Origin of the sequence: Streptomyces sp. NPDC048603, from assembly GCF_043199475.1 — a bacterium.
Taxonomy (GTDB): domain Bacteria; phylum Actinomycetota; class Actinomycetes; order Streptomycetales; family Streptomycetaceae; genus Streptomyces.
Map to the genome: position 1 here is coordinate 619,098 of NZ_JBICVY010000001.1, position 113,311 is coordinate 732,408.

The 113,311-nt window shown below is 73.5% G+C and carries 95 protein-coding genes, 1 tRNA gene and 3 pseudogenes (1 of these 99 running past the window's edge); 55 read left to right on the forward strand and 44 right to left on the reverse strand.

Translation table 11 applies throughout. The annotated features are described in order from the left end of the window. Positions 1-117: 117 nt before the first annotated feature. Together ACGFQ9_RS03000 and ACGFQ9_RS03005 are read right to left on the reverse strand one after the other, a co-directional pair. Positions 118-771, reverse strand: coding sequence for a DUF305 domain-containing protein (locus tag ACGFQ9_RS03000; RefSeq protein ID WP_393570520.1), 654 nt, complete (start codon positions 769-771; stop codon positions 118-120). A gap of 124 nt (positions 772-895) precedes the next feature. Next, on the reverse strand, positions 896-1,405 hold the full coding sequence (locus tag ACGFQ9_RS03005) for a DUF6153 family protein (protein ID WP_393570522.1): 510 nt from the start codon (positions 1,403-1,405) through the stop codon (positions 896-898). Positions 1,406-1,549: 144 nt separating this feature from the next. On the opposite strand from ACGFQ9_RS03005, the gene ACGFQ9_RS03010 reads away from it, so the two are divergent. The 3 genes from ACGFQ9_RS03010 to ACGFQ9_RS03020 all read left to right on the forward strand — a co-directional run bounded on the left by ACGFQ9_RS03010 (position 1,550) and on the right by ACGFQ9_RS03020 (position 2,920). After that, positions 1,550-1,960, forward strand: a complete 411-nt coding sequence (locus ACGFQ9_RS03010) for a MarR family winged helix-turn-helix transcriptional regulator (RefSeq protein ID WP_393570524.1) — start codon at positions 1,550-1,552, stop codon at positions 1,958-1,960. A 46-nt stretch (positions 1,961-2,006) separates the two neighbouring features. Beyond that, the gene (locus ACGFQ9_RS03015) at positions 2,007-2,597 is read left to right on the forward strand and encodes a hypothetical protein (RefSeq protein WP_393570526.1); all 591 of its coding nucleotides are present in this window, start codon (positions 2,007-2,009) and stop codon (positions 2,595-2,597) included. A 122-nt stretch (positions 2,598-2,719) separates the two neighbouring features. Continuing rightward, complete coding sequence (locus ACGFQ9_RS03020; protein WP_393570528.1) at positions 2,720-2,920, forward strand: GNAT family N-acetyltransferase; 201 nt, start codon at positions 2,720-2,722, stop codon at positions 2,918-2,920. An 89-nt stretch (positions 2,921-3,009) separates the two neighbouring features. Here ACGFQ9_RS03020 and ACGFQ9_RS03025 read toward each other — a convergent pair whose 3' ends face one another. Further along, positions 3,010-3,813 carry a hypothetical protein gene (locus tag ACGFQ9_RS03025; RefSeq protein ID WP_393570530.1) on the reverse strand — a complete coding sequence of 268 codons (804 nt, stop codon included), beginning with the start codon at positions 3,811-3,813 and terminating at the stop codon, positions 3,010-3,012. A 155-nt stretch (positions 3,814-3,968) separates the two neighbouring features. On the opposite strand from ACGFQ9_RS03025, the gene ACGFQ9_RS03030 reads away from it, so the two are divergent. Then, entirely contained in the window at positions 3,969-4,361 is a 393-nt protein-coding gene (locus tag ACGFQ9_RS03030) for a RidA family protein (RefSeq protein ID WP_393570532.1), read from the forward strand. Positions 4,362-4,396: 35 nt separating this feature from the next. Here ACGFQ9_RS03030 and ACGFQ9_RS03035 read toward each other — a convergent pair whose 3' ends face one another. Beyond that, entirely contained in the window at positions 4,397-5,824 is a 1,428-nt protein-coding gene (locus ACGFQ9_RS03035; protein ID WP_393570807.1) for an FAD-dependent oxidoreductase, read from the reverse strand. A 150-nt stretch (positions 5,825-5,974) separates the two neighbouring features. Between ACGFQ9_RS03035 and ACGFQ9_RS03040 the strand changes: the two genes are divergently transcribed. Together ACGFQ9_RS03040 and ACGFQ9_RS03045 are read left to right on the forward strand one after the other, a co-directional pair. Beyond that, positions 5,975-6,625, forward strand: coding sequence for a TetR/AcrR family transcriptional regulator C-terminal domain-containing protein (locus tag ACGFQ9_RS03040; protein ID WP_393570534.1), 651 nt, complete (start codon positions 5,975-5,977; stop codon positions 6,623-6,625). Between the two features lie 76 nt (positions 6,626-6,701). Next, positions 6,702-7,475 (forward strand): PIG-L deacetylase family protein, encoded by a 774-nt coding sequence (locus ACGFQ9_RS03045; protein ID WP_393570536.1) that lies wholly within the window; start codon positions 6,702-6,704, stop codon positions 7,473-7,475. Here ACGFQ9_RS03045 and ACGFQ9_RS03050 read toward each other — a convergent pair. The 7 genes from ACGFQ9_RS03050 to ACGFQ9_RS03080 form a co-directional block, all read right to left on the reverse strand. Continuing rightward, positions 7,444-8,184 carry an SAM-dependent methyltransferase gene (locus tag ACGFQ9_RS03050; RefSeq protein ID WP_393570538.1) on the reverse strand — a complete coding sequence of 247 codons (741 nt, stop codon included), beginning with the start codon at positions 8,182-8,184 and terminating at the stop codon, positions 7,444-7,446. The two genes, ACGFQ9_RS03045 and ACGFQ9_RS03050, sit on opposite strands and share 32 nt — an antisense overlap. A gap of 49 nt (positions 8,185-8,233) precedes the next feature. Then, positions 8,234-8,818: a GNAT family N-acetyltransferase gene (locus tag ACGFQ9_RS03055; RefSeq protein ID WP_393570540.1), complete on the reverse strand. Its 585-nt coding sequence runs from the start codon at positions 8,816-8,818 to the stop codon at positions 8,234-8,236. A gap of 93 nt (positions 8,819-8,911) precedes the next feature. After that, complete coding sequence (locus ACGFQ9_RS03060) at positions 8,912-10,771, reverse strand: HAD-IA family hydrolase (protein ID WP_393570542.1); 1,860 nt, start codon at positions 10,769-10,771, stop codon at positions 8,912-8,914. 874 nt (positions 10,772-11,645) lie between these two features. Further along, complete coding sequence (locus ACGFQ9_RS03065) at positions 11,646-12,836, reverse strand: ABC transporter ATP-binding protein (protein WP_393570544.1); 1,191 nt, start codon at positions 12,834-12,836, stop codon at positions 11,646-11,648. Between the two features lie 8 nt (positions 12,837-12,844). Next, on the reverse strand, positions 12,845-13,699 hold the full coding sequence (locus tag ACGFQ9_RS03070; protein ID WP_393570546.1) for an ABC transporter permease: 855 nt from the start codon (positions 13,697-13,699) through the stop codon (positions 12,845-12,847). Beyond that, the gene (locus ACGFQ9_RS03075) at positions 13,687-14,619 is read right to left on the reverse strand and encodes an ABC transporter permease (RefSeq protein ID WP_393570548.1); all 933 of its coding nucleotides are present in this window, start codon (positions 14,617-14,619) and stop codon (positions 13,687-13,689) included. Before ACGFQ9_RS03075 ends, ACGFQ9_RS03070 begins: the two co-directional genes overlap by 13 nt. Positions 14,620-14,740: 121 nt before the next feature. Continuing rightward, the gene (locus tag ACGFQ9_RS03080) at positions 14,741-15,898 is read right to left on the reverse strand and encodes an ABC transporter substrate-binding protein (protein WP_393570549.1); all 1,158 of its coding nucleotides are present in this window, start codon (positions 15,896-15,898) and stop codon (positions 14,741-14,743) included. Positions 15,899-16,197: 299 nt separating this feature from the next. On the opposite strand from ACGFQ9_RS03080, the gene ACGFQ9_RS03085 reads away from it, so the two are divergent. Then, positions 16,198-16,953 (forward strand): GntR family transcriptional regulator, encoded by a 756-nt coding sequence (locus ACGFQ9_RS03085; RefSeq protein WP_393570551.1) that lies wholly within the window; start codon positions 16,198-16,200, stop codon positions 16,951-16,953. Positions 16,954-16,992: 39 nt separating this feature from the next. On the opposite strand, the gene ACGFQ9_RS03090 is transcribed toward ACGFQ9_RS03085, so the two are convergent. Both ACGFQ9_RS03090 and ACGFQ9_RS03095 read right to left on the reverse strand, forming a co-directional pair. Then, on the reverse strand, positions 16,993-18,330 hold the full coding sequence (locus tag ACGFQ9_RS03090; RefSeq protein ID WP_393570553.1) for a M1 family metallopeptidase: 1,338 nt from the start codon (positions 18,328-18,330) through the stop codon (positions 16,993-16,995). An 89-nt stretch (positions 18,331-18,419) separates the two neighbouring features. Further along, the gene (locus ACGFQ9_RS03095; RefSeq protein WP_393570555.1) at positions 18,420-22,496 is read right to left on the reverse strand and encodes a Pls/PosA family non-ribosomal peptide synthetase; all 4,077 of its coding nucleotides are present in this window, start codon (positions 22,494-22,496) and stop codon (positions 18,420-18,422) included. Between the two features lie 247 nt (positions 22,497-22,743). Between ACGFQ9_RS03095 and ACGFQ9_RS03100 the strand changes: the two genes are divergently transcribed. Then, positions 22,744-23,859: a PI-PLC domain-containing protein gene (locus tag ACGFQ9_RS03100; RefSeq protein WP_393570557.1), complete on the forward strand. Its 1,116-nt coding sequence runs from the start codon at positions 22,744-22,746 to the stop codon at positions 23,857-23,859. Between the two features lie 31 nt (positions 23,860-23,890). On the opposite strand, the gene ACGFQ9_RS03105 is transcribed toward ACGFQ9_RS03100, so the two are convergent. Continuing rightward, positions 23,891-24,877: an aldo/keto reductase gene (locus tag ACGFQ9_RS03105; RefSeq protein ID WP_393570559.1), complete on the reverse strand. Its 987-nt coding sequence runs from the start codon at positions 24,875-24,877 to the stop codon at positions 23,891-23,893. A gap of 174 nt (positions 24,878-25,051) precedes the next feature. Between ACGFQ9_RS03105 and ACGFQ9_RS03110 the strand changes: the two genes are divergently transcribed. Beyond that, complete coding sequence (locus ACGFQ9_RS03110) at positions 25,052-25,630, forward strand: TetR family transcriptional regulator (RefSeq protein WP_393570561.1); 579 nt, start codon at positions 25,052-25,054, stop codon at positions 25,628-25,630. Between the two features lie 27 nt (positions 25,631-25,657). Here ACGFQ9_RS03110 and ACGFQ9_RS03115 read toward each other — a convergent pair whose 3' ends face one another. After that, positions 25,658-28,102: a hypothetical protein gene (locus ACGFQ9_RS03115; RefSeq protein ID WP_393570563.1), complete on the reverse strand. Its 2,445-nt coding sequence runs from the start codon at positions 28,100-28,102 to the stop codon at positions 25,658-25,660. Positions 28,103-28,105: 3 nt separating this feature from the next. After that, a tRNA-Gly gene (locus ACGFQ9_RS03120) sits at positions 28,106-28,179 on the reverse strand. 218 nt (positions 28,180-28,397) lie between these two features. On the opposite strand from ACGFQ9_RS03120, the gene ACGFQ9_RS03125 reads away from it, so the two are divergent. Continuing rightward, positions 28,398-28,703: a cupin domain-containing protein gene (locus ACGFQ9_RS03125; protein WP_393570565.1), complete on the forward strand. Its 306-nt coding sequence runs from the start codon at positions 28,398-28,400 to the stop codon at positions 28,701-28,703. A 127-nt stretch (positions 28,704-28,830) separates the two neighbouring features. Here ACGFQ9_RS03125 and ACGFQ9_RS03130 read toward each other — a convergent pair whose 3' ends face one another. After that, the gene (locus ACGFQ9_RS03130; protein WP_393570566.1) at positions 28,831-29,202 is read right to left on the reverse strand and encodes a hypothetical protein; all 372 of its coding nucleotides are present in this window, start codon (positions 29,200-29,202) and stop codon (positions 28,831-28,833) included. A 355-nt stretch (positions 29,203-29,557) separates the two neighbouring features. On the opposite strand from ACGFQ9_RS03130, the gene ACGFQ9_RS03135 reads away from it, so the two are divergent. The 17 genes and pseudogenes from ACGFQ9_RS03135 to hypE all read left to right on the forward strand — a co-directional run bounded on the left by ACGFQ9_RS03135 (position 29,558) and on the right by hypE (position 50,945). Further along, a complete protein-coding gene (locus tag ACGFQ9_RS03135; protein ID WP_393570568.1) occupies positions 29,558-32,998 on the forward strand; it encodes a hypothetical protein in 3,441 nt (1,146 codons plus the stop codon). After that, positions 32,995-35,202, forward strand: coding sequence for a hypothetical protein (locus ACGFQ9_RS03140; RefSeq protein ID WP_393570569.1), 2,208 nt, complete (start codon positions 32,995-32,997; stop codon positions 35,200-35,202). Before ACGFQ9_RS03135 ends, ACGFQ9_RS03140 begins: the two co-directional genes overlap by 4 nt. Positions 35,203-35,496: 294 nt before the next feature. Continuing rightward, entirely contained in the window at positions 35,497-37,203 is a 1,707-nt protein-coding gene (locus ACGFQ9_RS03145; RefSeq protein WP_393570571.1) for an enoyl-CoA hydratase-related protein, read from the forward strand. Positions 37,204-37,291: 88 nt separating this feature from the next. Continuing rightward, complete coding sequence (locus tag ACGFQ9_RS03150) at positions 37,292-38,347, forward strand: hydrogenase expression protein HypE (protein WP_393570573.1); 1,056 nt, start codon at positions 37,292-37,294, stop codon at positions 38,345-38,347. Positions 38,348-38,430: 83 nt separating this feature from the next. Then, positions 38,431-40,215, forward strand: coding sequence for a nickel-dependent hydrogenase large subunit (locus ACGFQ9_RS03155; RefSeq protein ID WP_393570575.1), 1,785 nt, complete (start codon positions 38,431-38,433; stop codon positions 40,213-40,215). Continuing rightward, positions 40,212-40,760 carry a hypothetical protein gene (locus tag ACGFQ9_RS03160; RefSeq protein ID WP_393570577.1) on the forward strand — a complete coding sequence of 183 codons (549 nt, stop codon included), beginning with the start codon at positions 40,212-40,214 and terminating at the stop codon, positions 40,758-40,760. Before ACGFQ9_RS03155 ends, ACGFQ9_RS03160 begins: the two co-directional genes overlap by 4 nt. 26 nt (positions 40,761-40,786) lie before the next feature. Then, positions 40,787-41,488 (forward strand): DUF5947 family protein, encoded by a 702-nt coding sequence (locus tag ACGFQ9_RS03165; protein WP_393570808.1) that lies wholly within the window; start codon positions 40,787-40,789, stop codon positions 41,486-41,488. Continuing rightward, positions 41,485-42,117: pseudogene (locus tag ACGFQ9_RS03170) on the forward strand (DUF6084 family protein); the annotation flags it as partial. The gene ACGFQ9_RS03165 and the pseudogene ACGFQ9_RS03170, both read left to right, overlap by 4 nt. Before the next feature lie 191 nt (positions 42,118-42,308). Further along, on the forward strand, positions 42,309-43,775 hold the full coding sequence (locus ACGFQ9_RS03175) for a hypothetical protein (RefSeq protein WP_393570578.1): 1,467 nt from the start codon (positions 42,309-42,311) through the stop codon (positions 43,773-43,775). A gap of 20 nt (positions 43,776-43,795) precedes the next feature. Next, the gene (locus tag ACGFQ9_RS03180; RefSeq protein ID WP_393570810.1) at positions 43,796-44,365 is read left to right on the forward strand and encodes a hydrogenase maturation protease; all 570 of its coding nucleotides are present in this window, start codon (positions 43,796-43,798) and stop codon (positions 44,363-44,365) included. Positions 44,366-44,374: 9 nt separating this feature from the next. Next, positions 44,375-44,482 carry a DUF6893 family small protein gene (locus tag ACGFQ9_RS03185; protein WP_393570579.1) on the forward strand — a complete coding sequence of 36 codons (108 nt, stop codon included), beginning with the start codon at positions 44,375-44,377 and terminating at the stop codon, positions 44,480-44,482. 143 nt (positions 44,483-44,625) lie between these two features. Beyond that, a complete protein-coding gene (locus ACGFQ9_RS03190; RefSeq protein WP_393570581.1) occupies positions 44,626-45,027 on the forward strand; it encodes a hydrogenase maturation nickel metallochaperone HypA in 402 nt (133 codons plus the stop codon). A gap of 3 nt (positions 45,028-45,030) precedes the next feature. Beyond that, the gene (hypB, locus tag ACGFQ9_RS03195) at positions 45,031-45,915 is read left to right on the forward strand and encodes a hydrogenase nickel incorporation protein HypB (RefSeq protein ID WP_393570583.1); all 885 of its coding nucleotides are present in this window, start codon (positions 45,031-45,033) and stop codon (positions 45,913-45,915) included. A 21-nt stretch (positions 45,916-45,936) separates the two neighbouring features. Then, positions 45,937-48,333 (forward strand): carbamoyltransferase HypF, encoded by a 2,397-nt coding sequence (gene hypF, locus ACGFQ9_RS03200; RefSeq protein ID WP_393570585.1) that lies wholly within the window; start codon positions 45,937-45,939, stop codon positions 48,331-48,333. Beyond that, complete coding sequence (locus ACGFQ9_RS03205; protein ID WP_393570587.1) at positions 48,306-48,659, forward strand: HypC/HybG/HupF family hydrogenase formation chaperone; 354 nt, start codon at positions 48,306-48,308, stop codon at positions 48,657-48,659. Before hypF ends, ACGFQ9_RS03205 begins: the two co-directional genes overlap by 28 nt. Then, positions 48,656-49,816 (forward strand): hydrogenase formation protein HypD, encoded by a 1,161-nt coding sequence (hypD, locus tag ACGFQ9_RS03210; protein ID WP_393570589.1) that lies wholly within the window; start codon positions 48,656-48,658, stop codon positions 49,814-49,816. Before ACGFQ9_RS03205 ends, hypD begins: the two co-directional genes overlap by 4 nt. Before the next feature lie 82 nt (positions 49,817-49,898). After that, positions 49,899-50,945 (forward strand): hydrogenase expression/formation protein HypE, encoded by a 1,047-nt coding sequence (gene hypE / locus ACGFQ9_RS03215; RefSeq protein WP_393570812.1) that lies wholly within the window; start codon positions 49,899-49,901, stop codon positions 50,943-50,945. Between the two features lie 63 nt (positions 50,946-51,008). On the opposite strand, the gene ACGFQ9_RS03220 is transcribed toward hypE, so the two are convergent. Then, complete coding sequence (locus ACGFQ9_RS03220) at positions 51,009-51,626, reverse strand: class I SAM-dependent methyltransferase (protein ID WP_393570591.1); 618 nt, start codon at positions 51,624-51,626, stop codon at positions 51,009-51,011. A 163-nt stretch (positions 51,627-51,789) separates the two neighbouring features. Beyond that, complete coding sequence (locus ACGFQ9_RS03225) at positions 51,790-52,989, reverse strand: S8 family serine peptidase (protein WP_393570593.1); 1,200 nt, start codon at positions 52,987-52,989, stop codon at positions 51,790-51,792. A 379-nt stretch (positions 52,990-53,368) separates the two neighbouring features. Between ACGFQ9_RS03225 and ACGFQ9_RS03230 the strand changes: the two genes are divergently transcribed. Next, the gene (locus tag ACGFQ9_RS03230) at positions 53,369-54,040 is read left to right on the forward strand and encodes a pyridoxal 5'-phosphate synthase (RefSeq protein WP_393570595.1); all 672 of its coding nucleotides are present in this window, start codon (positions 53,369-53,371) and stop codon (positions 54,038-54,040) included. A 289-nt stretch (positions 54,041-54,329) separates the two neighbouring features. Beyond that, positions 54,330-55,106 carry a class I SAM-dependent methyltransferase gene (locus tag ACGFQ9_RS03235; RefSeq protein WP_393570597.1) on the forward strand — a complete coding sequence of 259 codons (777 nt, stop codon included), beginning with the start codon at positions 54,330-54,332 and terminating at the stop codon, positions 55,104-55,106. Between the two features lie 5 nt (positions 55,107-55,111). Here the strand turns inward: ACGFQ9_RS03235 and ACGFQ9_RS03240 are convergent, their stop codons facing one another. The 3 genes from ACGFQ9_RS03240 to ACGFQ9_RS03250 form a co-directional block, all read right to left on the reverse strand. Beyond that, a complete protein-coding gene (locus ACGFQ9_RS03240) occupies positions 55,112-56,365 on the reverse strand; it encodes a molybdopterin molybdotransferase MoeA (protein WP_393570599.1) in 1,254 nt (417 codons plus the stop codon). A 116-nt stretch (positions 56,366-56,481) separates the two neighbouring features. Beyond that, positions 56,482-57,756, reverse strand: coding sequence for a Dyp-type peroxidase (locus ACGFQ9_RS03245; RefSeq protein WP_393570601.1), 1,275 nt, complete (start codon positions 57,754-57,756; stop codon positions 56,482-56,484). Next, positions 57,743-58,381 (reverse strand): molybdopterin-dependent oxidoreductase, encoded by a 639-nt coding sequence (locus ACGFQ9_RS03250; protein WP_393570602.1) that lies wholly within the window; start codon positions 58,379-58,381, stop codon positions 57,743-57,745. Before ACGFQ9_RS03250 ends, ACGFQ9_RS03245 begins: the two co-directional genes overlap by 14 nt. Positions 58,382-58,700: 319 nt before the next feature. On the opposite strand from ACGFQ9_RS03250, the gene ACGFQ9_RS03255 reads away from it, so the two are divergent. Continuing rightward, a complete protein-coding gene (locus ACGFQ9_RS03255; RefSeq protein WP_393570604.1) occupies positions 58,701-60,035 on the forward strand; it encodes a methyltransferase domain-containing protein in 1,335 nt (444 codons plus the stop codon). Between the two features lie 7 nt (positions 60,036-60,042). Here the strand turns inward: ACGFQ9_RS03255 and ACGFQ9_RS03260 are convergent. The 3 genes and pseudogenes from ACGFQ9_RS03260 to ACGFQ9_RS03270 form a co-directional block, all read right to left on the reverse strand. After that, positions 60,043-60,483, reverse strand: a pseudogene (locus ACGFQ9_RS03260) (GNAT family N-acetyltransferase); the annotation flags it as partial. Positions 60,484-61,226: 743 nt separating this feature from the next. Continuing rightward, on the reverse strand, positions 61,227-61,427 hold the full coding sequence (locus ACGFQ9_RS03265; RefSeq protein WP_393570814.1) for a ferredoxin: 201 nt from the start codon (positions 61,425-61,427) through the stop codon (positions 61,227-61,229). A gap of 35 nt (positions 61,428-61,462) precedes the next feature. After that, on the reverse strand, positions 61,463-62,650 hold the full coding sequence (locus tag ACGFQ9_RS03270; protein WP_393570606.1) for a cytochrome P450: 1,188 nt from the start codon (positions 62,648-62,650) through the stop codon (positions 61,463-61,465). A 291-nt stretch (positions 62,651-62,941) separates the two neighbouring features. Between ACGFQ9_RS03270 and ACGFQ9_RS03275 the strand changes: the two genes are divergently transcribed. Next, positions 62,942-65,425, forward strand: coding sequence for a serine hydrolase (locus ACGFQ9_RS03275; protein ID WP_393570608.1), 2,484 nt, complete (start codon positions 62,942-62,944; stop codon positions 65,423-65,425). A gap of 75 nt (positions 65,426-65,500) precedes the next feature. Here the strand turns inward: ACGFQ9_RS03275 and ACGFQ9_RS03280 are convergent, their stop codons facing one another. After that, positions 65,501-66,163 (reverse strand): lysophospholipid acyltransferase family protein, encoded by a 663-nt coding sequence (locus tag ACGFQ9_RS03280; RefSeq protein WP_393570609.1) that lies wholly within the window; start codon positions 66,161-66,163, stop codon positions 65,501-65,503. A gap of 625 nt (positions 66,164-66,788) precedes the next feature. On the opposite strand from ACGFQ9_RS03280, the gene ACGFQ9_RS03285 reads away from it, so the two are divergent. The 5 genes from ACGFQ9_RS03285 to ACGFQ9_RS03305 all read left to right on the forward strand — a co-directional run bounded on the left by ACGFQ9_RS03285 (position 66,789) and on the right by ACGFQ9_RS03305 (position 71,325). After that, on the forward strand, positions 66,789-67,544 hold the full coding sequence (locus tag ACGFQ9_RS03285; protein ID WP_393570611.1) for a CAP domain-containing protein: 756 nt from the start codon (positions 66,789-66,791) through the stop codon (positions 67,542-67,544). A 130-nt stretch (positions 67,545-67,674) separates the two neighbouring features. Continuing rightward, positions 67,675-69,048 (forward strand): FAD-binding oxidoreductase, encoded by a 1,374-nt coding sequence (locus ACGFQ9_RS03290; protein WP_393570613.1) that lies wholly within the window; start codon positions 67,675-67,677, stop codon positions 69,046-69,048. Positions 69,049-69,208: 160 nt separating this feature from the next. Continuing rightward, entirely contained in the window at positions 69,209-70,009 is an 801-nt protein-coding gene (locus tag ACGFQ9_RS03295) for a VOC family protein (RefSeq protein WP_393570615.1), read from the forward strand. A 98-nt stretch (positions 70,010-70,107) separates the two neighbouring features. Then, a complete protein-coding gene (locus ACGFQ9_RS03300; RefSeq protein ID WP_393570617.1) occupies positions 70,108-70,467 on the forward strand; it encodes an SH3 domain-containing protein in 360 nt (119 codons plus the stop codon). A 45-nt stretch (positions 70,468-70,512) separates the two neighbouring features. Further along, complete coding sequence (locus ACGFQ9_RS03305; protein ID WP_393570619.1) at positions 70,513-71,325, forward strand: crotonase/enoyl-CoA hydratase family protein; 813 nt, start codon at positions 70,513-70,515, stop codon at positions 71,323-71,325. A 75-nt stretch (positions 71,326-71,400) separates the two neighbouring features. Here the strand turns inward: ACGFQ9_RS03305 and ACGFQ9_RS03310 are convergent, their stop codons facing one another. Both ACGFQ9_RS03310 and ACGFQ9_RS03315 read right to left on the reverse strand, forming a co-directional pair. Then, complete coding sequence (locus ACGFQ9_RS03310) at positions 71,401-73,776, reverse strand: bifunctional polysaccharide deacetylase/glycosyltransferase family 2 protein (protein WP_393570816.1); 2,376 nt, start codon at positions 73,774-73,776, stop codon at positions 71,401-71,403. Between the two features lie 163 nt (positions 73,777-73,939). Further along, positions 73,940-74,497, reverse strand: a complete 558-nt coding sequence (locus ACGFQ9_RS03315; RefSeq protein ID WP_393570621.1) for a hypothetical protein — start codon at positions 74,495-74,497, stop codon at positions 73,940-73,942. Positions 74,498-74,727: 230 nt separating this feature from the next. Between ACGFQ9_RS03315 and ACGFQ9_RS03320 the strand changes: the two genes are divergently transcribed. Next, positions 74,728-75,342, forward strand: coding sequence for a hypothetical protein (locus tag ACGFQ9_RS03320; RefSeq protein ID WP_393570622.1), 615 nt, complete (start codon positions 74,728-74,730; stop codon positions 75,340-75,342). Positions 75,343-75,368: 26 nt separating this feature from the next. On the opposite strand, the gene rocD is transcribed toward ACGFQ9_RS03320, so the two are convergent. Then, positions 75,369-76,625, reverse strand: coding sequence for an ornithine--oxo-acid transaminase (gene rocD, locus ACGFQ9_RS03325; RefSeq protein WP_393570818.1), 1,257 nt, complete (start codon positions 76,623-76,625; stop codon positions 75,369-75,371). Between the two features lie 682 nt (positions 76,626-77,307). Between rocD and ACGFQ9_RS03330 the strand changes: the two genes are divergently transcribed. The 3 genes from ACGFQ9_RS03330 to ACGFQ9_RS03340 all read left to right on the forward strand — a co-directional run bounded on the left by ACGFQ9_RS03330 (position 77,308) and on the right by ACGFQ9_RS03340 (position 80,561). Next, entirely contained in the window at positions 77,308-78,984 is a 1,677-nt protein-coding gene (locus ACGFQ9_RS03330; RefSeq protein ID WP_393570624.1) for a PucR family transcriptional regulator, read from the forward strand. A 121-nt stretch (positions 78,985-79,105) separates the two neighbouring features. Continuing rightward, the gene (locus ACGFQ9_RS03335) at positions 79,106-79,837 is read left to right on the forward strand and encodes a hypothetical protein (protein ID WP_393570626.1); all 732 of its coding nucleotides are present in this window, start codon (positions 79,106-79,108) and stop codon (positions 79,835-79,837) included. A 154-nt stretch (positions 79,838-79,991) separates the two neighbouring features. Beyond that, the gene (locus ACGFQ9_RS03340; RefSeq protein ID WP_393570628.1) at positions 79,992-80,561 is read left to right on the forward strand and encodes a hypothetical protein; all 570 of its coding nucleotides are present in this window, start codon (positions 79,992-79,994) and stop codon (positions 80,559-80,561) included. Here ACGFQ9_RS03340 and ACGFQ9_RS03345 read toward each other — a convergent pair. Beyond that, positions 80,530-81,081, reverse strand: coding sequence for a MarR family winged helix-turn-helix transcriptional regulator (locus ACGFQ9_RS03345; RefSeq protein ID WP_393570630.1), 552 nt, complete (start codon positions 81,079-81,081; stop codon positions 80,530-80,532). The two genes, ACGFQ9_RS03340 and ACGFQ9_RS03345, sit on opposite strands and share 32 nt — an antisense overlap. Before the next feature lie 10 nt (positions 81,082-81,091). On the opposite strand from ACGFQ9_RS03345, the gene ACGFQ9_RS03350 reads away from it, so the two are divergent. Then, a complete protein-coding gene (locus ACGFQ9_RS03350; RefSeq protein WP_393570820.1) occupies positions 81,092-82,153 on the forward strand; it encodes a DMT family transporter in 1,062 nt (353 codons plus the stop codon). A gap of 54 nt (positions 82,154-82,207) precedes the next feature. Here the strand turns inward: ACGFQ9_RS03350 and ACGFQ9_RS03355 are convergent, their stop codons facing one another. After that, the gene (locus ACGFQ9_RS03355) at positions 82,208-83,362 is read right to left on the reverse strand and encodes an oxygenase MpaB family protein (RefSeq protein ID WP_393570632.1); all 1,155 of its coding nucleotides are present in this window, start codon (positions 83,360-83,362) and stop codon (positions 82,208-82,210) included. A 338-nt stretch (positions 83,363-83,700) separates the two neighbouring features. Then, positions 83,701-83,916, reverse strand: a pseudogene (locus tag ACGFQ9_RS03360) (aminopeptidase); the annotation flags it as partial. Positions 83,917-84,210: 294 nt separating this feature from the next. Between ACGFQ9_RS03360 and modA the strand changes: the two are divergent. The 6 genes from modA (at position 84,211) to ACGFQ9_RS03390 (ending at position 93,666) form a co-directional block, all read left to right on the forward strand. Then, positions 84,211-85,023 carry a molybdate ABC transporter substrate-binding protein gene (modA, locus tag ACGFQ9_RS03365; protein ID WP_393570634.1) on the forward strand — a complete coding sequence of 271 codons (813 nt, stop codon included), beginning with the start codon at positions 84,211-84,213 and terminating at the stop codon, positions 85,021-85,023. Between the two features lie 1,853 nt (positions 85,024-86,876). Beyond that, complete coding sequence (locus ACGFQ9_RS03370) at positions 86,877-88,385, forward strand: xanthine dehydrogenase small subunit (RefSeq protein WP_393570636.1); 1,509 nt, start codon at positions 86,877-86,879, stop codon at positions 88,383-88,385. Next, positions 88,382-90,835, forward strand: a complete 2,454-nt coding sequence (gene xdhB / locus ACGFQ9_RS03375; RefSeq protein WP_393570638.1) for a xanthine dehydrogenase molybdopterin binding subunit — start codon at positions 88,382-88,384, stop codon at positions 90,833-90,835. The genes ACGFQ9_RS03370 and xdhB overlap by 4 nt, the downstream gene beginning before the upstream one ends. Position 90,836: 1 nt before the next feature. After that, positions 90,837-91,646 carry a xanthine dehydrogenase accessory protein XdhC gene (xdhC, locus tag ACGFQ9_RS03380; RefSeq protein WP_393570639.1) on the forward strand — a complete coding sequence of 270 codons (810 nt, stop codon included), beginning with the start codon at positions 90,837-90,839 and terminating at the stop codon, positions 91,644-91,646. 179 nt (positions 91,647-91,825) lie between these two features. Then, entirely contained in the window at positions 91,826-92,551 is a 726-nt protein-coding gene (locus ACGFQ9_RS03385) for a response regulator transcription factor (RefSeq protein WP_393570641.1), read from the forward strand. Continuing rightward, positions 92,548-93,666, forward strand: coding sequence for a sensor histidine kinase (locus ACGFQ9_RS03390; protein WP_393570642.1), 1,119 nt, complete (start codon positions 92,548-92,550; stop codon positions 93,664-93,666). The genes ACGFQ9_RS03385 and ACGFQ9_RS03390 overlap by 4 nt, the downstream gene beginning before the upstream one ends. 81 nt (positions 93,667-93,747) lie before the next feature. Here ACGFQ9_RS03390 and ACGFQ9_RS03395 read toward each other — a convergent pair whose 3' ends face one another. Beyond that, on the reverse strand, positions 93,748-94,809 hold the full coding sequence (locus ACGFQ9_RS03395; RefSeq protein ID WP_393570644.1) for an NAD-dependent epimerase/dehydratase family protein: 1,062 nt from the start codon (positions 94,807-94,809) through the stop codon (positions 93,748-93,750). A gap of 192 nt (positions 94,810-95,001) precedes the next feature. Between ACGFQ9_RS03395 and ACGFQ9_RS03400 the strand changes: the two genes are divergently transcribed. After that, positions 95,002-95,268 carry a hypothetical protein gene (locus ACGFQ9_RS03400; protein ID WP_393570646.1) on the forward strand — a complete coding sequence of 89 codons (267 nt, stop codon included), beginning with the start codon at positions 95,002-95,004 and terminating at the stop codon, positions 95,266-95,268. A gap of 60 nt (positions 95,269-95,328) precedes the next feature. On the opposite strand, the gene ACGFQ9_RS03405 is transcribed toward ACGFQ9_RS03400, so the two are convergent. Then, the gene (locus ACGFQ9_RS03405) at positions 95,329-95,994 is read right to left on the reverse strand and encodes a fasciclin domain-containing protein (protein WP_393570648.1); all 666 of its coding nucleotides are present in this window, start codon (positions 95,992-95,994) and stop codon (positions 95,329-95,331) included. An 85-nt stretch (positions 95,995-96,079) separates the two neighbouring features. Next, on the reverse strand, positions 96,080-97,708 hold the full coding sequence (locus ACGFQ9_RS03410) for a molybdopterin-dependent oxidoreductase (RefSeq protein ID WP_393570650.1): 1,629 nt from the start codon (positions 97,706-97,708) through the stop codon (positions 96,080-96,082). A 149-nt stretch (positions 97,709-97,857) separates the two neighbouring features. On the opposite strand from ACGFQ9_RS03410, the gene ACGFQ9_RS03415 reads away from it, so the two are divergent. The 4 genes from ACGFQ9_RS03415 to ACGFQ9_RS03430 all read left to right on the forward strand — a co-directional run bounded on the left by ACGFQ9_RS03415 (position 97,858) and on the right by ACGFQ9_RS03430 (position 100,406). Then, complete coding sequence (locus ACGFQ9_RS03415) at positions 97,858-98,253, forward strand: hypothetical protein (protein ID WP_393570652.1); 396 nt, start codon at positions 97,858-97,860, stop codon at positions 98,251-98,253. A 144-nt stretch (positions 98,254-98,397) separates the two neighbouring features. Next, entirely contained in the window at positions 98,398-98,850 is a 453-nt protein-coding gene (locus tag ACGFQ9_RS03420) for an ATP-binding protein (protein ID WP_393570653.1), read from the forward strand. 183 nt (positions 98,851-99,033) lie between these two features. Next, the gene (gene sigK / locus ACGFQ9_RS03425; protein ID WP_393570655.1) at positions 99,034-99,657 is read left to right on the forward strand and encodes an ECF RNA polymerase sigma factor SigK; all 624 of its coding nucleotides are present in this window, start codon (positions 99,034-99,036) and stop codon (positions 99,655-99,657) included. Then, the gene (locus ACGFQ9_RS03430; protein WP_393570657.1) at positions 99,654-100,406 is read left to right on the forward strand and encodes an anti-sigma factor; all 753 of its coding nucleotides are present in this window, start codon (positions 99,654-99,656) and stop codon (positions 100,404-100,406) included. The genes sigK and ACGFQ9_RS03430 overlap by 4 nt, the downstream gene beginning before the upstream one ends. A gap of 25 nt (positions 100,407-100,431) precedes the next feature. Here the strand turns inward: ACGFQ9_RS03430 and ACGFQ9_RS03435 are convergent, their stop codons facing one another. The 3 genes from ACGFQ9_RS03435 to ACGFQ9_RS03445 form a co-directional block, all read right to left on the reverse strand. Then, positions 100,432-100,905, reverse strand: a complete 474-nt coding sequence (locus ACGFQ9_RS03435; RefSeq protein ID WP_393570659.1) for a DUF1648 domain-containing protein — start codon at positions 100,903-100,905, stop codon at positions 100,432-100,434. 89 nt (positions 100,906-100,994) lie between these two features. Beyond that, positions 100,995-103,451, reverse strand: coding sequence for an FtsX-like permease family protein (locus tag ACGFQ9_RS03440; protein WP_393570661.1), 2,457 nt, complete (start codon positions 103,449-103,451; stop codon positions 100,995-100,997). After that, complete coding sequence (locus ACGFQ9_RS03445) at positions 103,445-104,182, reverse strand: ABC transporter ATP-binding protein (protein WP_393570662.1); 738 nt, start codon at positions 104,180-104,182, stop codon at positions 103,445-103,447. The genes ACGFQ9_RS03440 and ACGFQ9_RS03445 overlap by 7 nt, the downstream gene beginning before the upstream one ends. Before the next feature lie 196 nt (positions 104,183-104,378). On the opposite strand from ACGFQ9_RS03445, the gene ACGFQ9_RS03450 reads away from it, so the two are divergent. From ACGFQ9_RS03450 to ACGFQ9_RS03460, 3 genes are all read left to right on the forward strand, one after another. Continuing rightward, positions 104,379-105,650 (forward strand): sensor histidine kinase, encoded by a 1,272-nt coding sequence (locus ACGFQ9_RS03450; RefSeq protein ID WP_393570822.1) that lies wholly within the window; start codon positions 104,379-104,381, stop codon positions 105,648-105,650. After that, positions 105,650-106,282 carry a response regulator gene (locus tag ACGFQ9_RS03455; RefSeq protein ID WP_393570664.1) on the forward strand — a complete coding sequence of 211 codons (633 nt, stop codon included), beginning with the start codon at positions 105,650-105,652 and terminating at the stop codon, positions 106,280-106,282. Before ACGFQ9_RS03450 ends, ACGFQ9_RS03455 begins: the two co-directional genes overlap by 1 nt. A 168-nt stretch (positions 106,283-106,450) precedes the next feature. After that, a complete protein-coding gene (locus tag ACGFQ9_RS03460; RefSeq protein WP_393570666.1) occupies positions 106,451-107,734 on the forward strand; it encodes an NAD(P)/FAD-dependent oxidoreductase in 1,284 nt (427 codons plus the stop codon). 45 nt (positions 107,735-107,779) lie between these two features. Here the strand turns inward: ACGFQ9_RS03460 and ACGFQ9_RS03465 are convergent, their stop codons facing one another. The 6 genes from ACGFQ9_RS03465 to ACGFQ9_RS03490 form a co-directional block, all read right to left on the reverse strand. Beyond that, positions 107,780-108,184: a molybdopterin-binding protein gene (locus tag ACGFQ9_RS03465; protein WP_393570668.1), complete on the reverse strand. Its 405-nt coding sequence runs from the start codon at positions 108,182-108,184 to the stop codon at positions 107,780-107,782. Positions 108,185-108,256: 72 nt separating this feature from the next. Continuing rightward, entirely contained in the window at positions 108,257-108,961 is a 705-nt protein-coding gene (locus ACGFQ9_RS03470; RefSeq protein WP_393570670.1) for a M24 family metallopeptidase, read from the reverse strand. A 278-nt stretch (positions 108,962-109,239) separates the two neighbouring features. Beyond that, on the reverse strand, positions 109,240-109,824 hold the full coding sequence (locus ACGFQ9_RS03475; protein ID WP_393570672.1) for a hypothetical protein: 585 nt from the start codon (positions 109,822-109,824) through the stop codon (positions 109,240-109,242). Beyond that, on the reverse strand, positions 109,821-111,191 hold the full coding sequence (locus ACGFQ9_RS03480) for a molybdopterin-dependent oxidoreductase (RefSeq protein WP_393570674.1): 1,371 nt from the start codon (positions 111,189-111,191) through the stop codon (positions 109,821-109,823). The genes ACGFQ9_RS03475 and ACGFQ9_RS03480 overlap by 4 nt, the downstream gene beginning before the upstream one ends. Before the next feature lie 32 nt (positions 111,192-111,223). Beyond that, on the reverse strand, positions 111,224-112,657 hold the full coding sequence (locus ACGFQ9_RS03485; protein WP_393570676.1) for a glycosyltransferase family 87 protein: 1,434 nt from the start codon (positions 112,655-112,657) through the stop codon (positions 111,224-111,226). Continuing rightward, a protein-coding gene (locus tag ACGFQ9_RS03490) for a class I SAM-dependent methyltransferase (protein ID WP_393570678.1) crosses the window boundary here: on the reverse strand, positions 112,654-113,311 show its 3' portion. The gene runs 74 nt beyond the window's last position; only the last 658 of its 732 coding nucleotides appear in the window; its start codon lies off the right edge, out of view; the stop codon is at positions 112,654-112,656. Before ACGFQ9_RS03490 ends, ACGFQ9_RS03485 begins: the two co-directional genes overlap by 4 nt.

The following is a 113,311-nucleotide window of genomic DNA, read 5'->3' on the forward strand; positions in this document are numbered from 1 at the left end:
CGGCGGGGGGGGGGGGGGGGGGGGGGGGGGGGGGGGGGGGGGGGGGGGGGGGGGGGGGGGGGGGGGGGGGGGGGGGGGGGGGGGGGCGGGCCCCCCGCCCCCCGCCGCACGGGCGGGTCAGCCCTTGCCGAGCAGGGTGTTCATCCGGGCGATCTCGGCGCTCTGCGAGGTGATGATCGCGTCGGCCATCTTCTTGGCGTCCGGGAAGGACCCGTCCGTCTTCTCCGTGCCGGCCATCGCCACCGCGCCTTCGTGGTGCTTGATCATCAACTCCATGAAGGCGGTGTCGAACGCCTTGCCCTTGGCGTCCTTGAGCTTGGTCATCTCCTCGGCGGTCATCATGCCGCCCGCCCCGGCCGAGCCGGACCCGCCGTGACCGGAGTGGTCCGCCGCGCCTTCGGCGGGCACCTGCTCGCCCCAGGCGGTCAGCCAGCCGGTCAGGGTCTTGATCTCCGGGTCCTGGGCCTTCCGGATCTCCTCGGCGAGCTTCTTCACCTCGGCCGATTCGGCCCTGGTGGGCGCGAGGGCGGCCATCTCCACGGCCTGGCGGTGGTGGGGGATCATCCCCTGGGCGAAGGCCACGTCGGCGGCGTTGTGCCCGCCCTGACCGACCGGGGACGCCGGGGCCGACGCGGAGGGCGACTTCGCGGCGTGGCCGCCGTGTCCGGCCGAGCCGGTGTCCTCGGACCCGCAGGCGGCGAGGACGAGTGCGGCCCCGCCGGCGGCGAGGACGGCGGCGGTACGGCGGACGAGGGAACGCTTGCTGCTCATGACGGTGCTGCTCCTTGCTGCGCGGCCCGGGAGGGCACGCGCCGGTACGAACGAGGACGTGCGCGAGCGCGGCATCCCGCCGGTGCCGGCCGGGGCCGGGCGAGGGGGTGCCGTGCGGGCGGTCCTATATCCGCAGGAGCTGCAGCTCGGCGAGGTCGGGCGGGGCGCGCCCGCTCGCGGGGGATCCGGCCGCACCGGAGGGGAACAGGGCGGGTGCGGGCTCGGTGGTGAGCGCCGGGGCCGGGGCCGGCGGCACGTACGGGGTGGCGACGCCGGCGGCCGTGCACATGGCGTCGGCGTGGCCGTTGGCGTGGCCCGTTCCGCCGGCCGTGTGGGAGCAGTCCCCGGCCGCGGCCTCGTGGCGCACGGTCGCGGCGCTGCCGGCGGTCCGGTGGATGCCGATGCCGCCGTCCGTGGCCCTGTGTCCGGCCGTCCCGGTGGTGGCGTGGCCGCCCGTGCCGTGCCCACTGGTGGTGCCGTGGCCGGCGGCTGCCGCCGCCTTCGGGGACGTGGCGAAAGCCGCCCCCGGGGCGAGACCGTGCATGCCCAGCACTCCGGCCAGCACCGCCAGCACGAGCAGCGCAAGGCCGTACCCGGCATTGCGGCGGCTCGACGGCTGCACGGCGGCGATCATGCGCCCATCGTACGGTCCCGCTCCCGCGCCGCGACCCCGCCCCCGGGCAGCCGAAAAATCCTCTGCATGACGCAGGGATTTTCCGGGTAGCATCCTGCGTGACACACCAACTGCGTCACGCAGCAATCGACATCGGAGGCACCCGTGAAGCCCATCGGCTACTGGCTCAACCGCACGGACCAGGCCCTCACCCACTACATGGACGGCATGCTCGGAGAGTTCGGCCTCACCAGAGTCGCCTGGCAGGCCCTGAACGCCATCCGGCAGACGGAGGGGGCCAAGGACGCCGACGTCCTCTCGACCCTGTCGGCCAACGCCGACAGCGCCACGCTGCGGGCCGCAATCGACACCCTCCTCGCCGACGCCTGGGCGAGCCGCCCCGGGCCGGACCGCCTCGCCCTCACCCCCGAGGGCCTCAAGCGCCTGGCGGATGTCCAAGCGCGCGTCGACGCGTTCCGTGAACTGTCCACCGCCGGCATCACCCCGGAGGACTACCGCACCGCGGTCCTCGTCCTGGAACGCATAACCCGCAACCTCGAATCCCCTTCCTCCTGAGACCGGCCGGTACGAGGAGGGGGCGGGCGGCGGATAGCGTGCGGGCATGGCTATGACAAGGAAGCGGCAGGTCCTCTACCGGCAGGGCACCGGGTTCTGGCGGATGACGGCGAAGTGGGTTCTGGTCTTCGGGGCCCTGTACCTGCTGGACGGCGGGCTGCTCCGATCGTGGGGCGACGCTCTGTTCTGGCCGATGATCGGCATCCTGCTGTGGGTGCCCTTCGGGATCGGTGTCGTCTGGTACCCGAAGAAGGACCACCTGGTCACTCTGACGACACGTGAACTGCGCGTGCGGCGCAAGCGGCTGCCGATGGAGAAGGTGAACCTGCTGCACGTGGCGCGGCTGTGGCTGGAAGGCCGGTCGACCGCGGACGACCAGCCGGTTCTGGAATGGGCGCGGCGCGAGAGGGCCGTGTGGGTGCCGCTGCGGGACGGCCGGGCGTACGGCGTGGAGTTCCGCGACCCGGCCGCGTTCGCCAAGGTTTTCGGCGCCTTCGCGGTAGCGGCGTGCGGCGGTCCGGACATCGTCCGTGCGAGGGCCGCGGCGGAGACCTACCCGGATCCGCACCCAATGCGGGCCCGCCGCACCGCCGACAACGACGGGTCCTGGCTGGACATCCTGGACATCTTCGACTGAGAGCCGACCTTGGCCGACGGGGCGCGGTCAGCGAGGTCTTCTCAGCGAAATCGCGCGAGGCGGTCGGCCTGCTTCGTCGAGCATTGTCACCATGACCCACGTGATCGACTCCCCTCGGGCCGATGTACCTGCTGGACGAAGCCCAGGGCCGAGGCATCGGAGGCCGATTGATGGATGAGTTCCTCACGCGGGCGGGGAGTGCACCCATACGCCTGTGGGTTACCGACTACAACGAGCGCGCGATCCGCTTCTGCCACGCCACGGATTCCGCGCCACAGGCGAGCGAGAGCTCTGGCGAGAGAGGCTGCCGAACATGCTCATGATCCGCGACGCCACATCGGGCGGCGACCTCAGCTGAGCCGGTTCCGGACCGGATCCGCCGGGACGGGACGCGATCTTCGTTGAGAAGACCTCAGTCGCTTTCCCCGTAGTTCATGAACCAGTGGGTGTCGAAATAGCAGGCCATCGTGAACGGGTGGTGCGGGTCGACGAGGACGCGGCAGACGAACTCCGCGGTCTGGCAGTCAAAGGGGACGTCCTCGCCGTCGAAGGACCGGACCACGACGGGCCAGCGGTCGGGGTCGGCGCCGTCGGTCCGCCAGCAGTACAGGTTCTCGTGCTCGGTGCCCGCCCAGATGAGCAGACCGTCCCCTCTGAGATCCGTCCACGGCTCCTGGTTCAGATCCAGGTATCCGTCGAAGGCGCCGTTGCCGAACGTCTCGACCATCCGCTTGTAGTCGCTCGGCAGCCCGGTGCCCAGGCGCGACTCCACCTCCGCCCAGTCCACGTCCGGCCGCCGGGAGGTCTGCGCCCAGCCGGTGATCCGCCTGAGCCGCTCGGTCCAGTCGACGTCCCCGCCCTCATCTGGGGCGACCGCCAAGGGCTCCGGCACTTTCCTGCGAGCGACCGCCAACACCGGCCGCACGGCGCCCTCACCGTCCCGCGCCGTGCCCGCGCCGACCCACTGATCTCCATACGCCCACGCCCGTATCGTCACGGCCCGGTCCGCGAAGGGGATGAGCAGAGCCGCGCCCCTGGACTCGTCGACCGTCGGATCGGTGAAGCCGTCGAGGACGAGGGTGCGCGGGGCGCCGTACCTGCCCTCGAGCAGGTCCGTCAGGTCCTGCGGATCCAGGTCGCCGGGCAGGTGGATGTAGCCGGCTCCCGGGTCGATTTGGGCGAGCCAGTTGTTGACGGTCGTTTGCGTGAGCTCCATGACAAACAGTGAAGCGCACCGCACTGACACGAGGCCCTCGTACGGGTGCCTCGCACCCTCCAGGTCCTGGCGGCCTTCATCTGCGACGACAGCAGGGACCACGGTGCGGCTCCGGTCAATGACGCGGGATCCGTGAGGTCTGACAGCATGGGGCGATGGATCACGATCGGCAACTGGTCAGTTCTGGATCACCCCTTGAGCCCCGGATCGGGTTTTCCCGGGCCGTTCGCAAGGGGAAGCATGTCGCCGTCGCGGGCACGGCACCCATCGGGGACGACGGCACGACCGCGGGGCGGGGTGATGTCCACGCCCAGACCGTGCGGTGTCTGGACATCGCGGAGGCCGCACTGAAGGAAGCCGGGGCCTCGCTCGGGGACGTCGTGCGGACGCGCATCATGCTCACCGACGTGACGCGCTGGGAGGAAGCCGCGCGGGCGCACGGGGAGCGGTTCGCTTCGGTGCGGCCGGTGTGCACCTTCGTCGAGGTGTCACGCTTCATCGATCCCGAGTGGCTGGTCGAGGTGGAGATCGACGCGATTCTGGACTGAACCGGCGTACGCCCTCGCCTTGCGGCGCCCGCGTCCTACCCGGACACGGCCGGGCCCGCGAGTGCGGCGGCGTAGGCGTCCAGGCCTTCGGCCGTGGTGCCGGCCCAGCCGATGTGGCCGTCCGGGCGGATAAGGAACACCCCGTCGCCGTAGGCCTCGTAGGAGGGGATGCGGACGGTGCGGACGGCGGGCAGGGGCAGGAGTGCCGCCTCGGTGCCCTGGCCGGCGGAGGGGGTGCCCACCGTCAGCAGGGTCCAGTGCGTGCCGCGGAACTCGTCGAAGAGCCGGACGCCTCCGCGCGTGCCGTCCGGTGCGCGGTCGCCGGCCTGAAGGGCCTCCTCGGGCAGTCCGGTGCGGGTCTCGACCGCGAGGGCCGAGCCTCGGTAGCCGATGCCGAGCTGACGGGTGGCCTCGCCCCGCCGGGCCTCGCCCCGGTGGATGCGGGTGGACAGGCCGAGCATGTCGGCCGCGACCGGCAGGCGTTCCTCCTCGTAGGAGTCGAGCAGGGACGCGTGCGCTGCTCCGCGCAGCACGGCGGCCAGCTTCCAGCCCAGGTTGTACGCGTCCTGGACGCTGGTGTTGAGGCCCTGCCCGCCCGCGGGCGAGTGGACGTGGGCGCTGTCCCCGGCGAGGAAGACGCGGCCCACCCGGAACCGGTCGGCCATGGCGGCCCGCGGTCGGAAGTCGGAGGCCCAGCGCACCTCCGTCACGTCCTCGGGCGCGAGGTGGGAACGGGCGGCGACCACCTTGCGGATCCCGTCGAGCGAGAGGTCCGGCTCGGCGCCCTCCTCGAACTGCGCCACCAGCTGGAAGTCCGCCGTTCCGGTGAGCGGGCAGATCGCGAGGAAGCCCGCGCCGTCGGCCGGCGGGAAGACGTGCCAGTGGTCGCGGTCCAGGCCGGTGATGCGGACGTCCGCGACCAGCATCGGGCTCGGGTCGACGGTCTCGCCGGTCATGCCGATGCCCAGGGCGCGCCGCACGGCGGACCGGCCGCCGTCCGCGGCCACGGCGTAGCGCGCGCGGACGGGCGCGCCGGTGGCGAACCTGGCGGTCACTCCGTCGGCGTCCTGCTCGATGCCCGTGAGTTCGCGGCCGAAGGTGATGCCGCCGCCCAGCTCCGCGAGCCGCGCGGCGAGGATCTCCTGCGTCCGCCACTGCGGCACCATCCAGGGCCCGGCGTACGGGGCGCCCTCGCTCGGCCCGGCTTCGTCGAACATCCGGTGCTCTCCGGCGCGGGTGCCGTTCTGCCAGATCATCCCGACGGGGTAGGGGGCGCCGGCCGCGTGGACGGCCTCGTACACGCCGAGGTCGTCGAGGACCTCCAGGGTGCGGGGCTGCAGGCCCTTGCCGCGGGACCCCGGGAAGAGTGACCCGGCCCGCTCCACGACGAGGGCGGCCACCCCGTGCCGGGCCAGGTCCACGGCCAGCGCGAGCCCGGTGGGACCCGCCCCGACGATGAGCACGTCCGTATGCGGTGCGTGAGCGGGAGCGTGCGCCTGCGCGTCGGCGTCGGTGCGGGTGCGGGCGTGAGTGTTCACGAGGTCTCCTTAACGGCGTTAAGTAGGATGCCCGCAGCATGTGCTTAACACCGTTAAGCTGTCAAGCTGTCACGCGTGACAAGCAGAAGAACCCCGAAGCTGGACAAGAAACAGGCCGTCGACACCGCGCTGCGGCTGCTCAACGAAGTCGGCCTGGAGGGGCTGACCCTGCGCGCGATCGCCAAGGAGCTGGACGTCCAGGCGCCGGCCCTCTACTGGCACTTCAAGAACAAGCAGGAGCTCCTGGACGAGATGGCCACCGAGATGTACCGCCGGATGGTCGCCGGACAGCGCATCGCCCCCGGGGCCACCTGGCAGGAACGGCTCACGACCGCCAACGCGGGACTGCGGGCCGCCCTGCTCGGCTACCGCGACGGCGCCAGGGTCTACAGCGGATCCCGCTTCACCGGCACCGAGCACGCGGTCCAGCTGGAGGAGAACCTGCGGGCCTTCGTCGCGGCCGGCTTCACCCTCCCCCAGGCCGTACGCGCCCTCACCACCGCCTACCTCTTCACCCTGGGCTTCGTGACCGAGGAACAGGGCGTCGAACCCCTCCCGGGCGAACGCCGCGACGGCTACGACCTCGACGAACGCGCCGGGCGGATGGCGGAGTTCCCCCTCGCGGCCACCGCGGGCGCCGAGCTCTTCCGGGACTTCGGCAAGGGATTCGAGGACGGCCTGGAGCTGCTCATCGCGGGCATCGAGGCCCGCTACGACGTTCGCTGAAGCGCCCCGTCGGCCGGCTCCGGGAGGACATCCTGGGCGTGCAGGGGGTGTGCAGGTGCGACAGGAAGGACCCGACGTGTCCGTGCCGAGCGTTCTGGCGGTGTACGCCCATCCCGACGACGAATCCCTCGTGGCGGGCGGGGTGCTCGCCCGCTACGCGGCGGCCGGCGCCCGCACCGCCGTCGTGACGGCGACCTGGGCGCCGGACAGCCCGCGCGCCGCCGAACTGGCCGACGCCCTGCGGATCCTCGGCGCGGGCGAACCCCGCATGCTCGGATACGCCGACCTGCGGGTGCCCGAATCGGCCCCCGGACGGCCGCGGTTCCGGGACGCCCCGCTCGACGAGACCGTGGGACGGGTCGTCGCCCACATCCGGTCGTTCCGGCCGGACGTCGTGCTCTCCCACGACGCGTACGGCTCCTCGGGGCACCCCGACCACGTCCACACCCACCGCGTCGCGCTCCTGGCCGCGCACGAGGCGGGGCTCGGCGGACTCCATCCGCAGGCAGGGCCTCCGTGGCAGCCGCGCGCCCTGTACCTCTCGGCACATCCGCGGGCGGCGAGCGGCGAGCTCTCCGCCCTGCTGGCCGGAGCGGGGAAGCGGCTGTACACCGTCCCGGACCGGCTCATCGCCGCTGCCGTGGACGTCCGCCCCTGGCTGGACCGCAAGTGGGCCGCCGTTCTCGCGCACCGCTCGGAGGCCGGCCGCCATCCCTCCCTGCCCTCACTGCTGGCCGGCCTGCCATCGGCGGCGCGGGAACGGATCATCGGGACCGAGTGGTTCCTCCGTCACGGACTCCGGGCCGGAGCGGACGGGTTCAGTGGTCCTTCGGGCGGAGGACCAGGCTGACGAAGCCGAAGGCTTCGCGGTAGACGCGCAGCCATTGTCCGCGGTGGACGCCGGCTGCCTCGAGGGCGGAGGCGCTGTCCGGATCGTCGGGGTGGTCCAGGGCCCAGGAGGCCAGTGAGCCCGTCCAGGCCCATTCGTAGGCGTCGAGTTCGCGGCGCGAGCTGATGTGGCCCTGGACCGGGACCCAGCCCTCCGCGGTGACCCGGTCCAGGGTGGTCGGCAGGTCCGCGAGGTCGCCGAGGAGTCCGGCGGCCTCGGCGGAGGGCTCCCCCTCCCAGAACCCGTCGCCGACGAGTACGCGCCCGCCGGGGGCGAGGTACGTGCGTGCCGCCGCGAGCATGGGGAGGAGTCCGCCGAAGGCGTGCGTGGAGCCGACGCAGAGCACCAGGTCGAAGGGGTGGGCGGGGGCGAACTGCGCCGCGTCCTGGTGGTGGAGGACCAGGCGGTCCTCGACGCCGAGCCGGGCCGCGGCCCGGCGGGCGCGCGCCAGCCCGCTGCCGGCGAGGTCCACGCCTTCGGCCCGCAGTTCCGGGTACGCGGTCAGGGCGCGCAGCAGCCACTCGCCGCCGCCGCAGCCGAGGTCGAGTACGCGCCGGGCGCCGCCGCCGTGCAGGCCTGCCTGCAGCAGGTGGCGCACCGCGTCGTCGTCGAGCGGGGCCGCGATCGGGTGGTGCGCATGGGCGAGCCTGGAGATCTTTTCACGGTTCACCAGGGGAAGGCTTACACCTGCCGAACGGTGCCCGCATCCGATTTCCGTGTCACCAGAGCCGGTCGATCTCCCCGGGGTGGAGGGCGATGCGGCTGTCGCGGAACAGTACTTCGGCCCGGCGGGCCGCGGGCGTGAAGAAGCCGGCCATGGTCACCTTGTCGAAGCCGGGCCGGTCGCTGGGGAACGGGGCCCGCGGGGTGCCGCCGATCAGTACCGCTCCGGGGAGGACCTGCCAGCCCGCGCTCTCGTAGAACGCCCGGAGCGGCCTGTCGCAGGTGAACAATCCGAGATCCAGCCCTCGTTCGACCATCGCCCGGCGGGCGGCCGCCACCAGGAGCCGGCCGTGCCCGTGGCCTCGGGCCTCCCGTCTCGTGACGACCGTGCTCAGCCCGCCGGCGGCGTACCGCCCGCCGGCGTGGACGATCTCCTTCGACAGGACGTCCAGCGCGGCCAGTACGTCCCCGCCGTCCACGAGCAGCATCGACAGCGGCCGCAGCGCGGGGTCGTGGACCGGCGCGTCCGGCGCCGCCGTTCCGGCTCCGGGCGGGGACGGCCACGCCTGCTCCTGGATCTCCCGCACCTGGGTGCGCAGTCCGGGCGGAGTGGCTTCTTCGGGGAAGGAGAGGATCTGCACACGCCGATTCTGCACACGCCGATTCCGCGCGCCCCGATGCCGCACGCCCCGATGCCGCGTCCCGCCCGGTCCCGGCGCCCGCGCGCGGGGCGGTCAGGTGATGCGGTACGTGGTGATGACCGCGGCGTGGTCCGAGGGCCACTCGTTGGCGGCGACGTCCGGCCAGGGGGCGATGCGTCCCTGCGCCAGGGCTTCGGAGTCGACGACGGTGAGGCGGGGGCCGGCGTGCAGGACGAAGTCGATGCGGTCCTGGGGCTCGGGGCGGCCGCTGCCGTCCTCGTGCCGCGGGTGTACGGGCGACCAGGTGGTGCCGGGGGCTGCCACCGGGTCGGGGTGTGCCTCGCGGTAGGAATCGCGCAGACCGGCCCGTTCGACCGCGCGGGAAACGGGCCAGCCCACCGGACCGTGGCCCTCGTGCAGTCCGGCGGCTGCGGTGGCCTCCGTCCAGTCCAGGTGCGAAGGGGCGTTGAAGTCTCCGGTGAGGAACACCGGGGTGCGCTCGGAGTCGCCCAGGCCCGGCCCCATCGCCGCGAGGACCTCCTCGATCTCCCGGACCCGCCCCGACTCCCCCTCGCGGGCGATCAGTTCGGGTTCGCTCATGCCGTCAAAGCAGGCGTCGTAGGGGCCGTACGGCGTGTAGTTGAGGTGGGCCGTCCACAGGACCAGCTCGTGGGGAGTGCCGTCCGGGTGCTCGTCGAACCGGATGCGGGCGCCCGCCGCGCCGTAGAAGCCCACCTCCGGGTCGCCCAGGGTGGCCGTGATGGGGTGACGGCTGAGGATCGCGAGGTTCTCGCCGGCGGAGTGGTGGAACCATCCGAGGGCCGAGGCCAGTTCGGGTCCGGCGTGCACCGCGGTCTCCTGGAGACCCACCACGTCGGCGTCCGCGCCGAGGAGCACGGCCAGCTGCTTGTCGCGGTGGTCGTCGACGAAGCCGCCGCCGAGCCACAGGTTCCAGCTCATCACCCGGATACGGTCGAGCGGGGGTGCGTCCGCCTGCCTGACGGGGATGCGTACGGTGAGGTGGGCGGTGGCGCCGTGCGCGTCCACGGCGGTGACGGTGGCGACCTGCGGTCCGGCCTCCCGTCCGGCCTCCGGTACGCCGCTCAGGGTGCCGTCGGCGCGGACCGTGAGCCAGTGGGGGCGGTCGGCGCCCGCGGCGAAGGTGACGGGCAGGGCAGCGCCGCGGACCAGGCCGTCGACGGTGGCCGTGAAGGGCCGGCCGGCCCGGGCGGGGGCGGTGGTGAGCTCGGGAACGAGGAACCGGGGCACGGGCGCGTCCGCGACCATGGCCCGCAGCCGGTCCGGGGTGGCCCGTTCGAGGGAGTCCAGCACGGTCCGGCCGGGGGCCGGCTCGATCGGGACGGCCGACGGCACGGCGAGGACCCGGCAGCCGGCGGCCTCGGCCGAGGCGACGCCCGTGGGGGTGTCCTCGACGGCCACGCAGGCGGCGGGCGGTACGCGCAGGGCACGGCAGGCCGCGAGGTACGGGTCCGGATTCGGCTTGGTGAGCGCGGTGTCGTCGGCGGTGACGGTGACGGTGAAACCGCCGTGGCCGGCCTCCTCGAGGGCAGCCACCACGGTGTCGGCGACCTCCCGCGGGGAGGCGGTCACGAGGGCGGTGGGGACGCCCTCGTCGCCCAGCGCGCCGAGGAGGGCCAGCGCGCCCGGCCGGAGGACGACCCGGGCCCGGACCCGCTCGGCGAAGGACCGGTGCAGCCGCTCGGCGATCGGGGCGGCGGAGTGCCCCGCCCGCACGGCCAGGACTCCGGCGGTGTGCTCGACGGGACGGCCCAGCACGTCCGGCTGGTCGCTCGCGGCGAGGGTGTACCCCAGCTCCGCGGCCACCTCCTCGACGGTGTCCCACCAGAGCTGCTCGGTGTCGACGAGCGTGCCGTCCATGTCGAAGAGGACGGCTTGCAGCGGGGTCGGGGCGGGGGCCTGGAACGGCGTCACGGGTTCTCTCTCCGAGGGCGGTTGGGAAGGCGGTACGACGTGGAACGGAGGGGCACGCAGCGTGTCCGGCCGCGGGCCGGTACGGGCGCGGACCGGCCCTGACCGGACCGCCGGACAGTCTGACAGCCGGTCAGCCGGACCGGCCGGCCGGGCTGCCGGGCGGACCGGCAGGTCAGGCGGGCAGGCCGTGCACCCGGCGACCAGAACCGGCCGTGCGGGCTGCCGGGCGGACCCGCCGCCCGGGCTGTCAGGCGGACTCTCAGGCCGAACGGTCCGTCCGGTCAGGCAGACCGGCCGGACCGACGAACCGCCGGGCAGGCGGTCAGGCCGACTGGCAGGCAAGCGGTCGGTCCGGCCGACCGACCAGGCAGGCAGGCAGGCAGGCAGGCAGGCTGACCAACATGCCGGGCGGACCCGCCGGTCCGTCCGGTCGGGCAGGCCGGCCGGCCTACCGTTCGAGCGGTCCGTCCGTCCGGCCAGGCAGGCGAACCAGCCAGACAGGCACTCCCGCCAGGCGGCCGGACCCACCGGGCAGGCGAGCCTTCCGGGCGGGCGGACCGGTGCACCCGCAGGTCGAGCGCGGCCCGGTCCGCCAGGCGGACGGACCAGCCGCGAGCGGACCCGCCTTCGGGCTGCCAGGCGAACCGGCAGGTCGAAACGGTCGTCCGGTCGGGCGGACCGGCCGACGAGGCGGACCGGCCCATCAGCCGATCGGGCGGGACGGACCAGCCGGGCAGGCGGGCCTGCCCATCTGCCGGACGGGCGAACCAATCAGCCGGCCGGCCGGACCTACCTGTCGGCCAGGGGGGCGGACCAGCCGGATGGCGGACGGAGCGGCCGGGCGGGACGGACCAGCCGTAAGCGGACCCGCCGGTCAGGCTCGGTGTGGGGCGACCAGGACCGGGCGGTCGGGCAGGGACACGCGGACCGTGGTGCCCGCCGTCAGCGTGCCGGCCTCGTGGGCGGGCAGGTCCGCCTTGACCTGCGTGCCGTCCGCGAGGGCGACGGTGGCACGGACGGTCGCGCCCAGGAAGGAGGTGGCCAGCACCCGGGCGTCTCCCGTGGCGTCCGCGGTGAGCCCGACGGACTCCGGGCGTACGAGGACGTCGACCTCGGCACCGTCCGTCCCGTCCGTGCCGTCCGTGCCGTCCGCGCCGACCGCTCCGTCCGCGCCGCCCGGGCCCTCCGAGGCGGGAGCCTCGCCGGGCGCGCCGTCCACCGGCAGCTGCCGGCCGAGCACCCGGACGGTCGCACCGTCCGGGTGCAGCCGGCCGGGGATGCGGCTCATGGTGCCGACGAACTCGGCGACGAACGCCGTCGCGGGACGCGCGTACAGCTCCGCCGGCTCCGCGATCTGTTCCAGCCGCCCGGCCCGCATGACCGCCACGCGGTCGGCCATGGAGAGCGCCTCTTCCTGATCGTGGGTGATGAACAGGGTGGTGATGCCCAGCTCCTGCTGCAGGCGGCGGATCTCCTCGCGCAGCGTCAGACGCACCTTGGCGTCGAGGGCGGACAGCGGTTCGTCCAGGAGCAGGACGCGCGGGCGCAGGGCCAGGGCCCGGGCCAGGGCGACGCGCTGCTGCTGACCGCCGGACAGCTGGTGGGGGAAGCGGTCGCCCTTGTCGGCGAGGCCGACCAGGTCGAGCAGTTCGGCGGCCCGGGCACGCCGCTCGGCGGCCCGCACCTTGCGCATGCGCAGCCCGAACGCCACGTTGTCGAGGGCGCTGAGGTGCGGGAAGAGGCTGTACGACTGGAAGACCATGCCGGCGTCGCGGCGGTGCGCGGGCACTCCGGTGATGTCCTCGCCGTCGACGAGGATCTCGCCGGAGTCCGGGGTCTCGAAGCCCGCCAGCATGCGCAGGGCGGTGGTCTTGCCGCAGCCGGACGGGCCGAGCAGCGCCAGCAGTTCACCGGGGCGCACCGTGAGGTCGAGTCCGTCCAGGGCGGTGGTGGCGCCGAAGGACCGGCGCAGGCCGCGCAGTTCGACGGTGGCCGCGCCGGCCGCGGCGGGCCCGTCGGCCGCGGCCGCGGCTGCCGGTGCGGTCGGGGAGGCGGTGAGGCTCATGAGGGGTGTCATTTCCGGTCGGTGGTCGACGAGGGGGTACGGCGGCCGCCGAGGCCGGCGAGGAGCAGGAGCAGCAGCCAGGTGACCAGCAGGCTCAGCACGGAGACGGCCACGGACATCTGCGCGTTCGAGCCGCTGGTGCTCACGATCCAGACGGCGAACGGCCGGAAGCCGAGCAGCTGGGCGATGGTGAATTCGCCCAGGACCAGGGCGAGGGTGAGGAACGCGGCGTTCAGCAGGGCGCCGCGCAGGTTCGGCAGCACGGCGCGGACCAGGGCGTACGGCATGCTCGCGCCACAGCTGCGGGCCGCCTCGACGAGCGTGCGTACGTCGATGGCGCGCAGTCCCGCGTCCAGGGCCCGGTAGGCGAAGGGCAGCGCCATCACCACGTAGGCGAGGACCAGGACGAAGGGGAAGTCCGGGTTCTGGACGGCCACGAAGGTCTGGAAGAGCGGCGTGGCGGAGAGGTGTTCGGGGCCCCACTTCAGGACGGTTCCGATGCCGGCTACGAACGCGATGGGCGGGACGACCAGCGGCAGGGAGCACACCACCTCGACGACGGCCCGCAGTCGCGTGCTCGCGGTCAGCCGCAGCGCGACGGTCGCGGGGACCATGAGGAGGAGGACCAGCGCGATGGTGGCGGCGGCGAGTTCGAGCGAGAGCAGCAGGCTGGGCAGGAAGCCCTCGGTGTCGAGGATGCGGGCGTAGGCGTCGAGGTTCAGGCCCTGGCCGGGCACGTCGACGGTGAAGACCACCGAGGCGGCGAGCGGCACCAGGAAGTACAGTCCCGCGACGGCCAGGACGACGGCCCGCCAGGGGGTCTTGGCCACGGCGGCCGCCGTGGTTGCGGTCAGGCGAGCCATCGGGCGCTCCGTCGTTGCAGGGGCAGGTAGACCGCCATCACCAGGCCGGCGACGAGGACCATGTCGAGGCTGAGGGCGAGGGCCACGTTCTCCTGTCCGATGAGCACGTTGCCGGAGATCGCGTCGGCGATCTGGAGCGTGACCAGCGGGACCGAGCTGCCGACCATCGCGGCGGCGGTGGCGTACGCGGCGAAGGCGCTGCCGAAGAGCAGGACGAAGCCGCCGAGCAGCGAGGGGGCGAGGACGGGCAGGGCCACGTGCTGCCAGTACTGGCGTCCGGTGGCGCCGTTGTTGCGGGCGGCCTCGCGCCACTGGGTGCGCAGGCCGTCCAGGGCGGGGGTGATGGTGAGGACCATGAGGGGGACGAGGAAGTAGAGGTAGACGAGGACCAGGCCCCAGAAGCTGTAGAGGTTCCAGCCGGTGTCGGCCAGGCCCAGCTTCCGGGTCAGGACGCCCGAGTTGCCGAGGGTGGCGACGAAGGCGAAGGCGAGCGGGACGCCGCCGAAGTTGGCCAGGACGCCGGAGGCGGTGAGGACGGCCTCGCGCAGGGCCCTCAGCGGCGAGGTGACGACGGCCTGGGCGAGCAGGAGTCCGAGCAGGGCGGCGAGTACGGCGGAGGTGGCGGACAGCTTCACGCTGCCGAGCAGGGCGGTGAGGTACGCGCCCTGCCAGGAGGCGGTCAGGTTGTCGAAGGTGTACGCGGTGCCGCCGGTGGCCGGGTCCTTGACGGTGAAGGCGCCGTCGAGCATGGCGACGGCGGGGAGGCCGAAGGCGACCGCGGTGAACAGCAGCAGGGGGACGGTGGCGAGGGCGCCGCCGGCCCGGCGGGCCCGCCGCCCGGTGCGGGCGGCGGGAGCGGCAGGGGCGGCGGGCACGGCCGCGGCCGCGGGAGGCGCGGCGGCGGCGGGAGGTGTGCTCATGTCGGTGATCACGTCGATGGGTCGGAGTGCCGGTGGGCTGGGTGTGGCGGAGTCGGTGTCGGTTCCGGTGCCGGTGTCAGGGCCGGCGCCGGGGTCCGTGTCGGTGTCCGCGGGGCGGGGATCAGCCGGCGACGGCCTTGCCCCAGCCCTGGGACAGGACGCCCTTGGCCTTGGTGGACTGCGCCTCGGTGGGGAAGGCAGGGGTGCCGGAGACCGCCGGGAGCTTGGCGGCGGCGTCCTTGTCGAGGGTGCCGGCCTTCTCCAGGGCGGGCATGAGGACCGGGCGCGCGTAGCCCTTCAGCCACAGGTTCTGGCCCTCGGCGCTGTAGAGCCACTCCTGCCACAGGCGGGCGGCGGCCGGGTGCGGGGCGTCCTTGTTGACGGCCTGGGCGTAGAACTGGGCGTACTTCCCGTCCTCGGGGACGGAGACCTTCCAGTCGACGCCCTTGCCCTTGAACTGCTCGGCGTAGCCGGCGTTGAGGTAGTCCCAGTCGATGCTGATGGGCGTCTCGCCCTTCTCGACGGTGGCCGGGGTCGACTCCACGGGGGTGAAGTTGCCGTTCTTCTTCAGCTGCCCGAAGAAGTCGATGCCGGGCTGGATGTCGTCGAGGGAGCCGCCGTTGGCAAGCGCCGCCGCGTAGACGCCGCCGAAGGCGGAGCCGGACTTGGTCGGGTTGCCGTTCAGCGCCACCTGGCCCTTGTACTCGGGCTTGAGGAGGTCCTTGAAGGTGGTGGGGCAGTTCTTGACGCGCTTGGCGTCGCAGCCGATGGAGACGTAGCCGCCGTAGTCGTTGTACCAGCGGGCCTGGGCGTCCTTCTGGCCCTCGGGGATGTCGGCGTACGCGGCGACCTTGTACGGGGCGAACAGGCCCTGCTGGGCGCCGCTGACGGCGAAGGAGGTGCCGAGGTCGAGGACGTCGGGGGCGCGGTCCTGGCCCTTGCGGCTGGTGACGGCGTTGATCTCGTCCTGGCTGCTGCCGTCGGGGTTCTCCACCTCGACCTTGATGCCGTACTTCTGCGTGAAGCCGTCGATGAGGGCGCCGTAGTTGGCCCAGTCGCGGGGCAGGGCCATCGCGTGCAGCACGCCCTCCTTCTTGGCGGCCGCGACGAGGGCGTCCATGCCGCCGAAGTCGGCGGCGGAGGTCGCGGTGGCCGCGTCCTTGCCGGTGGCGGTCTTGGCCGACGCCTTGTCGGGCGCGGCGCCGCAGGCGGTGAGGGTGAGGGCGGCGACGGCGGCGAGGCATCCGGCGAGGGCGGTGTTTCTCGGGTGTCCCGGCATGTACACGGTCTCTCCTGGGAGGCGGCGCGAGGGGGCGCGGCGAGGGTGGGGAGGCGGCGGCGGAGTCGAGGATTCCGCGACCAACTTGTCTGAACAAGTTGGCCACAGTAGGCCCGGCAACAATGACCTTCCGGTTAACGCAGGACAACAAGATCAAGCCATTGAGCTGGATACTCTCCCCTCGTTCCGTTTCGGCCCGCTCTGCGCTTACGCTGTACGTCCCACGCACATTGCGCACAGTCAGCGCTTCGACACACAGACACTCCTCACTACTGCGCCGAAGGGCGGGAGCCACACCGATGACGGCCCGGCACGAAGAGATCGCCGAGGAACTGCGCCGGGCGATCGACCGCGAGGAGTACGCGGTCGGGGCGCTCCTGCCCGCCGAGACGGAGCTGGCGGCCCGCTTCGGCGTCTCCCGCGGCACCGTCCGCCAGGCCGTGCTCGCGCTCACCGGCGAAGGCCTGATCGGCTCCCGCCAGGGCGCCCGCCGCGTGGTGCTGGCCAGCCGCCGCAGCCAGAGCTTCGCGGAGCTGCGCAGCTTCGCCCAGTGGGCGGGTGCCATGGGCCGCACCGCGACCGGCCGGGTGGTGGAGTCGGAGTACCGGCCCGCCGGCGACAGCGACGCCATGCGGCTGCAGGTGAAGGCCGGCACACCCGTACTGCACGTCCTGCGGGTACGCGGTCTGGACGGCGAACCCGTCCTGCTGGAGCGCACCGTGTACGCGGGCTGGATCGCGCCCGCCGTGGAGCGCATCGAGCCGGACTGCCCGTCGGTGACGCAGCGTCTGCTGGACGACACGGGGCTGGTGTTCGCGTACGGGGAGCACCTCATCGACGCGGTCGCCGCGGGCGCCCGGGACGCCGAGCTGCTCGGGGTGCGGCGGACCAGCCCGCTGCTTCGGGTCCGCCGGATCACCACCACCCGCGAGGGCCGCCCGGTCGAGTGGTCCGACGACCGCTACCGCTCGGACGCGGTCAGCTTCAGCGTGCACAACTCCATCGGCAACAACGCCCTGGCCCGACGCACCGGCCCGGCCCTCGACGAGGAGTGAGCGCTCCGTCGCGACGGAGCGGCGAGCGCGCCGGGGCGCTCACCCGGCGACCGGCAGCCTCGGGAGCGCCGGGAGCGCCGGCTCGTACAGCCACGCCTTGAGCAGGTCGTCCACCGGATCGGTCGCGTAACGGGACACATGGGCGGTGAAGGCCGCGGTGGTGACCACGCCGTGGCGGTGCGCTGCGGCCCAGTCGCGCAGCATGACGAAGAAGGCGGCGTCGCCCAGGGCGCAGCGGACCGCGTGCACGGCGAGTCCGCCGCGCTGGTACAGCCGGTCGTCGAACATCAGCTTGCGGCCCGGGTCGGCCAGCCGCAGGTCCTGCGGCCTGACGGCGAGCAGCCGGTGGGCCGCCGCGGCCAGCTCCTGGGCCGGCCGGCCCCCGGAGTGCTCGGACCAGAGCCATTCGGCGTACTTGGCGAAACCCTCGTTCAGCCAGATGTGCCGCCAGTCGGCGATGGTGACGCTGTTGCCGAACCACTGGTGCGCGAGTTCGTGGGCGATGAGCCGCTCCGAGCCCCGCGCGCCGTCCACGTGGTTGGTGCCGAACAGGGAGAGGCCCTGGGCCTCCACCGGCACGTCCAGTTCCTCGTCGGCGATGACCACCGAGTACTCGCCGAACGGGTACGGGCCGAACAGTTCCTCGAACACCCGCATCATCACCGGCTGGCGGGCGAAGTCCCGGGAGAAGCGGGGCAGCAGGTACGGCGGCACGTGGGCGGTCTGCGGGACGCCGCCGAGCCCGGGGTCGCCGAGCAATACCATCTGGTACGTGCCCACCGCCAGCCCGACCAGGTAGCTGGAGGTCGGCGCGGGCTGTTCGTACACCCAGGTGGTCGTGCTGGCCTTGGTGGTCCGGGTGAGCAGCCGGCCGCCGGCCACCACGGTGTAGGCGGAGGGCGTGTTGACCGAGATCTGGTAGGCGGCCTTGTCGGCGGGGCGGTCGTTGCACGGGTACCAGGACGGCGCGCCGACCGGCTGGCTGGCCACCAGCGCGCCGTCGGTCAGCTCCTCCCAGCCGAGGCCGCCCCAGGGGCTGCGGACCGGCTTCGGATTGCCCGACCAGTGCACCTCCACGGTGAAGGCGGCGCCCGCGGGCAGCGGCTTGGCCGGGCGGATCCGGAGCCTGCCGCCCCGGTGGGTGTAGTGCGGGGGCCGGCCGTCCACCAGCACCCGGCCGATCCGGAACTCCGCCAGGTTGAGGTGGAACTCGGTGAGGGGTGACCGCCCGGCGATGGCGCTGAGCCGGGCCGTGCCGGCCAGCCGGTTGGGGCCGGGCCGGTACTCCAGGGCGAGTTCGTACCGGTGCACGCGGTACCGGGGGTCGCCGTTGGCCGGGAAGTACGGGTCGGACCCCGCTGTCTGCTGGCCGCTCACTGCCGCTTCCGCTCCCTGCGCTGTGCTCGTGGGCCGCCTCGTGCCGGCGGGCCCGCCCGTGCCGGGGGGCCCGCCCGTGGGCCGCCCGTTCACGACCGCCACGCCTCGATCGGGTTGCCCAGCCAGCGGGTGTCCTCGGGGACGGACTCCCCGGCCATCACGAGGGAGGCGGGGCCGAGTGTGCTGCGGGCCCCGACCGTGCTCCCGGGCAGGACGATCCCGCCCGGGCCGAGGGTGGCGCCCTCATGGAGGACCACAGTATCCATCTGCAGGATCCGGTCGTGGAAGAGGTGTGTCTGGAGCACGCAGCCGCGGTTCACGGTGACCGCGTCGCCCAGGGCGACCAGGTCCGTCTCGGGCAGCCAGTAGCTCTCGCACCACACTCCCCGGCCGATCCGGGCACCCAGCGCGCGCAGCCACACCACCAGCAGCGGCGTACCGGACAGCGATCCGGCCAGCCACGGCACGGCCAGCACCTCGACGAAGGTGTCGGCCAGCTCGTTGCGCCACACGAAGCCGCTCCACAGCGGGTGCCGGCCGACCCGGTGCCGGCCCACCAGCAGCCATTTCGCGGCCACCGCGACTGCACACGCGGCCGTGCCCGCGGCGAACAGGACCACCCCGGACAGCGCCGCCGCGGCCGCGATGCCCGGGCCGCCCGGCCCGCCCGCCCCGGCGAGGGCGCAGACCGCCGCCACGGCCAGGACCGCCAGCGCCGCCGAACAGAACACCGGGACGAGCCGGCACAGCTCCACCGCGCCGCGCGCCCAGAGCAGCCGGGCCGGCGGGTCGTACGTCCGGCCCGGGTCGGCGTCGGCGGCCGGCCGGGGCAGCCGGACCGGCGGCAGGCCCAGGTACGAGCTGCCCTTCTTGGCCTTCTTCGGGGTGGCGGACAGTACGCCGACCAGTCCGCCGTCCGGCACGGCACGGCCCGGCGCGGTCATCCCGGAGTTGCCGAGGAAGGCCCGCCGGCCGATCTCGGAGTTCCCGATCCGCACCCAGCCGCCGCCCAGTTCACAGGGCGCGGCCAGGGTGTCATCCGCGAGGAACGCGCCCTCGCCGACGGTGGTCAGGCTGGGCAGCGCCAGCACCGTGGACACCTCCGCCCCCCGGCCGATCTTCATGCCGAGCAGCCTCAGCCACACCGGCGTGACGAGCCCCGCGTACAGCGGGAACAGGGTCTGCCGGGACAGGTCCATCAGCTGGCTGACCGTCCACGCCTGCCAGGCGACCCGGCTGTGCGTCGGGTGGCTGCCCGTACGGAGCCCGATGCTCAGGACGCGCACCGAGACCATCAGCAGCAGGGCGTAGGCGAGGCCGAAGGCGAGCGCGGCGGGCACCACGGCGAGCAGGGCTCCGCCCAGGGCCCGGGCGGGGCCCGCCCCGGCGGGCACGAAGCGGGTCAGCACGAGCAGGGCGGGCACTCCGGCGCACACGGGCAGGGCCACGAAGCAGAATCCGGTCGCCCCGTACATGGCGCGCCAGTGGAGCGACCGGGGCGGGCGCTCCCCCGGCCAGTTGTGTTTGGCCCGGCCGAGTTTGACCGCGGGCGCCCCGGCCCAGCGCTGGCCGGTCGGGATCTGTCCGGTCACGGAGGAGCCGGGGGCCACCTCGGCCCGCTTGCCGACCCGCGCGCCGGGGAACAGCACGCTGCGGGTGCCGACCACCGCCCCGGCGCCCACCTTGACCGGGCCGATGACGAGGCGGTCCCCGTCCAGCCAGTGGCCGCAGAGGTCCACCTCGGGCTCCACGGCACAGCCCCGGCCGAGCTTGAGCATGCCCGTGACCGGCGGCATGGAGTGCAGGTCCACCTCGGGGCCGACCTTGGCCCCGAGGGCGCGTGCGTACCGCTCCAGCCAGGAACCCGTGAGCGAGGGCGCGCCGGCGCATTCGGCCAGGCGTTCGGCCGTCCAGAGCCTGAGGTGCACGGTGCCGCCCCGCGGGTGGTGTCCCGGTGTCACCCCGCGCAGCAGCAGGCGGGCGCCGCCGGCCGCGATCGCCAGCCGGCCGGGCGGGCTGAAGAAGAGGACCGCTCCGGCGGCCACGAGCCACCACGAGGCGGTGGGCGCCCACGGGTAGGGCCCGAACCGGTGCAGTACGTTGCCCAGGGCCAGGACCGCCACCGTCCAGCGCAGGCCCACCACGGTGGCCAGCGGGAGCATCAGGAGGCACTGCGCCACCTGGGTCCGCAGCGGTACGGGTGCGACGGTCCGGGCCGTGGTGTCGTCCTGCGCCGACTTCTCCAGCCGCCGGGCCAGCTTGCGCAGGGTGGGCTGCTGGTAGACGTCGAGTACGGCCGCGGCCGGGAAGCGGGTCCGCAGCAGGGTGGTGAGCCGGGCGGCCGCGAGGCTGCCGCCGCCGATCGCGAAGAAGTCGTCGTCGGCGCTCGTGACGGCCACCCCGAGGATCTCGCGCCACTGCGCGGCGAGCCACGCCTCGGTGCCGTGCAGCCGCTCGGCGGGGCCGCCGGGGGGCTCCGTGTCGGGCAGGGGCCAGGGCAGCGCGTCCCGGTCCACCTTGCCGGAGGTACGGGTCGGCAGCTCCTCGACCGGCGCGAGCAGCGGCACCATGCCCGCGGGGAGCGCGGCCCGCAGCCGTTCGACGGCCGCCCCGCGGTCCCAGCCCGGCTGGGCGACGAGATAGCCGACGAGCAGCTGGTTGCCGCTGCCCGCGGTGCGTACGGCGGCGGCCGCGGCGGAGACCCCGGGCAGCGCCTGCAGCGCGGCGTCCACCTCGCCCAGTTCGATCCGGCGCCCGCCGAGTTTCACCTGTTCGTCGGCGCGGCCGAGGAAGACCAGGCCCTCCGGCTCCGCCCGGACGAGGTCCCCGCTGCGGTAGGCGCGCCGCCAGCCGAGGGCCTCCAGCGGGGCGTACTTCTCGGCGTCCTTCACGGGGTCGAGGTAGCGGGCCAGGCCCACACCGCCGATCACGAGTTCGCCGCTGCCGCCCATCGGCACCGGCTCGCCGGAGCCGTCGACCACGGCCAGTTCCCAGCCGTCCAGCGGCAGGCCGATCCTGACCGGTTCCTCCCCGGTCAGCAGCGAGGCGCAGGCGACCACGGTGGCCTCCGTCGGGCCGTACGTGTTCCAGACCTCGCGGCCCTCGGTGACCAGGCGGCGGCCGAGCTCGGGCGGGCACGCCTCGCCCCCGAAGATCAGCAGCCGGACCTCGTCGAGGGCCTCGGGCTCCCAGAGCGCGGCCAGGGTCGGCACGGTGGAGACCACGGTGATCTCCTGCTCCACCAGCCAGGGCCCGAGGTCGGCGCCGCTGCGCACCCGGGAGCGCGGGACGGGCACGAGGCAGGCGCCGTGGCGCCAGGCCAGCCACATCTCCTCGCAGGACGCGTCGAAGGCGACGGACAGCCCGGCCATGACCCGGTCGCCGGGGCCGATCGGCTCCTCGGCGAGGAAGAGCGCGGCCTCGGCGTCCACGAACGCGGCGGCGCTGCGGTGGGTGACGGCGACGCCTTTGGGCTTGCCGGTGGAGCCCGAGGTGAAGATGATCCAGGCGTCGTGCTCGGGGCCCGGCCGCGCGGCGGGGGCCGCCCGGCCCGGCATCCGGCCGTGAGTCCGCCCGCGGGCCCGGTCGGGCTCTCCGTCGGGCCCCCTGCCGGAGGCGCGGTCGGACAGGCGGTCGGGCACGCGGTCGGACAGGCGGTCCGGGGCTCGAACGGACGCCGGGCCGACTGCCGGGCCGGCTGCCGCGACGAGGTCGATGCGCTGTCCGGCCCCGAGCACCGCCCGCACCCCGGCCTCGGCGAAGACCAGTTCGGCACGCTCGTCCGGGTCCTCGGCGTCCACCGGTACGTAGGCCGCACCGGCGGCGAGCACCGCGAGGACCGCCGCGTACAGCTCGTTGGTGCCGGAAGGGACCCGTAGGCCGACCCGGTCCCCGAGCCCGATGCCGGCCGCCGCGAGGGCCTTCCGCCGCCGCTCGACCTCGGCCGCCAGGGCCCGGTAGGTCATTCTGGCGGTGCCGTCGTCCAGGGCGAGTTCGTCGGGGTGCGCCCGTACGGATGCGTCGAAGACGTCGACGAGGGTGCGCGGCGGGGCCGCGGGGCCGGCGGAGAACCGGGCGGACTTCCCGTTCTCCTCCTGCCCCGGTCCCCCGGGCGTCTCGCCGCCGTCGGTCAGAGTGAGTTCACCGTGCTCGGGTGTGGCTGCCATCCGCCCTCACGTCTCGCTCCGGAACCCGTCCGGGTGCCGGGGTGGCCGGATTCTTCCGGGTTGTTCCGCCAATGCGCCAAACAGCCCGTCAGTTTAGTGCACCGGCCGTGACGATCGGTGTCTTCTCCGTATCCGGGGCGTCGGACGTCACTCCGGACCACAACCGGCCCCGGAACCGGAACGGCCCGGATACGGAAGCGGAACCCGGACCTGGAACCGTTCCGGCCCGCGCGCTACCCTCCCGCTCATGACTGACATGGACATGTCGCTACCGGAACCGGGCCGCACACCGCCGCCCGGCCGTGCGCGCACCGCCCGGCCCGCGCTCCCACGAAGAGCCGGCCGCCGCTCCTTCGTCCTTCTCCTGCTGCTGGCCCTCCTCGGCACGGCGGCCGGCGCGGCCGCTTCCGCTCCGGCCGCGTCCCCCGCAGCGCCCCCGGCGGCCGGCTCCGCGGCCACGGCGTCCGAAGCGGCGAGGGCCCGCTGGGGCGACCGGCGCCTCGACGAGGCCGCCTTCCTGACCACCCACAACTCCTTCACCAACTACGAGGACTCCCGGTGGAGTTCGGTGAACCAGTCGGAGTCGGTCCGCAACCAGCTGAACAACGGCGTCCGCGGACTGAGCCTGGACACGCACTGGTACGAGCGCAGCACCTGGCTGTGCGTCATCAGCTTCGGCAGCGACTGCTACCCCAGCGACGTGTACCTGTGCCACGGCGACTGCAAGACCTTCGCCGGCGCCACGTACGCCCTGCCGCGGCAGTCCTTCCACGGCACGATGCAGACCGTGGTGGACTTCCTCGCCGCCCACCCGCAGGAGGTGGTGACGGTCTTCCTGGAGGACTACGTCAGCGCCGCGCAGCTGCAGAACTCCCTCGGCCGGGTCAGGGGCCTGTCCGACATGCTCTTCCGCCCCGAGCAGTGGGGCGTACGCGAGCACGGATGGCCGAAGGTCGCCGATCTGGTCACCTCGAACAAGCGCCTGCTGATCTTCTCCGACCGGAACGACCGCGAGCACCTGGGCGTCATGGACGGCAAGGCGTGGACGGTGTCCAACTACTGGAGCCTGGGCGACCTCGGCGATGACGTGTCCTGCGTCAGCCGCTGGCCGGACATCCCGCTGGACCGGCAGGAGCCGGGCTTCCGGCGCCTGTTCACGATGAGCCACCACCGCAACGTGCCCACCGTGCTCACGGCGGCCCTGGACAACGGCAGCAAGCTGCGGAACCGGATCGCCGGCCAGTGCCGCACCGCGTCCGGCGGCCGCACGCCGAACTACGTGTCGGTCGACTTCCACCGCCTGTCGGACAGCAGCGGACACACCCCCGCCTCGATCGTGGCGGAGATCGACGCGGGCCCCTGACCCTCCGCACCGTCCCCTCGGGGGGCCGGGATCAGCCGTCGAGCATGCCCATGAGCTCGGGGGCGTAGCGGTCCCCCGAGACCACCCCGCGCGGCGCCACGGCCTCGATCGCGGCGATGTCCGCCGGCGTGACGGTCACCTCCGTGGCGGCGATGTTCTCCTCCAGGTACGTACGGCGCTTGGTGCCCGGGATCGGGACGGCGCCCCGGTGCAGGACCCAGGCCAGGGCGAGCTGCGACGGGGTGACCCGCTTCTCCTCGGCCAGCCGGCGCACCTCGTCGACGACGGCCAGGTTGGCGGTGAAGTTCTCGCCCTGGAAGCGGGGGTCGGTGCGGCGGAAGTCGTCCTCGGCGAAGCCGTCGGGGCTCTTGACGGCGCCGGAGAGGAAGCCGCGGCCCAGCGGGGAGTACGCAACGAGACCGATGCCGAGTTCGCCGAGGGCGTCCTGCACCCCGTTGGCCTCCAGACCGCGCTCGAACAGGGAGTACTCGGTCTGCACCGCGGTGAGGGGGTGGACGGCGTGCGCCCGGCGGATGGTGGCGGCCGCGGCCTCGCTGACCCCGAGGTAGCGGACCTTGCCCTCGGCCACCAGCTCGGCCATGCCGCCGATGCTCTCCTCGACGGGCACGTCCGGGTCGATGCGGTGCAGGTAGTAGAGGTCGATGTGGTCGGTGTCCAGGTGGCGCAGCGAGCGCTCGGCCGCGCGCCGGATGTAGTCGGGGCGGCCGTTGAAGCCGAGGCGATTGCCGTCGTCGTCGATCTCGATGCCGGTCTTGGTGGCGATCACCACCCGGTCGCGGGGCCGGCCGGTGAGGGCCCTGGCGATCAGCTGCTCGTTGCGGAAGGGGCCGTAGCCCTCCGCGGTGTCGAGCATCGTGACGCCGAGCTCCAGGGCCCGGTGGATGGTGGCGATCGACTCGGCCTCGTCGGTGGCGCCGTAGAAGGCGCTCATTCCCATGCAGCCGAGGCCCTCGGCCCCCACCTGAAGTCCCTGGCTTCCCAGTGCGCGCAGTTCCATGACGGCTCCTTCCGTACGGATCCATGGTGGATCGAAGAGGTGAACGAAGTGAGGTCACCCGGGGCGACCCGGGGAACAGCGGTCGGCCCGTTGGTAACCAACTGGTTAGTTCCATGATGGGCAGCGGGCGGGGGCTTGTCAATAACCGGTTGGTTACTTGCTAGCCTGGGCCACATGGCACGTGACTCCCAGGCAACCAAGGCGCGGATCCTCCAGGCGGCGTTCGCCGAGTTCGCCGAGTACGGCATCGCGGGAGCCCGGATCGACCGGATCGCCGAGGCGGCCGGAGCGAACAAGCGGATGATCTACGTCTACTACGGCAACAAGGAGCAGCTCTTCGACCAGGTGATCCAGCAGGCGCTGGACGCGGGCGCGGAGTCGGTCCCCTTCGACGCCGAGGACCTCCCCCGCTACGCCGGAGCGGTCTTCGACCACCTCACCGCCGACCCCCGGCTGATGCGACTGGTCACGTGGAAGCGGCTGGAGCGGCCCGCGGCCACCGAGCTGGAGGCCGCGGCTTACGCCCGCAAGACCGAGGCGCTGGCCGCGGCCCAGGAGAACGGCCGGGTGGACGCCACGCACGGCACCGGAGACATCCTCACCCTGGTGCTCGCGCTGGCCCAGGCATGGTTCACCACCGCCACCGCCACCGCCACCGGTACCGACTGGGACGAGGAACAGCGCGACGCGCACCGGGCCGCGGTGATCGACGCCGTCACACGCGTCACCGCGCCCCGCGACGGCGACCGGTAGCGGGGGCGGCGCGCACCGCCGGGCGGGTCAGCGGGCGGCGCCGGCCGGGCGCGGGCGCATCCAGTGGCCGGTCGTGGTCCAGCCCTGGAAGCGGCGGGCCAGGCCGCCCAGTGCGGTGCCGTCCGCGTCGAAGGTGCCGCCCGCCGCGACCAGGCGCAGTCCGGCGACCGCCGGGGCGAGCCTGGCCGCCGCGTGCCACGGCTGCCCGGCGGCTTCCACCGCCAGCCGCTGCACGAGCGCGGCCTGCCGGCCGGGCGGGCACAGCGACAGGAAGAACAGCATCTGCCGCCAGGCGTACGCCGCGTCCTTGATGGTGCCGAGCGGACGCGGATGCCCGTGGACGCGGGCGACGAGCCGGCACACCGCCGAGAAGCTCTCCCCGGCCAGGGCCTCCCAGCCCGCCTCCGGGGCGATGCCCGCGTGCCGCACCAGGACCGCCAGGTTGTGGGTGGTCAGGATCTGCGCCTGTTCGATGACCGTGCCGTTGCCGGCCGGCGACCAGGAGCGCGACGCCTCCGTCCCGGCCCGCTCGCCGCACAGCCGGTCGAACGCGGGTGCCGTCCGGGCCGGACCCGTCCGGCCGAGGCCGTCGGCGGCGTGGACCACCGCCATGTTCCGTACGGCGGCGCAGTCGATCCCGTAGTAGCGGGCGTAGAGGCTGCCCTCCAGGAGGTCGGCCGCGGTGCGCGCGGCGGTCAGGAACTTCGGGCTGAACGTCCCCATGAAGATGTCGGCCGCGAGCTCCTCGGTGAACGGCGCCGGGAGGTCGGCCCGGCGCGCCAGGTGGGACATCTCCCGCACCAGCGGGTTGGGCAGCAGCGTGCCCGGGAACGCGCCGACGGCCAGGTCGCCGAGCCGGCGCAGCGCGGCCTCGGCCGCCGCCCGCGCCCGGGCCTCGGTGTCGGCGTCGCTGCCGTGGCCGGCGACCGCCCGGACCCAGGGCAGTTCGTCCACCCGTACCTGGTGCGCCAGGTTGAGCAGCAGCAGCGAACGCCGGTTGCGGAACGCCCGGTACGTCGCCGCCGCCAGGGTGCGCAGGGCCGGGTCGGCGTAGCGCTGCGCCGTGGCGTTGGCCACGAGCTGCGGGACGAGTTCGGCGAGCACCTCCGCGGACGGGACCAGGCCGCGCGCGACGAGCTCCTCGGGCGGGGCGCTGAGCGCGGTGCGGACCACCTGCCGCAGGCGCGGCGGGACGACGGTCCCGGCGGGCAGGCCCGTCCCGGCGGCCTCCGCCTCCGTGACCGGGGCGAGCGGCCCGTCGACGTCGGGCGTGCCGGCCCGCCGGTCCAGCGGCGCGAGCCGGTCCGCCACCGCGGCGGCGATCTCGTGGTGGGCCGGCAGGGCCGCCTGGCGGGCCTGCACGGCACGCAGCCGGGCGTGCTGCTCCGAACCGGGCAGGCCCCGCTTGGCGACCACCGAGGTCACGGCGTGGCGCAGCAGCCCGGCGAGCCGGGGCACGAGCGGGCGGCCCGCGGCGGCCTCCTCCAGGGCCCGCAGCATGATTCCGGTGTTGGACTTCGGGTCACGGTGCTTGCGGCACCGCGTGTGGGCGGCCGCGAGGGCGCGGTAGCGCTCCAGCAGCGCGGCGGCCCGCACGCGCGCGTCCGCGCCGGCCCGCGGGCCGGACGGGCGCGGGCCGGCGGGGCGCGCAACGGAGGACGGCGCAGCGGCGACGTCGGTGACGTCGGCCACGCCGCTCACATCGGCGTGCTCCAGCCAGTAGACGAGCAGTTCGTCCTCGAAGGGCCGCCAGATGCCGAGGGCCTCCCGCTGGGTCTCGATCGCGGACTTGGGCCCACGGGCGCGCAGCGCGTCCGAGACCTCGCCGACGGTACGCCGGTGCACGGCGCTCACGTCGGGCGCGGGCCGGTCGGTGGGGCGGGGCAGGAAGCGCAGCCGGTCGGCGAACGGCTGGAGCTCGGTCACCAGGGCAGCGGCCGTCTCGAAGTCGTCGGCCCGCACGAGCCAGGCGACGGTCAGCAGGGCCCCCTCCTCGGGCAGGGACACCTCGTAGCGGCCGGTGTCCAGCAGCCGCCACAGCTCCGCGAGCCCCTGCTCCGTCAGCGCGTGCGCGAAGAGCGCGGCCCGGTCGGCGGGCACGCCGGCCCGGCGGGCGGCGTCCTGCTCGTACGGGGCGAGGGGACCGCCCGCGGCGGGCGTTCCGGTGGCGAATCCGCCGCGGAGTACCTCGGGAGTGACCCAGGCGGGCAGTCCGGCGACCGGAGTCCGGGAACCGATGCTGAGGCTGCCGTCCGCCATGCCCGCCAGCACCGCACGCCACTTCTGCATCCGGCCGGCGGCGCGGTCGCGGGTGGCCGGGTCGGCGTGCGACACGGAGGTGCGCAGCGCACGTGCCAACTGGCCCGCGGCGTACGCGGGCGAGGCGGTGTCGAGGCCGGCCGTCGCGGTTGCGGGCGCCCCGGCGGAACGGCCGGGGTTCGTCGGATGCTGCTGGTCAGCGTTCTCGTTCATAAGCCGGCGTGGCAGGATCCGCCCCTGCGCCCCCCGGGTAGGAAGCCCGGTGCTCTGACTGACTGAGCTACACGCCGTTCGATACCGCCGACCCTAGGCGGCGCCTTGCGGGCGTGGCAATCGAATTGCGGTCCGCCCAAGTGCCCTGCAGCACGCTCCCGTACGCCGCCGGGGAGAGGCTTTGCCAAACGGTCGACCGGCGATCGTCCCTGCTCGGATAGCTTTCCGGCATCCGTTGAAGATGAAGGGCGGGCTGCCTGCGCCGTGGTGGAAGCAGCCTGCGGGGAGGCGCACCATGAGTTCGATCAACGTCCTGGACACAGCGGCCGCGCTGCCGGCTGCCTGGAGCTCCCGTTCCCTGGGAACGGTGGGGACGGCCTGTGTGAAGGTCCTGCGTATGGACGGCAGCCCGGTCGAGGAGGAGGTTCACGGGGTCGATGAGGTGCTGCTGGTGCTCGACGGGCGGCTGGAACTGCTGGTGGAGGGCCTTGAGGTCGCTGTGGAGTCGGGCGAGATCTACCGGATGCCGGCAGGCACTCGACACGCTGTCCGTCCGGGCAGCCGCGGCACGCTGGTGATCGTGGAGGTACCCGGAGCGTGAACCAGCGCACCCGGCCCCAGCCGGGCCTCGGTCCGGACGCGGACCGGTAGCCACTGGCCCTGCTCGGCCAGGTCCGTTCACCGGGGCCTCTGACGGCGGCAATGATCTCGCGTTCCGGCAGGCGTGTTCAGACCTCTTCGTCCATGCCGATGGCGTCCTCCAGGTCCTTTCGCGCCCCGCCCTGGCGGTTTTCCAGTTCCTCCAGCAATGCCTTGGCGATCGCGTCGAGCTTGCGCTGGATCGCGTGTTCGGCTCGGCGTTCGGAGTTCTTGAGCAGGGCGAGCAGGAGGAGGGAGACCGCGGCCATCGCATCTCCCACGAGGTGCTGCCACTCGATGGGCAGTCCGAGGACGTGCACGGTCACGAACGCGGCGACCAGGGCCACGCAGAAGCAGGAGAACAGGGCAGAACTGGTGAAGTTGGAGGCCAGCTCGGCGAGGCGCTCGAACCAGCCGCCACTGCCGTCCTCCCGCCGCTTCGCCGGGTGCTGGAAGGCCATGCCGGGCGCCTGCCCGTTCCACGGCCCGGCACACCTTGCGCGAGGCCCGGACCGGCTGCCCGGCGGTGCTCCACCCAGCGTTTGAGAACACGTCGACCCTGGGGTATCACGGTTAGGGGGCTTTTTTCTTGCCGGACCGCCGGGGCCACACCTGGCAGGGCTCCGGCCGGAGTGACCGACTGACCGGCTCACGACCGTGAGGACTCGGCTCCGCGGGGTCGTCGGGCGAGCGGTTCCGTGCGCCGAAGCGCGAGGCCCGAGGCTCTCTCCGCCTGTACGCGTCAGGCCGCGTGCGCGAAAGAACCGGTGCGTGGTCCTGCCGCTTCGCGGCGCCCCGATGTTGGGAGGATCAGTGGTGACGACCACCGCAACACCCGAACGCGCGCGGCGCGTGAGGGAGGCCGCGGGCACACCGGCGACCCCCTTGCAGGTCAACGTCACGCAGGAGCTCAGCCATGACGTGATCATGGCGGCCACCATCCCGGTCGACACGACCAGTGAGACTCCGGTGGCGGTCTTCGACAACCCCGCCGGCGGCGGCGTGCCGGGCAACACCCGGCCCGAGGCACTGGCCGTCGTACCGGTCCAGGATGCGCCACCGCAGTTCGCGCACATCGCTCCCGACACCTCGGCGGACGGCGGTTGGACGAAGCGCACGCCGTTCGGCGGGACGGAGGCCGTGGAGGTCGCCGCCGGCACCGCCTATCCGGGCAGCTCGCAGTCCGCGGTCTACGCCTTCCTGTCCGACGGCACCACGCTGCGCACCAGCCTGCTGCAGTCGGACGGCGTGACCTGGAGCACCCCGCAGCCGGTGGGGGACCGCGCCGTGACCGGTCTCCGCGCCGCCTACAGCCCCGCGGGCCGTCTCGTGCTGTACGGGGCGGACCCGGACGGAAACCTGGTGACCTGTTACCAGCAGGCGGTGGGCGGCCCCTTCACCATGACCGTGTGCTCCCTGCCCGGCGGACTGGGCGGTGACTTCCGGCTCGTCCTCACCGACGAGTCAAGCTGGACCCTCGTCGCCAACATCGGAGAGGCACCGATGCTGGTCCTCGGCGCGCTGGGAGACACCGCGGCCAGTGTGGCGGACCTGCCCGAGTACGACGGCACGCTGAAGCAGGTCGTGGTCGGCTTCTGGAATCCCGTGGTGAACACCGCCGTCTTCGCCCTCGTCGACACCGATGACACCTTGCGTCTGTGGAGCCAGACCCCCCTCACCACGGTGGTGCAGTCGCCCGGGCCGGCCCTGTCCACGGCGTCGGCCACCGGGCACGTCTCCACCGACGACTCACTGCACCTCTACGTCCAGGACACCTCGCTCAAGCTCTGGGTGCTGCACATGGACCCGGACACGCCCTGGAACGAGGACGGCACGCCCAACTGGTCACCGCCGATCCCCCTGGACACGGGGATCGCCGGAGTGGCGAGCTCGGGCGTCCCGGCCGACGCACCGACCCTGTTCGCGATCGACGCGGCCATCGGCTCGCTGCGGCTGCACGTGCAGGATCCGCAGACCCTGATGTGGCGCAGCGGCACGGTGCTGGCGTCGTCCGCCGAGGCCACGGCCTACGAGGTCGTCCGCTACCGCACCGAGGCCAGCGTCATGGATGCCAACGGTGCGCCGGTGCCCAACTATCCGGTGACCTTGGCAGCCGCGGCGGGCAGTTCGGCGTGCGAGCTGTCCTGTGCCGGCTCCACCGTCACCGTGGGCAGCGAGCCGGTGAGCCTGACCACCGACGCAATGGGCAAGCTCACGATGGCCATGCTCGTCACGGCCGGGCTGTCCGCTCCCGCCATGACGCTGGACGCCGAGGGCCTGACCGCGCCCATCGACGTGCGGCCCGCATCCGGGGTCCTCACCTATCTGTCCGGGAAGGGCACCCTGAACCCGACACATCCGGATGGCCCGTTGCCGCAGTTCGACGCCGGCGGTGACACGCTGACGGCGGCGGTCGTGGACGGAGGGCCGCTGGCACCCGGCGCCACGGGCAGCACGGCCCCGGTCGCCGCGGCGGGCATCCAGAACACGGCGCAGTCCGGTCTGGGAGGTGATTCGTCCGGGAGGGCGGGCTACCGGCTCCAACTGCGGGGCCGCGAGCCCCGGTTCACCATCCTGCGCACCCCGGAGGAACTCGCGCGGGCGCTGTCCGAGGCGGGCGGGGAGCCGGACAGCTTCTGGAGCGACATCGAGCGGTGGGCCGGAGACATCTGGGAGGGCATCAAGAACGGCCTGGTCGACATCGTCGACGCCGTCGTGGACGCCGCCACCGCGATCGCGACCTTCACCGTGCAGATCGGCGACGAGATCGCCAAGGGGATCAACCTCGCGGTGGCCGGGATCGAGCAGGCCGCTCACTTCATCTCCGGCGTGTTCGCCTGGGTGGAGGCCGAGGTCGACAAGGTGATCGACTGGCTCAAGGCGCTGTTCGACTTCGGCGCGATCTGGCGGACGAAGATGGCCTTCGAGCAGGCCATCAACCTGCTTCCGGCGTACGTGAAGGCCTTCGTCGACCACTACGGGAGCATCGCCGAAGGGTGGTTCACCGCCCAGGAGCAGAGCGCGAAGAAGGCCTTCACCGCGGCGGTGAACGCCGCCGAGGGCCGGCAGTTCAACGCCCTGCCCGGATTCCAGCAGCCGCCGCCCAGCACCAGCCCCTCCCTCGTCGGCAGCACCACGGCCGCCGACTACTCCCAGAACGTCCATCACAACTGGCTCCAGGACAAGGTCAGCTCCTCGGCCCCGGAGGACACCGGGCTGTCCGCCTACCAGCCCGCGCAGGACCCGTGGCAGGCCTTCAGCAGCCAACTGTCCAATGCGGAAGGTGACTTCGTCGGCGCGATCTCCGGCTTCGCCGGTGCGCTGCAGACGCTGATCGAGCACCCGGACACCTTCGGCACCACAGGGGTCGCCGACCTGCTGACCGGCGTCGAAGGGCTCGTCGACTCCGGCCTCGACCTCGCCGACGCGATGGTCTCCGCCTACATCGGCCTGTCCGACATCGCCATGGACGGCCTGACGGAACTGCTCGCCCAGGAACTGGACTGGGGCCCGGTCAACACGCTGTGGCAGTGGATGGCCGACGCCGCGGGCTACCCCGACGACGGCCGGCTGACCGTCGGGGCGCTGACCGCGATGCTCGCCGCCTTCCCCACCACCGTGGTGTACAAGCTCGTCGAAGGCGCGCACGGCGAACCGTTCCCGAGCGGTACGTTCGCACCGGGCAGCGGCCTCGCGAGGGGTGGGCTCCCGGGCGAGGTGCCGGAGGGATACCGGATCGCCTCGGGAATCCTCCAGGCCTTCTACTACATCCCCGCCATGATCAGCGACCTGCTCGGGCCCAAGGCCCCGGGGTGGGTCACCCTGACGGGGCTCGTGTGGACGGGACTGATCTGGGCGACGTACCACGGGCTGTCCATCGAGGACGTGCTGGAGGGCGGAGCGATCGCCCTGGTTGCGCTGGTGCTGGTCCTGAAGGCCGTCCCCATGGCGGCGTTGCAGGTGCTGCAGGAGCAGCTCAGCCCCGTCTCCACGGACATCGCGGCCGTCGTGCTCACCCTCGTCGGCGTGGCGGAGCTGACCCTCACCGGGTACGAGACCGCGGAGCACGAGCTCGACGACTATGAGATCGCCGCCGGATTCCTCCTTCCGATCCCCGACGCCCTCGCCTTCCTGAATCTCGGCGTCATCCGCAGGAGCGCCGCCGGACCGTATTGCATCGGCGCCAAATGCGTCTTCGACTTCGTGGGCTGCGTGCCCGGCGGAATACTGCAGATGAAGAATGCGATCGCCTCATGACACTCCACGCCCCCGCCCCCGCCCCTGTGCATGCCGGAGACCCGCCGGTGCTCAACACCCAGGGATGGGACGCCGTCTGCGCCATGAACGCCGAGCAGGTCTCGGCACTGTTCCGCCTGCAGTACCTCACGGACGGTCCCACCAGCCCGGTTCGCCCCGTCCGGGTGGCCTTCACCGACAACACCGACTTCGTCCTCGTCGACACCGTGCTCGGCCCGCCGGAGTTCTCCTTCTCCGGCGACAACGGCGAGGCCCAGTGCCAGTTGTCGATGTTCCTCGTGTCCGGCAGCCTGCTGCGCGTCGACCCGATCAATTCCGTGGTGCGCAGCGTGCTGCCGGTCGAGCCGCGCTCGTCATGGCTGAACGGCCCGGTCCGGCTCAGCAGTGTGCAGGGCAGCGACAGCGAGATCGGCTCGGTGACGCTCAACCTCGCGGACGCGGCGTACCAGCCCACCGTCAGCGGGATCGAACCCGGATCGACGGTGCTCACCGAAATGGGCACCGCCCTGCAGACCTACTTCGCCACGCAGCAGACCAGCTACCCACTGGGCACCGTCCAGCAGAGCGGGGTGCCCGCCTGCCTCCAGCCGACCGGGTTCGACATCGCCGTTCAGCAGAACCCCGGCAGTGCCGATGACGGCGCGGTCCTGCTGCTCATCAAGACCAACGGCAGCGGCTCGACCACGGTCGGTCCCCTGCCGGTGTACCCGATCCCCGACGGCGACACGGCCGCGTTGCTGGTATCCGGAGAGGTCCTGTTCTCCTCGTTGATCGCCCCCACACTCACCCAGGAGTTCTCCGCGATCGGCACGACGTTCTCTGCGCAGCAGAGCAACGGGGCCTATCAGGTCGACGGCTCCGGGGGGCAGCTCGACCTGGGCTGCTTCCCGCCCACTCAGCCGACCGACGGCAACGATCCCTGGACGTCCGACGACCACGGCTACTTCCAGAAGGTCGTACTGGTCCCGGGTTCCTTCACCGTGGCACCGAACAGCGACTCTCTCGTGTCGACCTGGACATGCTCGTTCGAACAGTATTTCTCCGAAACCCAGTCCACCCCCTACGGGCCCTTGCAACCCATCGTGTCCTGCACCCTCGACGCGAATGTCACGACGACATTCGCAGCGACAGCCGATCCCCTCACCGACATCGTGAGCTTCTCCGGTACGGCCGCGGCCACGCTGACGCCGGACAATCCCGGAAGCTGGTGGGACCACTGGTGGACCAACACCGTCGCAGACCTGCCCTCCGACATGAAGACCGCATTGCAGCAGAACCTGCAGGCGGTTTTCGGAGCAGTGCAACTTCCCGACGTGGACACCTTCGCCCTGCAGAACCTGCTCTTTCCCTCGGCGCAGGTGCTGCGGCTCGCAACGGCCGGCGTCCCCGGCGATCTGCAACTGACGGGCCGGATCGAATCCACGCTCACGGTCAGCCCGCCCACTGCCACACTGGCCCCCACGGGTCGGCAACAGTTCACCGCCGCCAACGCCGGATCGCCCGCACAGGTCGCCTGGGAGATCCAGCCACCGCTCGGCACGATCGACTCCGGAGGCCTCTACCAGGCGCCCGACGCCGTGGAGCAGCCCACCGTGATCATCGTGACCGCCATCGACCAGGCCGACGCCTCACTCGTGGGCAAGGCCATGGCAGTGCTGGCACCCGCGGCACCCACAAGCGGCGACACCGTCACACCGACGGCCCTGACACTCACCGCCGGGCAGAGCTACCCCGTGCTCGTCGTCGACTCCGACGGCCGGCCGGCCGACGCGACCTGCACACTCTCCCCACCAGGAACGGGGACGCTCACACAGGGCTACTCCACCGGCTCCTGGATCTACACCGCGCCGACGGCGGTGACCCAGCCTGAGAGCGTGACCATCAGCCCCGGTACGTCCGGGAACCCGGCCACCGTCCAACTGGCGCCGACCACCACCGTCACGATCACGGCATCGGCAACAACGCTGAACCCCGGCGACACCGTGACCCTCACGGCGGACGCCGACGATCTGGATCAGGTCTCCTGGCTCGTCTTCCCGACCGGACTCGGCACGCTCAGCACCACCGACGGCAGTGCCTCGGCGACGTTCACCGCCCCCGCGTCGGTCCAGACCGAACAGAGTGTCGCGGTCATGGCCTGGGGCCAGGACCCCGACATCGGCATCGGCATCGGACTGGGCAGATTGACGGTACTGGCCGGCTGAGCCTCCGGGACGAGGTCCGGACCGGGCGCCCGGATGGCGCGAGGGCCCGCCGGTACGCCCGCCGACCGGCCCTGACGGGCACCGCTTTCGGGTGACCTCGCTGCCCGGCGGCACCGCTGCGCGGCGAGGCCTCCCGGATCATCGCTGGCGGCCGGTCATGCCACGGGGCGCGGTCGACGGGCCACGGAGACCGGGTGTCCGTCGCGCTGACGGGGCATGCAGCCGACGCGACCGGCCGGCCCCGCCCGCCGGCCCCCGTGTCACCGACCACCGCCCCCGAACGCCGGAGACCACGTGCACATCCTGCTCGTCGCCAGTGCCTTCAACAGCCTGACCCAGCGCGTCCACACCGAGCTCCGCGAGCACGGCCACCAGGTGGCCGTGGAGCTCGCCGTGCCCGGGGTCTCCCTCGCCGCGGCCGTCGACCGCCACGACCCCGACCTGGTCCTCGCGCCGATGCTGCGCACCGCGCTGCCGGAGGAGGTCTGGGCGCGGCGCACCTGCCTGATCGTGCACCCCGGGCCGCCCGGCGACCGGGGCCCGTCCTCCCTGGACCACGCCCTGCACGACGGTGCCGCCCGCTGGGGGGTCACCGTGCTGCAGGCCAACGCCGAAATGGACGCCGGGGACGTGTGGGCGGCCGCGGAGTGCGAGGTCCCGGAGGCCGGCAAGAGTTCGCTGTACCGGGGCGAGGTGGCCGACGCCGCCCTGGAGGCGGTGCTGCTGGCCGTGGAGCGCTACGCGTCCGGGACGTACGCACCGCTCCCCCAGGGGCCGGCGGCGGCCCGGCCGCCCGTGCGGCAGGCCGACCGGCGCATCGACTGGGCGCGGGACTCCACGGCGCGGGTGCTGGCCCGGCTGCGGGCCGCCGACTCACAGCCCGGCGTACGGGACGAACTGCTGGGCGCGGAGTGGTACCTGCACGGCGGGTACCCGGAGGACCGGCTGCGCGGCACGCCCGGTGCCCTGCTGGCCACCCGGGCCGGGGCGGTCTGCCGGGCCACCGCGGACGGGGCCGTCTGGATCCCCGAGCTGCGTGCCGTACGCGCCTCCGGCGGGCCGGCCCCGGTCAAGCTGCCGGCCACCCTGGCGCTGGCACCGGCGCTCGGCGGTCTGCCGCCGGAGCTGCCGGAGGTGCCCGCCCCGCCGGGGCCGGCCGGGCGCGGCACCTGGTCGGACATCGGCTACCACGAGGAGGGCCAGGTCGGCTTCCTGAGCTTCTCCTTCCCCGGCGGGGCCATGAGCACCGACCGCTGCCGGCGGCTGCTGGACGCCTACGAGGCCGCGTGCTCCCGCCCCACCTCCGTCCTCGTCCTCGGCGGCGGCCGCGACTTCTTCTCCAACGGCATCCACCTCGGCGTCATCGAGGCCGCGGAGGATCCCGCGGCCGAGTCCTGGGCCAACATCAACGCGATGGACGACCTGGTGGAGGCGGTGCTGACCACCACCGACCGGCTGGTCGTCGCCGCGCTGGGCGGCAACGCGGCGGCCGGCGGAGCGATGCTGGCCCTGGCCGCCGACGAGGTCTGGTGCCGGGCCGGTACGGTCCTCAACCCGCACTACCGGCTGATGGGTCTGTACGGCTCGGAGTACTGGACGTACACCCTGCCGCGCCGGGCCGGTGCGGCCGCGGCCGAACGGCTGATGGCCGAGGCGCTGCCGATGGGTGCCGCCGCCGCGGTCCGGGCCGGCCTGGCCGACCGTACGATCGGCTGCTCCCCGGACGCCTTCGCCGGGGAGACGGCCCGGCTGGCCGTCCGGCTGGCCGCCCTGCCCCGGGCCCAGGCCCGGATCGCCGCGAAGAAGGAGCGGCGCGAGCGGGACGAGGCGGAGCGTCCGCTCGCCGAGTACCGGGCGGCCGAGCTCGCCCGGATGCGGGCCGTCTTCGACGACCCCGGCGCGCCCTTCCACGCGCTGCGCCGGGCCTTCGTCCGCAAGGAGCCCCTCACCGGCACTCCGCCACACCTCACGGTGCGTGGTCACCGGACCGGCCGAACATGACAGCGCACCGACCCGGACCCCCTGCTAGCAAGAAGGGTGGGGCCGTGTACCGGCCCCTCCCCGACCACCTCCCCGAGGAGGCATCCGCATGAACGCCAGCCCCGCGGTCGCGGCGGACGACCCCCCGATCCACATCCTCTGGATCAATGCCGGCCTGAGCTGCGACGGGGACTCCGTCGCCCTCACCGCCGCCATGCAGCCGAGCATCGAGGAGATCGTGACAGGCGCCCTGCCCGGCCTGCCGAAGATCCAGGTGCACTGGCCGCTGATCGACTTCGAGTGCGGGCCGGTGGGCGGCGCCGACACGTTCATCGAGTGGTTCTTCAAGGGCGAGCGCGGCGAGATCGATCCGTTCGTGCTGGTCGTCGAAGGATCGGTGCCCAACGAGCAGATCAAGCGCGAGGGCTACTGGTGCGGTTTCGGCGACGACCCGGAGACCGGGCAGCCGATCACCACCAGCGAGTGGATCGACCGGCTGGCGCCGAAGGCCCTCGCCGTCGTCGCCATCGGCACCTGTGCGACGTACGGCGGCATCCACGCCATGGAGGGCAACCCGACCGGCGCCATGGGCGTGCCGGACTACCTGGGCTGGAACTGGAAGTCGCAGGCCGGGATCCCGATCGTGTGCGTGCCGGGCTGTCCCATCCAGCCCGACAACTTCGCCGAGACGCTCACCTACCTGCTCTACCAGGCGGCGGGTTCGGCCCCGATGATCCCGCTCGACGACAAGCTGCGTCCGGCCTGGCTGTTCGGGAACACCGTGCACGAGGGCTGCGACCGGGCCGGCTACTACGAGCAGGGCCAGTTCGCGCACACCTACGACTCCCCCAAGTGCCTGGTGAAGATGGGCTGCTGGGGGCCGGTCGTCAAGTGCAACGTGCCCAAGCGGGGCTGGATCAACGGGGTCGGCGGCTGTCCCAACGTGGGCGGCATCTGCATCGCGTGCACCATGCCCGGCTTCCCGGACAAGTTCATGCCCTTCATGGACGAGCCGCCCGGCGCGAAGCTGTCCACCACGGCCAGCGGCGCGTACGGCGCGGTGATCCGCAAGCTCCGGGCGATCACCGAGCACACGGTCGACGAGGAGCCCAAGTGGCGCCGGACCGGCACGAAGATCACCACCGGCTACCGGCCGCCCTGGTGACCTCCCCTGCCCGCTCCTCCCGCTCCTCCCGCTCCCCCCACCCCCTCAGCTCCCCCTCACCAGGAAGGGTCACGGCAGACACGATGGCAGCGAACACGAAGGCGGCCGGTGACGGCAGTGGCCTGGTCGAGATGGCCTGGGATCCGATCACCCGGATCGTGGGCAGTCTCGGCATCCACACGAAGATCGACTTCAAGCAGAAGCGGGTCGCCGAGTGCTACAGCACCTCGTCGGTCTTCCGCGGCTACAGCGTGTTCATGCGGGGCAAGGACCCGCGTGACGCGCACTTCATCACCAGCCGGATCTGCGGCATCTGCGGGGACAACCACTCGACCTGTTCGGTGTACGCGCAGAACATGGCCTACGGGGTGAAGCCGCCGCACCTCGGTGAGTGGATCATCAACCTCGGCGAGTCGGCCGAGTACATGTTCGACCACAACATCTTCCAGGAGAACCTGGTCGGGGTCGACTACTGCGAGAAGATGGTCCGGGAGACCAACCCGGGGGTGCTGGAGCTCGCCGAGCGCACCGAGGCCCCGCACGCCGCCGAGCACGGCTACCGGACCATCGCCGACATCATGCGCTCCCTCAACCCCATCGAGGGCGAGTTCTACCGTGAGGCGCTGCAGGTCAGCCGCTACACGCGGGAGATGTTCTGTCTGATGGAGGGGCGCCACGTGCACCCCTCCACGCTCTACCCGGGCGGTGTGGGCACCGTCGCGTCCGTGCAGCTGTTCACCGACTACATGAGCCGGCTGATGCGGTACGTGGAGTTCATGAAGCGGGTGGTGCCGCTCCACGACGACCTGTTCGACTTCTTCTACGAGGCCCTGCCCGGGTACGAGGAGGTCGGCCGCCGCCGGGTGCTGCTGGGGTGCTGGGGCGCCCTCAACGACCCCGAGTACTGCGACTTCACCTACGCCAACATGACCGACTGGGGACGGAAGATGTTCGTCACCCCGGGCGTGATCGTGGACGGCAAGCTGGTCACCAACGACCTCACCGAGATCAACCTCGGCATCCGGATCCTGCTGGGCAGCTCGTACTACGAGGACTGGGCCGGGCAGGAGCAGTTCGTCACGCACGACCCGCTCGGCAACCCGGTGGACCCGCGCCACCCGTGGAACCAGCACACCATCCCGGCCCCGCAGAAACGGAACTTCGACGACAAGTACAGCTGGGTGATGTCCCCGCGCTGGTTCGACGGCAAGGACCACCTGGCCCTGGACACCGGCGGCGGCCCCATCGCCCGCCTGTGGTCCACGGCCCTGTCCGGTCTGGTCGACGTCGGGTACGTGAAGGCCACCGGCCACAGCGTGGTCATCAACCTGCCGCGCACCATGACCAAGCCGGAGACCACCTTCGAGTGGCGGATCCCCAAGTGGAGCAACGCCCTGGAGCGCAACCGCGCCCGGACGTACTTCCAGGCCTACGCGGCGGGCATCGCGCTGCACTGCGCCGAGCAGGGGCTCGCCGAGGTCCGGGCCGGACGCACCCAGACCTGGGAGAAGTTCGAGGTGCCGGACGAGTCCATCGGCTGCGGGTTCACCGAGGCGGTGCGCGGGGTGCTCTCGCACCACATGGTGATCCGCGAGGGCAAGATCGCCAACTACCACCCGTACCCGCCGACCCCGTGGAACGCCAGCGTGCGCGACTCCTACGGCACCCCGGGACCGTACGAGGACGCCGTGCAGAACACGCCCATCTTCGAGGAGAACTCCCCGGAGAACTTCAAGGGCATCGACATCATGCGGGCCGTGCGCAGCTTCGACCCGTGCCTGCCCTGCGGTGTGCACATGTACGTCGGCGACGGGAAGACCGTCAAGCAGATGCACGTGCCCACCGGCCTGAGCGGACTGGGCGGATGAGCGCGACCGCCGCCGGAGTACGGGACGCCCGGCCCGCCGACGCCGCCGAGGCGGGCCGGCGGGTCGAGGAGATCCTCGACGGACTGGCCGCGACCGGAGACCGCGCCTCCTGCTCGGCCGCCGAGGAACTCATCCGGGTGCTGATGGAGTTCTACGGGGCCGGACTGGCCCGGTTGGTGGCGGGCATGGACGCGGACCGCCTCGCCCCACTGCTCGACGACACGCTGGTGGGGAGCCTGCTGGCGCTCCACGACCTGCACCCGGAGGACGTGCGCACGCGCATCGGCCGGGTGCTGGCGGCCGCCCCGCAGCCGGTGGAGCTCGTCGCCTTCGACCCGGACACCGGTGCCGTGCGGCTGCGCCCCGCCGAGAGCGCGGGCGGCGGCTGTGGCTGCGGCGGGCCCGACGCAGGCGCCCTGGAGGATGCCTTCGCGGCGCTGGTGCCCGAGGTGGCGTCGGTGGCGCTGGAGCCGGCCGCGCCCGTCCGGCCGCTGCTCCAGATCGGCGGCCTTGACCGGGCCGCGGCCACGGCCCGGCCGCGGTGAGCGCCCCCGCACCGGGGCCGGCCGGGGTGGCCACCCCGGCTGCCCCGGCCGCCCGGCCTCGTGGACTGCGCCGGTTCACCGGGCCTCGGCCGCCGCGCCCCGAACGGTGCGAGCTGTGCGGGACGGAGGTGGCCGGGGACGGTCACCGCCACCTGGTGGAGGTCGAACGGCGGACCCTGGTCTGCGCCTGCCCCGCCTGCGCGATGCTCTTCGACCGGCCCGAGGCAGCCACCGGGCGGTTCCGGGCTGTCCCGGACCGGTACCTGTCCGATCCCGTGCACCGGCTGGACGAGTCCGCCTGGGACGCGCTCCAGATCCCCGTCGGGGTGGCGTTCTTCTTCCGCAACGCCGCCCTCGACCGGCTCGTTGCGCTCTATCCCAGCCCGGCGGGCGCCACCGAGAGCGAACTGGACCCCGGGCTCTGGCAGTCGGTGCTGGAGGCCACTCCGCTCGCCGCGATGCTCCGCCCGGACGTCGAGGCGCTGCTCCTGCACCGGGATCCGGCCGCGGGCGGCCGTACCGGCTGCCACCTGGTGCCGATCGACGTCTGTTACCGCCTCGTCGGCCGGATGCGGCTGCTCTGGCAGGGCTTCGACGGCGGGTCCGAGGCGCGGGCCGCGCTGCGGGAGTTCTTCGCGGAGGTCGAGCGGCGGGCCCGCCCCCTGGACGGCGCGGAGGCCGGCCCGGCCGGGCGGGCGCCGGCGGACGGCGGGGAGGTGCGGCCGTGACCGATCTCGACTTCTCGTGCACGGGCGTACGCGCCGACCCGTACGCCGCCGGCCCCACCCTGGTGTTCCGGCTGCGGATCACCGCGCCCCCGGACACCCGGGTGCATGCCCTCGCCCTGCGCTGCCAGCTGCGCATCGAACCCGCCCGGCGCGGCTACGGGACCGAGGAGGCGGCCGGGCTCACCGACCTGTTCGGGGAGCGCTCCCGCTGGCACGGCACCCTCCATCCGCTGCAGTTCGCCCACGTGTCGCTCATGGTGCCCTCGTTCACCGGCTCCACCGAGGTCGACCTGCCGGTGCCGTGCACGTACGACATGGACATCGCCGCCACCCGCTACTTCGCGGCGCTCCGCGAGGGCGAGGCGCCGCTGCTCCTGCTGTTCTCCGGTACGGCGTTCACCGGTGCCGGGGGGTTCCGGGTGGCTCCGGTGGCCTGGGACCGCGAAGCCCCGGTGCGCCTCCCGGTGGCCGTGTGGCGGGAGATGATGGAGCAGCACTTCCCGGGCTGCGGCTGGCTGCGGCTGCCCCGCGAGTCGATGGACGCGCTGCTCGCCTACCGGTCCCGGCACGCGCTCGCCTCCTGGGAGGCGACGGTGGCGGCCCTGCTGGCGGCGGCCGGCTCCGGCCCGGGCGGCGCGGCGCCGGGGAGCGCGTCCGCGGACGGAGCCTCTGCTGACGGCGCGTCTGCGGACCGTGCGTCTCCCGGCGGGGCGCCTCCGTCCGGCCCTGCCGGGGCGCCCGCCCCGCCGCCGCCCCCGCCCGGCTCCGTTCCGGTGCGGCCGAATGCCCTGTTGTCCCGTTCCGGTGGGAGGCCTCCGCGATGACCACCACCCAGGCCCCGCCGGCCGGCCTGTCCGGCACGCCCGCCGGTGATCCCTTCGCGCATGCCCGGCAGGTCGCCGACGCCGTCCTGTTCGAGGGCTACGTGCTCTACCCCTACCGTGCGTCGGCCGCCAAGAACCGGCTGCGCTGGCAGTTCGGCGTCCTCGTCCCGCCCGCCTGGGGACCCGCGCACGGCGAGCACTCGGCCGCCCGGACCGAGCTGCTGATGGAACCGCGGGGCGCCGCCGACATCGCCGTCGAGCTGCGCTTCCTGCACCCCGTACGGCGTACCGTGCAGCGGGCCGGTCCCGGCGGCTTCGCCGACACCGACGCCCTGCACCTGGCCGACCGGGTCCTGGTCCCCTGGGACGAGGGCGCCGAGGAACGGGTGGAGTTCCGGGTGCCGGTGACCGGGCTCACCGGCGACGGGCTGGTCTTCCCGTTCTCCCGGCCCGCCCGGGAGGAGACCGAGCACGTCCTCGACGACACCGGCCGGACCGTGGGCCGGCTCGTCCGGCGGAGCGCGCCGGTGCACGGCACCGTCCGGCTGCACGCCGCCGAACTCGACGTCCCCTACCGGGCGTTCCGGCTCACCGCCCTGGTCGAGAACACCAGCGGCTGGCAGCCGGAGGACGGCATCGAGGCCGCCGACCGGGACGCGGCCCTGCCCCGCTCCCTCGTCGCGGCCCATCTGCTGCTCGGGCTGAGCGCAGGGTCCTTCCTGTCGATGACGGAGCCCCCGGAGTGGGCCCGGCACGAGGTGGCCGCGTGCGAGAACCGGCACACCTGGCCGGTGCTCGCCGGCGGGCCCGGCCGGACCGACGTGGTGCTGTCCTCCCCGATCATCCTGGAGGACCATCCCGCCATCGCGCCCGAGAGCGCCGGCGCCATGTACGACGCCACCGAGATCGACGAGATCCTGGCCCTGCGCACCGCGGCCCTGACCGAGGACGAGAAGCGGGAGGCGCGCGGCACCGACGACCGGGCCGCCGCCGTGATCGACCTCGCCGATTCCCTGCCCGCGGAGGTCCTGGACCGGCTGCACGGCGCGGTGCGGTCCCTGCGCGAGATCACCGGGGAGTCCCGTGCGTCAGGCGTGTACGGCGCGTCCGGCGCGGACCCCGGATCCGTCGACGAGGCCGCCCTGTTCCGGCCGGAGTCCCCCTGGTGGGATCCCGCCGGGGCGGACGCGGGCCCCCCGCCGCCGGAACGGATCCACGTCGACGGCGTCCCGGTGGGCGCGGGCAGCCGGGTGCGGCTGCGCCCCGGAGCCCGCCGCACCGACGCCCAGGACCTGTTCCTCCGGGACCGCCCCGCCCTGGTGGAAGCGGTCCTGCACGACGTGGACGGGGAGGTGCACCTGGCCGTCACCGTGGAGGGCGACCCGGGCGCCGACATCCGCCGCGAACAGGGCCGGTTCCTGTACTTCAAGCCGGACGAGGTCGCCCCCCTGGAGGAACGGTGAGCGGAGCGGTGGACGGAGCGATGAGCGGCACCGTCCTGGTCGCCGGCATCGGGAACGTCTTCCTCGGGGACGACGGCTTCGGCGTGGAGACGGTGCGCGAACTGGCCCGGCACCCGCTGCCGGAGGGAACCGAGGCGGTGGACTTCGGCGTGCGCGGGGTCCACCTCGCCTACCAGATGCTCGACGGGTACGACACCGTGGTCCTGGTCGACGCCACCGCCCGCGGCGGCGCGCCCGGCACCCTGTACCTGATCGAGCCGGACCCGGCCGGCGGACCGCCGTCGCCGGCCCCCGGCGGGGCCCCGGTGCTGGACGGCCACCACATGACCCCGGACACGGTGCTCGCCCTGCTGGGCACCCTGTGCGCGGGCACCGGCGGCTCCCCGCCGCGCCGGATCCTCGTGGTGGGCTGCGAACCGGCCTGCGTGGAGGAGGGCATCGGGCTCAGCGGCCCGGTGGCCGCCGCCGTACCGGAGGCCGTGCGGATGGTCCTGGACCTGATCGGAAGCACAGCCCCGCAGCCGGGGACCCCGGCGGGAACGCCCGCACACCCACCGACCGACCGGGCAATCCGGCAACCGCTGAACTGAGGAGATGCCATGAACAAATCAGCCGCCGGCGGCGCGTTCCTCGCCGCCATCGCAGCCGCCGTCGTGGCGATGGTGCTGCCCGACATCAAGCGGTACATGCACATCCGCAGGATCTGACCCGCACGCCGGGCTCCGCTCCCCACCCGGCGCCGCGTACCCGCCCGAATGGCCTACGGGTACGCGGCGCCACGGCGTGCCCGCCCGCAACCGCCCCCTCCTGCCGCTGTAATGAGCCGCGGCAGGACGGAGGCCGAAGAACCGTGCACGAGATGTCGATCGCCATGGCGGTCGTGAACCAGGTGGAAGAGGCGGCCCGGGCCGGCGGTGCGACCGCGGTCCGCGAGGTCCGGCTCCAGGTGGGCGAGCTGGCGGGGGTCGTACCCGACGCGCTGGCGTTCTGTTTCGAACTCGCCTGCGCCGGAACGGTCCTGGAGGGCGCCGCCCTGGTCACCACCCCGGTGCCCGCCCGGGCCCGCTGCGCCTCCTGTACGGCCGAGTGGGCCGTCGGCATGCCCCCGGACCTGTGCTGTCCCGGTTGCGGCGGCGCGGCCGGCACCGGGCTGCTGACCGGGCGTGAGCTGCAGATCTCGGGTGTGACCTGGGAGGACGACCCGTCGTGCGCCGCCACCCGGACCCGTGAACCGATCCCCGAGGAGCGCTGAACCATGTGCCGTGAGGTCGACCTGAAGCAGGCGGTGCTCGCCCGGAACGACGAGACCGCGCAGGCGCTGCGCGCCCGGCTCACCGCCACCGGCACCACCGTCGTCAACCTGCTCTCCAGCCCCGGCAGCGGAAAGACGGAACTGCTGCAGAAGGAACTGGAGCTGGCTCGGGAGCGGGGCGTGGGCGCGGCCGCGCTGACGGCGGACCTGGCCACCGAGAACGACGCGGTCCGGCTGGCCCGTTCCGGGCTTCCCGTCAAGCAGGTGCTCACCGACGGGCTGTGCCACCTGGAGGCGGGCATGCTCGGCCGGCATCTGGACGGCTGGCTGCCCGAGGGGACCCCGCTGCTGTTCGTGGAGAACGTGGGCAATCTGGTCTGCCCCGCCTCCTACGACCTCGGGGAGAGCCTCCGCGTGGTGCTCGCCTCGGTCACCGAGGGCGAGGACAAGCCGCTCAAGTACCCCACCGCCTTCGGGCTGGCGCAGCTGGTGGTGGTCACCAAGGCGGATCTCGCGGCGGCCGCCGAGTTCGACGAGGCCGCGTTCCGCGGCAACGTCCAGCGGGTCAACCCGGGCGTGGAGGTGGTGCTGACCTCCGCCCGGCGCGGGACCGGCCTGGGACTGGTGCTGGACCGGGCGCTGGCCGTCCACGCGGGAGCCGCGGCGCACGCGCCGGTGATGGCGCAGCACCCGCTCCCGGACGCGGGCCACGCATACGGGCACGTACACGGCCACGTACATGGTCACGACCACGGACATGACCACGGACATGACCACAGCCACAGCCACGGGCACGACCACGGCCACGAGCACGACCACCGTCACGACGGCCCCCACGAGCACCGCCCCGCACACGGCACCCCCACCGCCCCGCGCGGGCAGCGCTGACCGGCGCGACACGACAGCACCATGGAGATCCTCCAGCGCCGCCGCGTCACCGTGCGCGGAGTCGTCCAGGGCGTGGGCTTCCGCCCGTACGTCTACACCCGGGCCACCGCCCTGGGCCTGGCCGGGCACGTCACCAACACCCCCGAGGGCGTGATCGCCGAGGTCGAGGGACCGGCCGCGGCCGTACGGGAGTTCTGCGACCGGCTCGCCGCCGAGGCCCCGCCGCTGGCCCTGGTCGAGGCGGTCCACCAGGACGAACTGCCCGCCGCCGGCACCCTCGGCTTCCGCATCGTCGCTTCCCGGGGCAAGGGCGCCGCCCGCACCCTGGTCTCCCCCGACACCGCCACCTGCGCCGACTGCGTGCGCGAACTCGCCGATCCGGGAGACCGGCGGTACCGGCACCCGTTCATCACCTGCACCCACTGCGGGCCACGGTTCACCATCGTCACCTCGCTGCCGTACGACCGCGAACACACCACGATGGCGGGCTTCCCGATGTGCCCCGACTGCGCCCGGGAGTACGCCGATCCGGCCGACCGCCGGTTCCACGCCCAGCCGGTGGCCTGTCCGGCCTGCGGGCCCCGACTGCGTTTCCTGACCGGCCGCCCGCCCCGCGAGGAGGACGGCCGGGACCCCGTCGCGGCGGCCCGCGCGCTGCTCGCCGACGGCGGGATCCTCGCCGTGAAGGGGCTCGGCGGCTACCACCTGGCCTGCGACGCCACCCGTTCCGGAGTGGTGGCCGAGCTCCGCCGGCGCAAGGCGCGCGGGGACAAGCCGTTCGCCCTGATGGCCCCGGACCTGGCGGCGGTGGAGGCGCTCGCCGTGGCCGGCCCGGAGGAACGCCGGCTGCTGACCGGGCCGGTCCGGCCGGTGGTCCTGCTGCGGCGGCGTACCGGCGCGGCCGCGGGGACGGTGGCTCCGGAGGTGGCCCCGCGCTGCCCGGACCTCGGCTTCATGCTGCCGTACACCCCGGTCCACCACCTGCTGCTCGGCCTGCCCGGGGATCCGCCCGGTCCCCGGCTGCTGGTCATGACCAGCGCCAACCTGTCCGGGGAGCCGATCGTCACCGAGGACGCGGAGGCTCTGGAGCTGCTCGCCGGGATCGCGGACGGCTGGCTCGCCCACGACCGGCCGATCCACGTCCCCTGCGACGACTCCGTGGTGCGGGTGTGCGACGGGGAACCGCTGCTGGTGCGCCGGTCCCGCGGGTACGCCCCGCTGCCGCTCCCCCTGCCGCTGCCCGTTCCGCCCGTGCTGGCCGCGGGCGGCGACCTGAAGAACGTCTTCTGCCTGGGCCGGGACCGGCGGGCCTGGCTGTCCGCGCACCTCGGGGACCTGGACTCGGCTGCCGCCCGGACCGCCCTGATCCGCACCGGACGCCAGCTGGAGTCCCTCACCGGTGTCGAGCCCCGGCTGCTCGCGGCCGATCTGCACCCCGGATACCGGTCGGCCCGGTGGGCGGAGCAGCGGGCGGCCTCGGACGGGCACGCGCTCGTGCGCGTCCAGCACCACCACGCGCACATCGCCTCGGCGATGGCCGAACACGGCCTGGACGGCGGCAGCCCGGTGATCGGGATCGCCTTCGACGGCACCGGATACGGGACGGACGGCGCGGTGTGGGGCGGCGAGGTGCTGATCGCGGACTACCGCGGGCACCGGCGCTTCGCACACCTGGCGTACGTGCCGCTGCCCGGCGGGGACACCGCGGTGCGCCGGCCGTACCGGATGGCGCTGGCCCACCTGTGGGCGGCGGGCATCGACTGGTCGCCGGAGCTGCCCTGCACGGCCGCCTGCCCGCCGCAGGAACGCGCCGTACTGCGACGGCAGTTGGAGCGGAGCCTGAACTGTGCGCCGACGTCCAGCATGGGCCGGCTGTTCGACGCCGTCTCCTCCCTGGCCGGGGTCTGCCACCTGGCCGGGTACGAGGCGCAGGCCGCGATCGAGCTGGAGTCGGCGGCCGTCGGCGCGCCCGGGGAGGCTCATCCCGCGCCCGGCTACCGGTTCGACGTGCGGCACGCGGGCGAGGGCCCGGCCGTCGCCGATCCGGCGCCGCTGCTGGCCGCCGTGGTGGCGGACGTACGGGCGGGCACCCCGCCCGCCGTGGTCGCCGCCCGGTTCCATGCCGCGGTCGCCGGGCTCGTCACCGACCTGAGCACGGCCGCCCGCGACCGGTACGGACTGGACACGGTCGCGCTCACCGGCGGGGTGTTCGCCAACACCCTGCTGTCCACGGCCTGCGCCCGACTGCTCGGGGAGGCCGGGTTCACCGTGCTGCGCCACCGGCAGGTACCGCCGAACGACGGCGGCCTGGCGCTCGGTCAGCTCATGGTCGCGGCCGCCCTGGAGGGCACGGACGCCCACAGCCGGAACACCCACAGCGAGGAGGAGCCATGTGCCTGGCGGTACCCGGCAGAGTGATCGAGATCGGTGAGCGGGACGGCACCCGCATGGCCACCGTGGACTTCGGCGGTGTGGTCAAGGAGGTCTGCCTGGAATACCTGCCGGACCTTCGGGTCGGCGAGTACGCCATCGTGCACGTCGGCTTCGCCCTGCAGCGCCTGGACGAGGCCTCGGCCCTGCAGACCCTCGAACTGTTCGCCGAACTCGGCATGTTGCAGGAGGAGTTCGGCGATCCGTGGGAGCAGGCGGCCGCCGAGGCGGGCGACGGAGTCTGGCCCTTCGGGGAGGAGACGGCGTCCGCCGGCCCGGCGGGGGCCGCGGTACGGGAGGAGGAGCTGCGGTGAAGTACATCGAGGAGTTCCAGGACCCGGAACTCGCCGGGCGGCTGCTCGACGACATCCGGGCCACGGTCACCCGGCCCTGGGCGCTGATGGAGGTCTGCGGCGGCCAGACGCACACCATCATCCGGCACGGCATCGACCAACTGCTGCCGGACGAGATCGAGTTGATCCACGGGCCGGGCTGCCCGGTGTGCGTGACCCCGCTCGAGGTGATCGACAAGGCCCTGGAGATCGCCTCCCGCCCCGGGGTGATCTTCTGTTCCTTCGGGGACATGCTCCGGGTGCCCGGTACCGGCAAGGACCTGTTCCGGGTCCGCGGCGAGGGCGGTGACGTACGGGTGGTCTACTCGCCGCTCGACGCTCTGAAGGTCGCCCGGCAGAACCCGGACAGGGAAGTGGTGTTCTTCGGCATCGGCTTCGAGACCACGGCACCGCCCAATGCCATGACGGTCCATCAGGCCCGGCGGCTCGGCATCCGCAACTTCAGCCTGCTGGTCTCCCACGTCCGGGTGCCCCCGGCCATCGAGGCCGTGATGAGCTCGCCGAGCTGCCGGGTGCAGGGCTTCCTGGCCGCCGGACATGTGTGCAGCGTGATGGGCACCGTCGAGTACCCGGAGCTGGCGGAGCGGCACCGGGTGCCGATCGTGGTGACCGGCTTCGAGCCGCTGGACATCCTGGAGGGCGTACGGCGGGCGGTGCGGCAGCTGGAGCGCGGCGAGCACCGGGTGGAGAACGCGTACGCGCGGGCCGTGCGCCCGGAGGGGAACCCCGCCGCGCTGGCCGTGCTGGCGGAGGTCTTCGAGGTCACCGACCGGGCCTGGCGCGGGATCGGGGTGATCCCGGACAGCGGCTGGCGGCTGTCGCCGGCGTACCGGGAGTTCGACGCCGAGCACCGGTTCTCGGTGACCGGCATCGACACCCGCGAGCCCGCGGAGTGCCGCAGCGGCGAGGTGCTCCAGGGGCTGATCAAGCCGCGGGAGTGCGCGGCGTTCGGCACCACCTGCACCCCGCGCACCCCGCTCGGCGCCACGATGGTGTCGAGCGAGGGCGCGTGCGCCGCGTACTACCTGTACCGGCGGCTGGACCCGGCCCCGGCACGGACCGCCGACATCCCGGCCTCGGCCGGCCCGACGACGCTGGAGACGAGCCCCGTTGCCTGAGACCACAGGGACCGCAAGGACCGCAGGAACCACAGGTTCCGCGGGAACCACAGGGACCGCGGGAACCACAGGGACCGCGCCCCTGGATGTGACGGGCTGGACCTGTCCGGCCCCGCTGCGCGACCACCCGCGGGTGGTGATGGGTCACGGCGGGGGCGGCGCCCTCTCCGCCGAGCTGGTCCGGCACGTCTTCGCCCCCGCCTACGGGGGCGAGGCACTCGCCGGTATGGGCGACGGGGCCCAGGTCACCCTGGGCGGGGCCCGCCTGGCCTTCTCCACGGACTCCTACGTGGTCCGGCCGCTGTTCTTCCCCGGCGGCAGCATCGGCGACCTGGCCGTCAACGGCACGGTCAACGACCTGGCCATGTGCGGGGCCCAGGCCGCCTACCTGTCCTGCGGGTTCATCCTGGAGGAGGGGGTGGAGGTCGCGGAAGTGGCCCGGGTGGCCGGGGCACTGGGGGCCGCCGCGCGGGCCGCCGGCGTGGAGGTGGCGACCGGTGACACCAAGGTGGTGGAGGCGGGCCACGGCGACGGGATCTACCTCAACACGGCGGGGATCGGGCTGATCCCGGCGGGTGTGGACCTGCGCCCGCAGCGGGTGGTCCCCGGTGACGTGGTCATCGTGAGCGGTGACATCGGCCTGCACGGGGTCGCCATCATGAGTGTCCGGGAGGGGCTGGAGTTCGGGGTGGACGTGGCGAGCGACTGCGCGGCCCTCGGCGGGCTCGTCGCCTCGATGCTCGCCGTCACCCCCGACCTGCACGTGCTGCGCGACCCCACACGGGGCGGGCTGGCTGCCGCCCTCAACGAGATCGCGGCCGCTTCGGGCACCGGCGTGGTGATCCGGGAGACCGCTGTGCCGGTTCCGCCGGCCGTCGCCAACGCCTGTGCGATCCTCGGCCTGGACCCGATGTACGTCGCGAACGAGGGCAAGCTCGTCGCGTTCGTGCCCCGCGAACACGCCGACGCGGTCCTCGACGCGATGCGCGCGCACCCGCTGGGCCGGGGTGCGGCGGTGATCGGCGAGGCGGTCCGGGACCATCCCGGCATGGTGGTCGCGCGGACGGCCCTCGGCGGCACCCGTGTCGTGGACCTGCCGGTCGGGGAGCAACTGCCCCGCATCTGCTGAACCCGCCACCGGCGCCGGTGCTGCGTCCGAGGGCCCGTCAGGGGCGGAGCACCGGCGCCGGGCTCATCGCACGGCCGTGAAGACGTCCAGTCTCGACAGCTCGCGACGCGTCACGTCGGTGAAACGGTGGCGCAAGGCGCCCTCGATGCGTGCCAGTCGGTCCTGTGGCAGGCGCAGCCGGCGTTCGAGGCGCCGGGGGGACGAGCCACCGTGCCAGGCGATCAGCACGGTGCCGCCGGGGCGCAGCACCCGGTGCAGCTCCCGCACTCCCGCTTCGAGGTCGGGCCACAGGCCGACGTTGTTCACCGAGGCGATGCGGTCCACGCTCCGGTCGGCGAGTCCGGTGTGTTCGGCCGTGCCCAGTCCCAGGGTGATCCGGCCGGAGCGGACTGCGGCACGGTTGGCCCTGGCCGCGGCGGAGCGCATCGTGGGTGAGGGGTCCACCCCCAGCACGGCGGCGGCCGCCGTCGAGCAGGCCAGCAGTCCCAGCAGCCCGCCCGGGCCGTATCCCACCTCCAGCACGCGGTCGCCCGGCTGGACGTTCAGGGCGTCGAGCACCTCGTCCTGCTGGTTGGTCCACAGCATGAACCGTCCGGCGAGGCGTCCGCGCAAGCCCTGGGGGTGGGCGAAGGGGGAGGTCTGCGGTCGTCCCCAGGCCCACGAAGAGGAGTCCGCGTCCATGGTGCCCAGCCTCGCAAGCGGGCGGCCGGGCCGCCAGCGCTGACGGCCGTTCGGTATCGGAGGCATCCTCCGGAACCGGGCGCGCCCCCCGCCCGCCCCCGGAGGGACGGGCGGGGGGCGGGTGAACCGTGCCGCCCGGTGAGGGGTGCAGGGCTGTCCGCCGTTACGGCGCCACCTTCAGCAGCTTGTTCGCGGTGCCCGCGGACGGGTTCTTGACGGCTCCTTCGGTGGCGGCCCCGGTCAGCGCGGCGGCGGTCTCCGCCGGCGTGGCGGAGGGGTGAGCCGCCAGGTAGACGGCCGCGGCACCCGCGACGTGCGGAGTCGCCATCGAGGTGCCGGAGATGGTCTTGGTGCCCGTGTCGCTGTCGTTCCAGGCGGAGGTGATCTCCGACCCGGGGGCGTACAGGTCCACCACCGAGCCGAAGTTCGAGAAGTCCGACTGCTCGTCGCCCTCGGTGCTGGAGGCGACCGTGACGGCCTCCGGGACGCGGGCGGGAGAGCCCTGGCCGGCGTCGCGGGACTCGTTGCCGGCGGCCACCGCGAAGGTGACCCCCGAGTCGATGGCCCGCTTGACCGCCGCGTCCAGCGCCTCGTCGACCCCGCCGCCCAGGCTCATGTTCGCCACGGACGGGCCCGAGTGGTGCTCCGTCACCCAGTCGATGCCCGCCACGACCTGCTCGGTGGTGCCGGACCCGTTGTCGTCCAGCACCCGTACGGCGACGACCTTGGCCTTCTTGGCGACGCCGTGGGCGGTGCCGGCGATGGTGCCCGCCACATGGGTGCCGTGCCCGTTGCCGTCGTCGGCGCTGTCGTCGTTGTCCACCGCGTCGAAGCCGTGGGCAGCCCGTCCGCCGAAGTCCTCGTGCGAGATCCTGACGCCCGTGTCGATGACGTAGGCGGTCACTCCTTCGCCGCCGCCGTCCGGGTAGGTGTACTTGCGGTCACCTGCCGTTTCGGTCTGGTCGATCCGGTCCAGCCCCCAGGAGGGCGGGTTCTCCTGCGTCTCGTTGATGGTGAATCGTTTGTTCTGGACGACCGTGCCGACCGCGGGGTCCGCGGCGAGCTGCCTGGCCTCCTTCTCGGTCAGCCCGGAGGCGGAGAAGCCGTTGACGGCGGAGCCGTAGGCGCGCTCCAGCTTGCCTCCGTACTTCTTCGCCAGGTTCTCCTTGTTCGCGGATGCGTCGAGTATGACGACGAAGCTTCCGTCGACCGCGCCCGGTGCTCCGAGTCCGTGGACAGTGCCCTCGGCGGGGGTCGCGGCGCCTGCGAGGGGGACCGCGAACAGGGCCGCGGCCACGGCCGTGGCGGCTCCCGCGGTGACGGACGCATAGCGAAGTCGGTTGGTGCGCCTGTGAGTTGACATGAAGTGAGTTCTCCTCCGGCTGACGTGTGGGGCGTCAAGCGTGCGGAACAACCCTCTTCCGATTGACAGGAGCAAATCAAGAACGAACCCCGGTGTGGGGCCTGTTCGACAAGGTTTCTTGCACAGGCCCCCGCAGCGCCTTCACCTCGCACACGGCGGCTCCCGAACTCCCACACCGCGCCCTCACGTTCGCGATGAGGTCGGTCGGATCCGGATTCCGGACGCCGGGGCGGATCCCGTCACCTCGTCGACAGCTCCAAATCCGTTCGCGCATCCACCAGATTGTTTGGCTTATGGGACAAGCATTTGCGGTGCCATTGTCGAAAATCACCGGCAGATGCAGGATGAGTGAGATGGTGTCCGGTGAAGGAGGCGACAGGTGGGCGACGGAGAGCACGGCAGCACCGTCCGCGGGTGGCTGCGGAACATCGAGGTGTTCGCGGGGCCTCTTCCGGAGTTCCTCCCCGAACACGCGCCGGCCGACCCCGTGCGCCTGTTCCTGTCCTGGCTGTCCGACGCAGTGGCGGACGGTCTGCGCGACCCGCACGCGATGACCCTGTCCACGGTGGACGAGGCCGGCGACCCGGACGCCCGGGTGCTGATCCTCAAGGGGGTGGACGGCTCCGGCTGGCAGTTCGCCGGGCACGGATTCAGCCCCAAGGGACACCAGTTGGCCGTCCATCCGCGCGCCGCGCTCACCTTCTACTGGCCCGAGCACGGCCGCCAGGTACGCCTGCGCGGGCCCGTGACGCCCGGATCCACCGAGGACAGCGCCGCCGACTTCCTCAGCCGGTCGGCCACCGCCCGCGCCGAGGCCCTGCTGGCCCGCCAGAGCCAGTACCTGGCCGACACCGCCGAACGCGACCAGGCCCTGGAGAAGTCCCTGGCGCTGATCGAGCGACAGCCGTCACTCGTCGACTCCGCCTGGACGCTCTACACCCTCGCTCCCGCGGAGGTGGAGTTCTGGCAGGCGGCCCGGAACCGCGTCCACACCCGGCTGCGCTACGAGCGGACCGGCGCCGGCTGGGAACGGCTCCTGCTCTGGTCCTAGGGCCTGTCGTCAAACTCGCGTCGTCGCCCGGAGGGCGGCCCCACGGCGTCTGGTGCGTGCTCTCGGCGGGCCGGGCGGGAGCCCGCGTACTGGACGTACTCGTGCTCTCGCCCGGTGCGGCGAGAGTGCGTGCCAGGCGCCGCGGGGCAGACGCGAGTTTGACGACAGGCCCTAGCCCTCCCCTTCCCCCATCCCCCGAAGCGTCTCTCCCGTGCCCGGCCGACCGGCACCACCGGTGGGCGCGCGCGACCCCTTCCCCCGTTCCCGTACACGAGGCGAGGCAAGACCCATGGACACACGCACGCAGGACGGCAGTGCCGGCGACGTCGACTACGGCGCGATCGGCGCCGGATACTCCTCCTACCGCCGGCCGGACGAGCAGATCGCCCGGTTCATCGCCGACGCCCTGGGCGACGCGCAGACCGTGCTCAACGTCGGTGCCGGCAGCGGATCGTACGAGAACGCGGCGCGCACGGTCACGGCCGTCGAGCCCTCGCGGGCGATGCGCGACCAGCGCCCGGACCGGCTGGCCCGCGCGATCGACGCGGTCGCCGAGGACCTGCCGTTCGAGGACGGCGCCTTCGACGCGGCGATGACGCTGTTCAGCGTCCACCAGTGGTCCGACGTGCGGGCGGGGCTGCAGGAGATGCGCCGGGTGACCCGCGGGCCGGTCGTCATCCTCACCTGCGATCCCGCGCTGGTGCGGGACTTCTGGCTGTACCGCTACGCGCCCGAGGTCCTCGACACCGAGGCGCGCCGCTACCCGACCGTCGAGGAGCTGGCGGCCTCACTCGGCGGGACCGGCTCCGTGCAGACCGTGCCGATCCCGCTGCACTGCACCGACGGGTTCAACGAGGCCTACTTCGGCCGCCCCGAGATGCTGCTCGACCCGGCGGCCCGGCAGGCCTGTTCGGCGTGGAGCTTCGTCGACGACCACGCGCGCGAGCGCTTCGACAAGAGCCTGCGCCACGACCTGGAGACCGGGGCGTGGGACGCGGAGTACGGTCACCTGCGCCGCAGGACGGCGTACGAGGGTTCGCTCGTGCTCGTACGCGCGACCCCGTAGACCCGTCACGGGGCGCCGGGCAGCAGGACCAGCGGTGCCGGGTCGCCCTCGGCCCAGCCGGGCGGGAGGGCCGCGAGCGCGTCCCCCACGGCGGCCCCGCGGAGGAAGGCCGCGCCGTGTCCGTCGGCGGCCCTGGCACCGGCGCCCTCCCACACGACGGGCACCAGCCGCGTCCTGCCGGGCGCGGACCGCACCCGTCCCCGGACGGGGACCTGCGGCAGGGGGTCGAGGGCGCGGCCCGACAGGCCGGCGATCAGCGGGCCGAGCAGGGTGTGGGCGGCGACCAGGGCGGCGTAGGGGTTCCCGGGCAGTCCCACCACCCAGCGTCCGCCCGGGAGTCCGGCCAGCAGCATCGGGTGCCCGGGGCGGCAGGCGACCGTGTCGACGACCATCCGGGCCCCGGCGTCGTGGAGCGCCCGCCGCAACTGGTCCGTGACGCCGACGGACGTGGAGCCGGTGACCACGACGGCGTCGACCTCGCGCATCGTGTGCAGGGCCCCGGCCAGCCGCCCGTGCGGCCGGTCGGCGATGTGGAGCAGCGGGCCGCTCTGCCCTCCGAGGGCGGCGGCCAGCGGCGGCAGGAGCGGTCCGAGGGCGTCACGCACCCGCCCGGGGCCCGGCGGGCCGGCCTGATCGAGCTCGTCGCCCGTGACCAGCACACCGATCCTCGGGCGGGGCCGGACGGCGAGGGTGTCATGGCCGCAGGAGGCGGCCAGCCCGAGCAGCGCCGGGCCGGTGCGGGCGCCCGCCGGCGCGAGACGGCTGCCGGCCGGGGCGTCCTCACCGGTCCGGCGGATGTGCCGGCCCGGAGGCGGCACGGGACCCGACACCCGGCCGCCGCCGGCCTCCGCCGACTCCAGCGGCAGCACGGCGCACGCCCCGGCGGGCACCGGCGCACCGGTGGAGATCTCCACGCACTCCCCCGCCCCGAGTACGCCGTTCCACACCGCGCCCGCGCGGACGGCCCCGCGGACCCGCCAGGGCCCCTGGCCGGCGGCAACGGCGTACCCGTCCATGGCCGCCGTGTCGAACGACGGCAGCGGTTGCGGGGCGCGCAGGTCCTCGGCGAGGGTGAGCCCGGCGGCGGCGCGGAGCGGGACCGTCAGGGCGGGCACCGGCCGGGCCGCGCCGTGGGCCAGCACCCGCGCGCGGGCCCAGGACACGGCCGGGGACGGCGGTGCGGAGAGCAGTGCGGCGGGGGGTGCGCCGTGCGGTGCGGGGGCGGTCGGCGCGGAGGCCGTGACGGTCGCGGAAGACATGGGGACGACTCTCGGCCCGCGGCGTTTCCGGGGGCCGCCGGGCGGGTTGCCGTTGCGCTCCGGCTCGCTCACGGGCGGCGCTCCACGGGTGTGAGCACGCCGGCCGCGCGGCGGGGTCAGCCCTCCAGGAGCGCCTGGGCGACATAGCCGCCCGGGCTGATTCCGCCGGGGACGGCGAACAGCGCGGACGCCTCGTGCACCAGGTAGCGGGAGAGGGCGTCGCCGCGGGAGAGCCGGTGCTGGACCGGGACGAAGCCGGTGCGCGGGTCCGGCTGCCAGGCCGTGAACAGCAGTCCGGCGTCCGGGGTGCCGTCGGCTCGTGGTCCGTCGTGGTACGACCAGCTGCGGCGGACCAGGGTGGCGCCGTTGTTGGAGGCGGGGGCGGCGAGCCGGATGTGCGCGTTGGTGGCGATCACCGGGACACCGTCGGGGCGGACGGCCGCCAGGTCCACGGGGGTGTGCTCGGTACCGCCGGTCAGCGGGGCGCCGTCGGCCGTCCGGCGGCCCAGCGCCTGTTCGCGGTGGGTGGGCGGCAGGGTGTCCCAGTGGTCGAGGAGCATGCGGATGCGCCGGATGACCACGTACGAGCCGCCGGCGAGCCAGGCCGGCACGCCGGGGCCGGACAGCAGGGCCCGGCGGGCGTCGGGGTTGTTCGTGCCGTCGACCTGGCCCATCAGGTTGCGGCGGCCGTCGGCGGCCGTGAACCCGGTCATGGTCCACCGGAGGGCGGCCTCGCCGCGGGCCAGGCGCTGCAGGGTGCGCAGGACGTGCGCGGTGACGAACGGGTCGTCGGCGCCGATCTGCACCAGCAGGTCCCCGTCGCCCCGTGCGGGGTCGAGCCGGTCCTCGGGGAAGGCGGGCAGCGCGGCGAGGGCCTCGGGGCGGGCGGCGGTCAGGCCGGTGCGGTCGAAGAAGGCGTGACCTAGACCGAAGGTGAGGGTGAGGCGAGCGGGGCCGGAACCGGCCAGGACCCCCGTCTCGGCGGCCCGGGAGCCCGGGGGTTCGAGCTCGGGGGGCAGGGCCTCACCGCGGGTGAGGTGCCCGGCGGCGGTCGTCCAGCGGATCAGGAGGGCCGCCGCGCGGCCCCGGTCGGTACGGGTCCCCAGGTCGAACGCGGCCAGCCGGACGTGCTGCTGCCGGGGCGTCAGGATCCCCGCCTGGTGCGGGCCGTGGAAGGGGACGACGGGGTCGGGGGCGGCGGCCCGGTCGCCGCCGTCGCGGAGGGCCGCTGCCGTGGCGGCGCCTCCCGCGGCGAGCGCCGCGGCGCCACCCGCGCCGAACAGCATCCGCCGCCGGGAGAAGCCGCCGCAGGCGGCGGATCCTGCGCGCCCGGCCTCCCCCGCGCCGGCGGCCGGGTGGTCCCCGGCCGCCTCCCGGTCAGCCTGCGGCACCGCTGGCCCCGGCGGCGCCGTCGACCGAGGCGTCCACGGTGCCGACCCACAGCTGGTTCAGCTCGGAGACGTAGCGGCCTCCACGGGTGTCCTGCGGGACCACCAGGCGCGGACCGGCCGCGTCGTCGAAGGGCTTGCCGTCCTCGGAAACGGCCAGCAGGATCTGCGACTTGGCGAAGCCGGGGTCCAGCTCCGCCCAGGCGAACACCGCCCGGTAGTCGCCCCCGCCGGTCGCGGCGACGACCCCGCGCAACTGGCCGTTCTTCTTCGACGCGTCGAAGCGCGGCTGCGCGTCCTTGAGGACGTCGTGCAGCAGGACGCCCTGGTAGGTGTGCTTCTGCTGCCCCTTGGCGCTGGTGTACTCCACCTCCACCGACTTCTGCGGCAGGCCGCGCAGCGAGGCCAGGGTCACGGTGTACGGCTTGTCCACCTGACCGGCGACCCGTACCTCGCCGGGCTTCAGCGCGGGGGCGGGGCCGGCCGCGCCCGGGGAGCCCGTCGCCGCGGCGGGCGCGGACTTCGCCGGCGAGGCGGCCGTTTTGTCGGGGCTGTCGCTGTCGCCGCAGCCGGCGAGCACCAGGACCGCTGCTGCCGCCACCGCGGGCAGCGATGCGCGAGGGTTCACGACGGGACTCCTCTCCGAGGGCGGGACGGCTTCGGCGGGATCGGCCGGACCCGTCGGGCTCAGCCGTGTCTGCGCAGCCGATCATCCGTCCCGGCTGGCAAATGCACGGAGAAAGATATCGAACAAATGTCATCTGCCACCCTCTGACGGAAGGTTCTGCGAAACCTCCATCCCGCCGCCGCCAGGCTCGGCGGAAGCCACAGCCAACCCCATCCGTCCCACGGACGGAGACGGTCTGGCATATGCACCCCTCATGAGCACATGCTTGCGTAGATGCCATCTGAAATGGCCAAGCAGACTCGAATGTGAGGAGTGAGGGATGGCGGTCGTCGTCGTACAGCACGCTTCTGCGGAGGCCCCGCCCACCGTGCACCGGGTGCTCGCCTCGGCAGGTCTGGCAACACGGACGGTCCGGCTGGGGGACGGCGAGGATCCGTCCGCCGATCTGAGCGGCGTGGAGGGCGTGGTCATCCTGGGCGGCGGGGGGTCCGTCCCCCGGACGGGCGACGTGGCCGCGGGCGTCCCCGACCCGGCCCTCGTACGCGAGGCCCTCGCCGCGGAGGTGCCCCTGCTGGCCCTGGGATCCGGCACCCGTCTGCTGGCGGACGGCACCGGCACGGCCACCCGCACGTACGCCGCCGGGCCCGCCGGCGGGACGGTGGAGCTCACTCCGGCGGCCTGCAGCGACCCGGTCTTCGGCGGGGCTTCCCTCCCTTCCCCGGGCCTGCGGCCTGCCCCCGACCCCCTGGAACTGCCCGCCGACACGGTGGTGCTGGCCTCCTGCGAGGGCTACCCGGAGCAGGCTTTCCGGATCGGCGTCAGCGCATGGGGCGTACGCTTCCTGCCGCAGGAGGAAGCGGCTGCGACAGGGGGCACGGGGGAAGGCGGCAGCGCCGGGCACGGTTCGCCGGCCGGACCCGTCCTCGGTCCCTGGGGCGAGGAGATCCTGGGCCGGTTCGCGGCACTGGTCACCGCCCGCGCCGAGCACACCACCACCCGGGCCTTCTTCACCCGCCGGGCCGACGCCTGGGAGGAGCGGTTCGCCTACCAGACCCCGGCCTACGAGGCTGCCGTCGCACGCATGCGGACGGTGCCCGGGGGGCTCGCGCTGGACCTCGGCTGCGGCACCGGCCGGGCCATGCCCGCGCTCCGCTCCCAGGTGGGCCCGGCGGGCCGGGTCCTCGGCATCGACGTCACCCCGGCCATGCTGACGGCCGCCGCCCGGCACGGCCGGACCCGTCACGGCGGGCTGCTGGCCGCGGACTGCACCCGGCTCCCGCTGCCCGCCGCGTCCGTGCACGGCATCTTCTCGGCGGGTCTACTCGACCACCTCCCCCACCCGCACACCGCTCTCCTCGAATGGGCCCGCGTCTCCGCCCCGGGCGGGGTCCTGCTGCTCTTCCACCCCTCCGGGCGCGCCGAACGCGCCGCCCGGCACAGCCGCCCCCTGGACCCCGACGACCTCATCGCCGAGCACAACCTCCGCCCCGCGCTGGAGACCACGGGCTGGCGGCTGGACGCCTACGAGGACGCCCCCGGCCACTTCCTGGCCCGCGCGGTCCGCACGGATCACGCCGACCACACCGTTCACGCCGCTCACGCCGCTCACGCCGACCACGCCAACCACGCCGACCACGCCGACCACCGGAACTGACCGCGTCTCACCCGGCGTCCGGTGCGCCACAGGAGAACCGGTACCCCGCGAAGTCGGCGAGGTGGACGTAACCGAGGCGCCGGTACAGGGCGTTGCTGGTGGCGTTGGCCGGGTCCGTGAACAGGACGACGTCCGTCGCACCCGCGGCAGGCGCGGCCCTGCTCACCTCGGCCGTCACTGCGCCCGCATACCCGCGGCCCCTGAGGTGGGCGGGGGTGTGGACGGGGTCGACCCTGACCATGCCGCCGACGACCGGGGTCGTGGCCGCCATGGAGACGGGGGTGCCGTCCGGGGTGGCCCAGAACGTGAAGTGCCGGTCGCCGAAGCGTGAGTCGGCCCAGCGGCCGGAGTCGATCAGGTCGATGGAGGACTGCTCCCCGACGCTGACGCAGAACTCACGGCACCAGCGGACGACTTGCTCGTGATCCCCCTTGCCCGCGGCGCGAGCGGGTCGTCGACGTCTTGGGTGATGTGCCAGTCATCCGGGAGCATGTTTCATGATCCCGGATGACCGACGAACCAGGCGCGGCTCTCCGGCTGGTTCGGCCGCACGAGGGCCAGGATCGCGGGCACCAGCCACACCACCCCGAGTATGGGCATCACCTGGAAGAACACCACGGTGAAGGGAAGGGCGGTCCAGCCGTAGGCGAAGGCCGAAGGCCGAAGTGCGCAGGCCCGGGTGGCGGGTCGGGAACTTGAGGGCGGTGACGATGCCCCAAGCGGCCACCGCCAGCACGAGGATCCCTGCGAAGACCACTTGCCCGGCGTGTGCCTCACCCGGCGTCTGACAGCACGGCGTCGATGCGTCGGCCTCACCCCAGATCGACGTGGCGACGGCGACGCTGTTGGTCACGAGAGCGAGCCCGAGTACGGCCTGCACGCCGCCCAGCACCATCATCAGAACGCGCAACTGCCGGACCGGCTCGGGCAACTGCGCCCCGGGTGGTACCGGAGGATGCCCCGGCCCCCAGGGCCGGCCCGGACCGCCGCCTCCGGCGCGCCCCTGGTTCCCGCTCGCCCGTGCGCGCTCCCACGGCCGCCGGTTCTCGGGATCCCCCGTGTCGTCCGGTCTCACGTGCCCTCCCCCTGCATGGCTCGCGCGTACCCGCCATCTTCCGGAGGAGCGGATCGCCTGTCCAGAGCACGGCAGGACGTGGCACATGCGGGTGAGGTGCCCTGCGGTACGCGGGGTCAGGTGCGGGCCGCCCCGACGGCGATGGCGCCCACCGGGCACGCGCGGGCCGCCTCCCGGACCGAGGCGGTGTCGGCGGTGGCGGATGCGCCCGGGAGCAGGGTGCTCAGGCCGTCGTCGTCCTGGGTGAACACCCCGGGGGCGGTCCTGGCGCACTGGCCGGACCCGATGCAGCGGCCGGTGTCGATCTCGATGTGCACACGGCCGCCGGCGGGCCCTGCGGGCCTCGCGGCGGTCACCAGGCCACCGGCAGTTCGATCATGCCCTGGATAGTGTCGCCCGGCTTGAACGGGATCCGCTCGGCGGGAACGGCGAGGCGCAGTCCGGGGAGGCGGCGCAGCAGGGTGCCGAGGGCGATCTCCAGCTCGGCGCGGGCCAGGTTCTGCCCCAGGCACTGGTGGATGCCGAAGCCGAAGGCCACGTGGTGGCGGGCCGAACGGTGCCAGTCGAGGGTGTCGGGGTCGGCGTAGACGGTGTCGTCGCGGTTGATGAGGGAGGTGGGGAAGACGACGCCGTCGTCCTTGCGGATGACGGTGCCGGCCACCTCGATGTCCGCCACGGCGACCCGGAGCATGCCGTCGGCGATCGACAGGAAACGCATCAGCTCCTCCACGGCTGCCGGGAGCAGCTCCGGGGCGGCACGGAGCTGCGCCAGCTGTTCCGGATGGTGGAGCAGCGTGAAGACACCGAGGGAGATCATGTTCGCGGTGGTCTCGTAGCCGGCGACGAGCAGGATGAGGCCCAGCTCGGCCAGCTCGTCGACGTCCAGCCGCCCCGCGGCGAGGTGTTCGGCGGCCAGTTCGTCGAGCAGGCCGCCGCCGGGTCGCACGCGCTTGGCCCTGATCAGTTCGCGCAGGTAGGCGAGGAGGCTCTCGCGGGCGTCCTCCACGTCGGCGGCCCGCGGCCCGCGCAGCAGCCGCCGGGACTGCTCCTCGAAGTACTCGTGGTCGGCGTAGGGGACGCCGAGCAGCTCGCAGATGACGCTCGACGGCACCGGGAGCGCGAAGGCGCTGACGAGTTCGGCGCGGTCGCCACGGGCGAGCATGCCGTCGATGAGCCGGTCGACGGTCCCCTGGATCCGCGGGCGCATCGCGGTGGCCCGCTTGACCGAGAAGGCGGGGATCAGCATGCGGCGCTGGACGTTGTGCTCGGGGTCGTCGAGCCCGAGGAGGGGTGTACGGCGCCGGGGCACGTCGCGGAACAGGGCGGTCGGGATCGGGAACCCCTCGTTCTCCACGTTCGTCGACAGCCGTCCGTCGGAGAGGAGCGCCCTGGCCTCCGGGTGTCCGGTCACCAGCCAGACGGGACGGCCGTCGAAGAGCGTGGTCCGGGTGAGCGGGCGATCGTCCCGGAACTTCCGGTAGCCGGCGGGCGGGTGGTACGGGCAGGTGCGGTCCTGCGGGAAGGCCACGGCTTCGGTCATGGGGCCACCTCGTTGCGCTGGGGGTTCCGTTCGCCTTGCATCAGATGCCCTGGGCACCTATACACACACCTGAAATGCGGTCAATCACCCCATTGGGGGGAGAGTGCCGCACCCGAGCCGCCGGAACGGGACGGCCGACGAGGGCGGTCCGGGCCCGGAAAATGACCGAATGGTTACAGAACCCGGTCGAACGAAACCCCGACGGACCGGAAGTGATCTGGACGGTCAGCGGCGCCTCGCAGGGGCGCCGGTCCACCAGACGGACACGGAACGAGCAGAGCGGCACGGCAGATGACGACGACATCGGGGAAGCAGACCGACGGCGCCGAGGCGGACGCCCGGCGGGACGCGGACCAGCCGACGGAGATCACGGCGATCCCGTCCGCCGCCGGGGCTCCGGCGGCGGAGGCCCTGGACGAAGGCCAGGACGAGGGGGGCCGCGGGGGGCGGGCCGACGACGCCGATCCGGAAGCCGGTGCCGAACGGGCCGCTCGGCCCGGCACCGAGGTCGACGCGGACGAGTCCGACGCCGGCGCCGCCGATGACGGGGAACCGGGACGGGAACGAGGCGGCGCGGCGGCCGGGGAGAAGTCGGCAGACGGTACGGCCGCGAAGGGCGGGGCGGGCACCCGGGGCGAGGAGGGTGGTGAGGCAGCCGACCCGCCGGGCGCCGACGGACCCGCCTCCGAGCCTGAGGCGGAGCCCGGACCGGCGCCCGGACCGGGGCCCGAGGCGGAGCCCGAGGCGGAGCCCGAGGCGGAGCAGCGGCCGGCATCCGACCTGCCGCACGTACCGGAGGGCGACCGGAGGACCGGGGCGGAGGACGAGCGGGGTTCCGAACCCGACACGGTGCCGTCTCCGGAACCGGCGCACGAGCGGGCGCAAGAGCGGACGCCCGAGCCGGAGTCGGCGGACGAGCCGTCGAGGCCCACCACGGAGCACGCGGCGGAGCCCCGTACGGAGCCGGCGGCGAAGCAGGAACCGGAGGTGGAGCAGGACCGGAAGCAGGAGGCAGGACCGGAACCGCGGCAGCAGCCCACGCCCGGCTCGAAGGACCGACAGCAGCCTGGCCGCAACCAGAGCCAGGCCCAGAACCAGGTCCAGAACCAGGAGCGGGAACAGGAGCCGCGGCCCGGAGAGCGGCAGCAGCCGGCACCGGACCCGAGGCGCCTCCACGAGCAGGCACGGACACAGGAACAGGGACAAGCACCGGGACCGGGACGCGACCAGGCACAGGGGCAGAGAGAGAGGCCGCGCCGGAGCCCCGGGCAGGGGCAGGCACAGGGACCGAGCCAGAGCCCCGGGCAGGTGCAAGGACCGACCCACGGCCCCGCACGGACTCAGGGGCAGGCCCCGAGCCACACCCCCGCACAGGCGCAGGGGCAGGCACCGAGCCACACCCCCGCACAGGCGCAGGCGCAGGGGCAGTGGCCCGTGCCGGGCCGGCCGATGGAGGAGGGCGCCGCCGGGCCGGCCGCGCCGCTCGACCTGTTGGCTCAGCTGACCAACACCCCTCCCGCGCCGCCGACCCTGCCGCGGAAGGCCGCGCGGCGGGTGAAGATCTGGGCCCCGCCGCTGCTGCTGCTCGTCGGCCTGGCCGCGGGCGCCCAGCTGCTCCGCCCCCTGCCCGCCGTCACGATGTCCGCCACGGTCACCGCGCACACCGTGGCCGGGAGCGTCACCGTGCCCTGGCCGGAGAAGGGCCACGGCGCCGTACGGATCGTCGGGTCCGGCGACGCGGCCGCCTTCGGCGAGCAGAAGCCCGTCCCCACCGCCAGCGTCGCGAAGGTGATGACCGCCTACGTCATCCTCAAGGACCACCCGCTCAAGAAGAACGAGCCCGGCCCGCGCATCGAGGTCGACGCCAAAGCGGTGGCCGACGGCACCTCCGAGAGCGAGTCGCGGATCACCGGCCTGAAGGCCGGAACGAGCTTCAGCCAGCAGGACATGCTCAAGATGCTCATGATCCCTTCGGGCAACAACATCGCCCGGCTGCTGGCGCGCTGGGACACCGGGAGCGACTCCGAGGCCGCCTTCGTGGCGAAGATGAACGCGGCCGCCAGGGAACTGGGCATGGCGGACACCGTGTACACCGACCCCAGCGGACTGGACGCCAAGACCGTCAGCACCGCCGCCGACCAGCTGAAGCTGGGCGAGGCGGTCATGCAGAACGAGGCGTTCCGCGCCATCGTCGCGATGCCCAGCGCGAAGATCCCCGGGCTGCCCAAGCCGATCACCAACAACAACGACCTGCTTGTGGCTCCCGGTCTGAGCGTCCGCGGCATCAAGACGGGGTCGAGTTCGGCGGCGGGCGGCACCCTGCTGTGGGCCGCGTACAAGACCGTCGGGGACGACACCGCGCTGGTCATCGGGGCGCTCATGGACCAGCACGCGCCGCCGCCGGACCCGGACGCCCTCAACAGCCTCGCTCTGGTGAAGGCCAACAGCCAGAAGGTCATCACGGCGGTGCGCGGAGGACTGACCAAGGCCCCGGCGGTGCGCAAGGGGCAGGTCGTGGCCTACCTGGACGACGGGCTGGGCGGCCGGACCGAGGTCGTGGCCGCCCGGGACTGCGAGGTCGTCGGGCTGCCCGGCCAGCAGGTCCGGCTGGAGCTGACGACCGGGGCCGGCGGGCTCCCTCGGAAGGCCGTGGCGGGCACCGAGGTCGGCACGCTCAAGGTGGGGTCCGGCACGGGCGCGAAGACCGTGCCTGTGACGCTCCGGCGGGACCTGGCCGAACCGTCCGTCGGCACGCGCCTGCTGCGCCTCCGCTGAGGGTCCCGCAGCCGATCGTCTCCGATCGTCTCCGGGTGTCCCCGCCGCGCACCGCGGAACCCTGCGCGCGGCGGATCAGCCCGCGAAGGCGGCCGGTTCGCCCAGCCGTCGGGCCGCGGTCCGCCAGGCGGCGGTGACACCGCGGTGCGCCGCCGCGGTCGCGGCACCGATGTCGGCGGGCAGGTCGAGCGGGGCGCCGAGGTGGACGTGGAGGCGCGGCTGCCGGACCGGTGCGGTCAGGAACCCCGCCACCTGCTTCGCGCCGCTCCCGGAGGAGATGCGCCGCGCGCCCGCCTGCCCGACGGGCACGACCCGTGCCCCGGTACGGGCCGCGAGGCGTGCCGGGCCGGTACGGAACTCCTCCGGCGGGGCTTCGGCGGCGTCCAGGCGCAGCGGGAGCCGGCCCTCGCCGTAGATGAGGACGTCGCCGCCGGCCGCGAGGACCCGGGCCGCGGCGTCCAGGGCCCCGGCCGCATGGGCGGAGCCCCGGTGGACGGGGATGTGGCCGCCCCGTTCCAGCAGGCCGCGCAGGACCGGGACGCGCCACAGGCCGGCGGTGGCCATGACGGTGACCCGGATTCCCTCGCGGTGCAGGGCGGCCAACACCGGGCCGGGGTCGGCGAGGGAGGTGTGGTTGGCGACGAACACCGTGCCGGGCTCGTGCCGGAACGATGCGTCGCGGGAGACGCCGAGGCGGCCGAGCACAGGTACGGCTGCCGCGGCGATGCGTCCGAGCATGAGGGTCCTCTCGAAGGGGTGGGCCGCGTCGTCCCTCATGCTCGCGGGCCCGGCCCCGCCGGACATCGGCGCGCGTACTCACGTCCTGCCCGCCCGGCTCCCCGGCTCCGCGCCCCCGGCGGCGTACGCGCCCCCGTGCCGCGTGAGTACCCGTACTCATGCAGCACGGGGGCGGGCCCGGGTGCGCGGCGGCGGAATACGGCGGCAGTGGCCGGCGGATGATTCCGCTTCACGGTTCCCCCGGGAATCCGTGACAAGCGTCACGCGGGGATTGCGCGAATCATCGGACCCGGGCCGACGCCGCGGCGGCGCAATATCGAGATTTGTCTGGTTTGACCTCGACATTCCCCCTGTTCGCCGGAATGGGCACCCCGCCCTTCGCGGCACGTCTCAGCATCCGGGCACCTCAGAGCGGTTTTTGACGAGCCGTCAGCCTCGTTCCGGGCGCGGCCCGGAAAGCGGGCTGCATGTCCGTCTCCGCATTTCAAGCTCGGTTTCAACAAGTTTTCCGGGGGCGGTGGAGGTGACTTGCGACGCCGTTGCCCGGCTTCTAAGAATGGCCGCCCGCCCTGCGCCCCGGAAGCCCAGGCGCAGGGAGCTTCGCGAACACCGAGTGAGGTCCCGCATGAAGAAGCACCGCAAGAGCACGCATTACAGGAAAATATCGATAGCCGCCCTCGCGGTGGGGATCGTGGGCGTCCCCACGGCCGCGATGGCGTGTCTGGACTCGGGGGAGTCCGGTTCCGGAAAACGCGCGAGCCAGAGCCAACCGGAGCAGCGGTCCGTCCCCGTCGCCGTCCGGTCCACCCCGACCGCCACCGCCGGCCAGGTCCACGGCGGCGGCAGCGGCAGCGGCAGCGGGCACGCCGACCGCTCCCGGACGCCGGTCACGAAGACCCCGAGCCCCACCCGGACGAAGCCGGCCACGACGACCGCGCCGAAGCCGACGAAGAAGCCCACCGCGAAGCCGACGCCGACCGCCACCAAGCCGACCGCGCCCGTCTCCGGCCCCCTCGCCGAGGTCGTCTCTCTGGTCAACAAGGAGCGCGCCAAGGCCGGTTGCCGGGCCCTCACCGTGAACGCGAAGCTCACGACGGCCGCCCAGAACCACAGCAAGGACATGGCCTCCCACCGGAACATGTCGCACACCGGCTCCGACGGCTCCGACCCCGGCACCCGCATCACCCGCACCGGCTACCGGTGGAGCACCTACGGCGAAAACGTCGCCTACGGCTACGGCACGCCCCAGCAGGTCATGAACGGCTGGATGAACAGCCCGGGCCACCGCCAGAACATCCTCAACTGCTCCTTCAAGGAGATCGGCGTCGGCCTCGCCCAGCCGAACAACTACTGGACCCAGGTCTTCGGCGCGTCCCGCTGACGCGCCCCCCGCGCCCGCCCCGCGCGTAAAGACAGGCACAGTTTCCTTTCGGACCCCGCCCACGGGCCCCTCCGACGGCATCTACTGGGTGCAGGCGGGGCATCGGCCCGCCTCCGAGGGAAGGGTTCGCATGAGTGAGTTCGCATCGCTGGTGCCGCGGGTCCAGGGCGTGGTCCTGCTGCCCGGGCAGGAGGGTTTCGAGGAGGAGCGGGCGGGCTTCCAGCGTGCGCTGGTGCACCGGCCGGACGTGATCGTGGGAGCGGCCTCGGCCCGGGACGTGGCCGCGGCGGTGGAGTTCGCCACCGTCCGGGGCCTGCCCGTCGCCGTCCAGGCGACCGGCCACGGCCTGTCCGTCGCGATGGACGGCGGTGTGCTGGTCTCCACCCGCCGCATGGACGGATTACGCGTCGACGCCCCGGCCCGCACCGTCCGGCTGGAGGCCGGAGTGCGCTGGGAGCAGGTGACCGCCGAGGCGGCACGGCACGGCCTGGCCCCGCTCAGCGGCTCGGCACCGCACGTCGGCGCCGTCTCCTACGTACTCGGCGGCGGGCTGCCCCTCCTCGGGCGCACGCACGGGTACGCCGCCGACCACGTGCGGGCCCTCGAAGTGGTCACCGCCGACGCCCGGATCCGGCAGGTCACCCCCGACAGCGACCCCGACCTCTTCTGGGCCCTCCTGGGCGGCCGGGACAACTTCGGCATCGTCACCGCGCTCGACATGGCCCTCGTGCCGCAGAGCCGCCTCTACGGCGGCGGCCTCTACTTCGACGCCCCGCACGCCGCGGACGTCCTCGACGCCTGGCGCCGGTGGACCGCCACCGTCCCCGACACCATGAACTCCTCCCTCGCCCTGATGCCGGTACCGGACGCGCCCGCCCTCCCGGAGCCGCTGCGCGGCCGGTACGTCGCCCACGTCCGGATCGCCCACACCGGCGGCGCCGAGGAGGGCGAGGCCCTGATCGCTCCGCTCCGCGCGGTCGCCCCCCGGCTGCTGGACACGGTCGCGGAGATGCCGTACACGGCGAGCGGCTCCATCCACCACGACCGGAAGGAGCCCGTCGCGTTCGCCTCGGACGACGCCATGCTGAGCGGGCTGACCGCGTCCGACGTACGGACGGTCCTCGACACGGCGGGTCCCGGCGCACCGGTCCCGTGCATCGTGGAACTGCGCCACCTCGGCGGGGCACTCGCGTACCGCAAGGGCTCCCCGAACGCGGTCGGGCACCGCGACGCTCAGTACATGCTCTTCGTGCTCTCGCCGCTAGTGGGGCCGTTCACCCCCGAGAAGGTCCGGCCGGTGCACCGGGCGCTCTTCGACGGCCTGGCACCGCGCACGCTCGGGCGGTTCCTGAACTTCATGGGCAGCGGCGAGAACGCCGGTCCGGAGCAGGTGCGTTCGGCGTACGACGCCGATGACCACGCGCGCCTGGTACGGCTCAAGGCCGTGCACGACCCGTCCAACACCTTCCGCGTGAACTACAACCTGGAGCCGGGCACCCCCTGAGCCCCTCACCGGCCGGCGATCGCCCGCCGCGGGATTCCACCCCTCCCCCGGAACCGCCGCGGCGGGCGATCGTCCCCGCTCCCCCGTCGTGCGGCCGAGGGGCGCGTGGCAGTGCCCCGTGCCAGGCTGAAGGCACACGAGGTCTGCGAAAGGACGCCCCATGATCACCACCGACTTCGTCCCCGGCTCCCCCTGCTGGATCGACCTCGGTGCGCCGGACGTCCCGGCAGCCGCGGCCTTCTACGGTGCCGTCCTCGGCTGGGACTACGAGTCCATGGGCGACGGGGAGGACATGGAAGGCGGGATGTTCCGGAAGGACGGCAAGATCGTCGCCGGCCTCGGCAAACTGACCGAGGAGGGCGCGCGCTCGGCCTGGATGATCTACTACTCGGTCGCCGACGCCGATGCCACGACCCGGGCGGTCGAACAGGCCGGCGGCACGGTGCGGGTGCCGCCGACGGACCTCGACGAATGGGGCCGGATGGCCCAGTACAGCGACCCTCTGGGCGGCCAGTTCGCCGTCTGGCAGCCGGGGACGAACCAGGGGGTCGAGCTGGTCGACGACCCGGGCTCGCTGTCCTGGACGGAGCTGATGACGAGCGACGCAGCGGCCGCCAGGGAGTTCTACGGCGGTGTCTTCGGCTGGCGGTTCGGCGACATGACGCTGCCGGGCGGCGGCGGCACCTACACGCTCATCACCCCGGCGGGGCTCTCCGAGGAGCGCATGCACGGCGGCCTGATGGAGATGTCGGCGGAGCACCTCACCCTGACGGGCGGCCGGCCGTACTGGCACCCGGTCTTCGCCGTGGCCGACTGCGACGCGGCGGTCGCCAGGGTCAGGGAGAACGGCGGCTCCGTCCAGATGGGCCCGGAGGACGCGGAGGGCGTCGGCCGGCTGGCCGTCTGCCTGGACCCGGCGAACGCCGACTTCGTGCTGCTGACCCCGGCCGCCACCGGCTGAGCGCGGCGCCCCGGCGGCATCCGGCGTAGGCCGATCGGGGGAACGGGCGGTGTGCCGGACGGCCGCTGCGGCGGGCGGTGGCGCAGGGTCGTTCCCCGGTGCCGCTTTCCCGCGGCCCGTCGGTCGTGGGATGGGAGACGCTGGTGGGCGGGTTCAGGAGGATCGTGGTAGCGGGCGCGGCGGCCACCGTGTCGGCGGTCGTCTTCGCCGGGAGCGCGACGGCGACGACATGGGCGAACGGCCTGGTCGTCAGCTCCGCCGGGGTGAAGGTCCGCGCCCACGCGAACACGTCCGCCCGGGTCGTCGGCACCCTGGACCCGTGGAAGGAGGTCCGGCTGTCCTGCCAGGCCAACGGCCAGTGGGTGGAGGGCAACAACCTCTGGTACCGGGTGCACGGACGCTCCGGCTGGGTGTCGGCCCGCTGGGTCCACAACTACACCCTGGTGCCCTGGTGCTGAACCACCGGTCTGGTCACGGGAGCGCGGCCGCGTGAGAATGCCGCCATGACCGTCACCCCGGCGACACCGGTGGACACCGCCCCCGCCGCCCCCTCCGTCCGCGTCGAGCGGGCCGGGCCCGTGACGACCGTGGTGCTGTCGCGGCCCGCTGCCCGCAATGCCGTCGACGGGCCCACGGCCCGGCAACTGGCGGACGCCTTCAGGGCGTTCGAGGCGGACGACGGGGCTTCGGTGGCGGTGCTGTGGGGCGAGGGCGGCACCTTCTGCGCGGGCGCCGACCTCAAGGCCGTCGGCACCGGGCGCGGGAACCGCGTCGAACCCGGCGGCGACGGTCCGATGGGGCCGACCCGGCTGCGCCTGACCAAACCGGTCATCGCCGCCGTCGCCGGCCACGCCGTGGCCGGCGGACTGGAACTGGCCCTGTGGTGCGACCTGCGGGTGATGGAGGAGGACGCGGTCTTCGGGGTGTTCTGCCGCCGCTGGGGGGTACCGCTGATCGACGGCGGCACGGTCCGGCTCCCCCGGCTGATCGGCGAGAGCCGCGCCATGGACCTGATCCTGACCGGCCGTCCGGTCCCGGCCGCCGAGGCCCACGCCATCGGGCTCGCCAACCGCCTCGTACCGCCCGGGCGGGCCCGGTACGCAGCGGAGGAACTGGCCCGCGAGATCGCCGCGTTCCCGCAGCTCTGCCTGCGTCACGACCGTCTGTCCGTACGGGAGCAGCACGGCCTGCCGGAGCCCGAGGCCCTGGCCGCCGAACTCCGGCACGGCATGGTCCCGCTCTCGGCCGGCGAAACCCTCTCCGGCGCCGCGCGCTTCTCCGCCGGCGCGGGCCGGCACGGTTCCTTCGCCGACTGACCCGAGCACCTTGACGGCCCCGGAGGCCGTCAGCCCGTCGTCGCGGTGTCCTCAGCGGTCTCGTCAGCGGTCTCCTCAGTGGTATCCGCCGTGGCCCCCCTGCACCGGTCCCTCCGAGGGCCAGATGTGGTTCTGCGGCGGCGGGAAGGCGGGCGGGTGCGGGTCCTCGTACGGCCGGCCGTGATCCGCAGCGGGTGCCGGTGCGGGTGCGGGCGCGTGTCCGAAGCCCGGAGCGGGACCGGGATCGTATCCGAAGCCCGGAACGGGAGCGGGGTCGTATCCGAAGCCCGGAGCCGGAGCGGGGTCGTAACCGAAGTCCGGGGCAGGGTGGTGGCCGCTGCCGAAGTCCGGGGCAGGACGGTGGCCGTGACTGTGACCGTTGTCCGCCTCGGGCCCGGCGACCGGGACCTGGAGGCTGCCGTAGCGCTCCATCCGCTGCCAGCGCAGCCGGGAACCGGCGACCGCCGTGAACACCGACTGGATCACGACCAGGTACATCAGCTGGCGGTACACGAACTGCTGGAGCGGCAGGCTCCACAGGGGCCCCGGCCGCTCGCCGTCGAGCCGGAAGGCGTACAGGCCCATCAGCACCTGCAGGAGCAGGAACGCCGTCCACAGGCCCACGATGCGGACCGGGTCGAGGAACACCAGGCCGTACAGGGCGAAGACGTCCACCACCGGTGCGAGCAGCGGCAGCAGGACCTGGAACATCAGCAGGTAGACCAGCCCGCGCCGGCCCAGCTTGCCCGCCTGCCCGCGCTGCACGAGGGCGCCGCGGTGCTTCCACATGGCCTGGAGCGTGCCGTAGCACCAGCGGTAGCGCTGCTTCCACAGGGCGCCCAGCGAGGCGGGCGCCTCGGTCCAGGCCTTGGCCCGCTCCTCGTACACGACCCGCCAGCCGTCCCGGCACAGGGCCATCGTGAGGTCGGTGTCCTCGGCGAGGGTGATGTCGCTGACACCGCCCACCCGCACCAGCGCCTCGCGGCGGAAGGCGCCCACGGCTCCCGGAACGGTGGGCATGCACTCGGCGAGGTCGAACAGGCGGCGGTCGAGGTTGAAGCCGACCACGTACTCGATGTGCTGCCAGCGTCCGAGCAGACCGCCCCGGTTGACCACCTTGGCGTTGCCCGACACCGCGCCCACCCGGGGGTCGGCGAAGGGCTGGACGATCATGCGTACGGCGTCCGGCTCGAAGACGGTGTCGCCGTCGACCATGACGAGGAGGTTGCAGGAGGCAGCGGCGATGCCGGTGTTGAGGGCGGCGGGCTTCCCGGCGTTCTGCTGCCGGATGACCCGCAGGCCCGGCAGCCGCAGGGCCTCGACGATGTCGGCGGTGCCGTCGGTCGATCCGTCGTCGACGACGATGACCTCGACCTGATGGTCGGAGGCCAGCAGGGAGCGGACGGCCGCCTCGATGCCCGCGCTCTCGTTGTACGCCGGCACGATCACGCTCACCGGCTCGGTCACCGGCGGACCCCACGGCTTCCGGCGCTTCCGCACGTGGCGCCGCGCGGCGACGAACACGGCGACCGCGCGCAGCGCGCTGATCGCCCCCGCGGCCCAGAGCAGCCAGGACAGACCCTCCAGGACCCAGTCACTGGTGCGCATCGCGGTGATCAGGGCCGAGCCCTGCCACTCGTGCGCGGTGGTGGCCGGACGTACCGCCCCGGGGAGCGCGACCGCGTCTCCGACGGTGGTGAAGCGCCAGCCCGCCGCCTTCAGCCGCGGCAGCAGCTGCTCCAGTGCGGCCACCGTCTGGGCCCGGTCGCCGCCGGCGTCGTGCATCAGCACGATCTGGCCGGCCGTGCCCTCGGGGGTGGCGTTGGCGACGATCCGCTCCGCCCCGGGGCGCCGCCAGTCCTCACTGTCCAGGGTGGTGAGGACGGTCAGGTATCCGTCCTGCCCGGCCTGGACGGCGGCCTCCCAGTCGGCGTCGGTGAGCGCCTCGTTCGTGGAGGAGTACGGGGGCCGCATCAGCGGAGTGGTCAGTCCGGTGGCACCGGCGACGACCAGCTGGCTCTGCCGCAGCTCGAAGGTCCGGCGCCAGGGGGAGGCGGAGCCGAGGTCGGTGTGCGTGAAGCTGTGCAGGCCTATCTGGTGGCCTTCGTCGACGATCCGGCGGGCGAGCCCGGGATTCTCCGCGACCCGGGTGCCGACGGTGAAGAAGGTGGCGTGCACCCCGTGGCGCCGCAGCACGTCGAGGACCTTCGGCGTCCACACCGGGTCGGGGCCGTCGTCGAAGGTCAGCGAGATCGTGCGGTCGGCCGGAGCGGTGGTGCGGCCGGACGCACCGTCGATCACCGGGCCGCCGGAGCCGATCGCAGCGGGTACGGAGGCGGCCGTCCCGCGATCGCGGGGTGCGGCGTCGGGGGTGCTGTCGAACAGGTGCTGGGTGTAGCCCTGCAGGAGCAGCGCGGCGGCGAGGGTGAGCACGAGGGTGGTCAGCAGCATCCAGTGCGTGCGCACCGGGACGTCACGGACGGTGGTGTGCCTGCCTCGGGCGCGACGGCGGGGATTCCTCGACAAGTGATGCGGTTCCTGTTCGTGCCTGCTGTGGGGGTGGTCGGCGCTGCGGTGGGGAGGAGGCCGGTGGGGGATCCGTCCCGCCCGCCCGTCAGGGGTGGCTGGTCGGCTTGCCGCCGCCCTGGCCGGGCGGGGCGGTGCCGCGCCCGCGTCCGCTGCCCGGCGTCGGCTTGGCGGTTTCGGTTCCCGTGCCGGTCTTGGTCGGTCCCGGGCGGGTGGTGGGGGTGGCCGTAGCCGGACCCACGGCGGGGGCCGTGCCGGCGGACGCGGGGGCGGTCTTCCGGGTGGCGGTCGGGGCGGGGCGCGAGCCGCCGCTCCCCGTGCTCCCGGCGGAGGGGACGGGGCCGGCCGGGGAGCGGCTCGGGTCGGCGCTGCGGGGCGCCTGGGCGGACGGGAGGAAGGGGGCGTCGACGGAAGGGCCGCCGAGCAGGGTGCTGACGAGCAGGGCGACGTAGGCGACGGCCGGCACGCTCAGCAGGTACATCCCTCTGCGCACCCGCCGCTGTCTGCGTCCGGACCGGTCCACGAAGACGGGACGGGCCGCGGGTGACGGCTCCGCCACCGGGCCCGGCACCCCGTCCGGTGCGACCGCACCCACGGGGAAGAGCTCCATCGTGTCGTCGTCCTGGACGCCGGGAGGTGGGTGCATGGGGGGATGGCCTCTGGTGGGATCGGCGGTACGTGTGGGGGTGCCTCATGTCCTACAGCGCTGTGGCGCCCTCAGGTGTCACTGCCGTTCCGGCGGCCGGCCCCCACCTCCCGGAAGGCTCGACACGCGGGAAGATCGTTGAGAGTTGGATCTTCCCCCCTCCCTCGTAATAGAACACTGCCTCGATCGATCATGATCGCGACAACTTCTTTGTTCGGGGGAACCCTCACATGCGCTCCAACCAGCACGTCTTCGGCATGCTCGCGGCCGTTCTCGCGCTCGGCGGCGGTTTGACCGCCTGCGGTCCGGAGAACGGCAAGGCCGGCGGTACCGCGCCGGCCGCCACCCCGTCGGCGAGCTCCGCGCCCTCGCCCTCACCCTCGCCCTCGCCCTCGGAGTCGGCACGGCCTTCGCAGGCGGCGAAGCCTTCGAAGGGCGCCGGGACCGGCGGCACCGATGACGCCGGCCACGCCGAGGAGGACTGCGGCGCGCCGCCGAAGCTCCCGGCCGGCCTGAAGATCATCGAGGTGGGCCTGCACCGCGACATCGGCGCCGTTGAGGCGTTCGACGCCAAGCCGAAATGCACGCCGAACGACTGGATCTATTTCGGCGAGGGCGAGCCGAAGGGCTACAGGCTCCCGGCGGACGTCAAGGGCGAGCTCGCCCTGGGCCCGGGTCAGCACAAGAAGGTGACCCGGGAGGAGCTGTCGAAGCACATCGACGGCTGTCTGCGCAACGACTACGGCGTGGTGAAGCAGCCCTACGCCTGCTACGGCAACGTCTACGAGATCACGCTCAACCCGAAGGGTGAGATCGCGACCATGCGCGAGCGCTGGTCCGTCTGATCCCGGTTAATTCCGTTTGATCCCGGTCAGGCGGGCCGGGCCAGGACCTCGGCGAGGCGGTCGAGGCCCCATTCCAGGTCCTGCTCCGTGATGACCAGGGGCGGGGCCAGCCGGATCGTGGATCCGTGGGTGTCCTTCACCAGGACGCCACGCTCCAGCATCCGCCGCGCGACGGCGCCGCCGCCCCCGTGGCGGTCGGCGACGTCGACGCCGGCCCACAGGCCGCGGCCGCGGCTCGCCTCCACCAGCCCGGCCGCGGTCATCTCGTGCAGGCGGGCGTGCAGCCGGGTTCCGAGCTCCGCGGCGCGCTGCTGGAACTCGCCGGTGCGCAGCATGGCGATGACTTCGAGGGCGACGGCGCAGGCGAGCGGATTGCCGCCGAAGGTGGAGCCGTGCTGGCCGGGGCGCAGGACACCGAGCACCTCGCGCGAGGAGACCACGGCGGAGACCGGGACGACACCCCCGCCGAGGGCCTTGCCCAGCAGGTACACGTCCGGGGTGACCTGTTCGTGTTCGCAGGCGAAGGTACGGCCGGTGCGGCCGAGACCGGACTGGATCTCGTCGGCGATCAGCAGGACGTTGCGGCGGGCGGTGGTCTCGCGTACGCGGGCCAGGTAGCCGGCGGGCGGGACACATACGCCGGCCTCGCCCTGCACCGGTTCGAGCAGGACGGCGACGGTGTCGTCGGTGAGGGCCGCCTCGAGGGCATCAGCGTCCCCGAAGGGGACGGTGTCGAAGCCGGGGGTGAAGGGGCCGAAGCCGTCCCTGGCCCCGGGGTCGGAGGAGAAGGACACCACGGTGGTGGTGCGGCCGTGGAAGTTCCCGGCGGCCACGACGATACGGGCGGCGCCCGGCGCGACGCCCTTGACCCGGTAGCCCCACTTGCGAGCGACCTTGACCGCGGTCTCCACGGCTTCCGCGCCCGTGTTCATCGGCAGTACGGTCTCCATCCCGCACAGGTCGGCCAGTTCGGTGCAGAAGTCGGCGAACCGGTCGTGGTGGAAGGCGCGCGAGGTGAGGGTGACCCGGTCGAGCTGCGTCTTGGCCGCGGCGATCAGCCGGGGGTGACCGTGGCCGAAGTTGAGGGCCGAGTACCCCGCGAGCAGGTCCAGGTGACGCCTCCCGTCGATATCGGTGGTCCAGGCTCCTTCCGCGGAGGCGATGACCACGGGCAGCGGGTGGTAGTTGCGGGCGCTGCGGGCCTCGGCGGCGCGCACGGCATCACCGGTCGCGGAGGTGACACCCGGGGAGGCGGCACCCGCGGGGGTGACGGCCACGGACATGACGGCCGCGCGGGACGTGGCGGGGGTGGCGGGAGTGGTGGGCGAGGTCGGCATGGCGGCGGCTCCGGTCGGGGATGCGGGGTGGGGGCTGATCTGCGGGACGGCGGCAGGGGCTGCGGGCGGGGGGCCGGGACGGGCCTGCGGGAAGGGCCGGGCGCGCGGGCGGAGGTCACGGGTGCCGCCGCCCGGCACGTCCGGGTACGCCTCCCCCGTCTCCCGCCGGCCGCGGCACGGGCCCGGCCGTCCCGGCGGGACACGACCGGTGGCCGGCGCGGCCTCGCGATCGCCCGCCGGGAACGGGCAGCAGGTGCCGGCCACGGGGATCGCGAGGGCTCCGTCCCCGCGGACGAGCACCGCTTGGCTGTTCGGACAATGGCGCTCCGGGACCCACCGGCAGGCCCGGAACCGGCTGCGGGTACGGCCCCGCCACCGGCGATGGCCGGCGGGCCGCCCTCTTCGGCGGCCTCGCCGAGCTGCCTCCACCCCGCGCGGGGCAGCCCCTCCGACCCAGGCCGGAGCCGATCCGGAAGGGTCCGGTCCGTTCGTTCCGGCTGGTGACGGCAGGTTCGCCGACGGGCATGGACCGCGCTTCCCTTCGGTTCGGCGGGGGGTTCGCCTCGTTATCCTGGCAAGGCTTCCAGGAGAGCGCCGCTGCCGATCGGCCGACGAAACGGGGCTTGCATTGTCCGATCTCACAACGACGCCCGAGGGGTTCGCCGCGGAGGAGTCCGCCACCCTGGGCGGCGTACTGGACGGTGCCGGGCCCGCGGGCGTCCGCCTGCTCACCGCTCCGGCCGGACTCGGCGTGCCGGTGCGGGGCACGGTGATCCACGACGCCGGGGACCGGATGCCGGTGGCTCCCGGCGGGCTCCTTCTCCTGGTCGGTGCCGAGCCGTCGGACCCCCGAGCGCTCTCGCTGCCGGGCCGGGCCGCGGCGCACGGCTGCACCGCCGTCGTGGTCAAGCGCCGCGGGCAGGACCTCGGCCCGTTCCTGCGCGAGGCCGACCGGCACGGTGTCGCGGTGCTCGCCGCCGAGGACGATCTGCCGTGGCGGAACATCGACGCCGTACTGAGCTGTGCCCTCACCGGTTCCGGCGCGGCCGCCGCGTTCGGCGCGATGCCGGCGGGAGGAGAGCTCTACGCCCTCGCCGACCACCTGGCGGCGGTGGTCGGGGGTGCCGCCGTGCTGGAGGACCTGGCCAGGCGGGTGGTCGCGTACTCGACCGTCCCCGGTGTCCGCATCGACGCACCCCGGGAGCGGGGCATCCTCCAGCGCCGTACCGAGGACCATCCGGAGCTGCCCGTTCAGCACCGGCAGTACCGGCAGGTGCTGGCCTCGCCGGCCGTGGTGAGGTTCCCCGCGATCGGCGAGGAGCTGCCGCGGGCCGCGGTGGCCGTACGCGCCGGGACCCTGCCGCTGGGCACCCTGTGGGTGATCGAACCGGAAACCGGCATCTCCGACGAGGGCGTCGCCGCCCTCGCGGAGACGGCCCGGCTCGTCGCCCCGCACCTGCTGCGGCTGCTGAACCTGCCGGAGGCCGAGCGGCGGCTGCGCCGGGACGCCTTCCTCGCGCTGCTGGGCGCGGGACCAACGCCGGAGGGGGCCCTCTCTCTCCTCGGGGTCCGTACGGGGCTCCCGTTCCGGCTGCTCGGTTTCGCGCCGCCGGCCGGTACGGGCGCGGGACGGGAGGGTCTTCCGGCGGGGGCCGCCGCCCTGGCGACCGTGCTGGAACACGCGGAGGCCGAACTGGTCCGGTACGGGGCGGCGCACCGCCCGGACGTCACCGTCGCGGCCACCGGCGGAGTGGTGTTCGCCCTGCTTCCGCACCCGGCGGAGGAGGGCGACGGCAGGCGGTTCGCCGAGGCCGCCCTGACGGTCGTACGCCGCGCGGTCTCGCCCGGGATCAGGGCGGCCCTGACGGGACCCGGCCGCGACGCGGCGGCTCCGGCGGCCCTGCGCAGGGAGGCCGAGGCGATCCTGCGGGCGACGGCGGACTCGCCGGCCGGGGCACCGCCCGCCACGGTCGCCGAGGTCCGCCACCGGATCCTGCTCGACCGGCTGGGCGACGAGCTGGAACGCGACCCGTGGCTGCGGCTGTCCGGGGTCGGCGAGCTGGTCGCCCACGACGCCGCTCACGGCACCCGCTACGCGGCCTCGGTCACCGCCTGGCTGGACGAACTGGGCGACGTCGCCACGGCCGCCGACCGGCTGCGGGTCCACCCGAACACCCTCCGGCACCGGCTGCGGCGGGCCCGGGAGCTGTTCGGCCTCGACCTCGACGCGCCCGACGTCAGGCTCGCCGTCTGGCTGGAACTCAGACGGCAGGCCCAGCCGCCCCCGGGGCCCGCGGCACCCTGAACCGCCCGGAGTTCACCGGCCGGACACGAACACCCCCCATCGTGAACCGGTGCGGGTGTCGGAGGCACGGGCCGGGCTGCGTAGGCTCGCTCCCGGCGCCCCCGTCACCGAGGAGGAACCCATGCCCGCCGCCGGCGAAGACCTGCAGCAGCTGGACGCTGTCAGCGTCCTCAACGCGAAGACGACCCTCGTCCAGCTCCTCGCCCGGGCGGGGGTCTACTCCGGCGACGCGGAGGAACTGATCAAGCTGGTCGAGGCCGGCGCGCTCGCCGGGGCGCACGAGGAGATCAGCGGGCGCGAGGAGCACGCCCCGCGGGACAAGGGCGAGCTCTACGCGGCCGGCTGGCTCGACGGCGCCCGGGCCGCCGCCGACGGGCTCGGCGACATCGCCGGACGGGCGCTGCGGGACGCGGTCGGCGCCGACGCTCCCGGCGAGCCCGCCGAAGCCCGTCCTCCCGTCGGGAGGATGGAGGTGGAACGGGCCAAGGTGGCGGTGACCCCCCTTCACCTCTCGTTCACCGCGCTCTCCGACCTCGATCCCGAGGTCTCCGAGCAGGTGCTCCACGCCGTGCTCGGCACCATGGGCGCCCGGGAGCGGGCCGCGTACGCGGGACGGCTGACGCGGTTCGCCTCGTCCCACCGCGCACACCTGGAACGGCTGTACGCGGAGTACGGTCCCGGCAGCCCGACCGCGATCCACGGCCGCTACTCCCTGCTCCACTCCCCCACCAGCATCGCCGTGCTGGAGCGCCTCCTCGCGGAGCCGTCGCCCCTGCGGGCGGAGTGGGACGCCGCCGAACTGCCCCCCGCCTGGCTCGACGGCCTGACCACCGCGTGGGACTCGACCGGCTGACCACGGGCCGGCGGCAGCGGGCGCCCTTCAGGGAGACGTCGTATCCGAGGGGGCCCTCGTTCATCGCCCGGCCCCGGCAGGGCGGGGCACCTGTTACAACTGGACAGCGCCCGGGGCGGGCGCTGCGGGCCGGCAGCGGGGGCGGGGGCGGGACATGGCGACGGTGGCGGTGACCGGTCATGTGCGGATCAGTGCCGGAAGCCTGGCCCCCATCCGGCAGGCCGTGGATTCCGTACTCGCCCGCTACCCCGCCGACGCACTCGTCGGGCTCTCCTGTCTCGCGGAGGGCGCGGACGCGCTGTTCGCCGCCGCCGTTCTCGCCGCCGGGGGCCGGCTGGAGGTGGTGCTGCCGTCGGCCGACTACCGGGCCCGCATGGTGGCACCGCACTACGCAGGGGAGTTCGACCTGCTGTGCGGTGCCGCCTCCGCCGTCAAGGTCATGCCGTACCGGCAGGCGTCGACGGCGGCCTACGCGGCCGCCAACCGCGTACTGCTCGCTCGTGCGCAGCTCCTGGTGGCCGTGTGGGACGGTCTGCCGGGCGGCCGGGGCGGAACGGCCGACACCGTGGCCGCGGCGCGCACGGCCGGGCTGCCCGTCGAGATCGTCTGGCCCCCGGGTGCCTCCCGGCCGGAGCCGCCCGGCCGGAGGACGCCCGGCCGGAGGGCGCCCGAGGCTGCCCGGCCCCGCCGGTTCAGTCCTCCAGCCGGACGAGCCAGGCCGTGAGCAGCGTTTCCAGTGCCGCGGCCTCGGCGGGCGTCAGCAGGTCCAGCAGGCGGCGTTCGTTGCGCATGTGGTCGGCGAACGCCCGGTCGACGAGTTCGCGCCCCGCTGTGGTGAGGGCGACGATCCGGCCGCGCTGGTCGTCGTCGGACCGGCGCCGGGTGACGAGTCCGGCGCGCTCCAGGCGGTCCACCCGCTTCGTCATCGCGCCGGTGGTCACCATGGTGTGCGCGGCGAGCTCGCCGGGTGCCCGTTCGCAGGGCTCACCGGCGCGGCGCAGGGCGCACAGGACGTCGAACTCGCCTTCGCCGAGGCCGTAGCGGTCGTAGACGAGGCGGAGTTCCGCGCCGATCCGGTCGCCCAGACGGTGCAGCCGTCCGATCACTCCCTGCGGGGAGACGTCGACGTCGGGCCGTACACGGCGCCAGTCGGCCTGGATGCGGGCCACACGGTCCGAGGGCTGTGACGGTTGCGGCCGGTGCGGCGCTTGTGACGGCTCCCCGCTCGACAGATTGCCTTCCATGGAAGGCAATATGCGCTGGGTGGCCCTGACCGCGGTCGCGCCGGTGGCCTGGGGCGCCAACTACTACGTCACGCACGAGTTCCTGCCGCCGGACCGTCCGCTGTACGGGGCCGCCCTGCGGGCGCTGCCCGCCGGCCTCGTCCTGCTGGCCCTGTGCAGGCAGCGGCCGCGCGGGGTGTGGTGGGGGCGGTCTGCGGTGCTCGGGCTGCTCAACGTGAGCGCGTTCTTCGTTCTGGTCTACGCCGCCTCCCTGCTGCTTCCGACGAGCGTCGCCTCGACCGTCATGGCCGTGTCCCCGCTGACGATGATGGTCCTCGCCTGGCCCCTGCTGTCCGAGCGGCCCACCGTGGCGCGCGTGGCGGGCGCCACGGTCGGGCTGGCCGGGGTCTGCCTGATGCTGTTCACGGGGGCGCGCGGACTGAGCACGCCCGGGATCCTCGCCTCGGGCGCCGCCGTGCTGGTCTCGTCCACCGGCCACGTCCTGGCCAAGCGGTGGAGCGCCGAAGCCGATGTGCTCGCCTCGACCGCCTGGCAGCTCACCGCCGGGGGCCTGTTCGTCCTCCCGGTCGCCGCGGCGGTGGAGGGCTCTCCCCCACAGGTCTCGCCCTCGGTGCTGCTGGCGTTCTGCTACGTCTCCCTGGTCGCCTCCGCGCTGGCCTTCGCCGCCTGGTTCGCCGGGCTACGACACCTGCCCGCGGGGACCGTCGGCCTGATCGGCCTGCTCAACCCGGTGACGGGCGTCCTGCTCGGGACGGTGGTCGCCGGCGAGGTGCTGACCGTCCGGCAGCTGTGCGGGCTGGCCCTCGTCCTGGCCGGAGTCGCCCTCGGCCGGCCGGGGCGCGCCGGCCGGGACGGGCACGAGCCGGTAGACGCTCCCGTGGGAGACGACACGGCCGGCGGTGGGCGGAAGGAAGGTTTCGTCGATGCGGTGGACGGTGAGTTCACCCACGGTCCAGACGGGTACGACGCCCGGGCCGACGGTAGGGCGGACGGTCGGCGGAGTGCTCATGACTGTTCCCTCGGTCTGTTCACGGAAGGTCAACAACCGCTCACCGCAAACGGTTTGCCGTGAATCACCCTGGATCAGCCCGCCTCGGACCGGCCGTCCGCCGCCCGCCGACCGCCGTCAGCGGTTGTCGTGGAGTTCCTGGTGCATCTGGGGCTGGTCGTCCTGGTCGTGGGTCAGGGCGAACTTCTGCACCTCGTTGAAGGCCTTGGACGCCGTGCCCAGAACCTCCTTGTAGGGGTTGACGCCGGTCGCCTTCTTCGCGGTGCCGCCGAGCAGCCCGCCGCCGAGACCGCTCGCCACGCCGTGTCCGGCGGACAGGGGTCCGGCGGCGATGTCGAGGACGCTCTTGGGCAGTCCGGCCATGTCGGCGTACTTGTCGCTCAGCGCGTGGCGGACCATCGCGACGAAGGCGTCGTGGGCGCCCGGCGGGTAGAACTTCTTGTAGAAGTCGATGGCCTGCTTGGTCATGAAGACCCCGTCGTCGGTCTTCGACCACTCCTTGTCGCGTACCTTCTGCCACACCTCCGTGACGAGGTCGGGGTCCTTGGGCAGCAGCCACTTGCCGGGCGTGCCGAGGTAGTGGTTGACGTAGTGCCAGGAACACATGAAGCCCTTGGCGTCGTCCTTGCTGACCTCGATGCCCAGGCGCCCCATGGCCTGGAGGATCTGGGCGGAGAACACGCAGGCCGCGCCGGTGGTGTACTTCTGGGAGACCGGCTCACCCCACTTGGCGTAGTCCCATTCGCCGCTCTTCTTGTGGAGCTGGCGCACCGAGGCGTGGACCAGTCGGACCTTGGTGACGTTCGCGGCCAGGCTGCCGTCCCGCATGGCGTTCTTGTCGCCCATGTCGACGAACAGCCGGGAGGACTGCGACAGCCTCCGGCCGGGGCCTTCCACGCCGCCGAGCCGACCGGTGGAACGCAGGGTGAACGCGCCCGTCGGGGAGAGGTAGGTGCCGATCAGGCCGACGGTGCCCTGGAGCATGGACACCTCGCCGTGGTGGTGGGCGAAGAAGCTCTCGGCGGCCTTGACGTCCGCCTCGGACCAGTCCGGCGGCGGAGCCGCCGCCTCCTTGAGGAACTCGGCCAGCCTGACGGGCAGTCCGGACATGTCCATCCCGGGCTTGAGGGTGCCGATGGTGCGGAACAGGGCGTTGACCCCGTCGATCTCCTTGTTGTCGATCAGGTCCGACACGAGCGTGTCGGCCTTCGGATCACCGACCTTGCTCGCCGCCACCAGCTCGGCTTCGATCGTCGCTGCCGTCAAACCCACGGTGGACCTCTTCCTGCGATGCGGGCGGCGCCTGCCGCATGGCATGCGGGCAGCGCACCCGGGGGGACTGGTCCGGCGGTCTCGCCGGTCAGCGGCATGCTCCCGCCGGAGCCGGGCCGCCAGAACCCCTCATCCATGCGGGATCGTTTGTTCCTCACCCCAACAGCGGAAGCCCGCCGCCCAGCCGCTCCCGCAGCCCGATCACCTTCCCGGCCTCCTCCCTGCCCTGCCGTAACGGTCCTGTTCACAAGGCCCGGCGGGCCGATCAGGCCGCGCCCGCCGGAACGGACGAGGAGGTCGCCCGCCCGCCCGGGGCGGGAAGGGTGCGCGACGCGCCGTCAGGCGAGGTCGAGGAGTTGCTCGTAGAAGCCGCCGAAGCCGCGGGAGCGGTCGGCCAGGTGGAGTTCGAGGATCCAGTGGCAGGCCCGCCCGGCCCGGTCGGTGCGGCGCAGCGGGGTGTCGTTGTCGGGGGTGATGTAGGACTCGGCCCTGGCGCCGTCGTTGGTCTCGTGCGGGAACTCGCCGACCAGGTGGCCGGCGTGCCAGATGCCGATCGATCAAAAATCGCGCACGGCGCGCCGGTTTCTCATTCACCAACCAAATGGGCGCAACCCACTGGCGTATTCGAGCATGGTCCGAGGTCCTCGGTTTTTCGGGACAAACAGCCATCCGACCTGGAACTTTCGACCAGATCGGGCGAGCGGGGCGCCTGCCGCCAGCCTGTTGTCCCGAATTGCAGATGCCGGATCCCAGGTGCTTGAGTGACAGCAAATACGGTATGACCTGCACCAAATACGAACCGCATTTGCGCAGCGTCCGACCAGCCGGACCGGAGAACATTTCCTGCCATGATTTCTCCCCCCACCGCCCGGCCGCGCCGGGCCTCCGCCCTCCTCCTCGGTGCCCTCCTCGTTCCCGTCCTGGCCGCCTGCGGCGGCGGGGACGGCGGATCCACCTCCGCCACGCCCTCGGCGACCGGGTCCGGCCAGGTGCCCGCCGCGAACCTGACCGTGCTCGCCGCCGCCTCCCTGACCGACGTCTTCAAGACGGCGGGTGCCGCGTACGAGAAGGCCCACCCGGGCACGAAGGTGAACTTCTCCTTCGCCGGATCGCAGGAACTGGCCGCCCAGGTCAAGCAGGGCGCCCCGGCCGACGCCCTGGTCACCGCGGACACCGCCACCATGGACGGCGTGAGGGCGGAGACCGGCGAGCCCACGGTGATCGCCAAGAACCGGCTGGTCATCGCCACCGCACCGGGCAACCCCCACAAGATCGATTCCCTGAAGGACCTCTCCGATCCCCACCTGAAGGTGGTCCTGGCCGCTCCCGAGGTGCCCGCCGGCCGCTACAGCCAGGAGGTCCTCGACAAGCAGGGGATCACCGTCAACCCGGTCTCGGAGGAGCCGAACGTGCGGGCCGTGCTGTCCAAGGTCGAACTGGGCGAGGCCGACGCCGGACTCGTCTACAAGACGGACGTGGCCGCGGCCAAGGGGAAGGTGGACGGAGTCGACATCCCGGACGACCAGAACGCCATCGCCTCCTACCCCGCCGCGACGCTGAAGGCGACGAAGAACGCCGCCGCCGCGGACGCCTTCGTCGACTGGCTCTCCACCCCCGAGGCGCAGAAGATCCTCCAGGACGCGGGGTTCCAGGCGCCCTGACCGGTCCGCCGTCCCGTCCGAATCCTCCCGCCCCTCCCGACGCCTCCCGCCCACCCCGATGACACGCCGTACCGCCCGGCCCCGGCCGCCGCTCCTCCTGGCCGTGCCCGCCGTCCTGGCGGTCGCGTTCCTGCTGATCCCGCCGGCCGGGATCCTCGTCCGCACCGAGTCGGCGGTGGACCGCCGGCCGTTCCGTACGCGAGGCGCACTACGCGACGCCCGCCGAGGACCCGCTCGCCGGCGCCCCCGAGCCGGACGCGCACGCCTTCCCCGCCCCGGCCGGCCGCTGGGCCCTGCACGCCGACGTCACCGGCCGCCGAGCCGGCGATCGCCGACGGCACCCCGGTGTGGTGCAGCGCGAAGGCCACCGAGATCACCCTCGTCACCCTCTGACCGCACAAGCGCACCAAAATCGGCGACCCACCTTGCAAATGCCAGCTGTTTCAGTCAATCTAGCCATTGGATGATTGACCAGAGTCACAGCGGGCGCAGGGATCCGATTCCGTGTCCGTATCCAGTCGCCCGGCCGGGGCGGTTCTTGATTGACTTGAACCACACCGGCCCCGGGCGGCGGAGTGGCTCTCCCCGCTCCGGGGCATCCGACAGGTGACCCCTGCGTGCCGTTCTCGGTAGTCGGCACGCGGGGGTCCGGTGCTCATCGACCGGGGAGCCTCCCCGGAACCGCCTCCAGCAGCCGGCGCGCGACCTCCGTCCGCGGCCTGCAGGTCCGGCGACGGCCGGGCCCGCGAGGTCTCCGCCCGGGTCCTCGGCGACGTCCGCGAAGAGGAGGGCCCACCGTCGGCGGACTTCCCGTACGGCCGGGCCGGCAAGGACCTCTGGCGGCGCATCAGCCCGGGCCTGAGCCCGGGTCAGATCAAGCCGGTTCGCCGACTCCCCGGAGGCGTTCCCGCGGGGCTGCGCCACCGAGGTGGACACCAAGCCGGGCGACCGGGACCCGACCGCGCGACCTGCCTCCTCCGGGGCGGCACGTCGGCCCACCTCTCACAGGTCACTGCCGGTCGGTGATGTGCCCGGGAACCGGATGCCGCTCGGCAGGACGGGTGCGGTCACGGGTGTCGGCCCGGGCCGCTTGCCTCGGCGCCCGGCCCCGGGCGGTTGACAGTGAACCAACGGAGTGCAGTGGCGAACGACTGGTTGCGCGTACGAAAACCGGCCACTCCGAGCGGCCCGTCCCTGTCGGATCGACCAGGCAGGCCCGCGTTCGACCAGGCAGGCCCGCGCGCGAAGGCGCACGGGCCGAACGCGGCCCGCCGGAACGGGCGTTGCCCGCGGGGCGGAGTGCGCTGACCGGTCCGCGAGGCCCCGCCGACGGCCTGTGCCGGGTGACGGAGGAGACGACCGGCCTCACGCTCCGTGACGCCCATTCGCCCCCGCCCCCTGGCGTAGCGGGCAGAAGTTTGCGAAGATTGTCCCCTGCAAAGAGTCCGTGCCCCGCCTGCACAGCCTTCGGCTCCCCCGGCTTTCGATCGGTGCGCGAGATACCCAGGTCAACCACTTGACCGCTCTGGCCCAGGCCATTACTTTGCGTAGACAGCGATCCATACCCACCGAAGGAGGCGACCGGCAGATGTACACCAGCTCTGACCAGGCTCGCCTCGCCCAGAACACCGTCTGGGCCTCGGGTCGTATCGCACACGGCTGCTGAATACGCCGTTTCTGATGTGCCCGTCTGCGGCACATTCCGGGTTTCCCGTCATCACCCTCTGGCACGTTGATGTCGCGTGCCGCTCTGCGCCCACTCCTGTCTCGTGGCGCGTCTGAACACAGAAAGCTGCCTGAAAATTGGCAAACATGATGAATCGACTGATCACGCTCCGGAACGAAGGTCCGTCATGGTAGCGGCACGCATCACCGTCAACGGGAAAGAAACCCCGATCGCTCCGGCTGCGGCCCACACCACCACGCTGGACTTCCTGCGTGACCGTGGCCTCACCGGCAGCAAGGAAGGCTGCGCCGAGGGTGAGTGCGGCGCCTGCTCGGTCCTGGTGGCCCGTCCCGGCGTGGACAAGCCCACCGACTGGGTGGCGGTAAACGCCTGCCTGGTCCCGGTCGCGGCACTGGACGGCCAGGAGGTCATCACCTCCGAGGGCCTCGCCACGCCCGGCGAGCCCGGCACCCGCGCCACCCTGCACCCGGTGCAGGAAGAGATGGCGGTCCGTGGCGGCTCGCAGTGCGGTTACTGTACGCCGGGGTTCATCTGCAGCATGGCGGCCGAGTACTACCGGCCCGGTCGCTGTGGGCAGAAGAACTCCGACGAGACCGCCGGGAACGCCGAGGGTGCCGAGCACTCCGCGCACTCCGAGGACGGCGACCACGAGCACGGTCCGAACGGCTTCGACCTGCACTCGCTCAGCGGCAACCTGTGCCGCTGCACGGGCTACCGCCCGATCCGCGATGCCGCGTACGCCGTCGGTGAGCCGACCGACGAGGACCCGCTGGCGCAGCGCCGCGAGCAGGCCCCGCCGGAGCCGGCCCGGACCGAGTACGTCCAGGACGAGGCCACCTTCCTGCGGAAGAGCACCCTGGCCGAGACGCTGGAGCTGCTGCGCGAGCGTCCCGACGCGGTGGTGGTCGCGGGCTCCACGGACTACGGCGTCGAGGTGAACATCCGCTCGCGCCGCGAGAAGCTCGTGGTCGCCATCGACCGCCTGCCCGAGCTCCGCGAGCTGCGCGTCGAGTCCGACTACATCGAGATCGGCGCGGCGGTCACGCTCACCGAGATCGAGCGCCGTCTCGACGGCAGCGTTCCGCTGCTGGCCGAGCTGTTCCCGCAGTTCGCCTCCCGGCTGATCCGCAACAGCGGCACCCTCGGCGGCAACCTCGGTACCGGCTCCCCGATCGGTGACAGCCCGCCGGTCCTCCTCGCGCTGGAGGCGTCGCTGGTGCTCGCCGACACCGAGGGTGAGCGCGTGGTCCCGCTGGCGGAGTACTTCACCGGCTACCGGCAGACCGTTCGCCGTCCCGGCGAGCTGATCCGCGCCGTGCGCATCCCGCTGCCGCTGTCGACGACCGTGGCCTTCCACAAGATCGCCAAGCGGCGCTTCGACGACATCTCCAGCGTCGCCGTCGCCTTCGCGCTCGACATCCAGGACGGCATCGTCCGCAAGGCGCGCATCGGCCTGGGCGGCGTGGCCGCCACCCCGCTCCGCGCCACCGCCGTCGAGGCGGCCCTGGAGGGTCAGCCGTGGACGGCCGAGACCGCCGAGGCCGCGTCCCGGCTCCTGGAGGCCGAGGGCACCCCGATGAGCGACCACCGTGCCAGCTCCGCGTACCGATCCGCGATGCTCGGCCAGAGCCTGCTGAAGCTGCACGCCGAAACCACCGAGGCGGTGTCGTCATGAGCCATCTGTCCGAACGTCCCGAGAAGCCGGTTGTCGGCGTCTCGATGCCGCATGAGAGTGCTTACCTGCACGTCACCGGCACCGCGCTGTACACCGACGACCTGGTGTACCGCACCAAGGACACGCTGCACGCGTACCCGGTCCAGGTCATGAAGACCCGCGGCCGCGTCACCAAGCTGAACACCGAGCCCGCGCTCGCGGTGCCCGGTGTGGTCCGCGTGCTGACCGCCGCCGACGTGCCCGGCGTCAACGACGCCGGTATCAAGCACGACGAGCCGCTCTTCCCCGACGTGGTCATGTACCACGGCCACTCGGTGGCGTGGGTGCTCGGCGACACGCTGGAGGCGGCCCGCCTCGGTGCGGCGGCCGTCGAGGTGGAGATCGACGAAGAGCCCTCGATCATGACGCTCAAGGAAGCGATCGCGGCCGAGAGCTTCCACGGCGCCCGGCCCGTGATGGAGACCGGCGACATCGACGCCGGCTTCGCCGACTCGACGCACGTGTTCGAGGGTGAGTTCCAGTTCGCCGACCAGGAGCACTTCTACCTGGAGACGCACGCCGCTCTGGCCTACGTCGACGAGAACGAGCAGCTCTTCATCCAGAGCAGCACCCAGCACCCCTCCGAGACCCAGGAGATCGTCGCGCACGTCCTCGGGCTGCACAGCCACGAGGTCACCGTGCAGTGCCTGCGGATGGGCGGCGGCTTCGGCGGCAAGGAGATGCAGCCGCACGGCTTCGCGGCCATCGCGGCGCTCGGTGCCAAGCTCACCGGCCGGCCGGTCCGCCTCCGCCTGAACCGGACCCAGGACCTGACCATGTCGGGCAAGCGGCACGGCTTCCACGCCAAGTGGAAGATCGGCTTCGACGCCGACGGCCGCATCCAGGCCCTGGACGCCACCCTGGTCGCGGACGGCGGCTGGAGCCTGGACCTGTCCGAGCCCGTGTGCGCCCGTGCGCTGTGTCACATCGACAACACGTACTGGATTCCCAACGCGCGCGTCGCCGGTCTCATCGCCAAGACCAACAAGGTCTCCAACACGGCCTTCCGTGGCTTCGGCGGCCCCCAGGGCATGCTCGTGATGGAGGACATCCTCGGCCGCGTGGCGCCGAAGCTCGGCCTGGACGCGATGGAGCTGCGGAAGCGCAACTTCTACCAGCCGGGTCTGGGCCAGCACACGCCGTACGGCCAGCCGGTCACCCAGGCCGAGCGGATCTCCAAGGTCTGGGAGCAGGTCGAGGAGAAGGGCGGCATCGCCGACCGCAAGCGCGAGATCGCCGCGTTCAACGCCGCGCACCCGCACACCAAGCGGTCGCTGGCGATCACCGGCATCAAGTTCGGCATCTCCTTCAACCTCACCGCCTTCAACCAGGCCGGCGCGCTGGTGCTGATCTACAAGGACGGCTCCGTCCTGATCACGCACGGCGGCACCGAGATGGGCCAGGGCCTGCACACCAAGATGCTGCAGGTGGCCGCGACCACGCTGGGCATCCCGCTGAGCAAGGTCCGGCTGGCCCCGACGCGGACCGACAAGGTGCCCAACACCTCCGCGACCGCCGCCAGCTCCGGTGCCGACCTCAACGGTGGCGCGGTCAAGAACGCCTGTGAGCAGCTGCGTACGCGGCTCCTGCAGGTGGCCGCCAGCCAGCTGGGTTCGAACGCCGAGGACGTCCGCATCGTCGAGGGCGTCGCGCGCACCCTGGGCAGCGACAAGGAACTGGCCTGGGACGACCTGGTCCGTACCGCGTACTTCCAGCGGGTCCAGCTGTCGGCGGCCGGCTTCTACCGGACCCAGGGTCTGCACTGGGACGCGAAGACCTTCCGGGGTTCGCCGTTCAAGTACTTCTCCTACGGCGCCGCGGCGGCCGAGGTCGAGGTCGACGGCTTCACCGGCAAGTACCAGATCCGCCGGGTGGACATCGTCCACGACGTCGGCGACAGCCTCTCCCCGATGATCGACATCGGTCAGGTCGAGGGCGGCTTCGTGCAGGGCGCGGGCTGGCTGACGCTGGAGGACATGCGCTGGGACGTCAGCGAGGGTCCGAACCGCGGCCGGCTGCTGACCCAGGCGGCGAGCACGTACAAGCTGCCGAGCTTCTCGGAGATGCCGGCGGAGTTCAACGTCTCGCTCATGGAGAACGCCCACGAAGAGGGTGCCGTCTACGGCTCCAAGGCCGTCGGTGAGCCTCCGCTGATGCTGGCGTTCTGCGTGCGCGAGGCGCTGCGTCAGGCCGCCGCGGAGTTCGGTCCGGCCGGCGTCAGCGTCGAGCTGGGCGCGCCCGCCACGCCGGAGAGCGTCTACTGGGCGATCCAGGAAGCCCGCAAGGGCGAGGGCTCCGAGGACGCTGCCGCCGTGAACGGCACCGCTGTCAACGGGGTGTCCGCCAACGGTCACGTCAACGGCAACGGCGCCAACGGTGCCGTCCGCACCGAAGTGCTGAGCGGTGCCTGACATGACGTGGGTTGCCGCGGTCGCGCGGTTGCGGGCGCGCCGGGAGACCGGCGTACTCGTGACCGTCGCGACCGTGCGCGGCCACGCCCCGCGCGACGCCGGCGCGAAGCTCGTCGTGGGGGAAACCGCTACATGGGGCTCGATCGGTGGCGGCAACGTCGAGGCCGTCGCGATCGACCGGGCCCGGGAGATGATCGCCGCGTCCAAGTCCGAGCCCGAGCTGATCGACTTCGCCCTGAACGACAAGGTGGTCAACCAGCACGGTGTGCAGTGCTGCGGCGGCGCGGTCCAGGTGCTGCTCGAACCGCTGCCGGTGGTACGTGCGGTGGCGATCTTCGGCGTCGGTCACGTCGGACTGGAGCTGGCGCGCATCCTGGCACGTCAGGACCTCGATCTGCACCTGATCGACACCCGCTCGGACATGCTCGCCAAGGAGCGGCTCGAGGTGCTGGACGACGCGGTGGCGCAGGTGCACGCGCACCACACGCCGCTGCTGCCGGAGGAGGTGCTGGAGCAGCTGCCGCGCGGCACGCACGTCCTGATCATGACCCATGATCACGCCGAGGACGCCGCGCTCTGCGACGCCGCCCTGCGCACCGACCATCTCGGCTCGATCGGGCTGATCGGTTCGGCGGCCAAGTGGGTGCGGTTCAAGAAGCGCCTGGCCACCGAGGGCGGTCACGACGAGGCCACCATCAACCGGATCAAGACCCCGATCGGGCTGGCCGAGATCACCGGCAAGGAACCGGCCACCATCGCCGTGAGCGTGGCCGCCGATCTGCTGCGCACCTTCGAGACCGAGGGGGTCTGACCCCCTCACCGGTCGGCAGGGGTGTCCCGCGCACGTGTGAACGCACATGCGCGGGGCACCCCTTCGGCATGCCGGGACCGCCACGGCAGGACGCCGACTCCTTACGGAACACGGACGTCTGCCGTACGGGGCGGGTCCGGCCGGGACGGCGCACGCCGGGTGCTGCGAGGCTTGACCCCATGAGTACGTCATCCCAGCCCGCCCGGGTCCTCGTCGTCGACGACGACCCGACCGTCGCCGAGGTCGTCACCGGCTACCTGCACCGGGCCGGTCACACCGTCGACCGGGCCGCCGACGGGCCCGCCGCGCTCGAGGCCGCCGCCCGCAACGCCCCTGACCTGGTCGTCCTGGACCTGATGCTCCCCGGCATCGACGGGCTGGAGGTGTGCCGCCGGCTGCGCGCCGAGCGGCTCGTACCGGTGATCATGCTGACGGCGCGCGGGGACGAGGACGACCGGATCGCGGGCCTGGAACTGGGCGCGGACGACTACGTCACCAAGCCCTTCAGCCCCCGGGAACTGGTCCTCCGGGTGGAATCCGTCCTGCGGCGCAGCCGTACGGCAGCCGCGGCCTCGGCGGACGGTCGGCCGGTGCTCGGCGCGGCCGGCATCCAGGTGGATCCGGAGACCCGGCGCGCCACCAAGGACGGCAGGGAACTGGCTCTCACCCTGCGGGAGTTCGACCTGCTCACCCACTTCCTCACCCGCCCCGGACGGGTCCACAGCCGCGAGGAGCTGATGCGGGAGGTGTGGGGCTGGGACTTCGGCGACCTGTCCACCGTCACCGTCCACGTCCGCCGGCTGCGGTCGAAGATCGAGGACGACCCGGCCACCCCGCGGATCGTCCAGACCGTCTGGGGCGTCGGTTACCGCTTCGAACCCGCGGGCGGGGAGGCCCGGCCGTGAACGACGTCCTGCTGATCGCCCTGTTCGCCCTCGCGGGCGCCGCCGGCGCGGGAGTGCTGGGCGCGGTCGCCCTGCGCCTGGTCCGGCATCGCTCGGTGACCGTCTCCCTGACGGTCGTCGCCGCGGTCACGGTCACCGCCATGCTCGCCGGCACCCTCGCCGTGGCCTGGGCCATGTTCCTCTCCCCGCACGACCTGACCGTCGTCACGCTCGTCGTCGCCATGGCCGCCGTGGTCTCCCTGGCCACCGCGCTCCTGCTCGGCCGGTGGGTGGTCGCCCGGAGCCGGGACCTCGCCCGGGCCGCCCGGGAGTTCGGCGAGGGCGGCGGCTTCGCCGCGCCGTCCGCCCGGGCCACCGCGGAACTGGCGGACGTCACCCGCGAACTCGCCGCGACCAGCGCCAGGCTCGCCGCCTCCCGGGAGCGCGAACGCGCCCTGGAGACCTCCCGCCGCGAGCTCGTGGCATGGATCTCCCACGACCTGCGCACCCCGCTCGCCGGGATCCGGGCCATGGCCGAGGCCCTGGAGGACGGGGTCGCGGCCGACCCCGGCCGCTACCACCGGCAGATCCGCACCGAGGTCGAACGCCTCGGCACCATGGTCGGCGACCTCTTCGAGCTGTCCCGCATCCACGCCGGCGCCCTTGAGCTCGCCACCAGCCGGGTCTCCCTCCAGGACCTGGCGGGAGACGCCCTCCTCGGCGCCGACCCGCTGGCCCGCGAACGCGGGGTGCGGCTGCTCGGCGGCGCCCTGGCGCACGTGCCCGTCGAGGTGGACGGCAAGGAGATGACCCGGGTGCTGGCCAACCTCCTGGTCAACGCCATCCGCCACACCCCGGCCGACGGCACCGTCACCGTGGCCGTGGACCGGCACGGGGACAGCGCCGTACTGTCCGTCACCGACGGCTGCGGCGGCATCCCCGAGGAAGACCTGGCGAAGGTCTTCGACACCGGCTGGCGGGGCAGCCCGGCCCGGACTCCCCCGGCGGGCGCCGGACTCGGGCTGGCGATCGTACGCGGCATCGTCGAGGCCCACGCCGGGCACGCGGCCGTCCACAACGTGCCCGGCGGCTGCCGGTTCGAGGTGACGCTGCCCCTCGCCGCCGCGCACGCCTGACGGGGCCCGCGCCGAGGACCACCCGACGCGGGCGGAGGACCACCCGACCCTGGCGGAGGACTACCCGACCCTGGCGGAGGACTACCCGACCCGGGCGGAGGCCCGCTGTTCCGCCCGGGCGAACTCGGTCATGCCCTCGGCGAAGGCCACCCGAGGACGCCAGCCCAGCTCACGGCGCAGCCGGGACGAGTCCGCCGTGATGTGCCGGACGTCGCCCAGCCGGTACTCCCCCGTCACCACCGGCTCCGGCCCCCCGTGCGCCCCGGCGAGGGCCCAGGCCATCTCCCCGACCGTGTGCGGGTCCCCGCTGCCCACGTTGTAGGCGGTGTGCCCGCCTGCCGGCAGGCCGTCGAGACCCGCCAGCACGGCCGTGTTCGCCCCGGCCACGTCCCGTACGTGGACGAAGTCGCGCCGCTGCGCTCCGTCCTCGAACACCCGGGGCGCCTCGCCCCTGGCCAGTGCCGACCGGAAGTACGACGCCACCCCCGCGTACGGGGTGTCCCGGGGCATCCCCGGCCCGTACACGTTGTGGTACCGCAGCGATACGGCCGTCCCCCCGGTGGACCGGGCCCAGGCGGCGGCCAGGTGCTCCTGCGCCAGCTTGGTCGTCGCGTAGACGTTCCGCGGATCCACCGGGGCGTCCTCCGCCACCAGCCCGGGGGCCGGCTCGGCCCCGCAGCGCGGGCAGCGCGGCTCGAAGCGGCCCGCGTCGAGGTCCGCCGCCGCCCGCGGGCCCGGGCGGACCACCCCGTGCTCGGGGCACTCGTACCGGCCCTCGCCGTACACCACCATCGACCCCGCCTGCACCAGCAGGCGTACCCCGGCCTCGGCCATCGTGGCCAGCAGGACCGCGGTCCCCAGGTCGTTGCAGGCCACGTAGGCGGGCGCGTCCGCGAAGTCCTTCCCCAGACCCACCATGGCCGCCTGGTGGCAGACGGCGTCCACCCCGCGCAGGGCGGCGCGGACCGCCTCCGCGTCCCGTACGTCGCCCCGGAGGAACCCGGCGTCCGGGGGATCGGGTTCGACGGGGTGGGCGGCCGGGAGCAGGGCGTCCAGCACCACCGGCTCGTGTCCTTCGGCCGCCAGCGCGGCGACCACGTGCGAGCCGATGAACCCGGCTCCTCCTGTGACGAGAACTCGCATGCCCGGCACGCTACGGAGTCCGGGCCGGCCCGGACCGTTCCCGCACCGGGCCGTAAGGGTTCCGTCATCGGCACCCGTGCGGCCGCGGACCCGCCGCGGCGGCGCGGACCTGCCGTGCCGCCGCGACCGGATGTACCGTCGCCTGTACGGGGCGAAGACCGTCACGCGCGGGCAAGGCCGAGGAGGCCACCGATGGACGCTGCCACCGCTGCCGCCGTGGTGAGTGCCGCCGTCGTCCTGGCGGCCCTCACGATCCGTACCGCCGTCGCCGAGCTGCGGCAACCTGGCAGTGCGCGCGGGCAGTGGCGGTTCCTCAGGGATCCCGGGGCCCTGACCGCCGCGGGGATCACCGCGCTGCTGCTCGGGGTGGTGGGCTGGCGGCAGGCCGCGGGGCCGGGGCTGGTCTGGGCGCTCCTGGCCGGCGTCCTGGTCGGTCTGGCCCTGGGCACCCGCCGCTGACCGGTCCGGGAGGTGCCGCCGCGCCCGGCGGGGAGGCCCTGTGCGGGCCCCCCGCCGTTGCTACTTCGGCATCAGGACGGTGTCGATGATGTACACGTTGGCGTTGGCGGTCCTGACGTTGCCGCAGACCACGCCGGCCGTGTCGTTGACCCGGTAGGAATCACCGGACCCCTCCGTGGTGACGGTGCCCTTCTGGAGCGTCTCGAAGGAGCCGTTCTCCAGCTGCTTCGGCGTCAGCCTCTGGCCGGCGACGTGGTAGGTGAGGATCTTGGTCAGCATCTCCTTGTCGGCGAGGACCTTGTCGAGGTCGGCCTTCGGGATCTTCGCGAAGGCGTCGTCGGTCGGGGCGAAGACGGTGATGTCCTTGGCGTTGTTGAGGGTGTCGACCAGGCCGGCCTGCTTGACCGCGGCGACCAGGGTGGACAGGGCCGGGTTGTTGGAGGCGGCGGTGGCGACCGGGTCCTTGGCCATCCCGTCGAAGGATCCGGCGCCTTCCTCCGGGACACCGGCACAGGCCGGGCCGAACGGCTTGTCGTCCGCCGCCGTGCCGTCCGCCGTCATCGGCTCGCTCTGGGCGGGTTCTCCGGCGGCCGGGGTGGCGGCGGCCCTGGTGTCGCCGGAGGCGTCGGAGGCGTCGGAGGCGTCGGAGCAGGCGGCCAGCGAGAAGGGCAGCAGGACGGCTGCGGCCACGGCGATTCCGGTACGGCGGATCTGCTGGATGTTCATGATCGTTTCTCCTTGGCTGGGGGACGGTCCCCGGATCTCGGGGGGCTTCCGGACCTCGCCTCCGGACGAGGCCGGTCCGGTGGTCTCAGGGGGCGGCGACGGTGACGAAGACGCTGTGCCTGCCGCTCGCCCCGTCGGGCACGGTGCGGGTGCGTTCCTCGGTCTGCACCCGGCCGGTGCCGTCGGTGGCGCGGACGGTGACGGTGTGCCCGCCGGGTGTGGCCCGCCACGGGAAGGACCACTGGCGCCAGGTGTCGGGGGTGGCCCGGGCCGCCAGGTCGGCGTCGCGCCAGGGCCCGTCGTCGATGCGGACCTCCACGCGCGTGATGCCGCGCCCCTGGGCCCAGGCGACCCCGGCGACCGTGACCGGGCCGGCGGCGGGGCGGGCGAACGGCCTGGGGGTGTCGATCCGCGCCTGGGTCTTGACCGGCGCCCGCTTCGCCCACCGGCGCCGGACCCAGTAGGGGTCGTAGGCGTCGAAGGTGGTGAGCTCGATGTCCGTGATCCACTTGCAGGCGGAGACGTAGCCGTACAGGCCCGGGACGAGCATGCGGACGGGGAAGCCGTGGTCGAAGGGGAGCGGCTCGCCGTTCATGCCGACCGCGAGCATGGAGTCCCGGCCGTCCATGACGTCCTCGACCGGTGAGCCCAGCGTCATGCCGTCCACGGAACGGGCCACCAGCTGATCGGCCCGGCCGCCCCTGGAAGGGGGTTCGACCCCGCATTCGGCCAGGAGCCGGGCGAGCGGGGCGCCGAGCCAGCGGGCGGTGCCGAGGTAGGGGCCGCCCACCTCGTTCGAGACGCAGGTCAGGGTGATGTCGCGTTCGATCAGCGGGCGGGCCAGGAGCTGGGCGAAGGTGAAGACGCGGGGGCGGTCGACGCCCGCGCCGTGGATCCGCAGCCGCCAGGAGGCGGCGTCGACCCGGGGGACGACGAGGGCGGTGTCGACGCGGTAGAAGTCCCGGTTGGGGGTCGTGAACGCGCTGATCCCGGGAACCTTCAGCTGCGCTCCGGCCGGAACCGCCGGAGCGGGCGAGGCCGGGGCGGGCAGAGTGAGGCCGTTGCGGGAGGCCACGGCGGCCCGGCCGCGCCGGCCGGTCAGCGCCCGGCCGAGTGCCCCGGCTCCGGTGGCGGCCGCGGCGGTCACGGCGGCAGCGGTGAGGAAACCCCGCCGGCTCCAGCCGGCCGCGGTGTCCCCGTCGCCCGGCGGCGGGCCGGCCGGGGTGGCTCGGCCCGCCCGGCCCGCCCGGCCTGCGAGGACGTACAGCGCGAGAGCACCCGCCGCGGCACCGGCCCACGAGGGAAGTACGTCGGCGAGGCCGCCGGAGTCGGGCCTGCTCACGGCCGCGGCCGCGCCGACGATCCCGAACAGCAGCACTCCGGCCGCCCCGGCACGGCGGTGACGCAGCGCCAGAAGCCCCAGCGCGAGGGCGAACAGAGCCAGCAGGGCGAGGATGCCGGCCTGGAGGACCGCCTTGTCGTTCTCGCCGAACGTGCGGATCGCGAAGTCCTTCACCCCGGCCGGAGTGCGGTCGATGACCGCACCGCCGACCACCGTCACCGGGCCGGCCGCCGGCCGTACCAGTCCGGCGACCAGCTCGGCCACGGCCAGCGCGGTGAACGCGGCCAGAAGACCGGCCGATCCACCGCGTGCGGCGCGGAGGGCGTTGTCACGGAAGCCGAAGCTGAAGCTGAAGCTGCTCACACCGGGCATTCGGCGGCACCCGGGCGGCGGATTGGTTCGTCCCCCGAACGGGTGAACTTCCGGCAATCCTTCGCCCTGTTCGTCACGAATCCATGGTGAAGCTCCCGATTCCGCGGGGGCCGAGCAGACGGACCGCTCGATGGAAGGAGGTGAGTGCGATGACCGCATCCCCGCAGGTACGACGCCTGGCAGCCGGAGCCGCGTCGGCCGGACTTCTGGCCGGTGCCGCGCTGCTGGGCCTGTCCGGTACGGCGAACGCCGCACCGGCGGCACCGGCAACGGCGAACTCGACGCTCACGAGCGACCGGGACCACCGTCACGACCGCTGGGACCGCCATGACCGCTGGGACCGCCACAACCGCCATGACCGGTGCACCTGGGTCAAGGGCCACTGGGCCGAGAGGTGGGTCAAGGGCCACTGGGAGAACCGGTGGCATCACGGCACCTGGCACGACGGCCGGTGGGGCCAGGGCCACTGGAAGCAGCACTGGGTGCCCGGCCACCAGGTGAACCACTGGGTTCCCGGGCACTGGAACTGCCACCACAGGTGGTAGCGCCGCCCGGGTCGCCACAGAAGGGGTTCGGGGGCCACGGCTCCGGAACCCCTTCCCTCCCTTCCCGTTCCTCCCCGTCCCCTCCCCTTCCCCTCCCCCGGCCCCGCCCTGATCCGCGGGACCCCTTCACCACCGGGAACTGCCATGCACACCGCAACCGCACCGTCCACGCGGCCGGCGACGGTGCACCACTTCCTCGCCCCGGGGCCGCAGGCCGCCCCGGAAGCCCGCCGGGTCGCCGCGCGGACGCTCGCCGCCCACCCCGCGGACTGCCCGTACGGCACCGCCCAGGACATCCTCGTCATCGTCTCGGAGCTGACCGCCAACGCCGTCCAGCACGCCAGGCCGCCCTACGCGCTCACGCTCCGCGTGGAGCCGGGCCGGGCGGGCATCGCGGTCAGCGATGCCTCCCACACGCTGCCCCGGCAGCCCGGCGGCAGCGACGTCCTCGCCACCCGGGGACGGGGGCTGGAGATCATCCGCGCCCTCGGGGCGGATCTGTTCGTCAGCCCCTCGCCCGACGGCAAACAGGTCATCGCGGTGATCACCTGGCCCGGCGAGCACGGCCTCCCCGCCGCCATTCCCTCGAACGGGTGACAAACGGATGTCCCGGCGACGCGCATGTCCCCCCATCCGCGGGCACGTCCGCTACGAAGCACGGGTGGGACACACCCCGAGGACAAGGACCGCCATGCGATGGACAACACGCCCCCGACCGCCCGGCCCCGGACCCGTACACGGCCGCATCTCCGTCCGGTCGCCACTGCCGGAGCCGGGCCGGTGAACCAACCGCTCCCGTTCGGCGCAGGCGGTCACACCGGCCCCACCGGCCCTGCCGGTCACACCGGCCCCGACGACCTCACCGACCTCACCGACGTCATGCACAAGGTCGCGGGCGGCGACAAAGAGGCGTTCTCCACCCTCTACGACGCACTCGCGCCGATGGTCTTCGGAATCGTGGTCAAAGTCGTCCGCGACCGGTCCCAGTCGGAGGAAGTCGCCCAGGAGGTCATGATCGACCTGTGGCGGCAGGCCGCACGCTACCGGCGCGAGTCCGGCACCGTGAGTGCGTGGGCGGCGACCATCGCCCACCGCAGGGCGGTGGACCGGGTCCGCTCCGCACAGGCCTCCGCGGACCGCGAGCAGGCGCAGGCCGCCCGCGCGCACCAGACGGCGTTCGACCAGGTAGCCGAACAGGTCGAGAGCCGTCTGGAGAGCGAGCAGGTACGCCGCTGCCTGCGCGGCCTGACCGAACTGCAGCGCCAGGCGGTGACCCTGGCCTACTACGGGGGCCTGACCTACCGTGAAGTCGCCGAAGCACTTCGCACGCCGCTTCCCACCATCAAGACACGCATGCGCGACGGGCTGATCCGGCTTCGCGACTGCATGGGGGTGACCACGTGAAACACCACGCGTCCGATGTCCACGTCCTCGCTGCCGCGTACGCGCTCGATGCGCTGGATCCCGGCGAGCGGGAGGCGTTCGCCGCGCACCTGGCCGTGTGCGAGGCGTGCCGGCAGGACGCGGCGGACTTCCGTGCCACCGCCGCGCGTCTGGCCACGGCCGCCGCCCAGGCCCCGCCCGCATCGATGAAGCAGCGGACGATGGACGCCGTCGACGGTGTGCGCCAGCTTCCGCCGCTGCTTCCCGAAGGCGCCTCCCCGGTGGCCTTCCGCGACCGGCTCCGGCGCAAGGCCGGCCCGCTCGCGCTGGCCGCGAGCGTGGCCGCCGCCGCGTCGTTCGCGGGTCTGGCGGCCTGGCAGAACCAGGAGCAGCAGCAGCTGGAACAGCGTGCCCGGCAGAGCGAGCAGCGCCTCGACGAGGTCAGCAGCGTCCTGGCGGCCCCGGACGCCCGTACCGTCCACGGCCGGGCCGGCAACGGAGCCTTCACCACGGTCGTCGCCTCCGACCGGCAGAACAGGGCGGTCTTCACCGCCGCCGGGCTGCCCGCGCCGTCCCCGGGCACGACGTACCAGCTGTGGCTGGACCACGACGGCACCATGCGCCCGGCCGGATTCATCGGCCAGGACGGCTCCGTCCTGCTCCACGGCGACCCCGCCGACGCCAGCGCGGTCGGCCTCAGCGTCGAACCCGCCGGCGGATCCCCGCAGCCCACCACGGCCCCCCTGCTCCTGCTGGCCCTCCCCGCCTGAACGGCGACGCCCGCGGCCGGACGGCTCAACGGGCCCTGCCGCGGGCCACGCCCAGCCACCCGGCCAGTCCGGCCAGTGCCGCCGAGAGGCCGGCCGCCACGGCCCACACCGTCGGCGAATCCGCCTCGCGCCAGTCCGCGTGGTCCAGGTTGGCCAGGACCACGCACGCCTGCGCACCGGCGAGGAAGACCCCGCCGGACAGCAGAGCGGCGGCGGCGCCCGCCCTCGACCGCACGCTCGCGCCCGCTCCGGCGCGCCACCGCACCAGCAGGACCACCAGCACGAGTACGGCCCAGATCAGCCCGGGCAGGAACGCCGCGGCCCAGAAGGGCATCGAGTCGTCAGGACCACCGGAACCACCGCCCCAGTGGGTCGCCAGCCGCTCCGGCAGCCGGGGCCGCACGGCCCAGGGGAGGCAGGTCACCGTGGCCAGGACCCCCACCGCCCAGAGCCCTGCACCCCACCGGACGGCGTTCTTCCGTATCGGTCGATCCCCCATGGCCGCTCCCCTCGTCCGCGCGGCCCCGCACACGACAGGGGGCCGCTCCTCGCCGACCAGGCTTCCCGGCACGCCTCCTTCACCCTAGATCATTCACGTACGCCCGCGAGGTGCACCGCCCCACGGCGCAGGGAGAGGCCGGCCGGAACGACCGCCGAGACCACGGCGAGCACCACGCAGGCGGCCGTGACCGCCGCGAGCGCCGCCCACGGGATCTCGATGGACGCCCGCACCGAGAGCAGGCCCAGTGCGCACCACATGCCCGCCAGGTTGAGCCCGGCGACCAGCGCTCCCAGCAGTCCGCCGACGCCGACCACCATCAGTGCCTCGGCGCCCACCAGCCGCAGGACCTGCCACCTGGTGGCACCGGCCAGCCGCAGCACGGCCAGTTCGCGGACCCGGTCGGAGGTCGCCATGACCATCGTGTTGGCCAGCGAGATGCCGGTGTAGAGGAGGGCGATCCCGAGGACCAGGAGGAAGCCCGTCCGGGTCGTCCGGTCGCTCTGGGGGTGCGTCGCCCGCACCCAGGCGTCGCCGGTGAGGACCTCCCCGCCCGACGCCCGTACGACCCGGCGCAGGCCGGCGGCCACGGTGGCCGGGTCGGCACCGGCCACGAGGCGTACGTCGACCCGGTCGACGGGGGCCGCGGGGGCGTTGCGCGGGGTGAGGTAGACGCCGTTGTCACCGGTGCCGGTGGTCATGACCGCGGCGATCCTCAGGGACTTCCTGGTGCCGTCCCCGAGCCACACGTCCACCCGCTCACCCACGGTGTGCTTCTCCCACTCCTCGTTGACGATGACCGAGTCGTCGTCCAGGTCGCTCACCTTCCCCGCGGCGAGCGGGAGGTGCGTGGTCGCCGCGAGCTGTTCCGGCTCGACGGCCCTGGCATCGGACCTGATGAGCGCCACGCCGTCCTCCAGGACGTACACGGCGCTCGACGAGCTCGCGAAGACCTCGGCACCGGACACGGCCCGAAGCCGCTTCAGCGTCGCCCCGTCAAATCCGGCATCGCCCTCCGGAGTGGCCACGAAGTCGGCGGCGGTCCGCTCGCGCACCTCGGTGGCCTTCGCCCCGTTGAGAGTGGCGGTGGCGCCGAGCAGCGAGCCCGCCAGTGCGACCGTGACCAGTACGGGCGCCGCGACGGCCGCGGTGCGGCGCACCCCCGCGGCGGCGTTCTCCCGCACCAGCATCCCGCCCGCGCCGGGCAGTCGGGCCGGCAGCCAGGCGATCAGCCGGGCCAGTGGCCGCACCAGCACCGGCGCGAGCAGCGCGACCGCGGTGATCAGCAGCATGGGCCGGCTCACATAGGTCTTGCGCTGCAGCAGGTCGCCCGGGTTGGCCGCCAGGGCCAGGGCCAGTGTCACCGCGGCGGTGATCAGCAGGGCCGTGCCGGCGAGCAGGCGGCCCCGTGTCATCGCCCGCGTGTCCGCCGACGCCTCGCGCAACGCCTCGGTGGGGTTGGTGCGTCCCGCCCGCCAGGTCGCGGCCAGCACCCCGCACAAGGCCACGAACAGGCCGGTCCAGAAGGCCATGTGGTAGGGCCAGGCGTAGTCGCCGATGGTGAACCAGCGGGGCGCGAGTCCCTCGTCGACCGCCCACTCGGCGAGCTTCGGAGCCCCGTGGGAACCGAGCACACAGCCGGCGGCCGAGGCGAGCACGCCGACCACGAGGGCCTCGAGGACGAGCATGCGGCGGATCTGCCCCGGGGTGGCCCCGGCGGTGCGCAGCAGCCCCAGCTCACGGCGCCGCTGGGTCACCGCGAACGCGAAGGTCGAGGCCACCACGAACACCGACACGAACCCGGTGACGCCGCCGGCCGTGCCGAACATGGCGTTCATCGCGGTGAGTGCCTCGCCGTCCCGGTCGGGGTCGGGGTCGGCGTAGCGGCGCGCGTCCCCGGTGAGGACCCGGACGCCCTCGCTGCCGCGCACCGCCTCGCGCACGGCCGCCGGGTCGGCGCCGACCACGAGCTGGAGGCTGCGGGGGGACAGTTCGGCGGCGCGGGTGTCGGTGTAGAACACGGCGTTCTCGAAGCCCAGGCCGGCCACGGTGCCGACGACCCGTACGGTGCCGCCGCCGGTCGGCACCGTGGCGCCCGGACGGGCCCAGTCGCCGCTGACGACGACCTCGTCCGCGGCCTCGGGCGCGCGTCCCGCGTCGAGCTCGTACGGCGCGTAGGCCGCGGTGGACCAGGGGTGGCCCACCAGACCGGCGGGCCCGCCCTCGGCCCGCACGGCGAACGACCGGTCCTGGACGACGGTCCCGAGGGCGCGCAGCTTCGCGACCACGGCGTCGGGCACCGCACGCGGCTGCGCGAGCTTCCGGGTGCGGACGCCGATCGGGGTGGCCGCGTCGAGGGTGTCCTGGCCCTTGACCACGACGGGCGCCGCGGCGAACCGCTCCGGCCCGCGGTGGGGTGCGTCCAGCGAGGAGGCCAGGGCCAGCCCCATGACGGCGATCAGCGCCACGCCCAGCGAGAGGGCGACGAAACTGCCGGCGAAGGTGACCCAGCGGGTGCGCAGGGTGCGCAGGGTGGTGCTCAGCACGGCGCCGCCTCCAGCGTGGTCATGCGTGCCGCGATGTCCTCGGCGGCGGCGCCGGTCAGCTCGCCGTGGACACGGCCGTCGACGAGGAAGACGACGCGGTCGGCGTAGGAGGCCGCGACGGGGTCGTGGGTGACCATGATGATCGTCTGGCCGTCCCGGTCGGCCATGCCGCGCAGCAGGGCCAGTACCTGACGGCCGGTCTGCGAGTCGAGCGCGCCGGTCGGCTCGTCGCCGAACAGCACTTCGGGCCGGGTGATCAGGGCGCGGGCGAGGGCGACCCGCTGCTGCTGGCCGCCGGACATCTCCGCCGGCCGGTGCCGCGCCCGGTCGCCGAGCCCGACCTGCCGCAGCACCTCGCGCACCTGTGCCTTCTTCGGTCGGCGGCCGGCCAGTCTCAGCGGCAGGGCCACGTTCTGCTCGGCCGTCAGCGAGGGCAGCAGGTTGAAGGCCTGGAAGACGAAGCCGATGCGTTCGCGGCGCAGCAGGGTCAGCCCGGTCTCGCTGAGTCCGGTCAGCTCCGTGCCGCCCATGCTGACCGAGCCCGACGTGGGCCGGTCCAGGCCGGCGGCGCACTGGAGCAGGGTCGATTTCCCGGACCCGGACGGGCCCATCACGGCGGTGAAGGTGCCCCTCGGGAAGGCGAGCGACACCCCGTCGAGGGCTGTGACGCACGCGCCGCCCCTGCCGTACCTCCGGGTGACGGAGCCCAATCGGATCGCGTCGTCGGTCATGTGTCCCCCACTGGTGGTTGCCGCTTCTCATCGGTGCCTCCACGAAACCGCGGAAGCCCCCTGTGACGCAGTACGACCAGGCCGAGACCCGGGGTGGGGCCAGGCATACCCCCGATACGGGATCCGGCCCGATGGCTCCGTCCGGCGGGGTCCGTCTACGGTCGTGCCCATGCACCCTCGGAATGTGTGGCAGGCCATGTCCCGGCCGGGCTTCCTGCTGTCGGCCTGGCCCTGGCGCTCCGCCGCGTACCTGTGCACGGGCGCCGTGACCGGTGCCGCCGTCCTGGTGGGGGTCGTGACGGTGGCGGTGGTCTGCGGTGCGCTCGCCCTCGTCCTGGTGGGGTTGCCCCTGCTCGTCGTGGCCGCCCTCGGCGGGATCCCGGTGGCCTGGGTGGAGCGGCAGCGGCTGCGCCTGGTCGACCGCGAGCCGGTGTCCGGCGGGCACCGGGTGCCGGCCGCGCCGGGACTGCGGGCCTGGCTGAGGACCCGGCTGCGCGAGCGGGCGACCTGGCGGGAGCTCGGTCACGCCCTGCTGGTCGCCGGGCTGCTGTGGCCGGTGGAGGTCCTGGCGATCACGGTCGCGCTGCTCTTCCCGCTGTCCATGGCCGCCACCCCGCTGCTGATGGTCACGGCCGGCGACGGCCAGGAGGCGAAGGTGCTCAAGCAGTGGACGGTCACCACCTGGCCGACCGCCTTCGGCGTCGCCGTACTGGGCCTGCTCCTGATGGGCCTGGGTGCGTACCTGCTGGCTGCCACGGCGGGTGCCCGCGCCGGGCTGGCCCGGCTGCTGCTCGCCTCCGGCGAGGGCGAGCTCGCCGCCAGGGTGGTCGAACTGTCCCGTTCCCGGGCCCGGTTGGTGGATGCCTTCGAGGCGGAACGGCGCCGTATCGAGCGCGATCTGCACGACGGCGCCCAACAGCGCCTCGTGGGCCTGGCGATGACGCTGGGGCTGGCCCGACTCGATGCCCCGCCCGGCCCGCTGGCCGACCGGCTCACCAGGGCCCACGCGGAGGCGGGCAAGGTACTCGCGGAACTGCGCGAGCTCATCCACGGCATCCACCCCAAGGTCCTTGACGACCACGGCCTGCAGGCAGCGGTCGCCGACGCCGCCGACCGCTGCGGGGTCCCCGTCGACGTCGATCTGGAGCTGCCGGGCCGGCCGGCCCGTGCGGTCGAGTCCGCGGCGTACTTCGTGGTCTGCGAGGCGCTGGCCAACGTGGCCAAGCACAGCGGGGCGGACCGCGCGCGGGTGAGCGGCGGGCACCACGACGGACGCCTGTTCCTGGAGGTGCGCGACGACGGCCGCGGCGGCGCGGACGCGTCGGCGGGCAGCGGACTCACCGGGCTCGCGGACCGGGTGTCGGTCCTGGATGGCAGACTTGCGCTGACCAGTCCGCCGGGTGGACCGACTCTGTTGCGTGTGGAGTTCCCTTGCCAGTTGACCAAGGCGGCCGATCGCTCCGCGTAGTGCTGGCCGAAGACAGCGTGCTGCTGCGGGAGGGGCTCATCGGCCTGCTCGGCCGCTGCGGCCACGAGGTGGTGTCGGCCGTCGGGGACGCGCGGGCACTGATCGCCGCGGTCGAGGAACACGTCCCCGACATCGTGGTGACCGACGTACGCATGCCACCCGGATTCCAGGACGAGGGGCTGCACGCGGCCGTGCGGTTGCGCGAGAGCCGCCCCGCGCTCCCGGTCCTGGTCCTCAGTCAGTACGTGCAACGGACGTACGCCGCCGAACTCCTGGACTCCGGTGACGGATCGGGCGTCGGCTATCTGCTCAAGGACCGGGTCGGCCAGGTCGAGGAGTTCGTGGAGGCTCTGCACAAGGTGGCGGACGGCGGGACGGTGGTCGACCCCGAGGTGGTGCGCCAGTTGCTGCGACGCCGCCGCGATCCGCTGGAGCGGCTCACCCCGCGCGAACGGGAGGTACTGGCGCTGATCGCCGAGGGCAGGTCCAACGGGGCGATCGCCAGGGAGCTGGTGGTGTCCGAAGCAGCGATCGGCAAGCACATCGGCAACATCCTCACCAAGCTGGACCTGCCTCCGGCGGACAGCACCCACCGCAGGGTCCTCGCCGTCCTCGCCTACCTGCGGGCCTGACCCCGGACGGGTGCCCCGGGCCACCGCGGCCGGCCTTCGAGTGATCGCGCACGGAGCTCTCCACCACCATGCACCTTCCCTACAATTGGTCATGTGCCTGACAGGAATGGCACCGCACGGCACCACTCCCCCCGAACGGCACCGCACCCCGAAGGGAGCGATCAGCGTATGACCAGGCCTGAGAGCACGGGACACGACTACGACGTGGTCATCAGCGGAGCCGGCCTCGCCGGCAGCGCCGCGGCGGTCCTGCTCGCCCGACGCGGTGCCCGCGTCGCCCTGCTGGAACGCCGCTCGGACCCCGGGGCGTACAAGGTGCTGTGCACCCACTCCATCACCGCCAACGCCTACCCGGTACTGGACGAACTCGGCCTCGTCCCGGCCCTGGAGAAGGCGGGAGCCGTCCGCAACGAGGCCCGCTGGTACACCCGGTGGGGATGGATCGAGCCGAGGGCCGCGCCGGCGGGCCCGGAGCTGCCCTACGCGTACAACATCCGGCGCAGCGTCCTCGATCCGCTGATCAGGGCCCGGGCGGCGGAGACGCCCGGCGTCGACCTGCTCCCCGGCCACCGCGTGACCGGTCTGGTCCGGGAAGCCGGGCGGACCCTGGGGGTGCGCGCGTCGACGCCGCAGGGCGAACGCGAGATCCGGGCCCGCCTGGTGGTCGGCGCCGACGGCAAGGACTCGGCCGTCGCGAAGTCCGCCGGGGTGCCCACCCGGCTGCACGAGAACGCGCGGTTCGGCTATCTCGCGCACTTCCGCGGTCTTCCGCTGCACGGCGGGATCGGCCAGACCTGGTTCCTCGAACCCGACATGGCCTACGCGTTCCCGAACGACGACGGGGTGACGGTCCTCGCGGTGCTCCCGGACAAGAAGCGGCTGCCGGCCTTCCGTGAGGACCTGGAGGGCAGCTTCCTCTCGTTCGTCCGCGCCCTGCCGGAGGCGCCGCCCATCGACTCGGCCGAGCGCGTCTCGAAGATCATCGGAGCTGTCGACTACCCGCTCCTCACCCGCAGGCCGACCGCCCCGGGCCTCGCTCTCATCGGCGACGCCGCCCTGACCGGCGATCCCCTGTGGGGAGTGGGATGCGGGTGGGCCCTGCAGTCCGCCCAGTGGCTCGCGGAGGCGGTCGCCCCGGCGACGGCCGGCCGGGGCGACCTCGACAGGTCGCTCGCGGTGTACGCGCGCAGGCACCGGCGCCGGCTGCGCGGCTACCAGTACCTGGCCGCCGACTTCGCCACGGCCCGCTCGTTCAACCCCCTGGAGCGGCTCATGTTCTCGGCGGCGGCGCGCGACGAAGCGGTGGCGCGGCACATGTATCTGTTCGCGTCCCGCCTGATCAGCCCGCTGCGCTTCCTCAGCCCCGTGGCAGTGGCCCGGGCATCGGCCGTCAACATCAGGCACCGCCGGGCGTCCGTACCGCCCGCGCACCTGTCCCGCACCCGGTCATGACCGGCGGACGCGGGACCGCCGGGCCCCCGCCCGGCCGGTGGCCGGTCAGCCCCGGTCGATGTGGACGTTCGTCGACTTCACCCGGGCGGTGGCCCGCATTCCGACTTCCAGGCCCATCTCCTCGACCGCTTCACGGGTCAGCAGGGACACCAGGCGGTGCGGCCCCGCCTGGATCTCCACCTGGGCCGCGACGTCACCGAGCTTGACGGCGGTGATGATGCCCGGGAACGAGTTCCGGACGGAGCTCTGGATCAGCTCGCCGTCGTCCTGCGTCCGCTGGGCCAGGTCGACGGCGAACGCCGCGAGGTCACGCCCGTCGATGAGCCGGCGCCCCGATCCTTCGGGTCCCTCCCTGAAGGTGGGCACCTTGCCCGCGTCGGCCCAGCGGCGGGCGGTGTCCGGGCTGACGCCGAGCAGGCGTGCCGCCTGACCCACGGTGTAGTGCTGCATGGGCGACACGCTAGAGAGGAAAGGCCCTCATCGGCAATCCGACCACGCTGAGCCGGGCCGTGCCGCCCGGGGTCAGACCAGGTCGAGGAGCTGCTTGAAGGAGCCGCCGAAACCGCGGCCGTCGTCGACCAGGCGGATCTCCAGGATCCAGTGGGCCTGTCGGCCCTCGCCGTCCGTACGGCGCAGCGGCCGGTGGTTGTCCGGGCCGATGAAGGAATCGGGCTTCGTTCCGGAGGCGCCGGCGGCCGGGGCCTGCCCGCAGATCCGGCCGGCCTGCCACGTGCCCAGCGTCCGGCCCGCCCCGGCGGCCAGGGCCTGTATCGCGGAGTGCAGTTGCCTGCCGGTGATGCGCTCCTCGCCGAGGAACGCCTCACGGGCCGCCGCTCCCACCCTGGCCAGGTCCTCGACGAGCTGATGCCGTCCCTCGTCCTCGCCGAGGACGAGGGTGCGCGCGAAGTCCGTCTCGTGCCAGGCCAGGAGCGGGCCGAGATCCACCACGACGAGGTCGTCGACGCCGATCACCCGGTCCGGCGGCTCTTCCCCGGACGGAAGCACGGTGTGCGGACCCGAGCGGACGATGCGCCCCGGCCTGCCCGCGACGGAGCCGAAGACCTTCCGCGCCACGTCCCGGATCCGGTCGCCCGCCTCGCACTCCGTGCGGCCCGGTACGACCGCTCCTCCCAACGCCGCTTCGGCGAACACGGTCTGGGCCATGCGCTGCGCCTCCAGCAGCCTCAGGACGCGCAGCCGCTCGTCCATCCGGTCGGGTACCGCCATCGTGCCGTTCCTCTTCCTGCCGCGCTGCCGGCGAAGGCGCACGATCACGTGCTCCCGCAGCCCTCACCCGCCCGCGCCGACGGGTGACGACCACGTGCGGAGCACGGGAACAGGAGAGAGCCGACAGCAGTCAACCGTGACGCCACCGGTGTGCGCATCGGACGGTCCACCGGATTCCGCACCCCTGCCGGGGCCGTCCTTCGGTGGTTCATCCGAACCCGGCGCTGCGGCGTGGCCGTACCAGGAGGACGAGCAGGCCGGCGCCGGTGAAACGGGCCTCATCTGCCGGCCCTGCGGGCCCGGGCCCGTGCCCGGGCCTGCGCACGGGCCCGGGCGCGCTGCTTCCGCGCGTCCCGGCCGCCGTTCCAGAGCCGTACGGCGAGGACGGCCGCCGAGGCCGCGAACAGGCAGGCGGTGATCAGCAGCCACCGCCCGAGGAAGACGTCGGCCGGCAGACCGGTGTAGCTCGTGTAGTGGCCGACCCGGCGGAGGATCAGCGGCCAGTACACCAGCAGCAGGACGCCGGACACGAACGCGGGTACCCGGATGTGGTTGACCCCGGTCCGCGGCTTGCCCTCCCCCCTCCCCGAAGGCTGTCCGAACAGCTTCTGGGCCGCCCGGTCGGTGACCGCGTACAGCGGCAGCAGGACCAGGTCGTGCAGGAGCGCCGCCCCGACGAACCACACGGCCACGCCGACGGTGTCCCCCCGGAGCATGCGCACACCGGCGTAGCAGGCCAGGGCGAAGGAGGCGAGGACGAGGAGCAGGTGGAGCGGGGAGGCGCCGTAGCGGCGCCGGAAGGCTGCCTTCGTGACGGCGTTCGCGACGGCGTTCCTGACGGCGTTCGCGGTGGGTGTCCTCACGCGGGCTCCCCGAAGGTGAGGCGGGTGACCCATTTGGTGTTGTGGACCCCGGGGGCGCCGGGAACGATGACCCGGGCCGGGTAGCCGTGGTCGCGGGAGAGGACGGCCCCGTTGACCCGTACCGCCAGCAGCGAGCGCGCGTCCCGGGCCTGACGGTCGCTCAGGACGACCGAGCTGAAGGAACCGCCCCGCTGGACCGATTCGACCAGGACCTGCGGGGTGTGCGTGCCCAGGCCGACGAGGGCGGCGAGGTCGGTGAGGCGGACTCCGCTCCAGTGCTGGTCGGGGGTCGACCAGCCCTCCACGCAGGCGATGGGCAGCAGTGCCTCGTGTTGCGGCATGCCCATCAGCCGGTCGTAGGTGAGGTCGATCTGGCGGCCCGCACCCCGTACGGTCAGGCGCCAGGCCGGCCCGATGTCGCTGGGCCGGATGCCGACGGAGGCGGCGGTCTTGTTGATCTGGAACCCGTTCGGGCCGGTACCCGGGTCCTGGCCGTGCGGCGCCAGCAGTGCCGTCCGCCGGAACCAGCCGCCCACGCTCTGCCCGGCGGTCACCACGAACAGCGCCAGCGAACCCAGCCCGACCATTCCCAGCGCGCCCCGCCGGGAGATCGTGGGAGCGGACGGGCGGGGCGAGACCAGGCCGGCCGCCTCCTCGCTGTCCGGGTCCGGCTGCCGCGGCCCCGCCCGCAGGGTCCGCACGGCGCGCCCGAGCCGGAAGACCACATGGACCACGAAAGCGCCGATGAACACCCAGGCCCCGTAGAGGTGGAGCGTGTAGAAGGAGCCCGGGAAGATGTAGTGGAGCTGCACGTTGAGGATGCCGGTGACGAACTCGAACCCGGCACCGCCCACCAGCAGGAGCAGGGAGACCCGCTCCACGGCCTGGGCGGCCGACCGCACCGGGGGCCACGCGAAGAGCTTGGGGATCACCGACCACAGCTTCGCCAGGAGAACGGGCACGAGCACGATGCCGAGGGTGACGTGCACGCCCTGGGTGACGCGGTAGAGCCAGTCCGGGGACGTCGGCCAGGAGAAGAGGTAGAAGCCGAGCCATCCCTTGTCCGGGGTCTGGTCGTTGACCGCCGCGAGGTCCGGTTCGTAGGCGGCGTACGACAGCAGGCCCGTCACGAAGAGGACCGTGATGCCGAAGAGCAGGACGATCCCGAGCACCGCGGTCAGCCACGGGCCGCGCAGCGGGCTGCGCCAGAACTCCGGGCGCGACGGCCCCCGCGGCGGACCGGCCGACCGTCCGGAGGCCAGGCCCGATCGCAGCCGGGCGGGCAGCGGCCGGCGGCCGCCGCCGGGTTCCGCTCCCGCCCGCGCGGGGTCACCGGGTGCGGTCGTACCGCCGCCGTTCGCGTCCACGGGGCTCCTTTCCGGATTCCGCATCTCAGGGCTCACCGGGCCTCCCCCGCCGAAGAGAACATGGCCGACCGCCGGTCGGAGAGGTGCCTCCCGGATCGCCTCCGGAGCGCCCAGCCGCATACGACGGCCAGAGCGGCGACGCCGTACATGACCGTGCCGGCGTCGGCGACCGCGCGGACGGTCATGTAGGCGGCGGCGCCGGCGAGCGCGACGCCCAGCCATTCCCAGCGGCCGTCGAGGGCGACGAGGCCGATCAGCAGGAGGGCGTACCAGGAGTAGCCGGGCGTGGTCAGGAGGAAGGCGGTTCCGGTGACCAGGAGGGCACCGCTCCACGGGCGCTCCGGGTCTCCCCGCAGGATCACGTACAGGCTGACCGCGAGCATGCCGGCGATCACGGCGGGCAGGGCCCAGGAGTCGGGGAGCAGCAGGCGCACGAGGGCGTAGCGGTTGCCGGAGGAGGCGTCCTGGTAGCCCTCTTCGTCGGCGTAGCCGCCGAGGTAGCCGAGGACCGAGGACTGGGAGAGGAGGACGTACGGCAGGTAGAGGGCGGTGAGGACCGCGGCGGCGGGCAGCAGGACGGCCGCGGCGTCGCGGACGCGGCGTACACCGGACAGGGCTCCGGGCAGGAGGACCGCCGGGAGGAGTTTGACGGCGGTGGCCAGGCCGAGCAGGGCACCGCCCCAGACCCGGTGGCGGACCGTCAGGCCCAGGGCGGCCACGGACAGCAGGACGGCGAGGACGTCGGCGTGGGCGTTGTTGACGGCTTCGACGGCGACGGCCGGGCACCAGGCCCAGTACGCGGCGGTGCGCGGGTCCCCGCGCCGGCGGAGGATCCGCAGGAGCACCAGGGTGGTGGCGACGGCGAGGACGGCGCCGCCGGTCTGCAGGGCCTTGTGGCGGACTCCGTCGGGTGACAGGGCGTGGACGAGGAGGAAGTACAGTTCGCCGGCCGGGGGGTAGACCGTGTGGACGCCGGGGCGGTTGATCCGGGTGCAGACGCCTTCGGACACCGGCGCGAGCTCCGGTTCGCCGCACACCGGTCCCGTGGGGAACAGCCAGCTGTCGCGGTACGGCAGGAGCGCGGCGTCGGCCGGGGCGTGGTCGTAGGGGGAGATGCCCGCCGCCTGCACGCGGCCGTCCCAGGCGTAGCGGAAGGAGTCGGTGCTGGTGTGGGGCGGAGCGGCCAGGCCGGTCGCGGCCACCGCGATGCCGCCGGCCAGGACGAGGGCCGTGACGTGCCGGGCGGGTGCCCGGTGCAGGGACCGGGCGGCCGCCGCGAACAGGACCCAGCACGCGGCGTAGAGCCAGGACAGGCCTGCCGGGTCGGTGAAGTAGCCGTCCTTGCGCACGGTGAGGACGAGCGCCGCGGCCAGGGCGGTGAGGAGGGCGGCGGTGACGGCGGTGGCCCGGGGGGTGGTCGGGCGAGGGGCGGTGGACCGGGGGGTGGTGGCGGGCGGTCGGGTCACGGCGCGGCTCCGGGAGAGGAGGGGGTCCCGGCGGGTGCGTCGCGGCGCGGTGTCCCGGGGACGAGTTCGGCGAAGTGCCGTCCGGCCACCGTCCAGCTGCGGGCGGTCCGCCAGCCGGTGGCCCCGGCGTGGCGCAGCAGGGCCCGGCGGCCGACCCGGGCCCACGGGAAGGGGGTGCCGAGGGGGCCGCGGCCGTCGTCGAGGCGTACCTCGCACCGCTCGTCCACCTCGACCGGGGCGGCCTCGGCGAGCAGGCGGCCGCCGGGGGCCAGCAGGCCCGCGATGCGCTCCAGGAGGGCCGTGGGGTCGCCGCCGATGCCGATGTTGCCGTCCATCAGCAGGGCCGTGTCCCAGCGGCGTTCGCCGGGCAGGGGGTCGAACACGGAGCGGCACAGGGCCGTTCCGCCGCGGCGCACGGTCTGGGTCACGGCGGCCGGGGTCACGTCGATGCCGAGGGCGCGCCCGCCCCGTTCGGCCAGCGCCGCCACGAGCCGGCCTGGACCGCAGCCGATGTCGAGGACGGCGCCGCGGCAGCGGGCCAGTACGCTCTCGTCGGCGGCGTCGGTTCCGGCGCACCAGCGATGGACGTCCAGGGGCAGCAGCCAGCCGTCCGTCCGGTGCAGGAAGAGGGGGCCCCGACCGGTGCGCAGGGCC

Bases quoted from the DNA above. Each gene is read 5' to 3' on its own strand.
- ACGFQ9_RS03000 (WP_393570520.1), bottom strand. From the start codon at position 771: ATGAGCAGCAAGCGTTCCCTCGTCCGCCGTACCGCCGCCGTCCTCGCC.
- ACGFQ9_RS03005 (WP_393570522.1), bottom strand. From the start codon at position 1,405: ATGATCGCCGCCGTGCAGCCGTCGAGCCGCCGCAATGCCGGGTACGGC.
- ACGFQ9_RS03015 (WP_393570526.1), top strand. From the start codon at position 2,007: ATGGCTATGACAAGGAAGCGGCAGGTCCTCTACCGGCAGGGCACCGGG.
- ACGFQ9_RS03020 (WP_393570528.1), top strand. From the start codon at position 2,720: ATGTACCTGCTGGACGAAGCCCAGGGCCGAGGCATCGGAGGCCGATTG.
- ACGFQ9_RS03025 (WP_393570530.1), bottom strand. From the start codon at position 3,813: ATGGAGCTCACGCAAACGACCGTCAACAACTGGCTCGCCCAAATCGAC.
- ACGFQ9_RS03030 (WP_393570532.1), top strand. From the start codon at position 3,969: ATGGATCACGATCGGCAACTGGTCAGTTCTGGATCACCCCTTGAGCCC.
- ACGFQ9_RS03065 (WP_393570544.1), bottom strand. From the start codon at position 12,836: ATGAGCCTCACCGCCTCCCCGACCGCACCGGCAGCCGCGGCCGCGGCC.
- ACGFQ9_RS03070 (WP_393570546.1), bottom strand. From the start codon at position 13,699: ATGGCTCGCCTGACCGCAACCACGGCGGCCGCCGTGGCCAAGACCCCC.
- ACGFQ9_RS03075 (WP_393570548.1), bottom strand. From the start codon at position 14,619: ATGAGCACACCTCCCGCCGCCGCCGCGCCTCCCGCGGCCGCGGCCGTG.
- ACGFQ9_RS03080 (WP_393570549.1), bottom strand. From the start codon at position 15,898: ATGCCGGGACACCCGAGAAACACCGCCCTCGCCGGATGCCTCGCCGCC.
- ACGFQ9_RS03085 (WP_393570551.1), top strand. From the start codon at position 16,198: ATGACGGCCCGGCACGAAGAGATCGCCGAGGAACTGCGCCGGGCGATC.
- ACGFQ9_RS03095 (WP_393570555.1), bottom strand. From the start codon at position 22,496: ATGGCAGCCACACCCGAGCACGGTGAACTCACTCTGACCGACGGCGGC.
- ACGFQ9_RS03100 (WP_393570557.1), top strand. From the start codon at position 22,744: ATGACTGACATGGACATGTCGCTACCGGAACCGGGCCGCACACCGCCG.
- ACGFQ9_RS03105 (WP_393570559.1), bottom strand. From the start codon at position 24,877: ATGGAACTGCGCGCACTGGGAAGCCAGGGACTTCAGGTGGGGGCCGAG.
- ACGFQ9_RS03110 (WP_393570561.1), top strand. From the start codon at position 25,052: ATGGCACGTGACTCCCAGGCAACCAAGGCGCGGATCCTCCAGGCGGCG.
- ACGFQ9_RS03115 (WP_393570563.1), bottom strand. From the start codon at position 28,102: ATGAACGAGAACGCTGACCAGCAGCATCCGACGAACCCCGGCCGTTCC.
- ACGFQ9_RS03125 (WP_393570565.1), top strand. From the start codon at position 28,398: ATGAGTTCGATCAACGTCCTGGACACAGCGGCCGCGCTGCCGGCTGCC.
- ACGFQ9_RS03130 (WP_393570566.1), bottom strand. From the start codon at position 29,202: ATGGCCTTCCAGCACCCGGCGAAGCGGCGGGAGGACGGCAGTGGCGGC.
- ACGFQ9_RS03140 (WP_393570569.1), top strand. From the start codon at position 32,995: ATGACACTCCACGCCCCCGCCCCCGCCCCTGTGCATGCCGGAGACCCG.
- ACGFQ9_RS03150 (WP_393570573.1), top strand. From the start codon at position 37,292: ATGAACGCCAGCCCCGCGGTCGCGGCGGACGACCCCCCGATCCACATC.
- ACGFQ9_RS03155 (WP_393570575.1), top strand. From the start codon at position 38,431: ATGGCAGCGAACACGAAGGCGGCCGGTGACGGCAGTGGCCTGGTCGAG.
- ACGFQ9_RS03160 (WP_393570577.1), top strand. From the start codon at position 40,212: ATGAGCGCGACCGCCGCCGGAGTACGGGACGCCCGGCCCGCCGACGCC.
- ACGFQ9_RS03175 (WP_393570578.1), top strand. From the start codon at position 42,309: ATGACCACCACCCAGGCCCCGCCGGCCGGCCTGTCCGGCACGCCCGCC.
- ACGFQ9_RS03180 (WP_393570810.1), top strand. From the start codon at position 43,796: ATGAGCGGCACCGTCCTGGTCGCCGGCATCGGGAACGTCTTCCTCGGG.
- ACGFQ9_RS03185 (WP_393570579.1), top strand. From the start codon at position 44,375: ATGAACAAATCAGCCGCCGGCGGCGCGTTCCTCGCCGCCATCGCAGCC.
- hypB (WP_393570583.1), top strand. From the start codon at position 45,031: ATGTGCCGTGAGGTCGACCTGAAGCAGGCGGTGCTCGCCCGGAACGAC.
- hypF (WP_393570585.1), top strand. From the start codon at position 45,937: ATGGAGATCCTCCAGCGCCGCCGCGTCACCGTGCGCGGAGTCGTCCAG.
- ACGFQ9_RS03205 (WP_393570587.1), top strand. From the start codon at position 48,306: ATGTGCCTGGCGGTACCCGGCAGAGTGATCGAGATCGGTGAGCGGGAC.
- ACGFQ9_RS03220 (WP_393570591.1), bottom strand. From the start codon at position 51,626: ATGGACGCGGACTCCTCTTCGTGGGCCTGGGGACGACCGCAGACCTCC.
- ACGFQ9_RS03225 (WP_393570593.1), bottom strand. From the start codon at position 52,989: ATGTCAACTCACAGGCGCACCAACCGACTTCGCTATGCGTCCGTCACC.
- ACGFQ9_RS03235 (WP_393570597.1), top strand. From the start codon at position 54,330: ATGGACACACGCACGCAGGACGGCAGTGCCGGCGACGTCGACTACGGC.
- ACGFQ9_RS03240 (WP_393570599.1), bottom strand. From the start codon at position 56,365: ATGTCTTCCGCGACCGTCACGGCCTCCGCGCCGACCGCCCCCGCACCG.
- ACGFQ9_RS03255 (WP_393570604.1), top strand. From the start codon at position 58,701: ATGGCGGTCGTCGTCGTACAGCACGCTTCTGCGGAGGCCCCGCCCACC.
- ACGFQ9_RS03270 (WP_393570606.1), bottom strand. From the start codon at position 62,650: ATGACCGAAGCCGTGGCCTTCCCGCAGGACCGCACCTGCCCGTACCAC.
- ACGFQ9_RS03275 (WP_393570608.1), top strand. From the start codon at position 62,942: ATGACGACGACATCGGGGAAGCAGACCGACGGCGCCGAGGCGGACGCC.
- ACGFQ9_RS03280 (WP_393570609.1), bottom strand. From the start codon at position 66,163: ATGCTCGGACGCATCGCCGCGGCAGCCGTACCTGTGCTCGGCCGCCTC.
- ACGFQ9_RS03285 (WP_393570611.1), top strand. From the start codon at position 66,789: ATGAAGAAGCACCGCAAGAGCACGCATTACAGGAAAATATCGATAGCC.
- ACGFQ9_RS03290 (WP_393570613.1), top strand. From the start codon at position 67,675: ATGAGTGAGTTCGCATCGCTGGTGCCGCGGGTCCAGGGCGTGGTCCTG.
- ACGFQ9_RS03295 (WP_393570615.1), top strand. From the start codon at position 69,209: ATGATCACCACCGACTTCGTCCCCGGCTCCCCCTGCTGGATCGACCTC.
- ACGFQ9_RS03305 (WP_393570619.1), top strand. From the start codon at position 70,513: ATGACCGTCACCCCGGCGACACCGGTGGACACCGCCCCCGCCGCCCCC.
- ACGFQ9_RS03310 (WP_393570816.1), bottom strand. From the start codon at position 73,776: ATGCTGCTGACCACCCTCGTGCTCACCCTCGCCGCCGCGCTGCTCCTG.
- ACGFQ9_RS03315 (WP_393570621.1), bottom strand. From the start codon at position 74,497: ATGCACCCACCTCCCGGCGTCCAGGACGACGACACGATGGAGCTCTTC.
- ACGFQ9_RS03320 (WP_393570622.1), top strand. From the start codon at position 74,728: ATGCGCTCCAACCAGCACGTCTTCGGCATGCTCGCGGCCGTTCTCGCG.
- rocD (WP_393570818.1), bottom strand. From the start codon at position 76,625: ATGTCCGTGGCCGTCACCCCCGCGGGTGCCGCCTCCCCGGGTGTCACC.
- ACGFQ9_RS03335 (WP_393570626.1), top strand. From the start codon at position 79,106: ATGCCCGCCGCCGGCGAAGACCTGCAGCAGCTGGACGCTGTCAGCGTC.
- ACGFQ9_RS03340 (WP_393570628.1), top strand. From the start codon at position 79,992: ATGGCGACGGTGGCGGTGACCGGTCATGTGCGGATCAGTGCCGGAAGC.
- ACGFQ9_RS03345 (WP_393570630.1), bottom strand. From the start codon at position 81,081: ATGGAAGGCAATCTGTCGAGCGGGGAGCCGTCACAAGCGCCGCACCGG.
- ACGFQ9_RS03350 (WP_393570820.1), top strand. From the start codon at position 81,092: ATGCGCTGGGTGGCCCTGACCGCGGTCGCGCCGGTGGCCTGGGGCGCC.
- modA (WP_393570634.1), top strand. From the start codon at position 84,211: ATGATTTCTCCCCCCACCGCCCGGCCGCGCCGGGCCTCCGCCCTCCTC.
- ACGFQ9_RS03370 (WP_393570636.1), top strand. From the start codon at position 86,877: ATGGTAGCGGCACGCATCACCGTCAACGGGAAAGAAACCCCGATCGCT.
- xdhB (WP_393570638.1), top strand. From the start codon at position 88,382: ATGAGCCATCTGTCCGAACGTCCCGAGAAGCCGGTTGTCGGCGTCTCG.
- xdhC (WP_393570639.1), top strand. From the start codon at position 90,837: ATGACGTGGGTTGCCGCGGTCGCGCGGTTGCGGGCGCGCCGGGAGACC.
- ACGFQ9_RS03385 (WP_393570641.1), top strand. From the start codon at position 91,826: ATGAGTACGTCATCCCAGCCCGCCCGGGTCCTCGTCGTCGACGACGAC.
- ACGFQ9_RS03395 (WP_393570644.1), bottom strand. From the start codon at position 94,809: ATGCGAGTTCTCGTCACAGGAGGAGCCGGGTTCATCGGCTCGCACGTG.
- ACGFQ9_RS03400 (WP_393570646.1), top strand. From the start codon at position 95,002: ATGGACGCTGCCACCGCTGCCGCCGTGGTGAGTGCCGCCGTCGTCCTG.
- ACGFQ9_RS03405 (WP_393570648.1), bottom strand. From the start codon at position 95,994: ATGAACATCCAGCAGATCCGCCGTACCGGAATCGCCGTGGCCGCAGCC.
- ACGFQ9_RS03410 (WP_393570650.1), bottom strand. From the start codon at position 97,708: ATGCCCGGTGTGAGCAGCTTCAGCTTCAGCTTCGGCTTCCGTGACAAC.
- ACGFQ9_RS03415 (WP_393570652.1), top strand. From the start codon at position 97,858: ATGACCGCATCCCCGCAGGTACGACGCCTGGCAGCCGGAGCCGCGTCG.
- ACGFQ9_RS03420 (WP_393570653.1), top strand. From the start codon at position 98,398: ATGCACACCGCAACCGCACCGTCCACGCGGCCGGCGACGGTGCACCAC.
- ACGFQ9_RS03435 (WP_393570659.1), bottom strand. From the start codon at position 100,905: ATGGGGGATCGACCGATACGGAAGAACGCCGTCCGGTGGGGTGCAGGG.
- ACGFQ9_RS03445 (WP_393570662.1), bottom strand. From the start codon at position 104,182: ATGACCGACGACGCGATCCGATTGGGCTCCGTCACCCGGAGGTACGGC.
- ACGFQ9_RS03450 (WP_393570822.1), top strand. From the start codon at position 104,379: ATGTCCCGGCCGGGCTTCCTGCTGTCGGCCTGGCCCTGGCGCTCCGCC.
- ACGFQ9_RS03460 (WP_393570666.1), top strand. From the start codon at position 106,451: ATGACCAGGCCTGAGAGCACGGGACACGACTACGACGTGGTCATCAGC.
- ACGFQ9_RS03465 (WP_393570668.1), bottom strand. From the start codon at position 108,184: ATGCAGCACTACACCGTGGGTCAGGCGGCACGCCTGCTCGGCGTCAGC.
- ACGFQ9_RS03470 (WP_393570670.1), bottom strand. From the start codon at position 108,961: ATGGCGGTACCCGACCGGATGGACGAGCGGCTGCGCGTCCTGAGGCTG.